This is a genomic window from Aeromonas encheleia (assembly GCF_900637545.1).
GTDB lineage: Bacteria > Pseudomonadota > Gammaproteobacteria > Enterobacterales > Aeromonadaceae > Aeromonas > Aeromonas encheleia.
The window spans coordinates 825,001-940,343 of the sequence record NZ_LR134376.1; the positions used below are offsets into that span (position 1 = coordinate 825,001).

The window sequence follows — 115,343 nt, forward strand, 5'->3', positions numbered from 1 at the left end:
CATGTGTAGGATAGGTGGGAGGCTTTGAAGGCGTGACGCCAGTTGCGCTGGAGCCGTCCTTGAAATACCACCCTTGTATGTTTGATGTTCTAACGCAGGGCCCTGAATCGGGCTCGCGGACAGTGCCTGGTGGGTAGTTTGACTGGGGCGGTCTCCTCCCAAAGAGTAACGGAGGAGCACGAAGGTTGGCTAATCCTGGTCGGACATCAGGAGGTTAGTGCAATGGCATAAGCCAGCTTAACTGCGAGACGGACAGGTCGAGCAGGTACGAAAGTAGGTCATAGTGATCCGGTGGTTCTGAATGGAAGGGCCATCGCTCAACGGATAAAAGGTACTCCGGGGATAACAGGCTGATACCGCCCAAGAGTTCATATCGACGGCGGTGTTTGGCACCTCGATGTCGGCTCATCACATCCTGGGGCTGAAGTCGGTCCCAAGGGTATGGCTGTTCGCCATTTAAAGTGGTACGCGAGCTGGGTTCAGAACGTCGTGAGACAGTTCGGTCCCTATCTGCCGTGGGCGTTGGATGATTGAAGGGAGTTGCTCCTAGTACGAGAGGACCGGAGTGAACGAACCTCTGGTGTTCGGGTTGTCACGCCAGTGGCACTGCCCGGTAGCTAAGTTCGGAATCGATAACCGCTGAAAGCATCTAAGCGGGAAGCGAGCCCTGAGATGAGTCATCCCTGACCCCTTGAGGGTCCTAAAGGGCCGTTGGAGACCACAACGTTGATAGGTGGGGTGTGTAAGCGCGGCGACGTGTTGAGCTAACCCATACTAATTACCCGTGAGGCTTAACCATACAACACCCAAGAAGTGTTCTAAGGCTTGTAGCAAATCGAAGAACTACTACCTAATTCAGTGATAGCGAAGCCAACAGGCAACTCGTTATTCACGTCAGCTTTCTAGATTAAGAATTTGCCTGGCGGCCATAGCGCCGTGGAACCACCTGATCCCATGCCGAACTCAGAAGTGAAACGCGGTAGCGCCGATGGTAGTGTGGCATTCGCCATGCGAGAGTAGGACACTGCCAGGCACCCAATTGAAGAAGCCCGCTCAATCGAGCGGGTTTTTTTATTGCCTGAAATTGGCCATTTCAGCGCTGATTTGTTTCTAAACCAGCGAATGCCCAGGTCATCTGTTTCGCACAATGACCCGTCGTTTACCCATCTGCTCACCTGATGAACCCTCTTTCTGGTATCTGCTGCCACCTCGTTACCTCGCTGCTGACCCTCATATCGTCTGGCTATGCCTTCCATTTATGCTCACTATTGCCGTTATTGGGGGGTGACAAGGCGGGCTGGATCCATAGACTGTGTGTTTCATCGGCAAGGGAGCTGTGTATGTTGGGGATCCACGATCTGGCGTTGTTTATCGTATCTGGCTTGCTGTTGAACATGATGCCTGGGCCAGACTCCCTGCTCATCATGTTGCGCAGTGGCTCGCAGGGTTGGCGAGCAGGCTCGGTGGCGGCGCTGGGGATAGGGACTGGCACCATGGTGCACGTGCTGGCGGCGGCCCTGGGGCTGTCGGCTCTGCTGAGTACCTCGGCCGAACTGTTCGTGGTCATCAAGTTGATGGGGGCACTCTATCTGGTCTATCTGGGGATTTCCCTGCTCAGGCAAGGCGCAACGTCCCCTGCGACGACCGAGCCAGCGGTGACGCTGCCTGCGCTCTCCTATGGGCGGATCTTCCGGCAAGGCCTGCTGACCAATGTGCTCAATCCCAAGGTAGCGCTCTTCTTCCTCGCCTTTGTCCCGCAGTTCATTGCCCCAGATGCACCACAGAAGGCGCTGGCCTTCATCCTGCTGGGCTGTATCTTCAACCTCAACGGCATGATCTGGTGCCACCTACTGGCCTTCTCGACCGCCTATGCGAGCCGCAGGGTACGCCTGCCTGCCCGGTTGGGGCGCTGGCTCAACCGCTTGATGGGGGGCTTGTTTATCGGGCTCGGCATCAAGTTGGCGACGGAGTAAATCGCGGCCATAGAAAAAGGCGTATCCCATCGCTGGAATACGCCTTCGTCTGCACTGCAGCAAGGCTGATCGGGAGATCAGTTCATGCCGTAACGCTTGAGTTTCTTGCGCAGGGTACCACGGTTGATGCCCATCATCACGGCGGCGCGAGTCTGGTTACCACGGGTGTACTGCATGATCACGTCCAGCATGGGCGCTTCGACTTCGGAGAGAACCATATCGTACAGATCAATCACTTCCTGACCGTTCAACTGGGCCAGGTAGTTACGCAGGGCCTGTTGCACAGAGTCACGCAGGGGGCGCTGGGTCGGCTCGGCAGCGTGATTGTGAGTAGTTGTTACCAATGCATCAGAAGTCAGGGTTTGTTCGAACATATTCGGTCGGCTCTTTAGTTATGCGAGTTATGCGTTAACCTAATCCATCGAAATACACTTCAAGTGCCGTCAGCTGTGCATCTGCACAATCCAGGGCATTGAAATGTTTACGGAATTCTCGGCCCGTCTCTTCTTCATCCAGATACCAGCCCACGTGTTTACGGGCAATGCGCGCTCCCAGATATGCACCGTAAAACTGGTGCAGGTTGGTAACATGCTCGTTCATCAGGGTGCGAACCTCTTCCCTGTCGGGAGGCGGCAGCTTGGTGCCCGTCTCAAGAAAATGACGGATTTCCCGGAAAATCCAGGGTCGTCCTTGCGCAGCACGGCCGATCATCACGGCGTCGACGCCGGTATAGTCGAGGACATACCGGGCCTTCTCCGGGCTGTCTATGTCGCCATTGGCGACAACAGGAATCGATACGGCCTGCTTAATCGCCCTGATAGTGTCGTACTCCGCTTCCCCCCGGTAGAGGCAGGAGCGGGTACGACCATGCACGGCAAGGGCCGCGATACCGCAATCTTCGGCGATTCGGGCGATCTCCTCGCCATTGCGGTTATCCGGATCCCATCCTGTGCGGATCTTCAAGGTGACAGGCACCTCCACTGCATCCACCACGGCCCGGCAGATGGTTCTGACCAGATCGGGTTGGCGCAGCAGGGCGGAGCCTGCCAACTTCTTATTCACTTTTTTTGCAGGACAACCCATGTTGATGTCGACGATCTGAGCGCCCTGCTCCACGTTGTAGCGGGCGGCAAACGCCATCATCTCGGGGTCGGCTCCGGCAATCTGGACCGATCGCAGTCCGCTTTCGGCAGAGTGATCCATTCTCATCCTGGTTTTCTGGGTATCCCAGACATCCGGGTTGGCCAGCAGCATCTCGGAAACGGCCATGCCAGCGCCCAATCGTAAACAAAGTTCACGAAATGGTCGGTCTGTTACACCGGCCATGGGAGCCACAATCAAGGGAGTTTCAAGCGTGTGGGGACCTATCTGCATTCCACGGTTACCATCGGCTTAGGGCGGCGTATATTACGCATTTTTTAGTCAGGAGAAAAGGTTAGTATTTGAGCGTCAGCCACTTTTTTCTGAAAAAAACGTCGCGCCAAGGCTTGCAAATTCAGGAGTGCTTGAAAATCAGGCAGATTGTCCGGGAGCATACTCGGGGTCAAATGAGTGAGGGACTCATTCATTTGTCTGTCTCCCTCCGCTGCGGGTTTGCGTTATGATAGCGAGCCTGAATCGAGCAAAGGCTCCACACAATTTTATTACAAACAGAAATTGGGGATGTATGACGTCAAGGTTCATCAAATCGCTCTGTCCGTGCCTGCTGGGAGCCATGCTGGGCTCGGCCCAGGCGCAGACCGTCAGCTTCACTGAGGCCTGGAGCCGGGTCATCCAGCAGGATGACGGACTGGCGGCAGAGCAGGCCGGGGTGGAGCGGGCAGAGCAGCTGCGCGAGGCGGCCAAGGCCATGTACCTGCCCAAGGTGGACGTGGGGGCCAGCTACACCCACCTCGATCAGCCGATGGAACTCGACATGCTGGATCTGAACCCCATCGCCAACCATCCCGAATTTGGCAAGGTGCTGGGCCCCGTCATGCAGGCGCTCAACCTCAGCCCCAGCGACTTCGTCACCCCCCTGACCAAACAGAACGTGGTCACCAGTTCGGTCAAGATGCTGTGGCCGCTGTTCGTCGGCGGGCGTATCGATGCGGCCCAGGACATTCGCCAGGCCCAGGTGAGCGAGGCGCAACAGCTGCTGGTGCTCAAGCAGCAGGCCAGCTTCGAGAGCCTCTCCCAGACCTACTTCGGGGTGGTGCTGGCGGCGCAGGTGGTGCAGACCAAGCAGGAGATCGAGCAGGGGCTGGCCCATCATCTGGATCATGCCCAAAAATTGGAGGCACAGGGCCAGATCGCCAGGGTCGAGCGGCTCTCCGCCCAGTCGGCCTATGACAGGGCCCGCATCGATACCCAGAAGGCAAGACGCAGCCTGGAGATCGCCCAGCTGGCGCTCGGTCACATGCTCAAGATCAAGCAGGCGGAACCCAACAGCCGGCTCTTCATCAACGAGAACATGCCCCAACTCGATCCCTTCGTGCAGGAGACTCTGACGGTGCACCCCGGCCTCAAGCTGCTGGCGGCCAAGAAAGAGCAGGCGCAGGGCATGATCAAGCTGGAGAAGGGGAAGTACGCTCCCGAGCTGTTCCTGTTCGGCAACTACAACCTCTATGAGGATGACTCCATCGTCTCCAAGACCACGCCGGACTGGCTGGTCGGGGTCGGGGTCAGCATGCCGCTGGTGAGCCGTGATGGCCGCTCCGAGACGGTGCAGGCGGCCAAGAGTGCCGAGCTGCAGGTCAACCTGCTGCAGGCCAAGACCCGCCAGGATCTGGAGCTGCTGGTCGAGAAGACCTGGCGCGAGGCGGCGCAGGGGCTGGAGGAGTACCACTCCCTCTCCTCGACCCAGGCATTGGCCGAGGAGAACGTGCTGCTGCGGGACAAGGCGTTCGGCCAGGGGCTCTCCACCTCGCTGGATGTGGTGGATGCCCGCAACCAGCTGGCCGGGGTCAAGACCCAGCGCGCCGCCGCCGCCTATCAATACGTGATCTCCCTGGCCCGCCTGTTGGCGCTCTCCGGTCAGATGAACAGTTTCAATCAATATCAGCATGCTCAGGCGACAGAGGTGAATTCATGAGTCATCCCCCCATCAAGAAGAAGATGAGCCAGGGCAAGCCGCTGTTGTTGCCGCTGGCCCTGGTGCTGCTGGTCATCTGGCTGGGCTGGCGTTTCTGGCTGGCCTATCAGCCGGAGCCGGTGCGCTTGCAGGGCCAGATCGAGGCGCAGCAGTATTCGGTCTCCTCCAAGGTGGCGGGGCGCATCGACGAGGTGCTGGTGAAGAAGGGAGATCAGCTGGCCAAGGGTCAGCTGGCATTCACCCTGGCCAGCCCCGAGATCGAGGCCAAGCTGAGCCAGGCCAAGGCCGGACAGGCGGCGGCCGGCGCCATGGCGCAGGAGGCGGAGAAGGGGGCGCGGGCCCAGCAGATCGCGGCGGCCAAGGATCAGTGGCAGCAGGCCAGGACGGCGGCCCAGCTTCATGGCAAGACCTATGAGCGGATCGCCAACCTGCACCGGGAAGGGGTGATGCCGCTGCAGAAACGGGACGAGGCCTGGACCGCCTGGCAGGCGGCCAAATACAGCGAAGGCATGGCCTGGCAGCAGTATCAGATGACCCTGGAAGGGGCGCGGGAGGAGACCAAGGTCGCGGCCCGCGAGCAGGCCAAGATGGCGGCCGGCTCGGTGGCCGAGGTGGAGGCCTATCTGGCCGACACCCGCATCGCCACCCCCCATGCCGGCGAGGTCGCGCAGGTGTTGCTGCGCAGTGGCGAGCTGGCACCGCAGGGCTTCCCCGTGGTGACCCTGCTCGACATGGAGGATGCCTGGGCCCAGTTCCACGTGCGCGAGGATCTGCTGCCCCGCTTCCAGGTCGGCACCGAGTTCGATGCCAGCCTACCCGGGTTGGGGGCGCAGACTGTGCGCTTCAAGGTCACCCACGTGGCGATGATGGGGGACTTCGCCACCTGGCGTGCCACCGACACCCGCCAGGGCTTCGACATGAGGAGCTTCCAGGTGGAGGCGCGCCCCTTGCAACCGGTTGAAGGGTTGCGGGTCGGCATGAGCGTGCTGGTCGAACTCTGATGCGGCGCGAATGGCGGCTGCTGTGGCAGGATCCCTTCAGCCGGGCCCTGATAAGCTGGATCCCGCTGCTGCTGATCGGGCTGCTGTGCTGGATTTTCTCGGCCGGGCTGGCGCGGGATCTCAAGGTGGGTCTGGTGGATCTGGATCGCAGCGCGCTCTCCCGTCAGCTGGCATTCTCGCTGGATGGCTCCGCCGGTCTGCGCCTGAGCGATCAGTTTGACTCCATCGACGAGGGGGCCAGGGCGCTGCGCGGCGGCGACGTCTATGCCCTGGTGGTGATCCCCGCCCATCTGGAGCGGGATGCGCGGGAGGGCACCCAGCCCAAGGTGACCGTGTTCAACAACGGCCAGTTCATCCTGATCGCCAAGCTGGTCAACGCGGCGCTGGCCCAGGTGGTCGGCACCCTCAACGGCCAGGTCGGCGTGCTGGCGGCTATGGCCGATGGCAAGGCGCTGCCCGGCGCCCTGGGGCAGTCCGTCCCCATCGCCAGCCAGGTCACGGCGCTCTACAACATCAACTCCAGCTACGCCCAGTTTCTGTTGAGTGCCCTGCTGCCGGCGGTGTGGCAGATCTTGGTGGTGCTCTATGGCATCAACGCCCTGGCCCGGGCCGATCGACTCGGCCTGGACTGGACCACGCAAGGGGTCTGGTTCGGCCTCTGGCGCACTCTGTTGCCTCATGTACTCATCGGGTGGGTCTGGGGGCTGGCGTGGAGCCTGCTGCTGTTCAGGGCGCTTGGCTATCCCATGCAGGGGAGCTGGCTGGTGTTAACGCTGGGTCTGGGGCTGGCCTCGGCCGCCTGCGTCAGCATGGGGGCCTTCTTCTATGGCGTCATCCGGGATCCGGCCCGCGCCCTGTCGCTGGCGGGCGCCTACACGGCCCCCGGCTTCGCCTTCATGGGGGTGACCTTCCCGGTCAGCGCCATGGGGGACTTCGCCCAGTTCTGGCGCAGCCTGCTGCCCATCTCCCACTATGTGGAGCTGCAGGTCGGGCAGGCGAACTACGGCCTGCCGCTCGATGCGGCCCTGCCCCAGTTCGGGGCCCTGCTGTTGTTCCTGCTGCCGCTGTTACTGGTGGTACGGCGCTATCAACCGCAGGCCCAGGCCGCCCGCCAGCTGGCCGCTAAGGAGCCGGAACTATGATGGGTTTCTGGGATCTGGTGCGTCTCGAGCTGCGTACCCTGCTGGCGGACCGCGCCATCATGCTGACCCTGTTTGGCGGCGTGTTCTTCTACTCCTTCCTCTATCCGCAGCCCTATCTGCACCAGTTGCCCCGGGAAGAGGCGGTGGTGGTGGTCAACGATGATGGCAGTCAGCTCTCCCGTCAGCTGGAGTTCATGGCCGATGCAACGCCCCAGGTGAAACTGGTGGCGCGGGTCGGCAGCCTGGAGGAGGCCCGTCAGTGGCTGTTGACCGGCAAGGCGAGCGGGATCCTGCACATTCCTCGCCATTTCTACCGGGATCTGATGCTGGGCAAGAGCGTGACCCTGAGCTATGCCGGCGATGCCTCCTATTTCCTGGTCTATGGCACCATCGCCGAAGGGCTGGCCCAGGCGGGGGGCACCCTGGCGGCCGGGATCAAGGTGGCGCGTCTGCTCAGCCAGGGCGAGGCGCTGCTACAGGCGGCCATGGGGTGGAATGCGGTGGGGCTCAACGTGCTGCCGGTCTTCAACCCCAGCATGGGTTATGTGAACTACGTGGTGCCGGCGGTGTTCGTGCTGATCCTGCACCAGGTGCTGCTGATGGGGGCCAGCATCCTGGGGGCGACCCAGAACCAGCGCAGCGCGCGCGGGGAGTCCGGTTACTGGCAGAAGGTGCCGGTGCTGCCTCTGCTGCTGGCCCGCACCCTGGTGCTGGGGGGGCTGTTCGTGCTGCCCGTTAGCTACTTCTTCGGCTTCTGTTTCGACTATTACGGCATAGCCCGCACCGCCGAGCCGGCCGAGCTGTGGCTGTTCATCCTGCCCTTCCTGCTGGCGACCACCTTGCTGGGCATAGTGCTGGGGGCGCTGTTTACCCGCCGTGACTTGCCGACCCAGGTGGTGCTGGTCTCATCACTGCCGCTGGTTTTCCTCGCCGGCTTCATCTGGCCGCTGGAGCTGATCCCGACGCCGCTCAACTGGCTGGCCCAGTGGGCGCCGAGCACGCCGGCCATCGAGGGACTGCTGCGCCTGAACCAGATGGGGGCCGATTTTACTCAAGTGGCCCCTTACTGGTGGCAACTGTGGGGCCTGACGCTGCTCAACGCTCTGCTCGCTTGTTGGTTGCTGGCGTGGCGCCAGCGACAGACCGCCGAGACCAAGATGAAAACGGTCAGCTGAGGCTGACCGTTTTTTTGGGCGGACGGGCTCAGCTGCGCTGCAGGTCGGGGTCGCCGATGGCGTAGATCTGGCCGAGAGTCTGCTCGTCAGTGAGCAGTCGCAAACCCTGAATGGCCACATCCTGGCGTCTGACCAGACCGTGTACCTCTTTCCCCTGACTCAGCACGGCCTGGCCGGTGGCCTCGCCATCCTGTAGTCCCGCCGGCCGCAAGATGGTCCAGGCCAGCGTGCTGCTCTGCAACCAGCTCTCGGCCAGGCTCTTCAAGCGCACCTCGTGACCGAAGGCCGTTCTGGCCCGCTCTGGCAGATATTGCCAGCTGTCGCCGCAACCGAGCGAGGTCACCAGCAGCAGGCGCTCGAGCCCGGCCTGCTCCATTCCGTCTATCACATGGCGGTTGCCCTGATAGTCCACCGGCTGCGGCTGGCGAAAGCTGCCGAGGGTGGAGACCACTTGCGCTTCGTTGCCTGCCAGGATGCAGGCGCGAGTGACGGCAGCCGGATCCAGGGCATCCCCCTCGAGGACCTCGACCCCGAGCGCGCGCAGCTCGGCCGCCGCCTCCGGGTTGCGGACCAGGGCCAGGACCCTGTGCCCCTGGCGCAGGGCCTGATCGGTGAAGGCGCGGCCCAGCCCGCGGCTGGCTCCGAAGATGAGTGTGGTTGGCATGAGAGATCTCCCTTGGACAAAAGGGCTAGCCTAGGGGCTCGACGGCGCTATGTAAATGAGAGTTGTTTCTATCTGTGAGGGGCGGGGGGAAACGACGGGCCGGGCGTCGCTGACGCCGGCCCTTGGGGATCAGCCGTTGTAGTGACCTATGCTGGGGCGGCGGCTGGGGCCACTCAGGTGGATATCCACCGGATTGAACGCCTTGATCGCCTCGAAGCTGAAGTCGCCGATGGCCTGGTGCAGGCTTTGGGGGCTGTGGTTGGTGATGATGATGACGCTCTTGGAGAGGTTGCGACGACGGCGCAACAGGTGGCCGAGGAAGCTGGACTGGCTCTCCGCCATCTTGGTGCGGTTGGCGGCCACCTCGTCGATGATCAGCAGATCCACCTCTTCCAGCGCGCGGCGGTACTGATTGCGCTCCTCCTGATCCTGGATCACGTTGAAGAACAGCCGGTCCACCACTGAGGCCCACTGCTGGAAGATCACCGATTTCTGATGCAGGGCGATCAGCTCATGGGCCACGGCGCCCGCCAGGGTGGACTTGCCGGTGCCATAGTCGCCGTAGATGAGCATGCAGCCGCCGCCGCTCTTCTCCCAGTGCTCGAAGCCGCTGATGAAGTAGCGGGCCGTCTCCATGGGGTATTGCAGCGCCGGATCGGTGGCGTCCATCTTGTCGAATATCCAGTCCGGGTTGAGGTCGGCCTGGGCGATCAGCTTCTGGATCCGCTCCTGGCGGGCCGTCTTCTGCAGCTCGCGCACCTCGGCGTTGGCCTTGGCGTCATACTCCTTGCGCAGGGTCTCGTAGTCGTACTGGCTGCCGCCGGTCTGGGCCTGCAGGCGGCGAATGCGCTCGAGCAGGCCGCCCACGTGCTGGCTCAGCTCGGGATCGTGGATACGGAGGTCCTGTTTGGCTTTCGCTTTGGCGATCCTCTGGCGCTTGGCCTCGATCTCCTCCAGCTCCTGGCGCAGGGGATCGTGCGGGTCAGTCATGGAAGGCTCCTTCTGCTGGGGCTGGGTTGGCAAGGGGCTAATAGTGCCTGTTGCGGGCGTTCGGGATCAATCATTATCCGGCTCCTGGGTCTGGGCCAGGCGCTTGGCCTCTTCGATCATCTCCTGTGCCCGCTTGCTCGGGCCAGACTCGGCGGGGGCAGGCGTGACCTGTTGATAGCCCGCCACCACCATCGGCTGACGACGGGCGTAGCGGCGGCTCTTGAGGGCTCGGATAAACCTGAGCATCCACTGATGCTGGGAGTCGAACACCTCGGGGCGCCCCAGCCAGTAGGCGATGAATTCCCCCAGATCCTCTTCGTTGTAGCTGGCGTCGATCACCCCGCACAGGCGGGCGAGGGCGGGCAGCTCCTCATCCGGTCGCCACTGCAGGTGCATCTGGAAGGGGCGCTCCGGCAGCGGGCTGCGCACCCGCTGGCTCAGTAACGGCAGCTGGAACGGGCTCTGATGGTAGTGCTCACTGTCGGGCTGGGCCTCGACCTGCAACAGTCCTGCCTCCATCAACTCGTCGAGCAGCTCGGTCAGCTGGCGGGCATTGACCTGAAAACAGAAGCCGCTGGGATCGGTGGGATCCACCACCGCCAGCGCCCGCCCCAGCTCGGGGTAGTTGAGCCTGGCCAGCTGATTTTCCAGCACCAATCTGCGCAGCTGCAGGGTGTAGAGGCTGCGGGCCGGGTGGGACAATCTGGGATGGGCGAGGGCGCTGTATTCGGCTGGAGTCATGGTGTTCTTCACGGGCTGGAGTGAGGGCATTATCCCTCATGGCGGAGTCGCATACAATTCATGGCTGGCCTGCATGATGAGGCGGTGAGTCAATGGGGGGGGGCCCCACCGGCTTGCGCTTGCCTGCGAGGGCCGCCGCTGATTGAGCCAGAAAATATTGGCGAAATAATTCGATAATTTCAAATGGTTGGAAAGCATCACCCCGGTTTCGGCTGACTGGCGGCGAGATCGGGCTGGCTAAATTGACCGCGCTTGGACTAGGCTTAATACTCAAATAACCGTTTGACTAATAAGAGCTTTGTCAAGATGTCAGAAGCCGGACTACGGATCTTGGTGGTAGAGGATGAGGCGGTTTTTCGCCATTCGCTGGTCACTTATCTCGAGCATGATGGGGCCTGTGTCTTTCAGGCCGAAGACGGGATCGAAGGCCTCTCCGCCGCCGCGTTATATCACCCCGATATCGTATTATGTGACCTGAACATGCCCAACATGGATGGGCATGAGGTGATCGCCTGCCTGACCGCCCGCTATCCGGACGTGCCCGTCATCGTCATCTCGGGCCAGGACAAGATGGAATCGGTCGAGCGTGCGCTGCGGGCGGGCGCCAGGGATTTCTTCATCAAGCCGGTGTCCGATTACAGCCAGATCCGGCGCAGCATCGATCAATGCCTGACGGGAAGCCTGCACCAGAGCCAGCAGCTGGAGCTGATGGATCACATCGATTTTTTCCGGGCTCACGACAGGGCCTCCAGCCGGTTGCTGGCCTGGCTGACACCGCCGGGTTTGCAGGAGTGGGGCCCCTGGCAGGTGACCTTCGCCGGCATGGGCAACCTCTTCATTCCCGACACCTTCAAGCTGGATGACAAGTTGCTGGTGCTGGTGATGGAGCTGCCGCTGCTCGGGATGGATGCCGCCTTCTGCGGCGCCCTGGTGCGCTCCTTGATGAATGGGCCCTATCGCCAGTTCCAGCAGCAGGAGAGCCTGCTGCTGACCCAGCCGCACCGTCTGCTCGACTACCTGAATCTGCAATTGCTCGAATCGGGCCTGCGTCACTCCTTCGCCATGGCGGCGCTGCTGTTCGATCAGGAAGATGGGCTGGTATTTGCCAATGCGGGCCTCACCTCGCCCCACTGGCTGATGCGCTCGGGAGGATTGCCGCTCGGACTGATGCGCAGCACCCGCTATGCGCTGCACAGGCGCAGCTGGCACGAGCCGTTCGAGCTGCAGTTTCGCAGCGATAGCGGCAGCGCCTTGAAGATGCAGGTTCGCCATCACTGACCCAGGAAGACGAAAACAAGGAGGGCGCCCACTGGGCGCCCTCCTTGTTTTATTCAGTCTGAACCTATTAGACGGTGGCAGACTGCAGTTTTTTGTCTTGCTCGTCGGACTCTTTGGCCGGACCCTCGGCACCGTGCATCCAGTAGACCAGGCGATTGGCCATGGTCAACAGGATCAGCGCGCTGATCACGGCGGCGATGGCGATGCCACCGAAGATGGCGATGGCACCGGACTCACCGACGAAGGAGCCGACGAAGCCGGCGATGTAGTTGGCCAGGGCGACGAAGCCGAACCAGGCACCCATCATCAGGGAGGCCAGACGCAGCGGCGCCAGCTTGGTCACCATGGAGAGGCCGATCGGAGAGAGGCAGAGCTCACCCAGGGTGTGGAACAGATAGGCACCGACCAGCCAGAACATGGAGGTCTTGACGGCCTGATCACCACCTTGCTCCAGCACGGCACCGATCATGAACAGGAAGCCCACGGCCAGGAACAGCAGACCCATGGCGAACTTCACCGGGGAGTTCGGCTCTTTGCTGCCGAGCTTGATCCAGATGGCCGCGACGATCGGTGCGAGCGTGATGATGAAGAAGGGGTTCAGGGACTGGAACCAGGCGGTCGGCACTTCGAAGCTGCCGATCATGCGGTCGGTATATTCCTGCGCGTACAGGTTCATCAGGCCACCGGCCTGCTCGAAGCCAGCCCAGAAGATGATGGTGAACAGACCCAGCACCAGGATGACCTTGATGCGATCCACTTCCTGCTTGGTCAGCGGCGCTTTCTGCTCCTTGGAGCGTTGCTCGGCGGCGCGTTGGGCGGCCGGCACACGGCCGATGTCACCCAGGAAACGCTGAGCCATGGTGGCCTGGACTACCAGGGAGAGCAGCATGCCGATACCGGCGCTGACGAAGGCAGCCTGCCAGCCATAGGCAGTGGCGGCGGCGCCGCAGATCACACCGGCCAGCAGGGAACCCAGGTTGATGCCCATGTAGAAGATGGTGAAGGCACCGTCACGGCGATGGTCACCTGCCTGATAGAGGTCACCCACCATGGTGGAGATGTTCGGCTTGAACAGGCCGTTACCCAGGATCAGCAAGCCAAGGCCCGCATAGAAGACGGTGTTGACCATGTCGGGGAACATGGCGTGCGGCAGGGCCAGGGTGAACTGACCGGCGGCCATCAGCACGGCACCAAACAGGATAGCGCGACGCTGACCCAGGAAGGTATCTGCCAACCAGCCACCGATGATCGGGGTGATGTAAACCAGACCGGTATAGATGCCATACAGCTTGAGGGCGTTGGCCTGGGTCCAGCCCATGCCGCCATTGGCCGTCATGTCAGTCAGATAGAGGACGAGCACGGCACGCATGCCGTAATAGGAGAATCTCTCCCACAGTTCGGTACTAAAGAGCAAAAAAAGCCCTTTAGGGTGACCTAAAAAGGTCCCTTTGGACGGATTATTCATTGGAACTTCCACCTGTGTCTTATATTTTTTTAGGAATTTTATGCAAGGGCTAGGAACAAGCCTTATTCCTTATAAAACAAGCGTGATTGAATTACAATGAGAGGTTTTAGGGATAATTTATCTATCAATGGTTGAATATTTGTTTTTAAAATGAAAAATGGGCATCAAATGATGCCCAGTTCTTTATTCTATCAATGTCGTAAATATTCAGGTATTACAACTGTTTGACGAACTGCTTCAGCCAGGCAGTAAATTCACCATTCAGTTCCGAGTGGCGCACTGCATATTCCACGTTGGCTTTCATATAACCCATCTTGCTGCCGCAGTCGTGGCTGCGACCCTTCATGAAGTAGGCGTTGACCTGCTCGTGTTCCATCAGCATGGCGATGGCGTCGGTCAGCTGGATCTCGTCGCCGGCACCGGCGGGGGTCTTCTCCAGCAAGGGCCAGATGTTGGCGGAGAGCACATAGCGGCCGACCACGGCGAGGTTGGAGGGCGCCTCATCGCGCGGCGGCTTCTCGACGATGGCCTGCATCGGCAGTGACATGCCGGCACTCAGTGCCTCGCCCTTGATGTCGGCGATGCCATACTTGTCCACTTCGCTCTCGGGCACGGCCTCTACCATGATCTGGCTGATTTGTCCTTCTCCGAACAACTGCACCATCTCCGCCAGGTTGTCCTGCTTGAGATCGCTGGCGACCTCGTCGATCAACACATCCGGCAGCAGCACGGCAAACGGCTGATCGCCGATCAGCGGACGGGCGCAGAGCACGGCATGGCCCAGCCCTTTGGCTTCACCCTGACGCACGTGCATGATGGTGACGTCCTTGGGACAGATGTGCTGTACCTCCTCCAGCAGTTGCCGCTTGACCCGTTTCTCCAGGGTCGCTTCCAGCTCGAAGCTCTTGTCGAAATGGTTCTCGATGGAGTTCTTGCTGGAGTGAGTCACCAGGATGATCTCCTTGATGCCGGCGGCGATGGCCTCGCGCACCACATACTGGATCAGCGGCTTGTCGACCACCGGCAGCATCTCTTTAGGGATGGCCTTGGTGGCCGGCAGCATGCGGGTGCCCAGACCGGCGACGGGGAGAACGGCCTTGCGTACAACGAGCGGTGTCTTTTTCATGGAATGAGTCCAAAGGTACAAAGTGAGCTCATGATACCCGAAGAAAAATAGGGCAGCCACCGGCTGCCCTCATAACGAAACGGCTCTTGATCGGTTACTTGACGATAATCATGTCCCGATTCGCATCCAGGGTGGCTGGCCCTATGCCGCTTACCTCCGCCAGCTGATCCACCGAGGTGAACTTGCCCTGCTTCTCGCGATAGTCGACGATGGCCTGGGCCTTCTTCTCGCCGATCCCTTTCAGCTCCGCGAGTTCAGCTGCGCTGGCGGTGTTGAGGTTGATCTTGCCAACCTCCTTGGCGCTGGTGACGGTCGTGGCGGGCTTGGCCGCCGGCTTGTCGGCGGCGAGCACAGGCTGGCTCAGCAGGGGCAGTCCGCTCAGCAACAGGGCGGCGATCAGGGTCTTTCTGTTCATGGTTTCACATCCTTGTATGGTGCCGTATGGCTATAGAAAACTAGTCGAGCTGCGCCATTTTTTGTCTGTCATTTTTTACACTTTATAAGTCAGTGCAAACGGCTATAAGCCAGATAGAGCTGAAATAGGTACACTGGCTAACCATTTGAGCGAGATATCTTTTCTATGTTCTTACCCGTCATTTCCGAGCTGGAGCCCATCGCCCGCGCTGCCGGTGAGGCCATCATGGCCATCTACCATCAGCCCTTTGCGGTGGAGTACAAGGCCGACGAGAGCCCGCTCACCGCCGCCGACAAGGGGGCCCATGAGGTGATAGTGCAGGCGCTGGCCAGATTGACGCCGACTATCCCGGTGTTGTCCGAGGAGTCGGACGCCGAGACGATGCAGGCCCGGCTCGGCTGGTCCCGCTACTGGCTGGTGGATCCGCTGGATGGCACCAAGGAGTTTGTCTCCCGCAACGGTGAGTTCACGGTGAACATCGCGCTGATCGAGGATGGCAGGCCGGTCTGGGGCCTAGTCTATGCCCCCGTGCCCGACCGGCTCTGGTACGGCGGAAGGGGCCTGGGCGCCTGGCGCATCGACGGGGGGAGGACTGTGGCGATCAAGACCTGCCCCCATGCGGATGGACAAGCCTGGCGGGTGGTGGGCAGCCGCAACCACCTGTCCCAGGCGACCCTGGATTATCTGGCCCGCTTTGGTGACATAGCGCGAGGCGAGATAGAGCTGGTCTCCATGGGCAGTTCGCTCAAGTTCTGCATCATCGCCGAGGGGGACGCCGAGCTCTATCCGCGCCTCGCCCCCACCTGTGAATGGGATACCGGGGCGGCGCAGGCGGTGCTGGAGGGGGCGGGGGGCTCGGTGACCCGCCTCGATGGCTCAGTGCTCGAGTACAACAAGCCGGATATCCTCAATCCCTGGTTTGTGGCGCGGGCCTGAGCATTTCACCAACGAGGGGCTGCAGAGGTAAAAAGGCCGGACATTGTCCGGCCTTTTGCATTTTCTATCGCGGGTGCGAGTGGGTCTGAACTCAGAACACCTTTTTGTAGGGCTTGATGGTGACCCTGGCGCAGACGCCTGCCGCCACATAGGGATCGGCATCGGCCCAGGCCTTGGCCTCGGTCAGGCTGGTGAATTCGGCGATCACAGTGCTGCCGGTGAAGCCCGCATCGGCCGGATCCTCGGCGTCGATGGCCGGGTTGGGGCCGGCGGTCAGCAGGCGCCCCTCATCCTGCAGCGCCTGCAGACGGGCCAGGTGAGCGGGACGGGCCAATTTACGCTGGGGCAGGCTGCCCGCGGCGTCTTCGGAGTAGATCAGATACCACATGAGAGAATCCTTTTCTGGTTGCGGTTATTTTTTCTGTTCTGCTTTCTGCTCGGCCGGCATGTGGCGATAGAGATAGACGCCGCTCAGCAGGGTGAACACCAGCGTCATGCCCAGCAGGCCAAACACCTTGAAGTTGACCCACATCTCTTGCGACAGGTTGAAGGCCACATAGAGGTTGAGCAAGCCGCAGGCGGCGAAGAAGCCGACCCAGCCGAGATTGACGTTGTCCCAGACGCGGTCGGGGGCCTGCAGCTCCTTGGCCAGCATCTGCTTGATGAGGTTCTTGCCAAAGCCGTAGCGGCTGATGAGCAGCGCGAGGGCAAACAGCACGTTGATGACGGTCACCTTCCACTTGATGAAGGTATCGTCATGGAAGAAGACGGTGAGGCCGCCGAAGAAGCCGACCAGCAGGAAGGTAAACAGCTGCATCTTCTCGACCTTGCGATAGCGCACCCAGCTGTAGAGCAGCTGCAGGCCGGTGACGGCGACCAGGGCGCCGGTGGCGGTATAGATGTCGTAGAACTTGTAGACGGCAAAGAACACGATCAGGGGAATAAATTCAATAAACTGCTTCATGCTGGGCTCATTAACCTCAAAATTTCACTCAGTGTACCTGCCTGTTAGGCAACGGCAAATGAATAAGACCATCCGGATTGCCGTCGGTTCCACTCTATCTTTATGCCAGCTCCAGACCCGCCACCGGCGGTTGTCAGGGCCGCGCCGGGCGTCTGCGATTTAGTCAGGCGGTCGTGTCAAACAGCTGGTTTGCAACGGCCTGACCCAGCCGCCGCTGATCCGCCAGCAGCTCGCGAATGTGCCGCTCCTCGATCAAGGGGTTGAGCAGCACGGCGCGCAGCAGGGTGAGCGGCTGGCTGCCATAGCGCCCCACCGCCCGCTGGGTGCGGGAGACGAAGCTGTGGCCCTCGGCCCGCTGCGCCTTCTGCAGCGCCACGTTGAAGGCGTTGATCTGCTCGTTGGCCGCCTCATCCAGCGGCTTGCCTTGCAGGTGGGGGGGAATGCAGCGATAGGAGAGCAGGTTCATCACCGGCGCCGACATCAGCTCGAAGGCCGGATCGGCCTCGATCAGAGCGGCCATCAGCCGTGCCCGGTCGTAGTTGGCCTCGATGAGCGCGGCATAACCCTGTTGGCCCAGCAGCTGGAAGGCGGCGTCCAGATAGAGTGCATTGGCGGGGCGGGTGCCCTCCAGGGTGAAGCGGCCCTGATCGAAGGAGCTGGCGCGGATGGCGTAGGGAGCCTCCCGCTTGACCGTCATCATCAGATCCGGCTGGCGGCAGAGCAACATGCCGGTACCGAGCGGCACCAGCAGCTGCTTGTGGCCGTCCAGGGTCACGGTGTCGGCCCGCTCTATCCCCGCCAGCAATTCCTGGTAGCGGGAGGAGTAGAGGGTCGGGCCGCCCCAGGCGGCATCCACATGCAGGTGAATCCGCTCGCGGGCCGCGATGGCCGCGAGCTCGGGCAGGGGGTCGATGGAGCCAAAATCCGTGCTGCCGGCCACGCCGACCAGGGCCAGCACCTTGAGCTTCTGTGCCTTGCACCGGGCCAGCGCGGTCTCGAGGGCCGCGATGCTGAGCCGGTTGTCGGCGTCGGTATCGAGCCGCCAGACGTTGCCGGCGCCCAGCCCCAGCAGATCCATGCCCTTGTCGAAGGAGTAGTGCATCAGCCGCGAGCCCAGGATCACGGCGCCGCGGTAGCCCTGCTCATAGAGGGCGAACAGGTTGTCGCCACAGGCCCGGTTGCGGGCCAGCCAGAGGGCGGTGACGTTGGCGATGGTGCCGCCGCTGGTCATGACGCCGAGGGCCGCATCCTTGGCGTGCATCTGCGCCTCGTAGAAGTCATCCCCCCCGCGATAGATGAGGCGGTGCAGCTTGGCCAGCACCTCCCGCTCCAGGAAGCTGAGCAGGCGGGAGGACTCCATCTTCATCGGATTCTGGTTGAGCATCACCAGCAAGCGGGAGAGCTCGGCGGTGAAGGCCGGTAACGGCGCCGTCATGTGCCCCATGTAGCGTGGGGAGGTGAGATGAGAAGCGCCGGGCACCAGGGTGGCCAGCCGCGCCAGATAGGCTTGGGTGCTCATGCCCACGGCGGGCATGCGGGACTGATCGAGCTGATGAACGAAGTGATCGCGCTGGTAGGGAGCCTGACTGTCATCCGAGTGATGGAAGGTCTCCAGCAGGGCCGTCATGGCCTGGCCGAAGGCAGGATCCGGTTGTGTAAAGAATTCAGTCAGCTTCATCAGGTTCTCCAGACCAGGGTGCCGGGCAGACGCGGCCAGGCTTGTGCGTCGGCCGCAGAGCATACACCAAAGGAACAGGGGGGGCAGCCCTCTCCTGGCGACGGCGAGTCCCTGGCAGGCAGCGCCTTTATTTTTGAGCTAACACTTGTAGCCTGAAATCAGGGCCGCTAGAGTGAGCCGAGTCTGGACAGGAGTATCTGATGAGTGATGTGACGGGTTATTCCCCACGGGAGGAGTGGGCCAACCGCCTCAGCCACGGGCTGGGGCTGCTGCTGGGGATCCTCGGTCTGATCCTGCTGCTGCACAAGGGCTGGGATCAGGGCCCCCAGGCGCTGCTGAGCTACGGCCTCTATGGCGCCAGCCTGGTCCTGCTCTACCTCGCCTCGACGCTATATCACAGCATGGGTTCGGGGGCGGCGAGACGCTGGTGCAAGGTGTTCGATCACTGCGCCATCTACCTGCTGATCGCCGGTACCTATACCCCCTTCCTGCTGGTGGCGCTCGATACCCCGCTGGCACAGGGGCTGATGGTGGTGATCTGGGCACTGGCCCTGGCCGGGGTGGTGTTCAAGCTGCTCTTCATCAACCGCTTCAAGCGCCTGTCCCTGTTCACCTACCTGATGCTGGGCTGGCTGTCGCTGGTGGTCATCTATCAGCTCTACCTCCACCTGGCGGGAGAGGGGCTGTTGCTGCTGGGGATAGGCGGGCTTATCTACAGCCTGGGTGTCATCTTCTACGTGGCGAAGCGGATCCCCTATAACCATGCCATCTGGCACCTGTTCGTGCTGGGGGGCAGCCTCTGTCACTTCGCGGCCATCTATGGCTACGTCTAACCCTTAGTTGGTATTTCTTGGCGTACGAAAGCCTCAATTCGTGCGGCATCACACAGTTGGCCCCCGCATTTGCTGACAAGCTAGGGACAGTTCGGCTTGCAAAGGATGCACACAATGAGTGAGATCGCGCTTTCCATCAGCATGTTGTCGCTGGTGGCGGTGCTGGGACTCTGGCTGGGGAACTGGCGGGTCTATGGCGTGGGGTTGGGGATCGGCGGGGTGCTGTTTGGCGGCATCATAGTGGGTCACTTCGCAGGCCTGTCCGGCTTGCAGTTAAATGAGCAAACACTTCATTTTATTCAAGAATTTGGCCTGATCCTGTTCGTCTACACGATCGGTATCCAGGTCGGTCCCGGTTTCTTTTCCTCCCTGCGTAGCTCGGGGCTCAAGCTCAATGGCTTCGCCGCCCTGCTGGTGCTGCTCGGCTGCGTGGTGGCGGCGGCCCTGCATCAGCTGTTCGATGTGCCGCTGCCGGTGATCCTCGGGGTCTTCTCCGGCGCCGTGACCAATACCCCTTCGCTGGGGGCCGGCCAGCAGATCCTGGCCGAGCTCGGGGCCGATCCGGACATGACCGGGCTGATGGGCATGGGCTATGCGGTGGCCTACCCGTTCGGGATCTGCGGCATCTTGCTCACCATGTGGCTGATTCGCATGTTCTTTCACATCAAGATCGACGAAGAAGCGGCCGCGTTCGAGCAACAGGCGGGCAAGACCAAGGAGAGCCTGCAGACCATCAACATCGCGGTGCGCAACCCCAATATGCATGGCCTGATGCTGCGCGAGATCCCGAGCCTGGATGAGGCCGACGTGATCTGCTCCCGCCTCAAGCGCGACGATGAGCTGATGGTGCCTAATCCGGATTCACGCATCCAGCTCGGCGATCTGCTGCACCTGGTCGGCGAGCGCCATGCCCTGCACAAGGTGCTGCTGGTGCTGGGGGAGGAGGTGGAGACCTCGCTCTCCACCCGGGGCACCGAGCTGCGGGTCGAGCGGGTGGTGGTCACCAACGAGCAGGTGCTCGGCAAGCGGATCCGGGATCTCGACATCAAGCAGAAATACGATGTGGTCATCTCACGGCTCAATCGGGCCGGCATCGAGCTGGTGCCGACCAGCCAGACCAGCCTGCAGTTTGGCGACATCCTCAACCTGGTGGGGCGGCTCGAGGCCATCGAGGCCGTCACCAGCGTGGTCGGCAACGTGCAGCAGAAGCTGCAGCAGGTGCAGATGCTGCCGGTGTTCATCGGTATCGGCCTTGGGGTGCTGCTCGGTTCCATTCCCTTCTACCTGCCGGGCTTCCCGGCGGCGTTGAAACTGGGGCTGGCGGGGGGGCCGCTGGTGGTGGCGCTGATCCTGTCGCGCATCGGCAGCATCGGCAAGCTCTACTGGTTCATGCCGCCGAGCGCCAACCTGGCGCTGCGCGAGATCGGCATAGTGCTGTTCCTGGCGGTGGTGGGATTCAAGTCCGGGGCCGGCTTCATCGACACCCTGATCAACGGCGATGGTCCGGCCTGGATGATGTACGGCATGGCGATCACCCTGATCCCGCTGCTGGTGGTCGGGGTGCTGGCGCGCCACTATGGCAAGCTCAACTACCTCACCCTGTGCGGCCTGCTGGCGGGCTCCATGACGGATCCTCCCGCCCTGGCCTTCGCCAACGGCATGCACCCCACCAGCGGGGCCAGTGCCCTGTCCTATGCCACCGTCTATCCGCTGGTGATGTTCCTGCGAATCATCTCGCCCCAACTGCTGGCCATCCTGCTCTGGGCCGGGGTCTGAGCACCCATCTGACGGGAACCCTCATTGGGGTTCCCGTCTCCATTGGCCCCAGTCAATATTATTGATTTAATTAATTTTATTCCTCGCAGTTCACCCTTCGGTTTCTAAGCCTAATTCAGTCTCAAAGTGGTCTATCCGTTCGAATTTTCTCACTGGTTTATGGTCGGATTCGCGGGCACATTAGACGCTGGAAATTTTTGCCCATTGGTATTCAGGAGAAAGCATGAGCAGCCACAACATCGTATTGGATCAGGACGTCGTCGTTACCCAGCTGAAAGGCAAAGTCTATCTGGTTGCCGCGGATGGGAGCCAAACACTGCTGACCGAAGGCGATGTGCTTCCCAAGGATGCGGTGGTGCTCAGCCCGGATGGGGCCAGCTTCCAGGGGGGCAGCGAAACCTTCACCCTGAGCCCGACCAAGGAGCTCGAACCGGCCGCGGATGATGCCTCCTTGCTGACGCAGAACGGGCCGGCGGGGACTCCTGATGATGTTGCGGCCTTGCAGCAGGCCATACTGGCAGGCACAGATCCGACCCAGGCCTTTGAGGCTTCAGCCGCCGGCGGGGCACCGGCTGCGGGCAACATTGGCGGTGTCGAGGGTTCCAGTGGCAACGGCGGCTTCGTCAGCATCGACCGGACCGGGGATGTGACCATCGCCGCCGCTGGCTTCGATACCGCCAACCCGGACGAGGTCGGTGTCATTGCCGAGGCGCGGGGTGGAGAGGACGAGAACGCCGACCTCACGGCGCCCGTCATCACGGTGTCGGCACCGGACAACACCAACGACAACACCCCGACGCTGACGGGGACCACGGATGCCGATCCTGGCAGCACCGTGACCCTGCTGGTCACCGATGCCGGTGGCAAGCAGCAGACCCTGATCACCACGGTCAAGCCGGATGGCACCTTCAGCGTGGATGTCGTCACCCCGCTGACCGACGGTAACTACACGGTGACGGCCTCAGTGACCGATCCCTACGGCAATACCGGCACCGCCACCGATGATGGCAGCGTGGACGGCACGGCGCCTTCTGCACCGCTGGTGGACATTCAGGATGGCGCGGACAACGTCATCTCCGCCAACGAGCGGGAGCATGGGGTGGATGTCATCATCCACCTGCCTGCCGACGCCAAGGCGGGCGATCGCCTCGATGTGGACTGGAATGGTGATGGCGTGCCTGACAGCAGCTCCATCCTGACCACAGATGACATCAACAAGGCGCAGGTCAATCTGACCATCCCCACGACCGATCTGCCGATCAACGGCCCTATCTCGGTTGATGCCACCCTGACCGATCCGGTGGGCAATACCTCGCCCAAAGGCACCGACAACAGCATAGTGAACGCCCCACCCTCGCCCGTGAATGATCAGTTCAGCGTGGCGGAGGATGGCACAGTCACCATCAATGTGACCGGCAACGATACCGATGTCGACGGCGATCGCCTGACCATCAACGCCATCAACGGCCAGACCATCGCCGAAGGCGGCTCCGTGGCCATCGACAATGGCACCGTGACCCTCAGCAATGGTCAGCTGGTCTTTACGCCAGCACCAGATTTCAATGGCAGCATCTCCTTCGAATACACCATTACCGACGGCTTGCACAACGCTACCGCAGGGGTGACAGGTACCGTCACCGGCGTGAACGATGCGGCCGTGATCAGCGGTGCCGACCACGGCGCGGTGTTGGAAGACGAGAGCAAACCGACCCTGACCGAGACCGGCACCCTGAGCGTGACCGACGTGGACGGGGCGGACGAGGCCGAGTTCAAACCGGGCCTGGGCGCGCCGAGTGCCAATGCCCTGGGCAGCCTGACCATTGCCGCGGATGGCAAGTGGAGCTATGAGGTCGCCAACAGCAAGGTGCAGTACCTGGGCGCGGGCGAGACCAAGGTCGAGACCTTCACCGTACAGAGCCTGGATGGCACCAGCCACACCGTGACCATCACCATCACCGGCGTCAATGACGGTGCGGTGATTGTGGGTGATGACAGCGGTGCGGTGACCGAAGACCTGAACGTGGTCAGCGGTAAGCTGACCGAAACCGGCAGCCTGAGCGTGACCGACGTGGACGGGGCGGACGAGGCCGAGTTCAAGCCGGGTGTAGGCGCGCCGAGTGCCAATGCCCTGGGCAGCCTGACCATTGCCGCGGATGGCAAGTGGAGCTATGAAGTCGCCAACGACAAGGTGCAGTACCTGGGCGCGGGCGAGACCAAGGTCGAGACCTTCGTGGTTGAGAGCCTGGATGGCACCAGCCACACCGTGACCATCACCATCACCGGCGTCAATGACGGTGCGGTGATTGTGGGTGATGGCAGCGGTGCGGTGACCGAAGATCTGAACGTGGTCAGCGGTAACCTGACCGAAACCGGCAGCCTGAGCGTGACCGACGTGGACGGGGCCGATGAGGCCGAGTTCAAGCCGGGTGTGGGTACCCCGAGTGCCGGCGCCCTGGGCAGCCTGACCATTGCCGCGGATGGCAAGTGGGACTATCAGGTCGCCAACGACAAGGTGCAGTACCTGGGCGAAGGCGAGACCAAGGTCGAGACCTTCACCGTACAGAGCCTGGACGGCACCAGCCACACCGTGACCATCACCATCACCGGCGTCAATGACGGTGCGGTGATTGTGGGTGATGGCAGCGGTGCGGTGACCGAAGACCTGAACGTGGTCAGCGGTAACCTGACCGAGACCGGCAGCCTGACCCTGACCGACGTGGACGGGGCCGACGAGGCCGTGTTCAAACCGGGCCTGGGCGCGCCGAGTGCCAATGCCCTGGGTAGCCTGACCATTGCCGCGGATGGCAAGTGGAGCTATGAAGTCGCCAACGACAAGGTGCAGTACCTGGGCGAAGGCGAGACCAAGGTCGAGACCTTCACCGTACAGAGCCTGGATGGCACCAGCCACACCGTGACCATCACCATCACCGGCGTCAATGACGGTGCCGAGATCAAGGGTGATGACCGCGGTGCGGTGACCGAAGACCTGAACGTGGTCAGCGGTAACCTGACCGAGACCGGCAGCCTGAGCGTGACCGACGTGGACGGGGCCGATGAGGCTGAGTTCAAGCCGGGTGTGGGCGCGCCGAGTGCCAATGCCCTGGGTAGCCTGACCATTGCCGCGGATGGCAAGTGGAGCTATGAAGTCGCCAACGACAAGGTGCAGTACCTGGGCGAAGGCGAGACCAAGGTCGAGACCTTCACCGTACAGAGCCTGGATGGCACCAGCCACACCGTGACCATCACCATCACCGGCGTCAATGACGGTGCCGAGATCAAGGGTGATGACCGCGGTGCGGTGACCGAAGACCTGAACGTGGTCAGCGGTAACCTGACCGAGACCGGCAGTCTGAGCGTGACCGACGTGGACGGGGCCGATGAGGCTGAGTTCAAGCCGGGTGTGGGCGCGCCGAGTGCCAATGCCCTGGGTAGCCTGACCATTGCCGCGGATGGCAAGTGGAGCTATGAAGTCGCCAACGACAAGGTGCAGTACCTGGGCGAAGGCGAGACCAAGGTCGAGACCTTCACCGTACAGAGCCTGGATGGCACCAGCCACACCGTGACCATCACCATCACCGGCGTCAATGACGGTGCCGAGATCAAGGGTGATGACAGCGGTGCGGTGACCGAAGACCTGAACGTGGTCAGCGGTAACCTGACCGAGACCGGCAGTCTGAGCGTGACCGACGTGGACGGGGCCGATGAGGCTGAGTTCAAGCCGGGTGTGGGCGCGCCGAGTGCCAATGCCCTGGGTAGCCTGACCATTGCCGCGGATGGCAAGTGGAGCTATGAAGTCGCCAACGACAAGGTGCAGTACCTGGGCCAGGGTGAGACCAAGGTCGAGACCTTCGTGGTTGAGAGTCTGGATGGCACCAGCCACACCGTGACCATCACCATCACCGGCGTCAATGACGGTGCCGAGATCAAGGGTGATGACCGCGGTGCGGTGACCGAAGACCTGAACGTGGTCAGCGGTAACCTGACCGAAACCGGCAGCCTGACCCTGACCGACGTGGACGGGGCCGATGAGGCCGAGTTCAAGCCGGGTGTGGGCGCGCCGAGTGCCAATGCCCTGGGCAGCCTGACCATTGCCGCGGATGGCAAGTGGAGCTATGAGGTCGCCAACGACAAGGTGCAGTATCTGGGCACGGGCGAGACCAAGGTCGAGACCTTCACCGTACAGAGCCTGGACGGCACCAGCCACACCGTGACCATCACCATCACCGGCGTCAACGACGGTGCGGTGATTGTGGGTGATGGCAGCGGTGCGGTGACCGAAGACCTGAACGTGGTCAGCGGTAACCTGACCGAGACCGGCAGCCTGAGCGTGACCGACGTGGACGGGGCCGACGAGGCTGAGTTCAAGCCAGGTGTAGGCGCGCCGAGTGCCGGCGCCCTGGGTCAGCTGGAGATCGATGCGGCTGGCAAGTGGAATTATGAAGTCGCCAACAGCAAGGTGCAGTACCTGGGCCAGGGTGAGACCAAGGTCGAGACCTTCACCGTACAGAGCCTGGATGGCACCAGCCACACCGTGACCATCACCATCACCGGCGTCAATGACGGTGCGGTGATTGTGGGTGATGACCGCGGTGCGGTGACCGAAGACCTGAACGTGGTCAGCGGTAACCTGACCGAAACCGGCAGCCTGACCCTGACCGACGTGGACGGGGCCGATGAGGCCGAGTTCAAGCCGGGTGTGGGCGCGCCGAGTGCCAATGCCCTGGGCAGCCTGACCATTGCCGCGGATGGCAAGTGGAGCTATGAGGTCGCCAACGACAAGGTGCAGTACCTGGGCACGGGCGAGACCAAGGTCGAGACCTTCACCGTACAGAGCCTGGATGGCACCAGCCACACCGTGACCATCACCATCACCGGCGTCAATGACGGTGCCGAGATCAAGGGTGATGACCGCGGTGCGGTGACCGAAGACCTGAACGTGGTCAGCGGTAACCTGACCGAGACCGGCAGTCTGAGCGTGACCGACGTGGACGGGGCCGATGAGGCTGAGTTCAAGCCGGGTGTGGGCGCGCCGAGTGCCAATGCCCTGGGTAGCCTGACCATTGCCGCGGATGGCAAGTGGAGCTATGAAGTCGCCAACGACAAGGTGCAGTACCTGGGCGAAGGCGAGACCAAGGTCGAGACCTTCACCGTACAGAGCCTGGATGGCACCAGCCACACCGTGACCATCACCATCACCGGCGTCAATGACGGTGCCGAGATCAAGGGTGATGACCGCGGTGCGGTGACCGAAGACCTGAACGTGGTCAGCGGTAACCTGACCGAGACCGGCAGCCTGAGCGTGACCGACGTGGACGGGGCCGATGAGGCTGAGTTCAAGCCGGGTGTGGGCGCGCCGAGTGCCAATGCCCTGGGTAGCCTGACCATCGATGCGGCTGGCAAGTGGGACTATCAGGTCGCCAACGACAAGGTGCAGTACCTGGGCGAAGGCGAGACCAAGGTCGAGACCTTCACCGTACAGAGCCTGGATGGCACCAGCCACACCGTGACCATCACCATCACCGGCGTCAATGACGGTGCCGAGATCAAGGGTGATGACCGCGGTGCGGTGACCGAAGACCTGAACGTGGTCAGCGGTAACCTGACCGAGACCGGCAGTCTGAGCGTGACCGACGTGGACGGGGCCGATGAGGCTGAGTTCAAGCCGGGTGTGGGCGCGCCGAGTGCCAATGCCCTGGGTAGCCTGACCATTGCCGCGGATGGCAAGTGGAGCTATGAAGTCGCCAACGACAAGGTGCAGTACCTGGGCGAAGGCGAGACCAAGGTCGAGACCTTCACCGTACAGAGTCTGGATGGCACCAGCCACACCGTGACCATCACCATCACCGGCGTCAATGACGGTGCCGAGATCAAGGGTGATGACCGCGGTGCGGTGACCGAAGACCTGAACGTGGTCAGCGGTAACCTGACCGAAACCGGCAGCCTGACCCTGACCGACGTGGACGGGGCCGATGAGGCCGAGTTCAAGCCGGGTGTGGGCGCGCCGAGTGCCAATGCCCTGGGCAGCCTGACCATTGCCGCGGATGGCAAGTGGAGCTATGAGGTCGCCAACGACAAGGTGCAGTATCTGGGCACGGGCGAGACCAAGGTCGAGACCTTCACCGTACAGAGCCTGGACGGCACCAGCCACACCGTGACCATCACCATCACCGGCGTCAACGACGGTGCGGTGATTGTGGGTGATGGCAGCGGTGCGGTGACCGAAGACCTGAACGTGGTCAGCGGTAACCTGACCGAGACCGGCAGCCTGAGCGTGACCGACGTGGACGGGGCCGCCGAGGCCGTGTTCAAGCCAGGTGTAGGCGCGCCGAGTGCCGGCGCCCTGGGTCAGCTGGAGATCGATGCGGCTGGCAAGTGGAATTATGAAGTCGCCAACGACAAGGTGCAGTACCTGGGCCAGGGTGAGACCAAGGTCGAGACCTTCACCGTACAGAGCCTGGATGGCACCAGCCACACCGTGACCATCACCATCACCGGCGTCAATGACGGTGCGGTGATTGTGGGTGATGACCGCGGTGCGGTGACCGAAGACCTGAACGTGGTCAGCGGTAACCTGACCGAAACCGGCAGCCTGACCCTGACCGACGTGGACGGGGCCGATGAGGCCGAGTTCAAGCCGGGTGTGGGCGCGCCGAGTGCCAATGCCCTGGGCAGCCTGACCATCGATGCGGCTGGCAAGTGGAGCTATGAAGTCGCCAACGACAAGGTGCAGTACCTGGGCGCGGGCGAGACCAAGGTCGAGACCTTCACCGTACAGAGCCTGGACGGCACCAGCCACACCGTGACCATCACCATCACCGGCGTCAATGACGGTGCGGTGATTGTGGGTGATGACCGCGGTGCGGTGACCGAAGACCTGAACGTGGTCAGCGGTAACCTGACCGAAACCGGCAGCCTGAGCGTGACCGACGTGGACGGGGCCGACGAGGCTGAGTTCAAGCCGGGTGTGGGTACCCCGAGTGCCGGCGCCCTGGGTCAGTTGGAGATCGATGCGGCTGGCAAGTGGAATTATGAAGTCGCCAACGACAAGGTGCAGTACCTGGGCCAGGGTGAGACCAAGGTCGAGACCTTCACCGTACAGAGCCTGGATGGCACCAGCCACACCGTGACCATCACCATCACCGGCGTCAATGACGGTGCCGAGATCAAGGGTGATGACCGCGGTGCGGTGACCGAAGACCTGAACGTGGTCAGCGGTAACCTGACCGAGACCGGCAGCCTGAGCGTGACCGACGTGGACGGGGCGGATGAAGCCGAGTTCAAACCGGGCCTGGGCACCCCGAGTGCCGGCGCCCTGGGTCAGCTGGAGATCGATGCGGCTGGCAAGTGGAATTATGAAGTCGCCAACGACAAGGTGCAGTACCTGGGCGAAGGCGAGACCAAGGTCGAGACCTTCACCGTACAGAGCCTGGATGGCACCAGCCACACCGTGACCATCACCATCACCGGCGTCAATGACGGTGCGGTGATTGTGGGTGATGGCAGCGGTGCGGTGACCGAAGACCTGAACGTGGTCAGCGGTAACCTGACCGAAACCGGCAGCCTGAGCGTGACCGACGTGGACGGGGCCGACGAGGCTGAGTTCAAGCCGGGTGTGGGTACCCCGAGTGCCGGCGCCCTGGGTCAGTTGGAGATCGATGCGGCTGGCAAGTGGAATTATGAAGTCGCCAACGACAAGGTGCAGTACCTGGGCCAGGGTGAGACCAAGGTCGAGACCTTCACCGTACAGAGCCTGGATGGCACCAGCCACACCGTGACCATCACCATCACCGGCGTCAATGACGGTGCGGTGATTGTGGGTGATGGCAGCGGTGCGGTGACCGAAGATCTGAACGTGGTCAGCGGTAACCTGACCGAAACCGGCAGCCTGAGCGTGACCGACGTGGACGGGGCCGATGAGGCTGAGTTCAAGCCGGGCCTGGGCGCGCCGAGTGCCAATGCCCTGGGCAGCCTGACCATTGCCGCGGATGGCAAGTGGAGCTATGAGGTCGCCAACGACAAGGTGCAGTACCTGGGCGAAGGCGAGACCAAGGTCGAGACCTTCACCGTACAGAGCCTGGATGGCACCAGCCACACCGTGACCATCACCATCACCGGCGTCAATGACGGTGCCGAGATCAAGGGTGATGACCGCGGTGCGGTGACCGAAGACCTGAACGTGGTCAGCGGTAACCTGACCGAGACCGGCAGCTTGAGCGTGACCGACGTGGACGGGGCCGACGAGGCCGAGTTCAAACCGGGCCTGGGCGCGCCGAGTGCCAATGCCCTGGGTAGCCTGACCATTGCCGCGGATGGCAAGTGGGACTATCAGGTCGCCAACAGCAAGGTGCAGTACCTGGGCCAGGGCGAGACCAAGGTCGAGACCTTCACCGTACAGAGCCTGGATGGCACCAGCCACACCGTGACCATCACCATCACCGGCGTCAATGACGGTGCCGAGATCAAGGGTGATGACCGCGGTGCGGTGACCGAAGACCTGAACGTGGTCAGCGGTAACCTGTCCGAGACCGGCAGCCTGAGCGTGACCGACGTGGACGGGGTGGACGAGGCCGAGTTCAAACCGGGCCTGGGCGCGCCGAGTGCCAATGCCCTGGGCAGCCTGACCATCGATACCGCTGGCAAGTGGACCTACAACGTGGCCAACGGCGACGTGCAGTACCTGAAAGAGGGTGAGACCAAGGTCGAGACCTTCACCGTGCACAGTGCCGACGGCACCAGCCACGAGGTGGTCATCACCATCAATGGCACCAACGATCTGCCTACCCTGGCCATTTCCAATGGGGCCGTGGTGTCCGAAGAGGGTCTGGCAAACGGGATTGCCGACACGACCGGCAACTTGGATACCACGAATGGCACCAGCATGTCCGGCACCCTGTCCGTCGGTGACGTGGACAGCGGTACGCTTGATATCTCCCTGGGTGGACCCGCCGGGTTGACCTCCGGCGGTGCCGAGGTTCACTGGAACTGGGATGCCGGCAGCAAGACGCTGGTCGGCTATACCGGCACCATGGGAACTGGCGATTACAACGAGGTGGTCGAGGTCACACTCACAGCGCCAAATGGCAGCGGCAAGGGTGACTGGTCTTATGATCTGACCCTCAAGGGGCCGCTCGATCATGGCGACAGCAGCCGGGAGGACCAGCTGCCGTTCCAGCTGGACGTCAAGGTCTCCGATGGCATTGGCACCACCACTGGCAAGCTGAATGTCACCGTCGAGGATGATGCCCCCATCGCCGGGGATGCCGCCGCCGTGGCGGTGACCAAGACCGATATTCCGAACCCCCTGACCGGGTTGTTTGACTTGACCAAGTACAGTGGCAACCAGAAGAGCCTGGATATGGCTGGCTTTACCATCACCGCCATGGGCTTTACCTCGGCGACCAACTCAGACCTGATCGATGCCAATGTCAATGGTACTTACTACGGGCTGGGGGTCTCCAGCGTGGCGGCGCCGAACCTCAATCTCGCCAACGAGATCGATTTCCGTCACTTCGCAGACGGTACTTCCGCTTCCGAAGAGTTGATCGTCAAGCTGGATCCGGGCACCGTCGCCTATGGCGTCAACATCAAGTTCAGCCAGATGTTTGGTGGTGAGCTGGAGAGCGGGGTGGTCGAGTTCTACCGTGACGGCCATTTGATCGGCACCCAGAGCTTCAGCTCCAACGCTGCTGGCGGCGACTATGCCGGGAACTTCCAGGTGCAGCAGGGTGGCTTCGATACCATGGTGATCAAGGCCACCAACAACGGTAATCATACCTACTCCGACAACAGTGACTTCACCGTGAAGAGCATCGAGTTCCTTGGCTCTACCACGGAACAGGCCATCGCCTACGGCTCCGGCACCGTGGCCCCGCAGTGGGGCGCGGATGGCCAGGGACACCTGCAGCTGCTTGGCTCGTCCGAAACCAGTTTGACCACCGCCACGGGTCAGTCGATCACCACCTCCATGGAGTCGCCCAATACCCTGGTCGGCAAAACCAGCGATGGCACCCTGGTATTCCGTCTGGAGTTCACTCCGGCCACCGGCAAGTGGGAGTTCTTCCAGTATCAGAACATGTCCAAGCCGTTCGGCGATGGGGATATCGACTTCCAGTTCAAGGCGGTGGATGCGGATGGCGACGCCAGCACCGGCTCCTTCGCCACCAAGCCGCTGTTCACGCCTATCGTGCAGTCGGTCTCGGCCGACAGCGTGACTGAGGGGGGCAGCCTGCATCACACAGTGACTCTGTCTGACCAGACTCAGGAAACGACCCAGTATGATTTCGCCATCAATGGCAGTGGCGGCCATCCGGCATCCGGCCTCGATTGGAGTCGCGCCCAGTTCAGCAATGGGGTGACCTACGACAGCGCCACCGGCAAGCTCACTGTGCCGGCCGGGGTCTCCGGCTTCACCGTGACCATCCCGACGGTGGATGATCGTCTGGTCGAGTCGAACGAAACGCTGACGGTGACTGTGGGTGGCCAGAACGGCATCGGCACCATCATCGACAACGATCGGGCACCGACCACAGTGGGGGGTCACAGCGTCGGGGCGGAAGATCAGCTGCAGGTACTGAAGTGGGCTCAATTTGGCGCCACTGACGATCAGGCCGCCGGCGATCTCGGCGTGAAGATCGGCACGCTGCCGCTCAATGGCAAGCTGGAGTACCTCAATGCGGCCGGCCAATGGATTGCCGTGAAGGCGGGGGATCTCATCTCCCATGCCGACATCGACAGCGGCCACCTGCGTTTCGTGCCTGGGGCCAACGAGTCGAGCTCCAGCGCCGCCAATGGCCATGGGGCCGATACCGGCAACCTGCATGGGGACTATGCCAGCTTCGACTTCCAGATCAGCGACGGTGCCAACCTCAGCAATGGTGGCAAGCTGGTGATCGATGTGACGGCCGTGGCCGACAAGCCGACGGTCGACATCAGCCTCACGGGCAATGGCATACCGCTTTACAGTCAGAGCTTCCCGAGCGCCGGGATCACCAGCAGCCAGTTCCAGTCAGGCAACTTCAACAAGGGGGCCTTCGGGATCACCAAGACCCTGTCGGACAGTACAACAGGTCAAGATACTGTTGTTGGCACCGCTGGTAACGACTACATGGTTAGCCAGAATGGGGGGGGCGATCACTTTACCGGTGGTCTGGGTAACGACGTACTGGTTGGCGGTAACTCCGCACAGGGAGATACCCTTACCGGCGGTGACGGCGATGACATTTTGGTCGCGGGCCTTGGCCATGATGGCCTCTATGGTGATGCCGGAAATGACATTGCCGTATTGGCGGGCAACCGGGCCGACTATGCGATCAAGAAGGGCACGGGTTATTCGACCAACGATCGCTGGTTCGATTTCAGCGTAAACGAGCATGGCGCCGGGGTGACCAAGGCGCTGCACAGCATCGAGTATGTGCAGTTCGACGATGGCATCTACCGGATTGATCAGAGCACGGGGGAGTTGACCCTGGTGCCGCCGACCGTGGTCGATTATCCGGTTGAGATCAATGCCTCCCTCACGGATCGCGATGGCAGCGAGGTGTTCGACAGCCTGGTGCTGAGCGGCATGCCGCAGGGCGCCCAGCTCTATCACAATAACCAACTGCTGGGCACCGCCGGGGCCGACGGCAAGATCACCCTTGCTGCCGGTAGCGGTCTGTGGAGTGCGGGTGCGCTCGATGTGAAACTGGGCGGGCTGACCCTGCGGGTGCCGGGTGCCGAGGCCGGCCAGGTCGATCTGAGGGTGGAAGCCATCGCCAAGGAGGCGGGCACCGACCAGATCAGCACGGCCACCGATGACGACAGCATCCGCCTGAACTACTTCGCTACTACCGAAGGGGAGCCGGGCGACCAGAACCGGACCTATGGCAGCGAGCACAACATAGTGGTCGGCGATCTGGATGGCAGCGTGGTGCTGCCGGGCCAGAACTACAACATCGCCTTCATGGTCGACAGCTCCGGCAGTATCGGCACTAGCGCCATGGAAACCATGAAGTTACAGCTGACTCAGGTGTTTGCTACCCTCAAGGCCAGCGCGGGTACCGAGGGGGCGGGCAAGGTCAATCTGTTCCTGGTGGACTTTGATTCCCAGGCCAACAAGTCGATCAGCGTGGATCTGAAAGACCCCAACGCCTTGACCAAGTTGCAGGCTGTCATCGATAGCATGGATGGCAGTTATTGGAACGGCGGCGCGACCAACTATGAGGATGTGCTCAAGACCACATCCAACTGGTTCAACAGCGACGTGGCCAAGAACAATACCAACGCCAAGAATCTGACCTATTTCATCACCGATGGGGCACCTAGCACCTATTTCGATTATGAAAAACTGAATCCGATCGTCAATACGAAGACGAACGAGGGGCTCGATGCGTTCGTCAACGTCAACAATTACGTTAAGGGAGAGGCCTTCTACGCCAACATCGGCGGTGAAAACAGGTTGCTGATTGATGCGAGCGGCAAAGTCTACCAATGGTCATACAGCAGCAACGGCAATCATGGCAATGGCAAATGGAGCTCCACTCCTATCGGTACTCTGCGTGCCCAGGGTGATGGCACCTTCGAGATCTCCACTTCTTACAACGATAATTATTGGGCATTGCAGAATGCGCTGGCCGTGTTGCCACTGCTGGCGGCCAATAACGTGATCTTGCAGGCCATCGGTATTGGCAGCAATGTCTCTATCGCTACCCTGAAACAGTTCGATAGCGACCAGATTGTGCAGTCCAACGTGTCGGCCAACGATCTGGCCAATGCCATCCTGGGCACCTCCATCAACAACCTGCCAGGGGCCGACAAGTTCGATGGCGGGGCTGGCGACGATATCCTGTTCGGTGATGCGGTGCACTTCGCCGGGATCCAGGGGGAAGGCTATGAGGCCATCAAGAGCTATGTGGCGGGTCAGCTTGGCCGCACGGATGTGCTGGATGCCGACGTACACAGTTACATCCAGGGTCATGCCGCCGAATTTGATCAATCCTCCAGCAATGACAAGGCGGATATGCTGATCGGGGGGGATGGCAACGACATCCTGTTCGGTCAGGGTGGCAACGACATTCTGGACGGTGGGGCCGGCAATGACATCCTGTTCGGTGGGGCCGGTGACGATACCTTGTTTGGCGGTCTGGGCAATGACCATCTCTCAGGTGGCAGCGGCAACGACACTCTGTACGGTGGCGTCGGCGACGACAGCCTCAGCGGCGGTCTGGGCAACGACATCCTGACCGGGGGACTTGGCAACGACATCCTGAAGGGGGATGCGGGTGCCGATACCTTCAGCTGGATGCAGGGCGACACCACGGCAGGCACGGTAGCCAAGGATTACGTCGTCGACTTCTCCAAGGCGGAGGGGGACAAGCTGGATCTGAGCGATCTGCTGGACCACGATGGCAGCAAGACGGAGAGCTCACTGAAGGGCCTGCTCTCGGTCTTCCAGGACAACGAAGGGGTGCATCTGCAGGTCAAAGAGAGCAGCACTGCCCCGGTCACCCAGGAGATAGTGCTGACGAACCATACCTTCGACAGCCTGACCGGTGGCTCTGCTTCCACCTCCGGGCAAGTCATCGACTACATGCTGAGCAACCATCTGCTGGAGATCGACAAGCACTAACGCCTGTTCGGTATCCCTAGTAGCGCTAAGAAGCGGCAGAGCAATCTGCCGCTTCTTTTATGGGTGCAATTCGGTCAGCCCATGAGGCATTCACTACACAGGGAGAGAGCGGGGAGGCGAGTGGCTCGTCTCTGTCGTCGTATCGCGGGATAAAAACAAGGCGCCGGCTCAGAGGAGCCGGCGCCTTGTGTGTCAGGGCCGGGAGTGTTTTATCCGGGGAGCCGCTCAGGCATTGACGTGGGCCAGGCGAGAGTCACGCTGGAAGCAGTTCACCAACAGCAGGAAGGTGGTGATCCCGACGGTGCCCAGCACCAGCCAGGGCAGCCAGGGTTGGCCCTGGGCATTGGCGTAGTCGTGCAGGGCGCCGCCGCCGACATAGCCAGTCATGCCGCCGAGGGCGAGCCCCAGCCGGCTGAATCCCATGTAACTGCCACGGGCACCCGGCTGGGCGAGCTTGGTCATGAGCGTCTCCCGGGCCGGCTCGGCGATGACGATGCCGAGGTAGAAGCAGGCAAGCAGCATGAAGACGGCGGGCAGGGTGGTGGCAAAGGCCACCAGCCCGATGCCGGCCGTCATCAGCAACACGCCCGCCATCAGCCGGCTCTCCAGCTTGAAGTGCTTCTCGCCATAACGGGCGAGAGGGTAGAGCAGGGCCAGGGAGATGGCCGTCTCCAGGGTATACATCCAGCCCACCGCCGTGGTGCTGCCCGCCATCTGCTTGACCAGGATGGGGAAGATCAGCATCACCTGCACCCAGAGTGCGTAGTAGCCGCTCAGGATCAGCACCAGCCGGCAGAACGCCTTGTCCGCCAGCACCTGACCCAAGCCTGTCCGGATCGGCGTCGGGCGCAGGGAGAGCTTGTAGGGGGGCAGGATCAGCAGGTTGCACAGGGCCGCGCAGACGAACAGGCCAGCCCCCAGCAGGCAGACATATTCAAAGTCGAAGTTGAGCAGCCAGCTGCCGAGCAGGGCCCCCACCACGGCGCCGGCGCTCTCCAGCATCATCAGCAAGGAGATGTAGCGGCCGCGCTCCCGCGGGCGGGTGAACTTGATCACCAGGGCGGCGCGGGGGGGATCGAACAGGCAGCCGCCTAGCCCCGAGATGATGCAGGAGACGATGAGTTCCAGCCCGCTCTGGGCATAGGCCAGGCTGGCAAAGCCCAGCGCCCGCAGCAACATGCCGCAGACGATGAGGGGGCGAGCGCCGAACTTGTCGGCGAGGGAGCCGCCAAAGACCCCCAGCCCCTGCTGGGTCAGCTGACGCAGGCCCAGCGCCAGCCCGACCACACCGGCGGCCCAGCCAAGCTGATCCACGAATCGCAGGCTTATCATGGGCATCACCACGAAGAACCCCAGGATCACCAAGAGGGAATCCAATGCCAAGAACCACCGCCCCAACCGCCTCGCCCGCTCCACCATGACCCTTATACCCCTGCTTGCTTCGATGACATTATTTGTTGTGTACTCATTATCCGAATGGCGCCGTCACCAAACAGAGCCAAGGGCGACGATAAGTCCCTGACTCGCTGGCGTTCTGCCATTTCACGACGATTGATGCTGCTATTCTGGTGGGGCTCCAGATATAGTGGTAGCCGACAACTGGCTATATTTCATATTGGATTTGGTTATGGCTGTGACACTCGACGATTTGCAATTGCTGCTGGATGTGGCCAACCGTGGCAGCTTCAGCAAGGTGGCGGCCATTCGCGGCTGGTCACAACCCATGGTCAGCCAGCGGATCGCCTTGCTGGAGCAGGAGCTGGGCCAGCCGCTGTTTCGCCGTCATCGCCGTGGCGCCACCCCCACACCGGCCTGCGAGCAGTTTCTGCCTGCCGCGAGCGCGGCCCTGAGCGCACTGGAAAGCGGCCGCCTCGCGATGCAGGGGGCACCGGCCCTGCCGCGGATCCGGCTCTCCTGCCTTCCCTCCCTGACCACTGTGGTGTTTGGTCCTCTGCTGCTGGCCCTGGTGGACGAGGCCTTCGAGATCCGCTGCAGCACGGATCACTCCGGCGTCATCATGCAGGAGCTGCTGACCGGCGAGACCGACGTCGGTTTCATCCTCAAGTGTCCCGCCATCGCGGGCATCCAGCTCGAGCTGCTCTATCGCTCCCCCATCATAGCCGTGGCCTGCGCCACCCACCCGCTGGCCGGACGGCAGGGGCTGACCCTGCAGGACATCGCCAACGAGCGGCTGGCCCCTCAGCAGTGGGGCACAGGCTGCGACGAGCTGATCCTGCAACTGCGGCTGCTGCGCCAGGTGGCTAGCCCACTGCACGCCATCCAGCCCGCCAGTGCGGCGCGGGAGCTGGCGCTGGAGCATGGCTTCATCACCCTGATGCCGGCGCTCGCCATCACCCGGGATCTGGAGTTTGGTCGTCTGGTGAAACTGGATGTGACGGATCTGCCGCCGGATCACTGGGACGTGATGATGGCCTGGCGCAGCGGCAAGCGGCCCAATCCCGCCAAGGAGCGGGTGCTGGAGGCGGCGCGCACCCTGGCCCGGCGCTGGTCGGGCAAACCCACATGAAAAAAGCGCCGGACAAGTCCGGCGCTCTCTCTTCACTGACATTCGGGATCAGTAGCTGGCCTTGAGGCTCACCCCCGAGAAGGCACTGAAACCGCTCAGCTGCACGTGCCAGGTGCCGGCCTTGGGCGCGTTCAGGGTGCAGGTCTCGGCGTTGCCGCTCTTGTAGGGGCGGCAGTCATAGCTGCTGCTGGTCGGGGCCGAGCCGAATTTCACGTAGAGATCCGCATCCCCGCTGCCGCCGCTGCTGGCGATCACCAGCTGGCTCTTGCCGGTCGGCACCTCGACGGTGTAGTTCAGCTTGCCCCCCTTGGCGGCGGTGAGATTGGTCACAGCTACCCCGTTTTGCAGCACACTGCCGGGTTGCGGCGTGGTGCCACCACAGGAGGCATTGATCCCCACAGTGGTAAAGGCCGCCGCCACGTCGGTCAGGCTGTAGCCCAGATCCGTGGCCGCCCTGGTCACGCCGCAGGCGCCCTGATCGAAACTGGTGTTGGCCCCCCAGTAGAGGCGGTTTGCCAGCACGAACACCTCGAACGCCTTGCGGGTGTTCCAGCCGTTGGTGTTGGCCAGCAGGTAGAAGGCGCGGTTGTAGACCCCCGAGCTGTGGTGTACGTCGATGCCGTCATAGTAATCGTTGGCATGGCCGATGGAGCTGCCATCCCGGGTCGGATCCTCGAAGTAGCGCAGGGAGCCGTTGCCCTTGAAGATCTGGGCCCCCACCAGCCAGTCGTTGCTGCCCTTCATGTAGTTTTCGGCCGCTTCCCCCGCCATGTCGGAGAAGGCCTCGTTGATGCCGCCCGACTGACCCGAGTAGACCAGCCCCGAGTTCTGCTCGGTGAAGCCGTGGCTCACCTCGTGGGCCGCCACATCCAGGCTCACCAGCGGATAGAAGGTGGTGGCACCGTCACCGAAGGTCATCTGGCTGCCGTCCCAGAAGGCGTTCTCGTAGTTGCGGCCGTAGTGCACCCGCATCTTGAGCTTGAAGCTCAGCGGCGCCGTGTTGTACCAGTTGCGGTACATGTCGAACACCACGTTGCCGAAGTAGTGGGCATCGTTGAGGGGGGAGTAGGCGCCGTTGATCTCCTTGACCGTGTTTTCTGGGCAGCTGAACTGGTGCACTGCGCCCCCACTGGTGGCGTGATTGAGGTTGATGGTGTCAACGTTGCTGCTGCTCATGCGGCAGCTGTCATCCACCTTGAGGGGACCAAAATCGGCGCCATAGAAGTACTTGCCGGTCTTGAGGTTGCCCCCCGGGCCTGTGGCGTCCTGGTGGTTGATCCCCTCCCAGCGCTTGAGCTCGCTGCCGCTCTGGGCATCGATCATCACGAAGGGACGGCTCGGCTCCTTGCTTGCAGCGAGCCAGGAGACCAGGTAGACCAGGCGGGCCTGACCGGTCTCATCCTGCATCACGAACAGCTTGACCCGCTCGTTGCTGCCCTTGGCTCCGGCGCGGGCCTTGAGGGCAGCATCGGCAGGGGAGAGGGTGGCGGTCGGGCCCGTCAGGTCGGCATCTATCTTGCGCAGCATGGTGCCGGACACCTGGTTGACCTGACCCCCCAGGGCCTGATCGGCCACCAGCACCTGGCCCCACACCGGGATGCCTTGCCAGGTCTGCTCATAACGAACTCGCTGCTGGCCGTTGGGCAGCTTGACGACCCGTACCTGGCGAAACTCGCCATCCCCTGTGGCGAGGGCGCCTATCCTGGCGGCGCCGCTCACAGCGCCGGTCAGGTCTGAGACCTGGTTCACTTCCACCTGTTCTGCCGCCATGGCGGCGCTTCCCCAGCAGGCCAGTACCACGGCCAAATAGACTTTGTTCATCTCGTCTTTCCTTAGTCGATGAAGATTGCACGCCGGGTCCGTTGCCCGGCGCTCTTACACTAGTGCGCCGGTCTGAAATAACTGCCTGTCATATGTGACAGAGCAGCATAAAGGCATAGCAGATCTGACTGTTGCCATTTGTGACTGCTGAAATTCGTCATGAATAGGGTGACTTGTGCCAAGGGAAGGGCTGATTGCTGCAAGGTACAAAACAGTGCCCAAATGGGCACATCCATATGGGGATTGCCTGCCGGTTGAAGGCGCCGAAAGTCCTTGGCAAACAAGGGATTGATTGACTACATTGGCTCCCATAACGGCGGATGCCGGACCAAAGGCGGGGGAGGAGCAATGTTTTCATGGCAACTGGATGACGAGCTGGCGCTCCTGTTTCTGCAGCCCGACATGGCCAGCGAACTCTTTCGCCTCTGTCAGCGCAATCGCGACTACCTGACCCAGTGGCTGCCCTGGCCGCCGCTTATCCAGCAGCCGGCAGACAGCGCCACCTTCATCCGCCACGCCATCGAGAAGTTCGCGCGCGGCGAGGGGTTGACCACCGCCATCGAGTATCAGGGGGAAGTGGTCGGCGTCATCGGCTACAACCAGATCGATCAGGCGCTGGCCAAAGTCACCATCGGCTACTGGCTGGCCGAGCGCTGGCAGGGCAACGGCATCATCACCCGGGCCTGTCAGGCCTTGATCCATCACGCCTTCGAGGAGATGGGGATGGAGAAGGTGGAGATCAGCGCCGCGCAGGAGAACGAACCGAGCCGGGCGGTCTGTGAGCGGCTCGGCATGCAGCAGGAGGGGATCACCCGGCGGGCGGAGCGACTGGCGGATCGGGTAGTGGACCACGTCCGCTACGGTCTGCTGCGCGACGACTGGCTCAGGCAGAGGGACCATTGATGGTACTGCCGCATATCGTCACCCCCCGCAGCCAGCTGACCATACTGCCCCCGGAGCGGGCCTCCCTGATGCTGGATTTTTACCAGCGCAATCGGGCGCACCTGATGGCCTGGGAGCCAAGGCGCGACGAGGATTTCTATACCCTGAGCCATTGGCACGGCCGCCTGCGTGACGGCTACGGCCAGTTTTTCGACGGCAGCGCCGTGCAACTGGTGGCGCTCGATCCCCGGGGAGAGCGGGTGCTCGCCACCTGCAACTTCACCCACATCCTGATGGGCATGTTCAAGGCCTGTCACCTCGGTTACGCCGTCGATGAGGAGCACCAGGGGCAAGGGTTGATGCAGGAGGTGCTGACCGCCGCCATCGACCATCTGTTCCGGGAGCATGGACTGCACCGCATCATGGCCAGCTACATGCCCGCCAACCGGCGCAGCGGTGCCCTGCTCGAGCGTCTCGGCTTCGAGCGGGAGGGGTACGCCCGGGATTACCTGATGATCAACGGCCGCTGGGAGGATCATGTCCTCACCGCGCTGATCAACCCGGCGGGCTAGCCAGCAGTGTGGCCAGCTACATATCGGTCAATCAACCAGCGCAGTGGTGCCAATTGGTCGTACCAGATGTGATTGCGACGGCTTTTTCACGATAAGCCGGCACTATCTGTGCGCATCTCATACCCCTGACCATAAAAGCGTGTAAAATTGCGCCCTGAATTTTCCCGGTCAGCAGCAGCTGGCCGCGACTCCATACTTGCAAGGCTGACATTGTGACAGAAGTAGATAGATTCGCGGATATTCGCCCCTATCGCGATGATGAAGTGCCGGCTGCCATCGAGCGGCTGATTCAGGATGATGAGTTTATCGGCGCCATCGCCAAGTACCGTTTCGGCTCCCTGATGAGCTGGCTGGGTTGGGCCATTCGCCCGCTGATCCGCCAGTTCCTGCGCCACAAGTGGGCCAAGGTCACCACGGTTCGTCAGGTACAGTTGGGGGTCACCCGCTACATGGCCCGCATGATCGCCACCTCCACCCAAGGCGTGACCTTCTCCGGTCTCGAGCACCTGAAGAAGGAGCAGGGCTATCTGTTTGTCTCCAACCACAGGGACATCGCCATGGATCCGGCGTTCGTCAACTGGGGGCTGCACACCCACGGGTTCGACACCGTGCGCATCGCCATCGGTGACAACCTGCTGCGCAAGCCCTGCGCCACCGAGCTGATGAAGCTCAACAAGAGCTTCATCGTCAAGCGCTCCGCCAAGGGGCCGCGGGAGATGATGAAGGCCCTCGGCGAGCTGTCGGCCTACATCGGCCAGTCGGTGCACGAAGGCCACTCCATCTGGATCGCCCAGAAGGAAGGGCGCGCCAAGAATGGCGACGACAAGACGGATCCGGCCATCCTCAAGATGTTCTACGTGGACGGCAAGAAGCAGAAGCTGGACTTCGTCGACTACATGCGCAGTCTCAACATAGTGCCGGTCAGCATCAGCTACGAGGTGGATCCCACCGACAAGGCCAAGGCGCGCGAGCTGTACGAGAAGTCGGTCAACGGCAGCTACGAGAAGGGCGAGTTCGAGGATATCGAGAGCATAGTCGCCGGCATCGTCGGCCAGAAGGGGCGGGTACATGTCTCCTTCGGCGCCCCCATCACCGAGGGCTTCAGCGATCCGGATGAACTGGCGGCGCTGATCGACAAGGCGATCTGGAGCAGCTACCGCCTCTTCCCGGGCAACTATCTGGCCGCTGATGTGCCCGGCAAGGCCAGCACCATAGAGCAGACAGCCTTCCTGACCCGCCAGTCGGAGGTGCCAGAAGAGCACAAGGCCCTCTGGCGTGCCATGTATGCGAAGCCGGTTGAGAACGCCAACAAGGTTTGAATGACACCGATGGTGCGAAAAAACGGGAGCTGATGCTCCCGTTTTTGCGTCTGGTCAAAGTTGGCGGCAATCGACTAGTGAATAATATTGTTTCAGCTGGTACGATCATCTGGTGAATGAGCGGGTATCTCTTGGCAATGAGCGGGCGACTGTGCAACAGTGACCCAACGCCAACGAGATGACTCATACTCTTCTCGGTCTGCATGGAAGGCAGACGGCGCTAGACAAGGACCTTTAACGGGTCCTTTTTCATTGGTAGACAAAGATAGACCACGGATACACCTAAGGATGCGCATCTCATGATCACCGGCAGTCTGGATACCTTGCAACGCACCCCCTTGCCCACCCCGCTGGCCCGCATCATGGCCGAGGTGGTGAAAGACGTGGCGCACTGGCGGGATGCCCCGCTCGGCAAGCGCGAGATCGATGGCCTGCGGCTGTTCTGTCTGGTGAGCGAGGAGCCGACCGAGCCGGTTGCGGCCCGTCGCGGCGAGTTTCATGAGCAGTATCTGGATATCCAGCTGCTGTTGCGTGGTGCGGAGTGGATCGGCGTGGGGCCCCATGCCTACCGGAACGACGGTGCCGATCACCCCCATCCCGATCTCTGGTTCGTCGCAGACGAACAGACCAGTTATCTGGCGTTGCAGCCCGGCGACTTTGCCATCTTCTGGCCGGGAGAACTGCATCGCCCTCTCTGTACCCTGACCACCCCGAGCCCGGTGAAGAAACTGGTGGTCAAGGTTCATAAAGGTCTGCTGACCGGATGTTAGTCAGCAGCGCGGGGATTTAGGCTCCCGCCCACGACGAGGCCGTTTCGGATGAACGGTGGCTGGTCCCACATTGAAGACTCGATGAGTGCGCCAGAGCCTGTAGCCGGCACTCACTGCATTGAAAAATTGGGCGCACCCTCCTGCGACCATAAAGCCCCCGGCAGGGGAATCCCATCCATGTTGGATGACACGACACTGTCGGCGTAAAGCCGAAGCACAGGAAGATGTAGAACATGAGCAAGTTGGTATTGATCCTTAACTGCGGTAGCTCTTCCCTGAAATTTGCCGTAATGGACGCTGAAACAGGTGAGGACATGCTGTCCGGCCTGGCCGAATGTTTCAATCTGGATGATGCACGTATCAAATGGAAACTCCATGGGGTCAAGGGTGAAGCCATGCTGGGAGCGGGCGCCGCTCACCAGGCCGCCCTCGACCATATCGTGACCCAGATCCTGCCCCTGGATCCTACCCTCGCCGAGCAGTTGGTGGCCATAGGTCACCGTATCGTACACGGTGGCGAGCAGTTCTCCCGCTCAGTGCGCATCGATGACGGCGTGATCGCCGGTATCGAGGCCGCCATTCCGTTCGCGCCGCTGCACAACCCGGCTCACCTCATCGGCATCCGTGCCGCGCTCAAGGTCTTCCCGGCCCTGGCCGAGAAGAACGTGGCCGTGTTCGACACCGCCTTCCACCAGACCCTGCCGCAAGAGGCCTATCTCTACGCGCTGCCGTACAAGCTCTATGAGGAGCATGCCATCCGTCGCTACGGCGCCCACGGCACCTCCCACCGCTTCATCGCCGAAGAGACCGCCAAGGCGCTGGGCAAACCGCTCGGCGAGTTGAACCTGATCAACTGCCACCTGGGCAACGGCGCCTCCGTCTGTGCCATCCGTAACGGTGAGTCCGTCGACACCTCCATGGGGCTGACCCCGCTGGAAGGGCTGGCGATGGGCACCCGCAGTGGCGACATCGATCCTGCCGTGGTCTTCTTCATGCACGATCAGCTCGGTTACAGCGTGGATCAGATCAACCACTGCCTCACCCGCGAGTCCGGCCTGCTGGGCCTGACCGAGGTGAGCAGCGACTGCCGCTATGTCACCACCAACTATGCCACCGACGCCGGTGCCAAGCGGGCGCTGGATGTCTTCACCTACCGGGTGGCCAAGTACGTCGGCGCCTATGCCGCCGCCATGGACGGTCGCCTCGACGCCCTGGTGTTCACCGGTGGCATAGGTGAGAACGCCGCCATGGTGCGCGAGATGGTGCTGGAGCGGCTGGCGCTGTTCGGCTTCAAGGTCGACAAGGACGCCAACAACGCCGCCGTGCTGGGCGGTGAAGGCCCCATCACCACCGCCGACAGCCGTCTGGCGCTGGTGATGCCCACCAACGAAGAGCTGGTCATCGCCCGCGATGCCCTGAGCCTGGTCGGCTAAGGCCCCCTCGCGCTGAATCAACGCCCGGCCCGTGCCGGGCGTTGTCGTTTCTGGCGCCGATTGAGTGGCTTGTCATTTGACATGAGGTGGCAGATACGTACCCTGACGGCAGTTTCACGTAGCGGAGGTAGGGATGAAGGAGACATTTTTTCACTGGTTAACCGGCATGGGGGTCGAGGTCAGCAACCTGATGGCACTGGTGATCGCCCTGGGCTTCATCGTCCTCACCTCGCTGCTGCTGCATCTGGTGCTGCACCGCATCCTGCTGGTGCGCCTGGTGGGACTGCTCGGCAAGACCAAGCAGATGTGGCTGCCACCCCAGCTGCAGCAGCGGCTGTTTTACCGGCTCGCCCTGGTGCTGCAGGGGGCCGTGCTGCTCGGTCAGGCCGAGATCTGGCTGCCCAAGGCCTCGGACAGCCTGCAACTGATCGAGATGCTGGCCCAGCTCTGGATCCTGCTGTTCCTGCTGCTCTCCCTGTTTGCCCTGCTCGACTGCATGTTGTCCCTGAGCCGCTACACCCGGCTGGGACGGGATCTGCCCCTGCGCGGCATCTTCCAGGGGGTCAAGCTGGTAGGCAGCATCCTGGTCGGCATCCTGATGATCGCCCTGCTGCTCGGCAAGTCACCGCTGTTCCTGTTCAGCGGCCTGGGGGCCATGACCGCGGTGCTGATGTTGGTGTTCAAGGACCCCATCCTCGGCCTGGTGGCGGGGATCCAGCTCTCGGCCAACCGCATGCTGAGCGTCGGTGACTGGCTGCAGATGGACAAGTACGGCGCCGACGGGGAGGTGATCGACATCGGTCTCACCACGGTCAAGGTGTCGAACTGGGACAAGACCATCACCACCATCCCCACCTATGCGCTGATCTCGGATTCGTTCAAGAACTGGCAGGGGATGACGGAGTCCGGCGGCCGCCGCATCAAGCGCAGCGTCAACATCGACATGACCAGCGTGCGCTTCCTGACGGCGGAGGAGCAGCTGCAACTCAAGCAGGCCCAGCTGCTGGCGCCCTACCTCAGCCGCAAGCAGCAGGAGCTGAGCGCCTACAACCAGCAGCTCAGCGATGCGATCAGCTGCCCCATCAATGGCCGCCACCTCACCAACCTCGGCACCCTGCGCGCCTATCTGGATGCCTATCTGCGGGCCCACCCCAGCATCCGCAAGGACATGACGCTGATGGTGCGCCAGTTGGCACCGACCAGCGAGGGGATACCCCTTGAGATCTACTGCTTCACCGCGACCACCGCCTGGGCGGACTACGAGGGGATCCAGGCCGATATTTTCGACCATATATTTGCCATTATCGGGCAATTCCACCTGAGATTGCATCAATCGCCCACAGGTTACGACATGCGTGCCTGGCAAGGCGCCGCCACCGGCAACGGCTAGGGTCTATGGGGAGCGCGCGGGGCTGACAATCCTGCGCGGATAAGCCCATTTGCCGGTTGAATTTTTGCCCGCAGAGGAGAAAAATGACGGCCTTCTCTTCGCCCCGGGATGGCACCGCCTATCCCGGCCGGGCCCAGAGTCTCGAATCACCCCATTCATCACAGGAAAGTTATGAAGCTCCTCCACAAAACTGCGGCCATGCTGTGCTGCAGCCTCGTCCTGACCGCCACGCCTGCGCTTGCTGTCGAATATGCCCTGCCTGCGGCCAACAGCCGCCTGGTGGGTGAAAATCTGGAATACGTGGTGCCGGTAGAAGAGGCGGGCCAGCCCCTGGAAGCGGTCGCGGCCAAGTTCCAGCTGGGATTGACCAACATGCTGGAAGCCAACCCCAAGGCGGATCCGCTGCTGCTGCAGGCGGGCGAGACGCTGGTCGTGCCGCACCAGCTAATCCTGCCGGATGCCCCGCGCGAGGGGATAGTGCTGAACGTGGCCGAGATGCGCCTCTACTACTACCCCAAGGGCAAGCAGGTGGTGCAAGTGCTGCCCATCGGCATAGGCCAGCTCGGCACCGATACCCCTGAGAACTGGGTGACCAGTGTGCAGCGCAAGAAGGCGGGCCCGACCTGGACCCCGACCGCCAAGATGCACGCCGAGTATGCCGCCCGTGGCGAGCCCCTGCCGGCGGTCTGGCCGGCCGGCCCGGACAACCCCATGGGGCTGTTCGCGCTCTACATCGGCAAGATGTACGCCATCCACGGCACCAATGCCCAGTTCGGCATCGGTCTGCGGGTGAGCCACGGCTGCGTGCGCCTGCGCAACGAAGACATCGAATACCTGTTCAAGCAGGTACCTGTCGGTACCCGCGTTCAGTTCGTGAACCAGCCGATCAAGGCCTCGGTCGAACCGGATGGCCGCCGCTATCTGGAAGTGCACCAGCCGCTGTCCCGCAGTCAGGAGGAGTTCAACTCCAGCCTGCCGGCCCCGCTGCCCATCACCCCGGCGGTGACCCGCTTCATCGCCCATGCCGACAGCGATTCCCAGCTGATCAAGCAGGCACTGGAACAGCGCAGCGGCATGCCCATCGCCATCAGTCGCTGAGCCTGCCGTCATCGATATCGAGCCCCGGCCTAGGCCGGGGCTTTTTTGTGGCGCCGAGCAAGCTGGCAGTCAGGATAAGTCGTTGCTGTAGTGGCAGAATATTCGGCTAATTCATCCTTGAGTAGTTGCTTAGTTAAGGGTGAAACGTTTTCATTGTGTTTTTTATTTGTTAAAAACAGTTGAGCTTAGTGTATCTGCTGATTACTCTAGGCCGGTTTTTAAGGAAGAGCCCGTCGTGAGAACGGGTACAAGAGTCACATAACGGAGTTTTGCATGACAGCTAGCACCCCAATGCTTATCACCTTCCTGGTGTATATCCTGGGTATGGTCCTGATCGGCTTCATCGCCTATCGCGCCACCCGCAACTTTGACGATTACATTCTCGGCGGCCGCCGTATGGGCAGCTGGGTCACAGCGCTCTCCGCCGGGGCCTCCGACATGAGTGGCTGGCTCTTGATGGGCTTGCCGGGCGCCGTCTTCATCGGCGGTATCTCCGAGAGCTGGATCGCCATCGGCCTCACCATAGGCGCCTACTTCAACTGGCGCTGGGTGGCCGGTCGGCTGCGGGTTCACACCGAGAAGAACCGCAACGCCCTGACCCTGCCGGACTACTTCACCTACCGCTTCGAGGACAAGAGCCGGGTGCTGCGTATCCTCTCCGCCCTGGTGATCCTGCTGTTCTTCACCATCTACTGCGCCTCCGGCGTGGTGGCGGGGGCCCGCCTGTTCGAGAGCACCTTCGGCATGAGCTATGACACCGCCCTCTGGGTCGGCGCCGCGGCCACCATCAGCTATACCTTCTTCGGCGGCTTCCTCGCGGTGAGCTGGACCGATACGGTGCAGGCCACCCTGATGATCTTCGCCCTGATCCTGACCCCGGTGTTCGTCATCATCGCCGTCGGCGGCATCGACACCGCCATGGTGCAGGTGGCGGCGCAGAACGCCAGCAACCTCGACATGTTCAGGAACCTGGACTTCGTCGCCATCATCTCCCTGATGGCCTGGGGACTGGGTTACTTCGGTCAGCCGCACATACTGGCGCGCTTCATGGCGGCGGATTCCCACCACTCCATGGCCAGCGCCCGTCGCATCAGCATGACCTGGATGGTGCTCTGCCTCGGCGGCGCCGTGGCCATCGGCTTCTTCGGTCTCTCCTACTTCTCCACCTTCACGGAGCAGGCTGCCGGCGTCACCGCCAACCCGGAGCGGGTCTTCATCGAGCTCTCCAAGATACTGTTCAACCCCTGGATTGCCGGCGTGCTGCTCTCCGCCATCCTGGCGGCGGTGATGAGCACGCTAAGCTGTCAGCTGCTGGTCTGCTCCAGCGCCATCACTGAGGATCTCTACAAGCCGTTCCTGCGCAAGAACGCCTCCCAGAAAGAGCTGGTGTGGGTCGGTCGCGCCATGGTGCTGGTGATTTCGCTCATCGCCATCGCCGTGGCCGTGAACCCGGAGAACCGGGTGCTGGGGCTGGTGAGCTACGCCTGGGCCGGCTTCGGTGCCGCCTTCGGTCCCGTGGTGCTGCTCTCGGTGCTCTGGTCGCGGATGACCCGCAACGGCGCCTTGGCCGGCATGCTGGTCGGTGCCCTGACCGTCATCGTCTGGAAGCAGTTCGGCTGGCTGGGGCTGTATGAAATCATCCCGGGCTTCGTCTTCTCCGGTCTGGCGATCCTGGTGTTCAGCCTGCTGGACAAGGCACCCTCCAAGGCCATGCTGGATCGCTTCGACGAGGCCGAGCGCGAGTTCCAGACCCCGCCGGATGCGGTGGGCGAGCCGGTCATTGCACGCTGAATCAAGCACGCTGAATGAAAAAAGCCCCGCATCGCGGGGCTTTTTTATGAATGTATTTTACTCGGCGCCGGCCTTGCCCTGCGCCTGGCATTGCAGGGGTGGCTCGCCGTAACGCTCCAGGGTGGCGTCCTTGCCCTTGGTCAGGAGGCTGAGGTTTTGCCCCTCGTAGCGGGTGCCGCTGGCAACGGGGACGCCGAACGCCAGCACCTGCTGATCCGGGTCCAGATTGATGACGGCGGCGGGGATCTTGGCATCCTGATAGAAGTAGGTGGTCAGCCTCAGCTTGTCGCCGCATTGATAGAGCACGGGGGAGGGCACCACCAACTGGCCGCCCTTGATCTGCAGCTCGGTGATGCGAGTCTGATAGCTGGCGTCGATGCACTTGCGTGGATCCGTGTCTTTCCAGCACTCGTTGCGGCCCTTGATCCAGCCGCGCTGCATCGCCTTCTCGGTCTTCTGCTGCTCGGCCGAGAGCTTGCTCATCGCCTTGGGATAGAGGGTCGAGAGCTGGTTATCCAGCGCAGCCAGCCCGGCATCCTGGCAGATAAGCTGCTCGGTGGTGCCGTGGGCCTTGGCGCAGTCGAAGGAGGGGGTGGCGGCACTGGCCAACAGTGGCATGAGGGAGAGGGTGCCAAGCAACATCTTGTTCATCGGAAAGGCTCCTGAGAGGGGGGGAATACCCGCCTACTAGAGCACAATGAGGCGGGGCCGCCGAGGACTTTTTCACCCCAGGCAAGCTTGCCCGTCTCTCTGGGCCCCGTTGCCGACAACATCCGGCATCAGGGCCCACGGCAGGCTGCCGTGGCCTTTGTTTATGTGAGTCGCCGCACCAGCCGCTGCGTATCATGGCGGGCCGCGGCCGCCGCCCGGCCCAACCAGCGCTGTCGCTCCCGCTCGCTGGCGGTATGGACAGGCCCCAGATGCTGGCGATGGGTCAGCCTGATGCCACAGAGCCCCAGCACGGGTTTGTCGAGGGTGCGCTCGACGGGGGAGCCCAGCCACCAGCGGTAGTACCAGAGCGGGCTGTCCATGGTGAGCAGCAGGCGCGCCGTCTTGCCGGCGAGCAGGCGCTCGGGAAGGGCCTTGCCCTTCTGATAGCGAAAGGCGAACCCCGAGAGCAGCACCCTGTCCAGCAAGCCCTTGAGCCGGGCCGGCAGATGGCCCCACCAGAGGGGGGCGACGATCACCAGATGCTGGGCCTGCTTCAGACTCTGCTGCAATGCCAGCAGATCGGGCTCGAGGGGCTGCGCCTCGTCATAGCCATGGTGCAGATCCGGCTCGAAGGCGAGCTCCCCCACGTGATGCAGGGTGACCTCTGCGCCGCCCTCCTCGGCGCTGCGGGCATACTCCCGGGCCAGGGCATGGCAGAGGCTGTCGGGTTTGGGGTTGCCGTTGATGATAAGCAGCTTGGGTGTCATGGCGTGGCTCCTGATGAAGTGAGCCCCCATTACACCCCTTGTCCCATAGGGCAGAGTCAAGCCACCTTGTGCGCCCGTCCTGCAAGCCCTTGCTCAGCCTGTGGGAGCGGCTCGGTCTGGCCGGGGGCGCCATAGCGGCAGGGGTGCTGCGCCAGCAGCGCGGCGCACTGGGTCAGGGAGTGGTGCTGGTGCTGCAGCCTTGCCACCTCTGCCGCGATCTGGGCCAGCTTGCCCGCGATAAGCTGCTCCACCTTCTGCCAGGGAAACTGGGCGAGACTGGTGAGGCCTGCCAGCAAGGGGACAAGCTCGCTCAGCTTGCAGCCGAGCTGCTGAGCCTGGCGAATAAAGCCGACCCACTCCAGATCCTCAGCCCGGTAGACGCGATACTTGCCGCGCCGCCTGGGCTCGGGCAGCAGCCCGAGCTGCTCGTAGAGACGGACTGCCTTGGGTGTGGTGCCCGCCAGCCGGGCAAATTCGCCGATATACATCTTGCTGCTCGCAAAGGTGGTGTGAAAGGAGCCCACTATAGGCCAGTGGCGGGGGGGATTGAATCCCCGCGGGGGAGGGGAGAGTTGGATTGGCCGGAACTGACGGGGGACGGCTGACAGAGGACACCCACCTTGTCAGGCAAGTCTGCTATCGAGATGATGGGTGTCCCAGATTTTCCTCATGATTACTCAAAGAACACTTTAAGTTCGTGCCCCTTGCCTGTTGGCCAATCTATTCGGATTACTTCGATTGCTGTGTTGCCAGCTTTGGCAGATGCCTTTTTTCCATTTTTGATTGCGCTAGATATTTCTTCGGGCAATTTCACGCCAGACAGTTTAAGGCTTAGCTCTTGCGAAGCCTGTAGCAGTTCCGTATAAGCAGATCCTGCCAAAGTTTTGTTGTTGATGTTTACGACCAACTTTACGAGCCTTGCTTCAGAAGAACTACCCTCGACGTAGTAGGAAAGATTATTCGCAAGTGGCATACCTGTGCCGATTTCTTTGTATGGAGACGAACAGCCAAATTCATTGTCGTATTGGTTTTTCCAGCCTCTTGTCGCGAGACCGTCACCTGTCAGATAATTGCACACAGCTGATGGCTCTGTATTTAAAAAAGCAGCATTTACAGGAAAGACCGCAAGAACAAAGACTGTAAAAATGAAGCGCATGTGGTTTCTCCTGAATGGCTGTAATTTGCTTGAGTGGCTGGCTTTCGATAGTCCTAGTGAGCGACTTAAATAAACTGTTAGAGATTTTATTAGATGTGAAATATATGTTGGGATATCCACCTTACTTGGCCATGGCTAATATATCCATAGATATGGTGCATTTCTTAAATGTTCCTTATTTCTTACTGCATTTCCAATGTGACACGCTCAAGAACACTAAAGATTGGTGTGCACCTCAACCTGTCTACATTTAATTCATAGGATTTGGTTTGAATGAATTGCGCATGGAAAACGCTCTCTTTAGAAATAATAACGGGTTTAAGGTCGTATCCGATTGAGTTAAACTGATCGGCTGTAATGTCAATGATATAATCATCACAGCTAAGCCATGCATGAGATAAATCTTTGTTTTTCCCCAATCCCGTCGCGGAGATATAAATACATCTCTTATCGTAAATTTTTGTGATAAATAAACCTAATAGGTTTGTTGTGTCTCCACAACACCCAGCAGGAAAGCCATTTAGACAAGTATAAAAATTAGTACCTGAGTGAAAGTCAGGTTTTTTAAATGATTTTAGGATAGTTCGTATTTTATGTATATCTTGTATCAACGACTCTTTCAATTTACCTCCGATATGATCTGAAATATAACGATGGTTTAATGGCTAGATAATTTAAAGTCATAGGTTATGTAAGTATGCTCAATTTAGCTGAGAGGAACACGCGTTGCAGTTCTCTCTTTCATTCCTTTTTATATGCGTTCTAAACGCTTAACAATATTATCATAAAAAAGTGTGTATCCGTACAGGCTTCCACACCTTTTCAGGAACCAATGATTTGGTTTGAATTCCTCTATGCGGTTGTATTTACCATGAAATGATGAATGTTCAGTTACTATACAATTGCTTTCACTGTCAGAAAACTGATGGGTAGTTAAATCAATAATTAACTTATTATCAACAACAACCCAATAGTGAATCGAGTCATCTCTACTATTTCGGGTTATAACTACCTTGCTAATCCCTTTCGATTCTAGGAATATGCCTAACATATGGCTTGTTATTTCGCAAGAACCATAGGGAAAAGAACTCAACTCGGCGTCAACAAAATCGGCCTCATTTAACTCATCAAGCAAAGCATGTTGAAAACTTTCGACTAGTTCATGTATCAAGTAATATTCTCCATGATATTTGCTATATGCAGTCGAATGTAGCGACCTCCTCCCAGCTTGCGAGCTGGGGTATCGTCTCAGCTACACCATAGCGGAATTAAAATTACTGAGATTCTGTTCTCTTACTAAAACCGAATCACCACAGATCCCGCGCTGCGCGTTGCCTCGCCGTGATACACAGCTTCGATATTGTTGCCGTCCGAGTCGAGTACAAAGGCGGCGTAGTAGCCGGGTTGATAGACCCGCTCGCCGGGGGCGCCGTTGTCCTGGCCGCCATAGGCCAGCGCCGCCTGATAGAAGCGCTCCACAGTGGCTCTGTCTTGCGCCTGAAAGGCCAGATGGTGGCGACCGGTCAGCACCCCGAGCGCCGCCGGGCTGTCGACCGAGGTGACAAACAGCTCGTCTGCCCAGAAGTAGCGGTCACCCGCGCCACCCAGCTGAATATCGAGGGCGGCCAACACGGCCGTGTAAAAGCGCTGGCTGGCGGCCAAGTCCTTTACCACCAGCTGAATGTGGTCGATCAGCCGACCCCGATGCAGTGTTTGCGTTTCCATGCACAGCCTCCACTCAGAAATTTTTGGACAAGAAACCGCTCTGCTTGCTGGCTATCGCTTTTAGGCAAGCTACCGCCCCTGAATGTCAGCTTCCAGTGTGCTGCTATTTGGCTGCGCTTGGGGGATGGCGTGACTCATGGGTGACTCCAATGAGGCATGTATTGCCATTCGGGTATGTTAGCGAGGGTGGCGCGGAGGGGAAGGGCAGGGTGATGGATTTCTGGGCGGGATCAAATAATGAGTCGCTATGGCAAGAGGAGTGTCGGCGTCGCGGGTCTGTAGGAGGGGGCTATGCCCCCTCATTGTGCTCCTGGGGCCGGTTTTGCCGGCCTCTTTTAGGCCAGCACCAGGGTTTGGCGGCTGCTATAGCCGCTCGTGAAGGGGAAGGGCTGGTCGTCCCCCCCCTTATGCCAGTGCCAGTTGCTGGCGGGCGCGCCAAAGTCGCTCGTGGAAGAAGAAGACGACGGTATTGATGGCAGGCTCGATCAGCGCCATCACGCCGCCGGTCAGCAGCTCGCCGCTCAGCAGGTAGGCGACGGCGAAGGCCACCGAGAAGTGCACCAGAGCGAAGCTGCTGGTTTTGGCCTGCAGGCTGTGATCGGGTTTGGCTCTGTGCCAGGCGCGATCGTGGAAGTAGAAGGCGACGGTATTGACGGCGGGCTCGATCAGGGCGATCAGGCTGGCGGTGAGCAGTTCGCCGGTCAGCAGGTAAGCCACTGTGAAGGCGACACTGAAGTGCAGAACGGCGAAGCTGATGGTCTTTTTCATGGTGGTGTCTCCTCTGGCGATGAGTGCAGTATCACCCAGAGCTACATCAAATGAAAACTATTCTCATCTATAAGCTGAATAGGAAAAGCCTATCGACCGAGGTCGAGGCCATCAGATTGGGGACTTGTCTGGGGGCTCGGTGGCGATAGAGTGTGCCTTTGCCATGAAAAAGGAGCTTTCATGACCCTCAATGCCAACCTGTTTGTGCTGTTCGCCCTGCTGCTGATGATCCTTGTCGGTGTCGTGGCGGCTGGCGCGCCGCAAGAGCCAGCATCCCGTGCTGATCACCTTCCTGTGCGTGCTGCTCTGCTTGGCCCCGCCCTTGGCCCTGCTGGCGCTGCTCATTTTGGCGCTCTGGCGAGATATGCCCGTCCGGGCCTGAGTCGTCATCCCGGCAACGGCAGAAATAGAAAAGCCCCTTTCGGGGCTTTGTCATTCTTGCAGTCGGTGAGGACTCAATCCTCGGCCTTGTTGAGCCACTCCACCCTGTACTGGGCACCGGCACCCTGGGCCAGCTTGGCGCACAGGGGTTTGAGGAAGGCCTCTATCTGCTCGGCCAGCATCCAGGGGGGGCTGATGATCAGCATGCCGGAGCCGTTCATGCCCCAGTCGCTGGTCTGGCCGGCCACTTCCAGCTCGGCCACCAGCACGTTGCCGAAGTTCTCCCGCTTGATCGCCTTGAGCATGTCGCGGGACTTGTCCGCCTCCTGGCCGAGGATGGGATACCAGAGCGCATAGATGCCGGTGGCCCAGCGCTTCTGCGCCTTTTTCAGGGTATCGACCACGGCGAAGTAGTCTTCCTTCAGCTCATAGGGCGGGTCGATCAGCACCAGGCCGCGGCGCGGGGTCGGCGGCAGCAGGGCGATCAACCCTTCGAAACCGTCGCGATGGTGCACGGCGACGCGGGGGTCGTAGCCCATGTTGGCGCGCAGGTCTTCCACCTCGTTGTTGTGCAGCTCCATCAGCGCCAGCTTGTCCTGCTCGCGGGCGAGACGGCGCGACAGCTCGGGGGAACCCGGGTAGTAGTGCAGCTGGCCATCGCTATTCATCTCTTCGATCACGCCAAGATAGGGCGCCATGGCAGACCACTGGGCGCGCTCGTCCCACAGGCGGCCTATGCCGTCGGCGTACTCCGCCTTCTTCTGGGACCAGTCGCCGCGCAGGTCGTAGAGACCGCCACCGGCATGGGTGTCCAGCACGATGAAGGGCTTCTCCTTCTTCTTGAGGGACTCGATGATCAGGGCCTGGACGGCATGTTTCAGCACGTCGGCGTGGTTGCCGGCGTGAAAGGCGTGGCGATAACTCAGCATATTAGGTCTCTGAGGGGGCCCTGCTGGGCCCCCAGTAACGATAGATAGTTCAACAGATTGTGGCTCTCGCCCCGAGTCAGGCTGAGGCTGCGCAGGGTCTGCAGCAGGACGCCCTGTTGCAGCCGCTCCAGCTCCAGCTCGTGGGCCAGCATGGACTGGTACTCGGCCTCATCCAGCCGCGCCTTGGCGTTCTGGCGCAGGGCCCGCCAGGGGGTCAGCACCACCTCGGTCTGCACCAGCGCCGGTTGCAGCGTGCCGAGCTCGACCGGGATGCCATCCTGATCCAGCCGGTGCAGCAGCAGGGCCAGGTTGATGTTGCCCCCCTGCGCCTGCAGGCTGAGCCAGTCCTGGCTGCGTGTGCCATAGACCTTGCCGCTCCAGTGCCAGAATGCGAGCGGGGTGGGCAGTTCATGGATGGCGACCCGCTCGGCCGCCACCCCTCGTTCGTCACGCAAAGAAGGCCTGCTCCTGGCTTTCCAGCTCCTCGGAGAGGCTCATCCACTCCAGCTCGACCCCTTCCAGCTCCTCCTTGAGGGGGCCCTGGGACTTGAGCAGCTCGGAGAGCCGGCTCTTGGCGCTCTCCTCGTAGATGGCGGGGTCGGCCAGCTGCTCCTCCACCGCGGCGAGCCGGGTCTGCAGCTTCTCCATGCTGGCCTCTAGCTTCTCCAGCTTCTGGCGCAGGGGCCGGGTCTGCTGGCGGAACTCCGCCTCGCGCCGCTTCTGATCCTTGCGCGCCAGCGCGGAGTTGGCGGAGACGAGGCCGTCGCTCGGCTTGGCGTTCGCTTCTTTGTCCTGCTCGCCGAGCCACTTGTGGTAGTCGTCCAGATCGCCGTCGAACGGCTCGACCCGGCCGCCGTGCACCAGATAGAAGTCATCCGTGGTGGTGCGCAGCAGGTGCCTGTCGTGGGAGACCACCACCATGGCGCCCTCGAAGCCTTGCAGCGCCATGGTCAGGGCGTGGCGCATCTCCAGGTCCAGATGGTTGGTCGGTTCATCCAGCAGCAGCAGGTTCGGCTTCTGCCAGGTGACCAGCGCCAGTACCAGCCGCGCCTTCTCGCCGCCGGAGAAGGGGGCCACCTTGTCCAGCGCCTTGTCGCCGTGGAAGCCGAAGCTGCCGAGATAATTGCGCAGCTCCTGTTCGGTCTTGTCCGGCGCGAGGCGTGCCAGGTGATCGAGCGGGGTGTCGTCCAGGCGCAGGGTCTCCAGCTGATGCTGGGCGAAGTAGCCGATGCTGACCCCGGCGCTCACCTCCAGCTTGCCCGACAGCGGTGGGTTGGTGCCCGACAGCATCTTGATGAAGGTGGACTTGCCGGCGCCGTTGCGCCCCAGCAGGCCGATGCGCGAGCCCGGCACCAGGTTGAGCTTGATCTTCTCCAGGATCACCTTGTCACCATAACCGGCGCTGAGGTTCTCCATGGCGATGAGCGGGGTCGGCAGGGCCGACGGCTCGCGAAACTCGAAGCTGAACTCGGAGTCGGCGTGGGCCGGCAGCAGCTTCTCCATCCGCTCCATGGCCTTGAGGCGACTCTGGGCCTGGCGGGCCTTGGAGGCCTTGTAACGGAAGCGGTCCACATAGGCATGCATGTGGGAGATCTCCCGCTGCTGCTTCTCGTACATGGACTGCTGCTGGGCGAGCTGCTCGGCGCGCTGCAGTTCGAAGTCGGAGTAGCCGCCGGTATATTCGTTCAGCTTGCCGTTTTCGATATGGATGATGCGGTTGATGACCGAATCGAGGAAGTCGCGATCGTGAGAAATAAGCACCAGCGTGCCCTGATAGCCCTTGAGCCACTTCTCCAGCCAGATGACGGCATCGAGATCCAGGTGGTTGGTCGGTTCATCGAGCAGCAGCAGGTCGGAGCGGCACAGCAGCGCCTGGGCCAGGTTCAGGCGCATGCGCCAGCCACCGGAGAAACTCCTTACTGGCGAGTCGAGCTGATCGCCGCCAAAGCCGAGACCGTGCAGCAGCTCGGCGGCGCGGGCGCGGATGCTGTAGGCGCCTATGGTGTCGAGCCGGCCGTGCAGCTCGGCGACCAGCAGGCCGTTGTCATCCTGCTCGGCCTGGGCGAGCTGGGCCTCCAGGGCACGGAACTCCTTGTCGCCATCTATTACGTAGTCCAGCGCGGAGCAGTCCAGCGCCGGGGTCTCCTGGGCGACGCCGGCGATCTGCCAGCCGGCGGGCAGGCTGAAGCTGCCGTTGTCAATGGCCAGCTCGCCACGCACCAGCGCAAAAAAGGTGGACTTGCCACAGCCGTTCTTGCCTACCAGACCCACCTTGTGGCCGGGGTGTATGGTGGCGGAGGCGTTGTCCAGCAGCGTGCGGCCGCCGCGGATCAGTTCGATTTGACTGGCAACTATCATGGATGGATCTGCTTGGCTCAAGATGAAGGAGAAAACTGGCGCGGATCTTACGTGAAATGGCGCAGATTTGCACTTTAGGCTGGGGTGCCTGGCTGGCTGCGGCAAGAAAAACGTGCCATAACAGAGACATCTGTCAGGGGACAGGAGGCTGCCATGCTGATTAAAGAGATCATGACGACCCGGGTTGCGACCGTTTCCATGGATGACAGGCTCAATGTCATCAAGGAGATCTTCGAGCAGGCCCACTTTCGCCACCTGCTGGTGCTGGAAGACGAGGTGCTGATGGGGGTCATCTCGGACAGGGATCTGCTGCGCGCCCTCAGCCCCTATCTCGACACCGATGCCGAGATGAACCGCGACACCGAGACCCTCAACCGGCGCGCCCACCAGATCATGAGCCGCCAGCCCATCACCATCGCCGCCGATCGCTCGCTGCAGGAGGCGGCCAGGGTGATGCTGGAGCAGCATGTCTCCTGCCTGCCGGTGCTGGAGAAGGGGGCCCTGGTCGGCATTCTCAGCTGGAAAGACCTGCTGAGGGTCATGCTCGACTGGCAGCCCGCCTGAGTGCCACCACCCGCTGAGGCCCTGACACAGTATCAGCCGCTATAACAGCTCGCCTGTGGTCTGGCAGCCCTCGCCAGTCAGGGTGACGCATTGTTTACCCTTTTTTCCTTTCTTCATCTTGCCCCTCCCGCCATGTACTCAGTAGAGACTGGCTGGCGGTGTCGCTCTGTCTCCAAATGAAACGTATAAAATGTAGCCAATTGGCGACGATTTATGTCGGTCAGAAGCCTTGTTTGGCCTCCATTCATCAATTAATCGTCAACTGCTTCAGTTCCTATCAAGGTTCGCAGATCTACCCTAGGTCATCGGAAATGAACCCGATTCTAATTTTTCTAAATGACAACGACCGAGCAACAGGTCTGATAGCGTTTACACCAGAGGAACGAACAATGAAAAAAACAGCATTGACGATGGCCATCTCCAGCCTGCTGCTGGCCGGTGGTGCTCAAGCTTCTACCGTTTACAACCAAGATGGTACCAAGCTGGACATCGGTGGTCGTGTTCAAGGCATGTACTACGGCAGCGATAACGACAGCGAGAATGGCGATCAGAGCTATCTGCGTCTGCGTATCGGTGGCGAGACTCGTATCAACAGCGAAACCGTAGCCAACGGCTTCGTTGAGTACAACGTACCGACCAACGGCTCCGACACCGAGCTGCGTTATGCCTACGTTGGCGTGAAGAACGATCGTTTCGGTGCCTTCAGCTACGGTCGTCAGGATGGCTTGATTGCCAAAGCCGTAAACGACTACACCGACGTTCTGCCTGAGTGGGGCGGCGATGGCCTGGGCAAGGGTACCGAAGTATTCGGTACCGGTCGTACCAACGGCCTGGCTCAGTACTTCTACACCTTCGACGGTCTGGTACTGGGTGCCCAGTTCACCGGCGAAAACGAAGCGCAGAATGGTGATGACGTCACCATCGACGGGATTAACGCCGGCTACGAATCTAGCTGGATGAGAGGTTCCGCCGAGGGTTACGCCCTGTCTGCCAACTACAACTTCGACATGGGCATCAGCCTGGGTCTGGCCTATAACCAGGCTGGCAAGACTGCCGACCAGAGCGCCAACTCCAGCTTCGGTGGTGACGGCGATGCTAAGCTGACTGCCGTTGGTATCAAATACAACGCCAACAACCTGTATGCTGCCGCGTCCTACGCCTATGGCGAAGACCACGTCTATGTGAACCAGGCTGGCATCGACGGCTACGCCGAAGAGAGCAACGGTTACGAAGCCGTGGTTCAATACACCTGGGGCCAGTGGAAGCCGTCCCTGGCGTATAACCGCCTGGACGTGAAGGGTGAAACCTTCGACGACACCCTGACCGAATACGTCTCCATCGGTGCCTGGTACAACATCAACGAGAACTTCGACGTCTACGTTGATTACAAAGCCAACCTGCTGAGCGGTGGCGATGCTGATGGTTACAACGAGTTCGGTCAGAACACCGACGACGTCGTTGGCGTGGCCATGCAGTACCACTTCTAAGTCATTCCCTGACTGCCTACTGTATTTTTTTGACCGGCCGCTTTGCGGCCGGTTTTTTTATGGGCGCAGCATAAGCTCGCGCTTTTGGAACCTCAGACCAATCCCCAGCTCAGCATTGTCCCCTCCTGGTCGATAACCCTCTTGTCGGGCTGATGGCGATCGGGTTTCCCGCTCTATGCGGCGGCTATGGGGCGAGGATCACGCCCCGCGGTCAAGATCCTATCTTTCCTCGACCCTTTTCATTATTTCTATAGGGACTTGCGTTGCGCCTATGGCGGGGGAATGCGGGTCTGATTGGCATGTCGACGCCGTGCTACGGTGGCGGCACTCGGGAAACGGACGTAAGGGCTTTATATGGCGAGCATATTGGATTCAGTGGATCAACGTACCCAGCTGGTGGGGGAGAATCGCCTGGAACTGCTGATGTTCCGCCTGGGCTCCCAGCAGCTGTTTGCGATCAACGTGTTCAAGGTGCGGGAGGTGGTGAAACTGCCTCGCCTCAACAAGATGCCCGGGGCCCACCACAACATCAGCGGGGTGGCGAACATCCGCGGGGTCTCCATCCCGGTGATCAACCTGCGCGGCGCCATCGGCATGCGCCCCATGGCGGTCGACAGCGACTCCAACCTCATCATCACCGAGTACAACCGCAGCATTCAGGGTTTTCTGGTCGGGCAGGTGGCCCATATCGTCAACATGACCTGGAAGGACATACTGCCGCCGCCCCGTTCTGCGGGCCGCTCGAACTATCTCACCGCCATTACGCGCGTCCCGGAGCGGGGGGCCGATCAGATCGTCGAGATCATCGATGTGGAGAAGGTGCTGGCCGAGATCATCACCTATGACATCCGCATCTCGGCCGAGGTGCTGGACAGGGAGATCCTGCCCCAGATGCACGGCCGCAAGGTGCTGATCGTCGATGACTCCAGCACGGCGCGCAACCAGGTGCGGGAGACGCTCGCCCAGCTCGGGCTCGAGGTCATCGAGTGTCAGGATGGGCTGCAGGCGCTCAAGCTGCTCAAGGGCTGGTGCGACGCGGGCAAGTCGGTCACCGACGAGATCATGCTGATGATCACCGATGCCGAGATGCCGGAGATGGATGGCTACCGCCTGACCCACGAGGTGCGCAGCGATCCGCGCATGGCCGATCTGTTCATCACCCTCAACACCTCCCTGAGCGGCAACTTCAACGAGGCCATGGTCAAGAAGGTCGGCTGCGATCGCTTCATCTCCAAGTTCCAGCCCGATCTGCTGGTGGGGGTGGCCCAGGAGCGGCTACGCCAGATACTGCAAGCCTGACCCCGATCCGACGACATTATGGTCAGGCAGATCGGCTGCGATCGAGGCATTGCCAGGTTTTAATCAGGATGACAAAGCACCCGCCTCGGCGGGTGCTTTGTTTTAGGGACTAGCGGCCTATCACGCGGGGCTATTGGGTCAGCAGGGGCTCGATAAAGCTCGCGACCCTGTCGCGGATCTGCGGCTGGGCTTCGGCCGTGGGATGGAGGCCATCGTTCATCAGGAGTTCAGGGCGAAGCGCAATATCATCCAAAAAGAAGGGCATCAGCGGCAGGCCATTGGCCTGCGCCAGTTCCGGGAAGATCTGCTCGAACTGGCGCAGATAGCGTGCACCATAATTGCGGGGCAGCTGGATCTGGGTCAGCACCGTCTTCACCTGCTGTGCCTTGGCAAGCGCCACCATCTTGACCAGGTTGTCACGGGTGATGGCGGGGGCGAAGCCGCGCAGGCCATCGTTGGCACCCAGCTCGATCAGCACCCAGTCGGGTTTATGCTGCTCGAGCAGGGCGGGCAGGCGGGCCAGCCCCCCTTGCGTCGTTTCACCGCTGATGCTGGCGTTGATGAGCCTGTGCTCGCCGCCCTGCTGCCGCCATTTCTGCTCGAGCAGGGCAGGCCAGCTCTGCTCGGCCTGCATCTGATAGCCGGCGCTCAGGCTGTCTCCCAGCACCAGCAGGGTCTGGGCCTGCACCGATGAAACCAGGCAGCAGAAGGCGAACAGGAAACGCGTCATTATTTCAACTCCGATCATTCGTTGTCATTAGGGGCCTGGGCAAACAGGATATGCATCGTGGGTTCAGTGCCCATTATTTATTGTCAGCAAGGGCCTGGGCAAACAGGATATGCATCGTGGGTTCAGTACCCATTGTTTATTGTCAGCAAGGGCCTGGGCAAACAGGACATGCATCATGGGTTCAGTGCCCATTGTTTATTGTCAGCAAGGGTCTGGGCAAACAGGACATGCATCATGGGTTCAGTACCCATTAGTTATTGTCGGCAAGGGTCAAGGTAAACAGGAAACGCATCATGAGTTCAACTCCCATTATCGTCGTCAGGGACCTTGGCAAGACGGTTCGTCTCGGCCAGGAAAGCCTCACCATCCTTGAAGGGATCGACCTGCAAGTCAATACCGGCGAGACGCTGGCCCTGGTCGGTGCCTCCGGCTCCGGCAAATCCACCCTGCTTGGCCTGCTGGCCGGGCTGGATCTGCCGAGCAGCGGCGACATCGAGATCCTCGGTCAGTCGCTGACCCGGCTGGACGAGGAGGGCCGGGCCCGCCTGCGCGCCGAGCAGGTCGGCTTCATCTTCCAGTCCTTCCTGTTGTTGCCGACCTTAAGCGCGCTGGAGAACGTCATGTTGCCCGCCGAGCTGCGCGGCGAGACCGATTGTGCCCCCAGGGCCAGGGAGCTGCTGGCGGAGGTGGGGCTCAGCGAGCGGCTGCATCACCTGCCGCCGCGCCTGTCCGGCGGCGAGCAGCAGCGCGTCGCCATCGCCCGGGCCTTCATGACCCGGCCCAGCCTGCTGCTGGCGGATGAACCGACCGGCAACCTCGACAGCAAGACCGGGGAGACGGTGATCGAGCTGCTGTTTCGTCTCAACCGTGAGCACAACACCACGCTGGTGGTGGTGACCCATGATCATGAACTGGCCCAGCGCTGCCAACGGCAGCTGGTGATGGCGGCGGGACGACTGGCGTCGGATGCGCCGGCACCCGAAGCCGTCCCAGCCTCCCGAGTCAGGGAGCTGTCATGAGTCAATGGCGACTGGGATTTAAGCTGCTGCGCCGCGAGGGTTTCAGCGGCGAGCTGCGCTGGTTTGTGCTGGCGCTGGCGCTGAGTGTGGCCTGCGTGCTGAGCGTGGCGCTGGTGGCGGACAGGCTGGATGCCGGGCTCAAGGCCTCGGGCCGTGACTTCATCGGCGCCGATCGGGTGTTGCGCTCCGCGACCCCGGCGCCCGAGGCCTGGCTCGAGCAGGCCCGGCAGTATGGCCTCTCCATCCAGACCACGGTCAGCTTCAACAGCATGCTGTTTCACGGGGATGGGCTGCAACTGGCCTCCATCCGGGCCGTGCCGAGCGACTTCCCCTTCTATGGCAAGCTGGAGCTGATGCCGCAGCGGGCGCCCGCGCCCGGCGAGATCTGGCTCTCCGCCCGGGTGATGCAACTGCTCGGCGCCAGGCTCGGGGATGAGCTGGAGGTCGGTAACACCCGCCTCAAGGTCGCGGGGGAGCTGGGTCAGGAGCCGGATCAGGGCTTCAGCCCCTTCCAGATGGCGCCACGGGCCCTGATCCACAGCGCCGACATCGAGGCGACTGGTGCCCTGCTGCCGGGCAGCCGCCAGCAGTGGCGCTATCTGCTCAAGGGCCCCCGTGAGGGGATCGCCAGCTACGAGCGCTGGCTCAAGCCCAAGCTGGCGGCGGGACAGAAGCTGATCAAGCCGGATGATCAGGGCTCCCAGGTGGGGAAATCCCTGGCCAACGCCGAGCGCTTCTTCCGCCTGGCCTCCCTGGCGGGGGTGCTGCTGGGGGCCCTGGCCATGGGCATAGCGGTGCGCCACTTCGCCGAGCGGCAGACTAACATGGTGGCGCTGCTCAAGACGCTGGGGGCCTCCCGTCGCACCCTCTGGCAGCTGATGGGCACGCTCCTGTTCTCGCTGACCCTGATCGGTGCCTTCATTGGCCTGGTGGCGGGCAGCGGGATGCAGTGGCTGACGCTGCAACTGCTGGGGGATCTGCTGCCCAGCGATCTGCCGCCGCCCTCCTGGCGCCCCTTCGCCCTCGGCCTGTCGGTGGCCTTCTTCATCACCCTGTTGCTGGCCTTCATCCCCTTCCTGCGGCTGCTCAAGGTGCCGCCGCTGCGGGTGCTGCGCCGTGAGCTGGAGGCGGGCGTACCCCCCTGGCTGACGGTGCCGGTCGGCCTGCTCGGCCTGTTTGGCCTGGTGTGGGGCTTCACCGCCGACGCCAGGCTGGCGCTGGGGCTCATCGGCGGCATGGGGGTGCTGATGGGGTTGCTGGCCGTGCTGGCCTCCGGGCTGCTGCGACTCGGCAGCCGGCTCAAGGGACCTCACGCCCTGCGCCTGGCCATCAGCCACCTCTCCCGCGAGCGGGGCAGCGGCCTGTTCCAGCTGGCGGGTTTCGCGCTGGCGCTGATGCTGTTCGGGCTGCTGTGGGCGGCGCGGGTCGACTTGCTGGACGACTTCTCCGCCCGGCTGCCGGCGGATGCCCCCAATCGCTTCCTGGTCAATGTGGCCGATCAGGAGCGGGACGGGATCCTGGCTGACCTGCGCCAGGCCGGCGCCATCACCTCGGACTTCTATCCCATGGTGCGCGGGCGCCTGACCCGGATCGCCGGCCAGGCGGTGGGTGAGGATGCGGCGCGGGAGGGGGTGAACCGCGAGCTGAACTTCACCACCACGGCGGCGCTCCCCCCCGACAACCAGCTGACCGCGGGGCAATGGCTCGCCGGCAAGGGGGAGGTCTCCGTCGACGAGGTGCTGGCGGGCCAGCTCGGCATCGCCCTCGACGACGTGCTCGGCTTCACCATAGAGGGGCGCAGCTTCGAGGCCAGGGTGACCAGCCTGAGATCCATCAAGTGGGACAACATGAGGCCCAATTTCTACATGATCTTCTCGCCGGATCTGCTGGCACCCTTCTCCCAGACCTGGCTTGGCAGCTATCGCCTGCCCCCCGAGGGACGCAGCGCCGAGGTGGAGCTGATCCGCCGGCATCCGACCGTCAGCCTCATCGACGTGGAGGACTTGATCGCCCGACTCACCGTGGTCTCGGATCAGGTGAGCCGGGCGCTGGGGCTGATGCTGGGGCTGGTGACGGTGGCCGCCCTGCTGGTGCTGCTGACCCAGACCCAGGCCAGCATGGCCCATCGGCGGCGCGAGCTGCTGCTGATGCGCACCCTGGGGGCCGGCAGCGCCCTGCTCGAGAAGATGCTGCGCTGGGAGCTGGTGGCGAGTGGCCTGTTGGCGGGGTTGTGCGCCGCCATGGTGGTCGAGCTCTGCTCGTTCGGCCTGCAGTGGTGGTGGTTCGATGGCCGCTGGCAGTTCCACTGGGCCATCTGGGCCGGGCTGCCGCTGCTGGGGGCGCTGCTGGTGACCCTGGCCGGTCAGGGCATGCGCCGCCAGCTGCTGGCGGGAACCCTGAGCGATCGGCTGCGAGGGCTGGGGCAGGGGCTGCTGTAGATTCGATTAGCCACGAAGTGGCGTAATCGGACTAACGGGGATGCTGATGCTTGGTTGCCTGCTACGCGAGCGTCCGATGACTAATCGACCCTGCACCCTTCTCTCAAACAGCGCCCGGCCTTAGCCGGGCGCTGTTTTTTGTGGGTCTCAGCGGGGGGCGTGCAGCAGGTTGTCGAGGGCCTGGGGCAGCTCGGGATAGGTAAAGTGGAACCCCGCCTGCTGCAACCGGGTGGGCAGTACGTGCTGACCGGTGAGCAGCAGGTCGGCCGCCTCGCCCAGCAGCAGGCGCAGTGCCCCGGCCGGTACGCACAGCAGGTGGGGGCGGTGCAGGCTGCGGGCCAGGCTCTGGCTGAAGGTCCGGTTGTCGACCGGCTGGGGGGCGGTGCCGTTGAAGATGCCGTCGCACTCGTCGTGTTCCAGCAGGAACAGCATGGCGCGCACCAGATCCTGAATATGGATCCAGCTCATCACCTGCCGGCCTGAGCCCATGGGGCCACCCAGCCCGAAGCGATAGGGGGGCAACAGCTTGGGCAGGGCGCCGCCATCTTGGCCGAGCACCAGGCCAATGCGCACTATGCAGACCCGGGTGCGGGGGCCGCGGGCCTGTTGGGCCAGGCTCTCCCACTGCTGGCAGAGTCGATGGGTAAACTCGTCATGGGGCTGGCGGCACTGCTCGTCCAGCGGCTCATCGCCCTGGCGGCCATACCAGCCGATGGCGGAGGCATTCAGCAGCAACCTGGGGGGCGTGCTGGAGAGCTTGATGAGATCCACCAGCTGCTCGGTCAGCAGCCAGCGGCTGTTGCACAGCAGCTGTTTGCGCTGCTCGCTCCAGCGGCCACTGGCGATGGGTTCCCCGGCCAGGTTGATGACGATGTCCACGTCGTTGAGATCGTCCAGCCGATCCAGGTTGTCGAGCAGCTTGATGTCGTGGCCGAGCAGATCGTAGGCCCGGCTACCCTGGCGGGTCAGTACCACCACCTCGTGCTGCACCTTGAGATGGGCCACCAGGCGGCGACCGATAAAGCCTGTCCCCCCCGTGATCAGTATCTTCATGTCCTGCCTCCCTGATGCTGTTGGCTCTACTCTAGAGGGCGGGGTCCGGATGAACAAGCAACTGTTTTTGCGAGTATTATAATTTTTTGTGCGCCGGCGCCTGGATTGGCCTGCGAAGATTGGGGGAGACTGTGGCGACCCGGCGTGCGGGAATAAGATGTGGGGATGAGGCTTGTTTCATGGCCAGCCGGGGCCACATGGGCCACTCATCTCGCGCCCTCGTGACTTGCCAAGTCGCTGACAAGGCGTAGACTTGTCTGCTTTTTCGCCTTTGCCATTGTGGGGAATCATGCCATTTCGTCGTCTGAGGGTGCGTCAATTCTATGTCCGGCTATCCTGTGCCCTGCTGGCCGCTCTGTTGCCCGTGGTGCTGGGACTGGCCATCGTTGCTTGGCAGACGGTGGACGGGGTGAAGCAGGATGCGGTGGAGCGTTTGGTGCATGCCCAGCGCATGTTTGACCGCACGCTGGACAACGCCCAGCTGGCCGCCTCGGCGGTCATGGGCAACGTGGGCAAGCCCTGCCTCGAGGTAGTGCAGGGCCTGCGGGATCAGGTGGCGACAGTGCCGGATGTGCGCAGCGTCAACCTGACCGAGGGGGAGACCATCTACTGCACCTCCCTCTATGGCCCGGTCAAGGGCCGGATCTATCTCGAGGACTATGTCCAGGGCAAGCTCGATCTCATGCGGGGCAATCCGGTCACGCCGGATCGGCCGCTCATCGTCTACCGACAGGAGGTGGGGGAGTACGGCATCCTGGTCGGGGTCGATGGCTATTACCTGCTCAACATCCTCGACATGCTGAGCCGCACCTCTCCCCTTGGGCTGGTGGTGGGCCCGCAGATGCTGCTGCGCGACAGCAAGCTCACCAATCAACTGTTCCCCTCAGATGCGCCTGGCTACCTGGAGCAGGCCTCGGAAAAGTACCCGTTCAAGGTGGCGACCACCCTCTCGGTGGACGAATACGGCGCCCATATCTGGGACTACTCCAAGATCAGTCTCATCGTCTATCCCCTGCTGAGCCTGCTGTTCGGGGTGGGGGTGTTCTGGCTGATGGGGCGCTCGACCTCACCGACGCAGGAGCTGAAACGGGCGCTGGATCAGGGGGAGTTCTTGCCGCACCTGCAACCCGTGGTGACGGGTGACGACGCGCACTGGAGCGGCTGCGAGGTGCTGATGCGCTGGCAGCATCCCCGCCAGGGCATGATCTCGCCGGATCGCTTCATCCCCATGGCGGAGGCCTCCGGCCTCATCATCCCCATGACCAGTGCGCTGATGCGCCAGGTGCGCGAGCACTTCGCACCCAGGGTGCATGAGCTGCCGGCCGGATTTCACTTCGCGTTCAACGTCTGTGCCCGTCACTGCCACGATCTCAGCCTGGTGGACGATTGCCGCGCCTTCATCAAGACGTTCGAGGCCAATCCCATCAAGCTGGTGCTGGAGCTGACCGAGCGGGAGCTGATAGTGGCGGATGAGGTGAGCGACCGGCTGTTTGCCGAGCTGCACGATCTTGGCGTCTTCATCGCCATCGACGACTTCGGCACCGGCCACTCCAGCCTGGCCTATCTGCAGACCTTCCAGGTTGATTTCCTCAAGATCGATCAGAGCTTCGTCGGCATGATAGGGTCCGATGCGCTGTCCAGCCACATCGTCGAGAACGTCATCGATCTGGCGACCCGGCTCGGCCTGCAACTGGTGGCGGAAGGGGTGGAGAACGAGGTGCAGGACGCCTACCTGAGGGCGCGGGACGTGACTTTCCTGCAGGGCTACTTCTACGGCAGGCCCATGCCGATGGCGGAATTCAGCAGGCGGCTGAGCCGCTGAGGCCGGCAGGCGGCCATAAAAAAAACCAGCGACCTCGGTCGCTGGTTTTTTTTCATCTGGCGGGGGCTCAGAGCATGCGGGCCAGGGCGCGGGCCAGCCGCTTGACCCCTTCCTCGGTAGTGGCCTCGTCCACGCAGGAGAAGCTCAGGCGCAGGGTGTTCTTGATCTCTGGGCGCACATAGAAGGGGGCGCCGGGCACGAAGGCAACCTTCTCCTTGATCGCCTCGTCGAACAGCTCCATGGCGGAGATGCTGGCGGGCAGGGTCAGCCAGAGGAACATGCCCCCTTCCGGCCGGGTGTAGCTGACGCCGGGCGGGCAGTGGCGAGCCAGGGCGGCTTCCATGGCGGCGCGCTGGCGACCATAGACTTCCTTGATCTTCTCCAGGTGGGCATCCAGCGAGTTGTCGGTCAGGAAGCGGTGCAGCACCTGCTGGCTGAAGGCGTTGCTGTGCAGGTCCGTGGCCTGCTTGGCGATGGTGACCTTCTTGCGCAGCCAGTCCGGCACCAGCATCCAGCCCAGACGAAACGCGGGCACCACCGTTTTCGAGAAGGAGCCGAGCAGCACGGTATTGTTCGGCGCCAGCTTGGCGATGGGGGGCAGGTGCTCCCCCTCGAAGCGCAGCTCGCCGTAGGGATCATCTTCCACCATCAGCAGCTCGTGGCGTACCAGCCGCTCGGCCAGCGCCTCGCGATTGGCGCGGCTGTAAGAGACACCGCTCGGGTTCTGGAAATTCGGCACGCCGTACAGCAGCTTGGCGTCGGAGCCTCGCTCCAGCAGCGCATCCAGCGCGGCCAGATCCAGCCCCTCTTCCCCCAGGGTGATGGGGCGGAAGTTCGGTTGATAGACGGAGAACGCCTGGATGGCACCCAGGTAGCCGGGTTCCTCGATGATGAGATCCTGTCCCTCGTTGACCAGCACCTTGCCCAGCAGATCCAGCGCCTGCTGGGAGCCGCTGGTGATCAGTATGTTGTCCGGGTCCACTGTCATGCCGTGGCGCGTCAGGTAACGATCGGCGATGTACTGGCGCAGCGGGGCGAAGCCTTCGGTGGCGGCATATTGCAGCGCGGCGGCGCCCTGTTCGCGCAGCACGTCCTGGCAGGCCTGGTCGATGGCCTTGACCGGGAACAGGTTCGGGTTGGGCAGGCCGCCGGCGAAGGAGATGATCTCCGGATTGGCGGCGACTTTCAGGATTTCGCGGATAAAGGAAGGTTCGACCTTCTCGAAGCGCTGGGCAAAAAACGGCTGCATAGGGTTCTCTCTGACTGGGTGGCGGTCGCTCCATTCAACCGCCAGGTTATCCGTTTGTATCAGATTTCAGAAATGAGGCAATGGCTGTCACAAAAATCCATAAAAAAGGGCAGGTTTGACACCTGCCCGAATTTTATCGTCTCCGAGCGGGGGCGGGGCGTAAAAACCCCTGACCCGTTCGTGCTCGGCCGTCAGCGCCGACTCAGAGTCCGGGTTCCTTCAGGAAGCGGATCATCAGATCCGTGTTGGCGCCAAGCTGCTGCTGGACCCGGCCCGGGAACAGCTCGGCCATCTTGTCGAGACGGTCGTACTGGGTGTGCCAGATCTTGCCCCACTGGGTCTCGCTGTCCCGATCGCAGGCGCTCTTGCTGGCGTCATCGTAACAGTCCCACAGCGCCGGGTTGGTGCTCTGGGAGTAGCCGTCATAGCCGTCCGCCCCGTTGATGGTGAAGTTGGTCGCCTCCACGTAGGCGATGGGCACCCCCAGGCAGGCGAAGGGGGCGTGATCCGACCAACTGCCGGTCTCCCCTTCCGGGTAGCCGGCGTAGCTGGGATGGATGGCGAACGGGGTGGCACCCTGCTGGGAGATGGCCAGCAGGCGATCCCGCACCTTGGGATCGAAGCTGTAGCGGCTCGGCTCGGCGCAGTTGTACTCGCTCACGTCGGAGTGGGCGGAGTGAACGTAGACGATGTCGCCGCCGGCGATGGTGTCGTAGTTCACCATGGCCAGCAGCTGGGTGACGGCGGCGCCGTCCAGGCCGGCGGCATAAGCCTTGGAGCCGTTGAGGCCGTTCTCTTCCGCGCCGAAGAAGGCGAAGCGCACCGTGTAGGGCAGGGTCTGGCCCTTGAGCGCCTCGGCGACCGCCAAGAGGGCGGCGACCCCGGCGCCGTTGTCGGTGGCCCCCTCAGAGCCCTTCTTGTCCCCGGTGCTGTCGTAGTGGGCGCCGATGAGGATCACCCTGTCGCTCTGCCCCTTGAGCTCGGCGATGAGGTTCTGGGAGTGCTTGCTGGCGCCGCCCTTGGTGTAGGTAAACGGCTGGTTCTGCACCTCGTAGCCCCAGCCGGTCAGATGATCCTGGATCCAGGCGGCGGCGCGGGTCTCGGCCTCGGTGCCTGTGGGTCTGGCCCCTATCCCTTCGGCGCCCGAGCTCAGCTGCACCAGATACTCGTAGGCCTGGTCGGCGGGGGCGGGGGCTTGTGAATCATTGTCCGAGGGGTTGCACCCGGCCAGCAGGGTTGCGATGGCGAGGCACAATACTGTTTTTTTCATACTGCAATCCTTTGTTGTGTATGGCTTTATTATCGCGTGTCAGGATGCACCTGACGCCCGGCAGATTCTGTGAAGGGGGTGGCATTTGTCAACCGAACTGGCTGAATTGGCAAGAGACGGGGGATTTGTTGCGCTAAACACTTGCGCCTTGGGCCTATCTTGGGATAATTCGCTCCCCTGTTTTCGTCGACTGATGAAATAACGAGCCACTCAAGGTCGACCCTCAGCCGGACTGACCGAGATGTGTTGCCCGGATTGATGAAATAACGAGACTATTCATTCGAGTCGTCCCCAGCCGGATTGACCTGAGATGTATGACCCGGATTGATGAAATAACGAGACAATTATGCCTGTGACCCAAGATGTATTTAACGAAGACGGCAAGTTCATGCGCAAGATCCGCAGCTTCGTCCGTCGCGAAGGCCGCCTGACCAAAGGGCAGGAGAAGGCCCTGGAAGAGCTCTGGCCGGTCATGGGTATCGATTTTGCACCGGCCCCGCTCGACATGGTGGCGCTGTTTGGGCGCGACGCGCCCGTGGTGCTGGAAATCGGTTTCGGCATGGGCGCCTCCCTGGTGGAGATGGCCAAGAATGCCCCCGAGAAGAACTTCATCGGCATCGAGGTGCACTCCCCGGGCGTGGGCGCCTGCCTCGGCACCGCCCAGGAGGCGGGGGTCAGCAACCTGCGTGTCATCTGCCACGACGCAGTCGAGGTGTTTGAGCACATGATCCCGGACGGCTCGCTCTCCTGCCTGCAGCTGTTCTTCCCGGATCCCTGGCACAAGAGCCGTCATCACAAGCGTCGCATCGTGCAGCCGGCGTTCGCCCAGGACATTCGCCAGAAGCTGGCCATCGGTGGCGTGTTCCACATGGCCACCGACTGGGAGAACTATGCCGAACACATGCTGGAGGTGATGAGTGCCGCCGAAGGCTATGAGAACACCGCCCCTAGCGGCAACTGGGTGCCGCGTCCCGACTGGCGCCCGCTGACCAAATTCGAACAACGTGGCCATCGTCTTGGGCACGGGGTTTGGGATCTGATTTTCAAACGAGTTAACTAAGTTAACGTGTCAACAAACCTAAGGAGCTAGCATGGCCAATCGTAGTCGCCGTCTGCGTAAGAAACTGCGCGTCGATGAATTCCAGGAAATGGGATTCGACATCAGTTTCAACTTCCCGGTCGGCACCGCCGAAGAGACCATCGATACCGTGGTCGATGCGTTTATTGATGAAGTGATTGAACCCCGCAAGCTGGCCTTCGCCGGTTCGGGTCACCTGTCCTGGGAAGGCATGATCTGCACCCAGCAGTTGGGCAAGTGCACCGAGGAAGACCGTGCCGTCATCAAATCCTGGCTGGAAGGCAAGGGGATGGAAGCCGTGGTGGTCACCGAGCTGTTCGACCTCTGGTACGGCGAGCCGGCCTGATATCGGACTGCCTGTCACGGGCACATAGAAAATCCCGCCGCTGGCGGGATTTTTGTCGGTGGGGGCGGCCCCTCACCCCGCTTCATGTCATGGAATAGCCAATGGTGTTGTCATCCGAATTACTGGCCAGCATTCTCGAGCAGGTTCGTCCCCTGCTGGGACAAGGCAAGGTGGCCGACTATATCCCCGCGCTGGCCCAGGTTCCCGCCGATCGGCTCGGCATCGCGGTCTGTACCGTGCAAGGGGAGCTGTTCACCGCCGGTGACGCCTTCGAAGCCTTCTCCATCCAGAGTATCTCCAAGGCCCTGAGCCTCACCCTGGCACTGACCCTCTATCAGGAGGACGAGATCTGGGCCCGGGTCGGCAAGGAGCCCTCGGGCCAGCCGTTCAACTCGCTGGTGCAGCTCGAATTTGAGCAGGGCATTCCCCGCAACCCCTTCATCAATGCCGGGGCCCTGGTGGTGAGCGACCTGCTGGAGACGCGGCTCACCGCCCCCCGCCAACGCACCCTGGAGCTGGTGCGCCGCCTGTGCGGCAACCCGGCCATCATGGCGGATCAGGTGGTGGCGCGCTCCGAGTATCAGCACGCCGCCCGCAATGCGGCCATCGCCTACCTGATGAAGGCCTATGGCAACTTCGAGAACGAAGTGGACAAGGTGCTGCAAAGCTACTTCAATGCCTGTGCCATTCGCATGAGCTGTGCCGATCTGGCGCGCACCTTCATCTACCTGGCCAATCGTGGCGTGCCCCTCGGCGAGAGCACGCCGCTGCTGCCGGCGCGCACCACCAAGCAGGTCAACGCCCTGCTCGCGACCTGCGGCCTCTATGACGAGGCGGGTGACTTCGCCTACCGGGTCGGCATGCCGGGCAAGTCCGGGGTCGGCGGCGGCATCATGGCGCTGATCCCGGGCGAACTCTGTGTCTGCGTCTGGTCACCCGAGCTCAACAAGGCCGGCAACTCGCTGGCCGGCACGGCCGCGCTGGAGCTGCTGGCGGAGCGCCTTGGCCGCTCTATTTTCTAATTTTGTTCACTATGGATCGAGACAACATCATGAAACGAATCACAGCCCTGTTGCGGGCCGGTCTGGCCGCCTTGCTGCTCTGGTGCGCCTTGCCCGCCCTGGCGGCGGAATTGCCCCCCCTCTCCTTGGCGGATGCCAAGGCCAAGGAGGCCGTCATCCTGGATACCCGCCCCAGCTACTTCTACCAGGGCTGGCCCATGGCGGATGAGCAGCAGGGCGGCCACGTGGCTGGCGCCGAGAGCCTCTCCGCCGAGTGGAAATACGGTGACGAGGAGTGGGCCAAGGCGCTCAAGGAGAAGGGACTGAGTGCGGACCGTCCGGTGGCACTCTATGGCGAACCGCGCGGGGTGGCCGAGGTGGCCCGCCTGCTGCGCCAGCAGGGCATCAAGCAGCTGTTCGAGCTGCAGGACTGGAAGGCCGCGCCGCGCGAGGCCCTGACCCGCTGGCAGCAGCTGGTCTACCCGCGCTGGCTGGCGGATCTGCAGGAAGGCAAGCCGGTGGTGGCCAAGCCCAAGGGTGACTGGAAGCTGTTCGAGGTGGATTGGGGTTCACCCAAGGCTTACCTGCTGAGCCACATCCCGGGGGCCGGTTACATCGACACCAACCGCCTGGAAGAGGAGCCGTTGTGGAACAAGGTGTCCGATGAGGCGCTCAAGCAACTGCTGCTGGAGAACGGCATCCGTCACGACACCACCGTCATCCTCTATGGCCGCAACACCATGGCGGCGGCCCGTGCCGCTCACCTGATGATGTACGCCGGGGTGGAAGACGTGCGACTGCTGGATGGCGGCCTGGATGCCTGGTTCGTGCAGCACCTGCGCACCGAGACCGGCCTGGCCAACAAGTACGAGCCGGTGAAGGAGTTCGGCGTGGCCATTCCGGCGCACCCCGAGTACCTCACCTCCCTGACCCAGGCCAAGGAGCTGCTCAAGCAGCCCGATGGCGCCCTGGTCAGCGTGCGTACCTGGGACGAGTTCGTCGGCAAGACCTCCGGCTACAGCTACATCAAGCCGAAGGGTGACATCCCCGGCGCCAAGTGGGGTCGTGGTGGGGTGGATGCCAACAGCATGAGCGACTTCCACAATCCGGATGGCACCATGAAGCCGGCCCGCGAGATCCTCGCCATGTGGGATGAGTGGGACATAGAGCCAACCCAGCAGGCCGCCTTCTACTGCGGTACCGGCTGGCGCGCCTCCGAGGCCTTCTTCTACGCCTGGCTGATGGACTGGAAGCGGATCAGCGTCTACGACGGCGGCTGGTACGAGTGGAGCTCAGATCCCAAGAACCCCACCGTCACCGGTGAGCGTCAGCCCAAGGGCTGATGGCGCTCCTGCGTTACCCTGTCAAAGGCCGGACCCATGTCCGGCCTTTTTTCATCTGGATCTCCTGGCGCATCCCGCTGTTAACTCGCTGATTCAGCTCGCTGTTCTCATATTCTGGCCACACTCATTCGGGTGGGGGCGCTTGAGCTAGGCTTCAAGAAACATCCTCGTCCTGAGGATGCCGGAGGGAGAAGAGGCGGGCGATGAAACGACTGATGATGATCCTGGTGTGTGTGCTGGGACTGGTGGCGTGCAGCTCTCAATACATCATGAGCACCCGGGACGGGAAGATGATTACCACCGACAGCAAGCCCAAGCTGGATGAGGACACGGGCATGTACCGCTACTACGACGAAGAGGGGCGGGAGATGTTGATCAACAAGGATGACATCACCCAGATCATGGAGCGCTGAGGGGCGCAGGACGAGAAGGGCTGCCCGTGGGCAGCCCTTTTGTTTCAGCCGGTGATCTCGGCCACCTGGCGGTTGACCTGACCGACGAACAGCCGGTGGAAGCGGGAGTCCGGGTTGGCCAGCAGGCTGACCGGCGAGCCCTGCTCCACCACGCTACCCGCCTCCATCACCACCACCTTGTCCACCGACAAGAGCGGCTCCAGATGGTGGGCTATCACCAGATAGCTGGCCTCCGGCCGGTAGCGATAGAGCAGCTCCGCCATCTTGCGCATGCCGCCGTGATCGAGATCCGAGGTGGCCTCGTCCAGCACGATCAGCGGGCGGCGCGACAGCAGGATGCGGGCGATCACCAGCAGCTGGGTCTCGCCGGCCGACAGCTGCAGCTTGTCGAGATCCTCGTCCAGCCGACCGGCGCAGCGCTCGGCCAGGCCCACCCGGGCCAGCGCCAGCTCCAGCGCCTCGTCGTCGTGGCGGGTCAGGGGGGCCAGGTTGGCGCGCAGGGTGCCGAAGAAGGTGAGCGGCGTCTGGGAGACGGTGTCGTACAGATCGCGCACCGCCTCCGGCGCCAGCGCCGACAGCGGCTGCTCGTCGTAGTAGATCTCGCCCTGGGAGACCGGATACATGGCCTGCAGCACCCCGAGCAGGGAGCTCTTGCCCGCACCGGTGCGGCCGCAGACGCCGACCTTCTCGCCGGGGGCCAACTCGAAGTTCACCTTGTGCAGCGCCCACTGGCTCGCCTCGGGGTAGCGCAGCCCCAGGTTGTCGAAGCGCACCCTGGGATGAGGGGTGGAGAGGGGCTCACCTTCCTGGCGCTCGCTCTCGATCTCGCTGTACTCGCGCACCCGCTCCACCGCATTCATCACCTGCTCCACCTCGGCGAAGGTGCGGATCAGGGAGTTGAGCATGGCCGAGGCGGTGAAGGCGTAGGTGATGGCCACGGCCCCCAGCAGCGAGCTGTTGCTGAAGGCCACCATCAGCGCCACGGCCCCGACCAGGGCGGCGGAGAGCAGGGTCTGGTGCATGCCGAGCCAGCGGTTGATGGAGGTGGTGGTGTACCAGCTGCGCAGGTTGTTGTCATAGTGCAGCAGCACCTGATCCAGGGCGTAGCGCTCGGCGCCGGCCAGACGCAGGGCGGGGGCGCCGCGGATGGTCTCGCTGATGCTGATGTAGAGCGGGGAGCGCAGCACCGAGGACTGGCGCCGCAGCTTGAGCTGCACCGCCCGGTAGCGGCGCTGCAGCACATAGAGCGCCCAGCCCACCAGGGGGGCGATGAGCAGCAGCAGCGGCATGTTGACGCCGATCACCGCCACCTGCAGCAACACCGAGATGAGCATGGCGAACAGCCCCATCAGCATGGACAGCAGTATCTCCTGCGCCTCCCCGAGATCCCGATCGAAGCGGTTGAGGATGCGCCCCTGGGGCACCTTGTCGAAGAACGCCATGGGGGCACGGCTGATGCGGCCCAGCATGCCGTCGAACAGGGTCCAGGCCAGCTTGAGGCCGAGCTTGTAGTTGATGATCCGCACCACCATGATGCAGACGAGGGAGCCCGCCCCCAGCAGCACATAGATGCCGAGCAGGGTGCGGACATCCGCCACCTCGGCCTTGCCGCCGAGCCAGAGATCCGAGGCGATGCGCAGTCCCTCCTGGCCCAGGGTGAGCAGCAGTGCGATCAGGATGGCGCCGGGGGCGGCCAGGCGCTGCCACATGAAGCCGAACAGGCCCCAGTCGACCTTGCCCTCGACCACCTTCTCCTCGCTGAATTGTTCCGCCTCCTGCGGCGCCACCATGGGGGCGGGGAGCGGATGCTGGATGAGATCCGCCAGCTGGTGTGCGTCGAGCTCCACCAGTTGGCCCTGCTCGACCCGGATAACCCGATCGCAGTGGGCCAGCACGTCCGGATCGTGGCTCACCAGCAGCCGGGTGGGGCCCGGCTTGAAGGCGAGCCCCTGCTCCAGCACCTGGGCCGAGACGATGGGATCCAGCGCCGAGAGGGGGTTGTCCAGCAGCAGGATGTCGGCCTTCGCATAGAGCGCGCGTGCCAGGGCGACCCGCTGCTGCTGGCCGCCGGAGAGGCGGGTACCGAGCTCGCCCACCAGGGTCTGGTCGCCGTGGCTGAGCAGGCTGAGGTCGGCACTGAGGGCGCAGGCGCCGAGCACCCAGCGATAGCGTTCGCCGTGCCAGGGCTGGCCGAACAGTATGTTGTTGCGAATGGTGTCGTTCATCAGCCAGGGCTTGTGGCCGAGGTGGGCCACCCGGCCGTGGCGGCGGATCTCCCCCTCGAACTCGTTGTCGAAGCCGGCGATCAGGTGCAGCAGGCAGCTCTTGCCCGCCCCGGTCGCCCCCGTGATCCCCACCAGCTCCCCCGGCTGGATAGCGAGGCTGGCCCCTTGCAGCACCGCCTTGTGCTGGTGCCGGGCGGTGACGGCCTGGAGCCGCAGGCTGCCGACGGGCAGGCTGGGGTCGTTGAGATCCCGGTGCTGTTCCGCGCTGTTGAGGAAGTCGCACAGCCGGTTGAAGCCGGTGTTGAAGTTGATCAGGGTGCGGATGAGGTAGGGCAGCCGCATCATGGGGATGCGCAGCACCGCGAACAGGGCGATGGTGGTGAACACCTGAGGCAGGGTCAGGCTCTGGCCCGATGCGAGATAGGTGGTGAAGGTGGCGAGGGTGACCAGCAGCGGGGTGCTCAGCATCAGGAAGCTGTTGACGGCATCGAGCTTGAGCACCCGGCCGAGCACGCCGAGCTCCTGCTGGCGCTTGGCGTTAGCCGCCTGGGTGAAGAAGGCGCCGAGCCCGTTCTGGCGCACCAGCCGCAGCTTCTTGATATATTCCGCCAGTATGCCGTTGCGCTCGTCCTGCTGGCGCTTGAGCTGCTGCTCCTGCTGGTTCATGCGGCGCACCACCCGGGTGGAGACCAGCAGCAGCAGGGTGAGCACGGCGAAACCGACCAGGCCGGCACTGCCCACCTGCCACACCAGCAGGGCTATGGTGCCGGCCAGTTGCAGCGCCATGGTGAGCGGCATGGCCGGATCGGCCAGGATCCAGGTGATGTCCCACACATCCCGGTTGATGAGGTTCTGCACCCGGCCACCGGCGCGGTCGTCAAAGCTCTTGCCCCCCAGCTTCATCACCTTGGCGAGCAGGGACTCGGCCAGCAGGCGGCGAATGGGGACGTGCATCTTGAGCGCCAGCTGCAGGGAGTGCTCCGCCAGCATGCCGGCGGCCAGCACCGAGGCGAACAGGGCGAAGGCCAGCAGCAGCTTGTGGCCTGTGCTGGCTCCGTCACCGAGCTGGGTCATGCTGTGGTTCAGCAGCCAGGGGCTGGCCAGGGTCGCCAGCATGCCGAGCAGCTGCAGCAGGGTGAGCAGGCCGATGCGCCCGCGGTAGTGATGCCAGATGAAGGCCATGATGGGCCAGGGCCGCACCGGCCGGGTGGCGGTCAGCGCGAGGAAGGCGTCGGCGCGCTCGTCACGCCTGTCTTCCGGCAGCAGAGGATAGAGATCGTCGAGGCTGACCTGGGGTTCGCTCAGACCCTTGCGCAGCAAGGGCCCCGTCCAGTGATAGAAGAGACGGCTCAGCCAGCCGGCCGAGGTTTCCGGGTGTTCCAATGGTGATCCTTATTATTGTGTGTTGCTTCCGACAGGGTGGGGCGGCTCATGGGCCGCCCTCAATTTTAGGATGTCATTGCCCCGGGCCTGCTGCCCGGGCCGGGATCAGCGATCCCGATTCAGGCGGATGAGCCGGTCCAGGATCTGCTCGCCGTCGGCCCGCAGGCCGTTGTGTTCGTATTCGTTGGTGATCCAGGCGCGGCTGTTGCCGAGGCCCTTGAGCGTCTCGCGGCAGTAGTCGAACTCGACGTACATGTCCTCGGCGTAGACGGCGCAGGCCACCGGCACTGTGTTGCGGGCCAGCCGGGCCGGATCGTAGAGCGGGCCCCAGTCCGCCTTGTGGGCCAGCAGGTGGGCGGCCTCCTTGAGCGGTATCAGCTCGCGGAACTGCTCGAACATCCAGGGGTAGATCATCTCGCCGGTGAAGGCGAAGTCCTTGCCCGGCGCCCAGGCCAGGGCCGGGTACTCGCCCCTGACCCGCTCGGCCGCCCAGTTGCTGGCTTCCCCCTCGCAGTAGATGGCCTCGTGCAGGATGGCGAACACCGGGTTGGTGTTGAACGGCTGCATGGCCTGCACCTGATAGAGGAAGGCGGGGTTGAGCCGCTCGCCGATGAAGGCGTCCTCCAGCAGGTAGTAGAGCTCCTCGAAGGCGCCGCTGGCGCCGAGATCCAGCCCCTGCTGCTGCAGCTGCTGCACCGTCAGGCGCTGGCCGTTGGGCAGCCGCACCTCGTGGTGATGCAGGTGGTTCGCCAGCCGGTTGGCGATGGCCTGGGCGTGGGGGAAGCGGGCGAAGAAGGCGCGATTCTTGTCCGCGACCCGCTGGTAGGTGGCGCGGTAGACCTCGTCCGCGCTGCGGCCTATGGGGGCCACGCCGCCGGTGAGGTAGACCTCGTGCAGGCTGTCCGGGAACAGGGAGAGATAGGTGAGGCTGCAGAAGCCGCCGAAGCTCTGGCCGAGCAGGCTCCACGGCCGGCCCGGGCTCAGGATCTCGCGCAGGTATTCGGCGTCCCGCACTATGCTGTCGGCGCGAAAATGGCTGAGGTAGTCGGCCTGCTGGCGGGGCGTGAACTGGGTCAGCGCCTCGGCATGGATGGGGGTGGAGTGGCCGGTGCCGCGCTGATCGAGCAGCAGTACCCTAAACTCCTGCAGCGCCCGCTTGAGCCAGCCGCTGGCGGCGGTCGGGCGCGGGGCTCCGAAGCCCGGGCCTCCCTGCAGGAAGAGCAGCCAGGGCAGGTCATCGTCCAGCCGATCCTGGTGACAGAGGGTGCGGCCAAACAGGGTGATGGTCTCCTCATCGTCAGGCTGCTGGTGGTCGAGGGGCACGGTGAAGAAGTGTGGCTCGCAATGGATGCCGTCCAGCACATAACGCAAGGGGCTGCTCATCTTGGGTCTCCCTGAGGGTAGGAAATCGTCGGCTCATCATAGCCCTGGCATGGGGGACGGGTCACGCCGCTTTTCGCTATTGTTGAGCGGCCGCCGAGCCATCTTGCCGGCCCGGCGAGGGCCTGGCCGGAATTATTATCGGCGGGTGATTGACGGCGAGTGGCGCTTGTCCAAAGATGAGCCGCCTGCCGAGCAAGGCAGGAGAACCGGCGCAGGAGTCGCGCACAAGAAAGGATGAGGTGGGCTCGATGAAGCCTAAATGGATAAGGTTCAGGAAGAGAAGAAAACAGACGGATCCGGAAGGGGTGTTGCAGGCTGGGTTGCTGATGTTCAGCGCCACCTGCGGGGCCACTCTGCTGCTGGCGGCCTGTAACGGCGGCTAGCAGATGACCAGACTGACAAGGCCCGCTCCCTCGAGCGGGCCTTTTCATTTGGCGACGCCTGCCGGGTGATGAGACTCCAACCAGTACCGATCTGACGGGGATCGGGACCGGCCCGGGGCCACCCCTGGCGCCGGGTTTGCGGTAGCCGGAGAGCTGCTGCTATGGTCAGATCACGACTCGATCCACTGAGGGAGACGATCATGAATAGTCGTGAGAGAGTTCTGGCCCATCTGGCCACCGATCAACGGGTCGCCGGCCTGACCGCCGGTGAGGCGCTGGCCAGCATCAACCATTCGATGAGCTCGCTGCTGCTGCAACGGGATCAGCATTTCTTCCGCCGCCACGCCGATGACCCTTGCCACGAGGTCGCGCGGGCCTGCTATGCCGGCCACGTCTGGCACGGTGACGAGAACCTGTCATAGCTCTGTGGGGAGGGCTGCGCCGCCGCGCGCGAACGCCAGATGCAAAAAGGCCCGCTCGAGTGAGCGGGCCTTTCAAATTTGGCTCCTCCTACTGGACTTGAACCAGTGACATACGGATTAACAGTCCGCCGTTCTACCGACTGAACTAAGGAGGAATTGTTGGTGCCCAGAGACGGAATCGAACCGCCGACACGGGGATTTTCAATCCCCTGCTCTACCGACTGAGCTATCTGGGCAACGGCGCGCATTAAACCCTTTCTGGACTTGGGTGTCAACCATGGGGTGCAGATTGCGGTGCCGTTCGCTCGATAACCGAGCAATCCGCCCCGCCGCCGGGGAGCTTGTCGGGAGCTCTAGGGGCTGCAGGCGCCGACTTCCCGCCTGGCGGCCACAAGAAGGGGGCCAGCGGCCCCCGGTTGCACTCCGTCATGACTCAGTGACGGCTGATGATAATGCGGCCCGTGCTCATGTCACGGGCCTGGCCGGTGACGCTGATCTTGAGGCCATACTCGGGCAGCAGGCGACCCGCATCCGGGATGGCGTCGCTCTGGTAGCTGCGGGAATCCTTGAACACCCGGTTCGGGGCTATCCAGAAGTCGCGCAGCAGGGCGCCGCTCGGATGCTTGAGGTCGAGCGGACGCTGGAAGCCCAGGCTGAAGGTGGCGTCATGGATCTGGTAGCGGGTGCCGGCCACGGCGCCATCGCTCCAGCTCAGGGTGCGCTGATCCCCATCCACCACGCCGAGGAAGCCTTCACCCGGATGGATTCCCACCCAGTTGTTGGCCTGGCTGTTGTCCACGTACCAGAGCAGCATGCCCGGCTCGTAGCGCATCAGCTGATCCGCCACGTTGATGTGGGCCAGCCCCTTGTCGACCCCCGCATGGTTGCGCCACTCAGCCAGGTAGTAGTGATCCTTGGCCTCGCTGCCGTTGCTCTGCACGAAGCCGGCCAGGGTGAAGGCGGCGCTGCCCTCGGCCCCGTCGCTCAGCACCACATCTCCGTCGGCGAGCAGCTGGATCTCGTCCACGAACAGGCCGTTTTCGGCCACGCCGGCGTCGCTCTGGTATTGCAGGCTGAGCTCGATGCGCTGACCGGCCCAGGGGCTCAGGTCAAACTCGGCATCGACCCAGCCGTTGGAGTTGCCGGTGAGGCCGACGCCGAAGCCGACCCCGTTCGGATCGTCGGCGGTGGTGAGGTTGCCCGGGATGGGCTCGCCGTTGACCAGCACCCGCGCATAGTCAAAGCCCTCCTCGATCTGATACCAGGCCTTGAACGCCAGGCTGGCGCTCTGCCTGCCGGTCAGATCCAGCGCCAGGCTCATGCGGTTGTCGAGACCGTTGCCCTTGCCGCCGTGGTACTGGTACTGGCCGGCGTAGGGCGGGTTGAGCGGGATCTGCTTGGCGGGCAGGTTGATGCGCACCACGTCGTCGTTGCGGCCCTTGTCGTTGGCCTGATCCAGCATGTAGACGTTGCCGCGGGGGCCGAGATCGTCGAGCCGCAGGTTGCTGCCGTGCAGCCAGTTGCCGCCGAGGGAGGCCTGCAGGAACTCCTTGGCCCAGGCGGAGAAGCCGGTCGGCTCGGTGCCGCCGATCACCCCGGCCCAGGAGCCGGACGACATGATGGACCAGGTCGCCACCGGTTCCCCCTTGCCGCTGTACTTGGTGTCGTACTCGTCCGGCAGCCCGAGATCGTGGCCATATTCGTGGGCACAGACCCCGGCGGCGGCGTCGATGGGCTGGATGGTGTAGTCGTAGGCGGCGAACTGGCCGCCGAAGTTCCCGCTCGGGCTGTCGGTGCCCGGGATGGGGTAGGGGGCGCCGAGGTTCCAGCGATGGGCCCAGATGGCATCTTCGCCGAGATCGCCGCCGCCCGCCTCTTCCCCCACGCTGGAGTGGAAGATCATCAGGTGGTCGATGAGGCCGTCCGGCTCGTCTCTGTTGCCGTTGCCGTTCAGATCGTAGCGATCCTCTTGATCAAACTGGGCGAGATCGATGGCCGGATCCCCCGCCACCTGTAACAGCGCCTCCTTCACCAGCTCCCGCACCGCCGTCTCGTTGAGGTTGCTGCCGTAGTAGGCGGCACTCTTGGCGGCGGTATACCAGCCGGCCACCTGGCCACCCACGCTGTAGCTCTGGCCGGATTGCTGCTCGTAGAACTGGCGCATGGAGATGAAGCGCTCGCCGCCCGGTCCCGCATAGCCCTTGGCCGAGAACAGCAGATCGTTGTAGTGCGCCGGGGTGTAGTCCGGGTAGTACATCTTGGTGAGCTCGGGGCTGAGGCTGTTCTTCGGGTAGTCCGGGAAGTCCACCAGGATGGCGAGGATCTTGTCCTTGCGCATCTTGCCGCTGTAGTGCTCCTGCTCGATCGCCTTGAGCAGCAGGGTCGGCACCCTGTCACCCGGCCGCGCTGTGCCGTTCAGGCGGATCTTCTTGAGGATGCGCTCCCGCACCTTGCCCTCTTTCTGCGCCAGGCTGCCACTGCCGCCCGGGTAGGCCCGCGCCTTGTCGCGGTAATAGCGGGCCAGCGCGGCCTGCTCCTGCTCGGGAGAGGCCAGGGTCGGGATGTGGCCGCTCTTTTTAAGCATCTCCAGCACCTTCACCTCGTCGGCGAGGGGGGCATCGAAGGGACCATGGACCGGGGCGGCCATGGCGTGGTTTCCAATCATAAGGGTCGAGCCGACAAGCAGGCTCATTATTGTTTTTTTAGGCATTACTATGTGCTCCTTCACATGATCAAAAAGGGAGCCCGTCGGACTCCGCTTTCCTGGCGGGCAGTGATTCACCCGCGTCCCTTGATACCTTCAGACAGGGCATTTGTCATCAAGGGCTGCAAGGTGAAATGCACTGGTTTTGAGTGGCCTAGTGACGCTGAACGCAAGGTGTGGCTGAGAGGATGTGAAGTTATGTATGTGCATCTAATTCTTGGGCAGCTGATTACCCTTTTTTAACCTTTTTGCGGACACCACCATTTGGGAGGGGGCGGGCGAGGCAGTTATCTTGGTCCCTCGCATTGAGCCGGATGCACTCTGCGGGTATGCTTTGCCGCAACCATACCCCTGGCGGCAAGAGTGCCTATTGCCGGCCAGCCGGGTGTCGACATCCATCAAATACCGTCTGGGGTTTATATGAGTATCAACATGCAAGAGTGGCGCGAAGAGACCACCGCCATCGTCAACGAGCTGCTGGCCGACGGCAGCAATCCGGATGTGGACTACGAGATTGAGCACCACTTTGCCTGCCAGGACTTCGATCTGCTGGAGAAGGCGGCGGTCGATCTGTTCAAGGCCGGTTTTGAAGTGACCGATGCCGAAGAGATGGAGCTGGACGACGGCGCACCCATCTTCTGCTTCGACGCCACAGTAGTGCGCAAGCTGGAGATCGAAGCCATAGTCGCCGACATCGAGAAGATGCTGCCGGTCCTCGAGAAATACGGCGTGGATTACGACGGCTGGGGCACCTACTTTCAGGAGTAATCCCCTCGACAGACAATGACAGACAATAAAAAAGGCCACTTGAAGTGGCCTTTTTTATTGTCTGTCGATCAGTCCGCGGGCAACTGGTAGTTGCGGGCAAATTCCGCCGGGGGGAGGGGGCGGCTGAACAGGTAGCCCTGCAGGCGATCGCAGCCCGCCTGGGCCAGCCAGGTTTGCTGCTCCTGGGTCTCCACCCCTTCGGCGGTGATCTTGATCCCGAGCTCATGGCCGAGGCCGATGACGGAGCGCACTATGGCGGTGGTGGCCTGGTTGGTCGCCAACCCCTGGGTGAAGCTTCTGTCCAGCTTGAGGGTCGCCACCTGCAGCCGAGGCAGGTAGGCCAGGGAGCAGTAGCCGGTGCCGAAGTCGTCGATGGCGAGCTGAAAGCCGGCCTCGATCAGGTTCGCGAGGTTGCTCTCTATCTCGTCGGCATTTTCCATCAGCACCCCTTCGGTGATCTCCAGCTCCAGCTGCCAGGGGGCTATCCCGTGGCGTTCGATGCAGGCGAAGATCTGCGGGCAGAGCTCGGGGTCACGGAACTGCAGAGGCGACAGGTTGACTGAGAGCACCAGATCCGGCGCCGCCACTTGCCAGCGCGCCAGCTGGGCACAGCCCAGCTCCAGCATTAGCTGGCCGAGCTGGCCGATGAGCCCCAGCTCTTCCGCCAGGGGAATGAATTCGTCGGGGGAGATCATGCCGAATTCCGCATGAGGCCAGCGGCAGAGCAGTTCGGCGCCGTGCAACTGGTTGCTGTGGGTGCAGATGATCGGCTGATAGACGGCGACCAGCTGGGCCGACTTGATGGCCAGCGGCAGCTGGGCGGCGATGAGCTGACGGCGTTTGAGCTTGGCATCGAGTTCGGGGTCGAACAGGGTGCAGTGTTGCTGCTGGCGCTTGCCCTGAGCCAGGGCGGCCTCGGCATGGCTCAGCAGGCGCTCGGCATCGTTGGCCTTGCCCTGGGCGATGCCGAGGAAGACCGGGATCTGGATCCTGTGCTCCTCGACCTGATAGGGCACCATCAACTCGTACTGCAGGTTGCGGCTCCACTCGGTCAGGGGAAGGGGCAAGTCCGGCAGCAGCAGGGCGAAGTCATCGGCCGCCACCCGGCACAGCAGGGACTGGGGCGGCGCCAGCCGTTGCAGGCGACGGGCCACCTGGCTGAGCAGGCGATCGGCGATGCGGATGCCGAAGCGATCGTTGATCTCGCGAAAATGTTGCAGATCGACCAGCAGCAGGCTGGCCGGGCGGGCACCGAGGTGGCGGCTGGTCTGCAGGAAGTGGGAGAGTTTGAGCAGGCCGGTCAGGCTGTCGTAATGCTGCTCCTGCTGGAGCTGGGCCTGGGTGGTGCGCAGCCCGGTGATGTCACGGCTCAGGGTCAGGATGCCGAGGGAGTTGCCCTCGTCATCCGGCACGTCGACCCGGGTCACCTCCAGATGGCGGCCCTGGCCATTGGCATCCATCAGGCAATACTCCCCCCGTCCCAGCGGCTGTACGGCGGGCAGTCGAGGGGCGATCCGCTGGCCCAGCGCCTCGCTCGCCGCCAGCCCCATGAAGTCGAGAAAGGCCTGGTTGCAGTCGATGAGCAGGCCCTGGTGGTCTTCCAGCCGGATAGGGTCCGGGATGGCGTCCAGCAGGCGACGCTGCAGCAGCTGCTGCTGGCGGAAGGTCTGCTCCAGCTCCTTGCGCTGATCTATCTCGCTGATCATGGCGAACAGGGCAAGCGGGTGGCCCTGCTCGTCATAGAGCGGGATCTTGTGGATCTCCATCCAGCTGGTGGTGCCGCCGCTGTGGCAGTGCAGCTGCTGATGGAGCAGGGGACGCCGCTCTGCCAGCAGACGCTGATCCTCCTCCCGGAACACATCGCCCCAGGGCATCTCGGCATCCGTCTTGCCGACGAGTTCATGGGGGTGCTGCAGGCCAGCCTCTCGCGCGAAGACCTTGTTGGCGAACAGGTAGCGTCCGTCCGTATCCCGGCAAAAGATATTCATGGGTAACTGGTCGATGATCTGCTGCAGCAGAGCCAGGGTGAGCAAGGAATTCACGGGGATACTCACGGGGGAGACTTCGAGCAAATCTATGATAACAGGCCACTTTTGTAAAGCGTGGCCGAAGGCTTGACCATTTCTGTTGATCCCTGCTGACAGTCTGTGTCGCGGGCGCCATAATAGCCGCCGGTTGGCCTGTGGCCGTATGGATGAGAGAAGCGACATGAAGAAGATAATGGGGGGCGCCCTGGCCCTGTTGATGGTCGGTTGTGCCAGTGACAACAATGGCGGCGAGCAGTATCGCTATACCCCGCCGGTTGCCAAGGCGACCAACAACACCCAGGAGCTGGCGATCCCGGTGGATCTGGTGTGGGCCCGCGCCGAGAAGTGGTTTGGCGATCACGGCCTGAACATCGAGAACAGCCAGCGTGGCTCCGGCCTGATGACCGCCAACGTCGAGAATTCGGCCGAGGGTCTCGAGTGGCTGGATTGCGGCACCATGGGCGCCAAAGTGGCGCTGGGCAACCCCAATCTGCAGATCAACCTGATCATCACCCAGAGCGGCAACAACAGCGTGGCGACCGTCAACGTCAAGGGCAACACCCAGCTCTACTTCGTCGAGTCCTCCGGCGAGCGCGTGCTGGCGCCGTCCATCAGCCCGGTCTGCGTCTCTCGTGGCAGCTTGGAGCAGAGCCTGTTCGCCACCCTGGGCAACTGATCCGGCCCTGCCCGCCGCCCGTCATGGCGGCGGTCCGCACCAAACACCCCGTTGCCTGCAACGGGGTGTTTGTTTTTGGGGGGTAGCGAGCATCAAGGAGAGGGAACCGCCATTGGCGCATCCTGGCGGTTCAGGCCTGCGTGCAGCAGCAGCCAGCATCAACAAAAACCCCGGCAGAGGCCGGGGTTTGTCATGGAAGGCTCAGCCTTGCAGCGCGCTGTCACCGTGGAACAGTACCTGCTCGCCGGACTTGAGCAGATAACCCTTCCAGGGGAAGAGCTGATAGGCGCCGCCCTGCCAGGACCAGTTGCCCTCGTCCCCCTGGCGGACCAGCCGGATCTGCTCGCCGCTTGGCAGAGTCAGCTCGGCCTCGCGCTGATCGGGGCCGAACAGCACGAAGGCACTGCCGGTTTCATCGGCCTTGAGGGATTGCAGCCGCACCGCCTGCTCGAACAGCCGCACGCACTGGCTGGTCAGGCTGGACCACTGGTAGCCGGCGCTGGCACGGCAGCCGTGGACATCCTGATCGTTGCCGACCAGGTGCTGTTCCGGGGTGCTGCAGGCCGCCAGCAGCAGGGAGGCGGCCATCAGGGTCAGGGTGCGCATATTACTCCTGCAGATCCCGCTCGATGACGATGCTGGAGAAGCCCAGTTCCTTGAAGTAGTTCTCCTGGTAATCCTTCACGCTCTTCTTGTCGCGGCGGCAGACCTGGGCCAGCTGGGCCTCCATGGCGTGGAAGCTGGCCAGGTTGATCCCCTCGGCCGCGGCGATGGCATCGTAGATGCTGTTGAACTTGTCGTTGGCGTAGCCGATCTCTTTGGTTTTTTTGCCGTAGGTGTAAGTAATTTTAAACGCCATCGGGGTCTTCCTTCTTTTTCGCCTGCTTGCGCTGGACGTACAGGTAGAGGCTCTCGACCTTCTCCCTGGCCCAGGGGGTCTTGCGCAAGAATTTCAGGCTGGATTTGATGCTGGGATCCTGGGTGAAGCAACGGATGTCGATCTCCTTCCCCAGCTGCTCCCAGCCGTAATGCTCGACCAGGGCGGTGACGATCGCCTCCAGGGTCAGCCCGTGCAGTGGGTTCTTTCGCTGTGCTGGCGGAGTGGGTTGGTCGCTCATGGCTTGGCCGCCAGCTTGGCAAAGGGTTGCCCCATGCGGGTGGTCACGCCGTTGGCCAGGTGCGGCTCGAAACCGGCCAGCATGCCCGGGCCAAACAGGCAGACCACTGTGCTGCCGAGCTTGAACAGGCCCATCTCGGCTCCTTTCTGCAGGGTGATGGCCTCGTCACCGCTGTAGTCCCAGCGCACCACTTCTTTCTGCCTGGTCGGTGCTATGTTGCCGGCCCAGATGGTCTCGATGCTGGCGACTATGGTGGCGCCAACCAGCACCAGCGCCATGGGACCATGGGGGGTGCGGAAGGTGGCGACCACCCGTTCGTTGCGGGCGAACAGGTTAGGCACGTTTTCGGCGGTGAGCGGGTTGACGGAGAAGAGATCCCCCGGCACGAACACCATGCTCTCCAGTACGCCGTCCAGCGGCATGTGGATGCGGTGGTAATCCTTGGGCGCCAGATAGATGGTGGCAAAATCCCCATCCTTGAATGGCGCCACCAGATCCTCAAAGCCCCCCAGCAGCTCGCGGGCGCTGTAGTCGTGGCCCTTGGCCTGGATGATGCGGCCTTGCTGGATGGGGCCGAGCTGGCTGACGGTGCCATCCACCGGCAGGGCCAGGGTCATGGCATCTTCCACCAGCGGGCGGATCCCCGGCTTGAGCTCACGGGTGAAGAAGGCGTTGAAGCTCGGGTAGTGGGCGGGACTCTCGTGCAACGCCTCGCTCATGTCGACCTGGTACTGCTTGATGAACGCCTCTATCACCCTGGTGGTGAGCTTTCCGGCCTCGGCGGCCGCCAGCTTGCCAACCAGGCGGGAGACGGCATGTTTGGGCAGGCAATATTGACCGGCAATTTTCAGGTTGTCAGTGATGCTCATGATCTTCATCGAAATAAGTTGAATGGGTCACAGTCGGGCTTGCTGCCGACCGTGGCGGGCTTCCTGCATGGTTTCCAGGATGCGGTGATAGTTGTGGAAGCGATCGGCGCTGATGGCGCCACTGTCGACCGCCGCGCGCAGGGCGCAGCCGGGATCGTCCTTGTGGGTGCAGTCGCGGAATCGGCAACCACCCAGGTAGTCACGAAACTCGACGAAACACCAGGTGATGCGATCGGCTTCCAGGTGCCAGAGTGCGAACTCGCGGATCCCGGGGGAGTCGATCAGATCGCCGCCGCTCGGGAAGTGGTAGAGCCGCGCCGTGGTGGTGGTGTGGGTACCTAGCCCCGAGTTCTCGGAGATCTCGCCGGTGAGCACACCCAGCCCGGGCATCAGGGCATTGGTCAGGGAGGACTTGCCCACCCCGGACTGGCCGACGAAGATGCTGATCTTGCCTTCGAACTGGGCCTTGAGTTCGTCCAGCCCTTCGCCGCTCTCGCAACTCACCAGGATCACCTGGTAGCCGAGCTTGCGATAGGGGGCGAGCTGCAGCTCGATGCGCGCGCGGGCGGCGGCGTCGAGCATGTCGACCTTGTTCAGCACGATGAGCGGCTGGATCTCCACGTCTTCGGCGGCCACCAGATAGCGATCGACGATGTTGGTGGAGAACTCGGGTACCACCGCCGAGACGATGATGATCTGGTCGATGTTGGCGGCGATGGGTTTGACCCCGTCGTAGAAGTCCGGCCGGGTCAGCACCGAGTGACGGGGGTGTACCGCCTCGATGACGCCCGCGGTCGCGGCATTGAGGCCGGGACGCCAGACCACCTTGTCACCGCACACCAGGCTGCTGATGCTGCTGCGACGCAGGTTGCTGCGGTGGATGGTGCCGTCATTCGCTTCCACGTCCGCATGCTGACCGAAACGGCTGATCACCATGCCCTCGATGGCCGGGCCAAACAGGGTGTCATCCACGACCGTGCTGTGATCTTTTTGCAGCCGCCGCTCGCGGTTGGCCTGGACGCGTCTTTGTTGACCCAGATTGAGTTTTGCTTTCTTTGCCACTCGATTCGCCAGTTTATGAACAGATCCAAAGCCAGTATGATACATGCAAATCGGCAAAATTCCGCCATTCCTCCTAACTGAGAGAGTAATCATGACAGTCAGCGCGCAGAACCTGGTATGGATCGACATGGAGATGACGGGTCTGGACCCCGAGCAAAACGTGGTACTGGAGATCGCCACCATAGTCACCGACAAGGATCTGAACGTGCTGGCGGAAGGGCCTGTCATCGCCATTCACCAGAGCGAGGCAGAGCTCGCCAAGATGGACGAGTGGAACGTCAACACCCACACCAAGAGCGGCCTGGTGGCCAGGGTCAAGGCGAGTGAGCATGACGAGGCGCGCGCCGTGGCCGAGACGCTCGCGTTTATCCGTCAGTGGGTGCCGGAGCGCACCAGCCCGCTGTGCGGCAACAGCATAGGCCAGGATCGCCGCTTCATGGTCAAGCACATGGGCGAGCTGGAAGCCTTCTTCCATTACCGCAATGTCGACGTCAGCACCATCAAGGAGCTGGTGCGCCGCTGGCAGCCGGAGCTGCTGGATCAGTTCACCAAGCGCGGCACCCACATGGCGCTGGATGACATCCGTGAGTCCATCGCCGAGCTGCAGTTCTACCGCGGTCACGTCTTCAAAATCTGAGTTGCCGGCAAGGGGTTGGCGCCGTCCGGTCGCTAAAATCGACAGTTCGACCAGCTTTTGAGCGAACGGCTGCACAGTGACAAAAAAGCCCTTGCAATTGGAATGACTGCTCTTATAATTCGGCTCCCGTACAGTAGCGCAAGCAACCAAATGCTGTACGGCCGTTTTAAGGCAGTTGCGGGAATAGCTCAGTTGGTAGAGCACGACCTTGCCAAGGTCGGGGTCGCGAGTTCGAGTCTCGTTTCCCGCTCCAAAAGTTTGCAGATGATATTCCGATGCGGGAATAGCTCAGTTGGTAGAGCACGACCTTGCCAAGGTCGGGGTCGCGAGTTCGAGTCTCGTTTCCCGCTCCAATCATCAGCACAGCCTGAAAGGCAACCAATGTTGCGGGAATAGCTCAGTTGGTAGAGCACGACCTTGCCAAGGTCGGGGTCGCGAGTTCGAGTCTCGTTTCCCGCTCCAAGCTTATTTTATGAAGTGCTGCAGATGATATTCCGATGCGGGAATAGCTCAGTTGGTAGAGCACGACCTTGCCAAGGTCGGGGTCGCGAGTTCGAGTCTCGTTTCCCGCTCCAATCATGTGCAGATGACATCCTGTTGCGGGAATAGCTCAGTTGGTAGAGCACGACCTTGCCAAGGTCGGGGTCGCGAGTTCGAGTCTCGTTTCCCGCTCCAAAAATTTGCAGATGATATTCCGATGCGGGAATAGCTCAGTTGGTAGAGCACGACCTTGCCAAGGTCGGGGTCGCGAGTTCGAGTCTCGTTTCCCGCTCCAATCATGTGCAGATGACATCCTGTTGCGGGAATAGCTCAGTTGGTAGAGCACGACCTTGCCAAGGTCGGGGTCGCGAGTTCGAGTCTCGTTTCCCGCTCCAATCTCTCTTCGTAGTGCCCCATCCCTTCGATATCGCAGTTCAACTGCATGCCTCTATATCACCTTTTTATTTTCCCATTTTCCCAAACATATTCCGCCGTATCGGTCTCTTTCGCCTGTATTTGATCAGCTGGGACATCATGTACGTGCTGGCCTCGCCAGAGTCACCGTCTATGCACTGTGCCGGTATGGCAGGGCGCTTGTCGATTGGAGGGCGTGCCTTGGTTGGCGCGGGGAGAGGGAGGTAAATTGCGGGCAAAAAAATAGGAGGAGTCGATCTCCTCCTGCGAGCTCACGGGTGCGGCTTAGAGCAGAGTCACGTTCTCAGCCTGAGGGCCTTTCTTGCCATCGGTCACGGTGAACTGGACTTTTTGACCTTCAGCCAGGGTCTTGAAACCAGTGCTCTGGATGGAGGAGAAGTGAACGAAAACGTCCGGTCCCTGGGATTGCTCGATGAAGCCAAAGCCCTTGGTCTCATTGAACCATTTTACTTGGCCGGTGCGAATGTCAGACATGTGGTAAGTCCTATCTATAACAAAATGAAACTAACGCCTTGTTGGGCAGCATTTGCCTAGGATGCAGGGGCCTACCCATGACTGACTACGTCAATTTGTCCCAGTAGCATGCAGTACAATCCCTGTCGAAAGCACAAACGATTGTACTGAAGCCCGATCCCTTGTCAATTTGGCACTTTTCATTTTTTGAGCAAGCTAAAACTATTGCGAAGTCAGCGGCTTGTTTCATGGGTCCGCTCAAAAAAACGGGAGGCTCATCAGCCTCCCGTTGCATCACTCTTTGAGGGCAAACCCTTCACCCTGCCGGTCGTAGCGGTAACTCACCTGACCGAAGGAGCGGATCTCGACCCGCTGGATGCGGCGGCTGTCATCCACCAGGATGAACACCGACTTGCCCGATTGCAGTCGGGTCAGCGGGCGATCCGGCCCCTCGATGGCGATCAACCGGCTCAGCTCGGCGCCCGGCAGCTCGAACTTGCGGAAGATGGAGTAGAGGGTCTCTCCAGCCTGTACATCGTGTTGCAGCCAGCTGCCGTTCACCTTCTCCTCGACCGGCTTGGCGGCTTGCACCGCTCCCCCGCTGGTGGCGCTGCCCACGGTCAGCGCCTGGGTCGGCACGGCCAGTGGCACGGCGAGCGAGCCGGAAGGGGCCACGCGGGGCGCCGAGGGCGCAGGCTCCCAGGCCAGCAGCAGCAGCCAGATGGGCACCAGCACCAGCAGGCCTATGGTGTTTTTGCGCGGCAGCGGGCTGGTCAGCTTGAATGAACCCTTCTGGGTGTCCTTGTTGCGTTGACCAAAACCACTCATGCCCTGGCCGAGGCGTTGACGCAGGGGCAGGGTGGCGGCATTGATACGATGGAGCAGGGATCCTTGTGATTCGTCTTGGCGACGCTGCTGGGCACGTCTGTTATGGCCACGTGGGCGACGGTCCGGGGTGGGCACGGCATTTACCTCTCACTACATTGCCTGCCATCAGGCAAATATGCCGTCTATGGTAAACGGACTCGCCCCCGAGGGGGAGAGTCCAGAGCATGAAAATTATCAGCTGAGACGAAATTGTCCCAGCAATTGCTGTAAACGCTCCGCCGCCTGGCGCAAGGCCTGGCTGGCTTTGGCCGTCTGAGTCGCATCCTGGGCGATGTCGTTGGCCAGTGCGTTGGTTTTTGACAGATTGCCGGAGACAGTCTCGGCAACCGAGCTCTGCTCCTCTGCGGCGGAGGCGATCTGGTAGGTCATGTCGTTGATGGTGGAGATGGCCTGGTAGATGCTGCCGAGCGCCGCCTCCGCCAGATCCGCTTCCCCCACCGCCTGATGGGTCAGCTGCTGACTCTGCTGGATGGCGTTGACCGCGTTGGTCGAGCTGTGGCGGATCTTCTCGATCAACTCCTGGGTATTCTGCACCGCCTGCTGGGTGTTGCCGGCCAGCTTGCGAACCTCGTCGGCGACCACCGCGAAGCCGCGGCCCTGCTCGCCGGCCCGGGCCGCCTCGATGGCGGCGTTGAGGGCCAGCAGGTTGGTCTGATCGGCGATGCCCTGGATCACGGTGAGTATGCTGGTGATCTGCTCGCTGTCGTGGGCCAGCCCCTCGACCACCTCGGCTCCCTTGCCTGCCTCGGCGGCGACCCTGTGCATGGACTGGATCACCTGCTGGAAGCGCACCTTGCCCTGATCCGCCGCGCTCTGGGCCTGTTTGGCCGAATCGGCGGTGTTGTTGGCGTGGGTGGCGACCTCCTGGCTGACATAGGACATCTCCTGCACCGCGGTCAGCATCTGCTCCATTTCCGCCTGGTGATGCTGCAAATTGGTATCGGTCTGGACGGCGATCCTGTCGGTGTCACCGGCGTGGCGGTTCACCTCGCTGGCGGTCTTCTGCACATCCCCAAGCAGTACCTGCAGCTTGTCGATGAAGCGGTTGATGCCGCGGGCCAGTGCCCCCAGCTCGTCTTTGGACTGGGTGTTGAGGCGCTTGGTGAGATCCCCCTCGCCATCGGCGATGTCATCCACCAGGCTGACCATCTGCCGAATGGGGCCCGTGATGCTGCGGGCGATCACCAGCATGGTGGCCAGCGCCAGCACCAGCACCAGCAGGGCGCCGATCAGCTGCTGGGTCATGGCGGCCCGGCTCATGTCGCTCAGCTGGCTCTCCAGCTGGTCGGCACCGGCCAGCACCACCTGGTAGGGCAGGGTGACTATGATGGCCCAGTTGCGGCTCATGCCCGGCACCATGATGGGCACCGAGATGCGGAACGATTCGTCCAGCTCCTGACGCTGCACCTCCGGCTTCAGATATTGCTGCCACTGGTTGCCAAGCAGCTTGTCGGCGCGGCTGCCGAGCAGGCTGGCATCGCCGCTGGTGCCGGTGATGACTCCGGCGGCGCTGACGATCAGGGTCTCGCCCTTACCGTCATAGATGTTGCTGTTGAGGGACTGGGCCTGCCGGCTGATGGAGTCCACCGCCAGATCCAGCGCGGCTATCCCCCTGAACTGGCCCGCCACCATGATGGGGGTGGTGATGGTGCTCACCAGCACCTGCTGGCCGTTGATATCCACCTTGAAGGGATCGATGAGGCAGGAGCGCCCCTCCCGTTTCGGGCAGGCGTAGTAGTCGTTGGCCGGGTTGCCGAATTCGTCGGCATCGCTCTTCTCGATGGAGAGCAGCAGGTCGGTGCCTATCTGCTCCTTGTCACGGTAGAAGTAGGGCACGAAGCGCCCCTTGCTGTCGCTGCCGAGCGCCGTCTGACCGGCGAAGGCGGCGTCCTGGCCGTCGAAGCCGTTCGGCTCGAAGCCGGCGAAGGCGCCGTACAGTTGTGGCTCCAGCGCGAGCTGCGCCTTGAGCAGATCGGTGGCCTGCTGGCGATCCAGCGGCAGCTTGCCCTGCTGTTGCAGGGCGAGGGTACCGGCCATCTGCTGGGTGTAGGAGAGCCCCTTTTGCAGCAGCTGGGTGATGGTGGCGGCTTCGGCACGGGCGTTGGCACTCACCTTCTGCCAGGCCTCCTGCTGCAGCGCGGCACGACTGGAGCTGATGGTCAGCTGCTGGGTCTGTTTGCCCGAGTATTGATTGAGCAGGATCAGGATGACCAGCGCCGTGGTCATGGCGATCCCCGCCATCACCAGGATGCGATTCTGGATAGAACGAAACTGCATCTTGCGTTCCTTGTAACGTAGATAGTTGACGGATTTATCGGCAGGGCGGGAGACTTCTCCAGCGATGTTGCCCAGCAAAGCGGAAAAAGAGGGGAGGTTTTGCGATCCCATTCAAAGAATGGGGGCATGGCCGGATCCTTGCCTATTTAGGCCCCTGCTGTTGCATGGTTTTCCCATCCGTGATTCTGAGTGCTAAAATGCGACGGTTTTTTTAATGAATTGGCCCAAGGCCCTCTACACAAGGCTTAAAGATGAAAGTCAAAACCCGTTTTGCTCCCAGCCCGACCGGCTTTCTGCATGTCGGCGGTGCCCGTACCGCGCTCTACTCCTGGCTCTATGCGAAAAGCCAGGGTGGCGAGTTTGTGCTGCGTATCGAGGATACCGATCTGGAACGTTCCACTCAGGAGGCCATCGACGCCATCATTGAGGGCATGGAATGGCTGGAGCTGAACTGGGATGAGGGTCCCTACTACCAGACCAAGCGTTTCGATCGCTACAACGCGCTGATCGACGAGATGCTGGCCGACGGCCGCGCCTACAAGTGCTTCTGCTCCAAGGAGCGCCTGGAAGCGCTGCGTGAAGGCCAGATGGCGAGCGGCGAGAAGCCCCGCTATGACGGCAAGTGCCGCGACAAGGCGCACGATCACCCGGCCGATGCACCCCACGTGATCCGCTTCCGCAACCCCACCGAAGGCTCTGTGGTGTTCGACGACCACGTCCGTGGCCGCATCGAGTTTGCCAACACCGAGCTCGATGACCTCATCATCCGTCGTACCGACGGCGCGCCGACCTACAACTTCTGCGTGGTGGTGGACGACTGGGACATGGAGATCACCCACGTGGTCCGTGGTGAAGATCACATCAACAACACCCCGCGCCAGATCAACATCTACAAAGCCCTGAACGCCCCGGTGCCGGAGTTTGCTCACGTCTCCATGATCCTGGGTGACGACGGCGCCAAGCTCTCCAAGCGCCATGGCGCCGTGTCCGTGATGCAGTACCGCGACGACGGTTACCTGCCGGAAGCGCTGCTGAACTACCTGGTGCGTCTGGGCTGGTCCCACGGCGATCAGGAGATCTTCAGCCTGGACGAGATGATCAAGCTGTTCAGCCTGGATGCCATCTCCAAGTCCGCCTCCGCCTTCAACACCGACAAGCTGTTGTGGCTGAACAACCACTACATGCGCAGCCAGGACCCGGTCCACGTCGCCAAGTATCTGGAGTGGCACATGGCCGCGCAGCACATCGACACCAGCACAGGCCCGACTCTGGCCGAGGTGGTGACCCTGCTGGCCGAGCGCTGCAACACCCTGGTGGAGATGGCCGCCCAGAGCCGCTATCTGTTCGAAGAGTACGAGGCGCTCGACGAAGCCGCCGCCAAGAAGCACCTGCGCGGTGTGGCCGCCGAGCCGCTGATCCTGGCCAAGGCCAAGCTGGTCGCGCTGGAGACCTGGACCACAGAGGCGCTGCACGAGCTGATCGAAGCCACCGCCGCCGAGCTGGGTCAGGGCATGGGCAAAGTCGGCATGCCGCTGCGCGTCGCCGTGACCGGGCTGGGTCAGTCCCCCGCCATCGACGCCGTGATGGCGCTGGTGGGCAAGGAACGGGTATTGGCGCGCATCGATCGCGCCCTGGCCTATATCGAAGCACGCATGGCCGCCGAATAAGCGCCAGTCGTTGACAACAAAGGGCTCCCGAACGGGGGCCCTTTGTTTTTGGCAGACAAGTAGATTTGTGACATAAAACAGTGAGATAGCCATCTGGTTGGCGCTAAAAACAGCTAACTGTCTGAATTTTGACTAAACGCTCCAGTCGGTGTTATTTTTGGGTTGACAGCAAAGCGGGTGATGCCTATCATGCGCCTCCGTTGCCAGAGATAACTTTGGTAGCGCCGAGGTGAGTTGGGGTTATAGCTCAGCTGGGAGAGCGCTTGCATGGCATGCAAGAGGTCCGCGGTTCGATCCCGCGTAGCTCCACCAAATTCTTCTCGGACAATCTGGAATCCAAGGGGTTATAGCTCAGCTGGGAGAGCGCTTGCATGGCATGCAAGAGGTCCGCGGTTCGATCCCGCGTAGCTCCACCAGGTTCCTGATTGTAGAAATGAAGTACCCAGGGCAGTGCGGTGTGTATCACCCAGGCCGACCTTTGTGGGGTTATAGCTCAGCTGGGAGAGCGCTTGCATGGCATGCAAGAGGTCCGCGGTTCGATCCCGCGTAGCTCCACCACTATTTGATATTTGAATACCAGAGTTAGGGCAACCGGCCGCCAGAACCGGTTGTTTAAAGAGTAAAGAATTTGGGGTTATAGCTCAGCTGGGAGAGCGCTTGCATGGCATGCAAGAGGTCCGCGGTTCGATCCCGCGTAGCTCCACCAAATTCAGAGTTGAGGCTAGTCCTTGATTCAATACAACTTGGGGTTATAGCTCAGCTGGGAGAGCGCTTGCATGGCATGCAAGAGGTCCGCGGTTCGATCCCGCGTAGCTCCACCAAATATCAAAAGGCCACCGCATTGCGGTGGCCTTTTTGTTTTGGCTCCACTTTCCTTTTTACCCCCCAATTCTCGTCGACAAAAAAGCCCGCATCGGCTGCGGGCTTGGTGGCTATGGCAAGTCATCAGCCGTGGCGACGGCGCCAGGCCAGCGGCAACAGCGCCAGCAGCAGGGCACCCATGGCGCCAGCCCCGCTGCCATTGCTTGGCTCCTGCAGCTTGAGGTCGACGATGATGGGGTCGTGGTCGGAGGCGCTGAACGGGTTGTCGGACTTGATCATGTCGCCGGTGAAGCCGCGTCCATATTCGAACAGGTTGCTCTCGTAGGAGTTGATGTGCCAGTCGGCGACGGCCACCACCTTCTTGGCCAGCGCCGGGTTGGCGAGGGCGTAGTCCAGAGTGCCGAGCTCGGCCTCGTAGCTGTAGGAGATGGCCTTCTCCTGGTTGAACTTGACGTTCACATCGATCAGGCCATAGCTCTTGCTCACCTCCTGGCCGAGCTGCTCGTAGGGTTGCTCGCCGACGAAGGTGTGGGAGGCGGAGCGGATCTTGCGATCCGCCTTGGCCGCATCGTAGTCGGTCAGCACCCGGATCGGGTCTTCCTTGGCGTAGGAGTTGAAGTCGCCCACCAGCAGCACCTGGCCCGGCAGCTTGTTCATCGCCTCGCCCAGCACCTTGGCCGCACTCACCCGAAACTCGGTGCACTTGCCCTGCAGATCGGCGGGTTCGGTCTTGCCGTCCCCGTTCTCAAAGCAGCCAGAACCCTTGGATTTCAGGTGATTGACCACCAGCGTCAGGGGATCCTTGCTGCCCGCCACCGTGAAGCTCTGCACCAGGGAGTCGCGCTGACCGGCGCTCTTGGCGACGCCGCCCAGGATGTAACGCTGCTGCGGCAGTTGAATCACACCGGCTTCCCCGCTCGGGGTCAGCTTGGCCGGGCGATAGAGCATGGCCACCATGATGGCGTCGCCACCGAAGTAGCGCTCCTCGCCGAGCAGCGCCTTGGGCAGGCTGACGAAGGCGTAGTGCTGGCTGGCATCCTTCTGCTGGGCGTTCAGATGCGTGACCAGATCGCTGATGGCGGAGTGCTCGTCAAAGCCGTTGTTCTCCATCTCCATCAGGCCGAGCAGATCGGCGTCCATCTCGGTGATGGCGTTGACTATCTTGGTGCGCTGCTGCTGGAAATCTTCCAGGTTCTTGGCGCCCCTGTTGCAGCCCTTGGCGCTGTCCGCATCAGTCTGGTCCTTGCACAGCACGTTGAGAGCACCGCCCACGCTGGAGTGGCTGGTGAAGTAGTTGAGCACGTTGAAGCTGCCGATGCGCAGGTCAGTGCCGGCGGTGCGAGCCGGGGCGCTCTGGCGATCGTTCTCGTCGGTACGCAGCAGATCGCCGGCCGTGATGGTCTGCCCCTTCGGCACTATCAGCCGGTACTCGTCATAGCTGTAACCCACCAGGGCCTCCAGGTTGACCGGGGCATCGCCGATGCGCAGGTAACCCTGCTCCGGCTCCCAGGCGGGCAGCCAGGGTAGCTTGCCGTCGGCGGCCTTGAAGTCGGATTCGAGGAATACCCGGTTGCCCGCATTGGCCTGTGCCAGTGCCTTGGCCTCGCTGCTGCCCGCCACGTGCAGCTGGGTCGGTTTCATCAGCGGGGCCTGATGGGCGAGCACCAGGTTGTTGCGCCGGGCGGCGTAGTCGTAGCTGAAGTTGCGGCTTACCTTGAGCGCGCTGTCGGCATCGAGCCGCACCCGCATCCCCTCGTGACGCTCCAGCGCCCGGGCCAGGGTCTCCCCCTCCAGCACCCGCAGTGGCACGGCGGCGGGGACGCTGCCCTGCGCCAGCACCTGCAGGCGCGGGACCTTGCTATCCAGGACCGGCTTGAGCTGGGTATGGCCGTAGTATTCCGCCACCTTGGCTTCCAGACAGACCTCGGCCCCCGGCTGGATGGCGGGGTACTTGTTGATGTCACTCAGGAAGACGAAGATACCGTCCGAGCTCTGGGGGTTGCCATCGCCCTGGAGATCCTGCAGGTAGAAGCCCTTGTTCAGGCTCTCGCCGAGGGCGCTGACCACCGCCTTGACGGCCACCGTCTGGGTACTTTCAAACAGATCGTCCGGGATCAGCGGGCTCTTGTCGCCACTGCCCTGGATGGCGGGGATGGGGGTGAGGGCGTTGTCGGCCGGGCAGCTGAAGCCGGCGGCATGGATTGAGGGGGACGCGAGCGCGAGCCCCACGGCCAGCGACAGCAGGGTAGGTGTTCCTTTCATGGGTATTCCTTTTTTATTTTTGCCAGTGTTTCCATAGCCTTGGCACCTTGGCCAAGGGCGCGCATTGTCACATTTCTGGCACATCATACCAGTGAGCCAACGCACATTATGGGGAGGCAAAAGAGGCCTGTTTCGTTTTTATGACGTGGCTAACATTATGAAATTAATGATAAAAGTGTCACCGGCTGTGCGGGAGGATGTGGGGGGCTTGCTGGCGTTTACATATTTTTCTTCGAGAATGAAGATTGAGACTCGACCACTTGCTTCCTATACTCGCCCTGTTCCTCACGGAACCCAGGTAAAGGGCAAACCGGCAGTGATGCCGGGACGCAAAGCCTCCGATCTGCCGGATACTGGCCAGACAGCGGGGTTACCCAGGGTGACATGAGGGGATGTGGCCCCGTCCATGGCCTGTTGTCGACCCTTTCTCACCTGTTGCTATTGCGCTTTGCCCGGTCTTAAAAGCCAAGATAAAACAAGGATGATAACAATATGCAACAGACCCTAAGGCCCAGCAGGCTCGCCATGCTGGTCGCCCTTGCGGCTATGCCCGCCTGGGCGCAAGCCGCCTATCCCGCCTATCAGTCCGGCACCGCCTACAAGGCTGGCGATGTCGTCAGCAACGTCGGCAACCTCTATGAGTGCAAGGAATTTCCTTACTCCGGCTGGTGTGGCGCCTCGCCCTATCACTATGCGCCCGGGGTGGGTACCGTCTGGGCCGATGCCTGGAAACCCTTCAGCGATGGCGGCACGGCGCCGGGCCTCGGGCTCGCGATAAGCTCGCCCGCCGTTGGTAACGCTTTCAACGAGGGGGCGCCTGTGGCCCTGGCGGTAACCCTGAGCGGTGACAGCAGCGCCATGGTCAAGGTGGAGTACCTGATCGATGGCACCCAGGTCGCACTGAGCGGCGCGGCCCCCTGGTCGGCAAGCTGGGTGGCGAGCGGCGTCGGCCCCCATCAGCTCAAGTCCCGCGCCCTGGACAAGGATGGCAAGCTGCTGAGCGAAGCCGATGCTGCTTTCAGCGTCAGCGCCGTGGTGGCCCCGGAAGCGCCCAAGGCCAGCATCAGCAGCCCGGCCGCCGGCGCCAGGCTGACCCTGGGCCGGGTCGCCACGGTCACGGCCGATGTGACCGATGCCAACAACGATGTGGCCAGGGTCGAGCTCTATGTGAATGGCCAGAAGGTGGGCGAAGACAGTAGCGCCCCCTGGCAGCTGAACTGGACGCCCCAGAGCAAGGGGGTCGCCGGCCTCAAACTGGTGGCGACAGACAAGGGGAACCTGGTCGGTGAGTCGGCCCAGATCGATGTCACCGTGGAAGAGGCCGCGCTGCCCCCCACAGGTGGCAACCTCTCCTGCGACATTCGCCAGATCTACCGCGCCGATGGCAGCGAGTGTATGGGGGATGACCATGCCCGCCGCGTCATCGGTTACTTCACCTCCTGGCGCACCGGCAAGAACGGCCTGCCCGCCTACCTGGTGAACGACATTCCCTGGGACAAGATCACCCACATCAACTACGCCTTCGCGGCGGTGGATGAGCAGAGCCACCTGATCAAGGTGGACGACGCCGCCACCAAGCTGACCTGGGAGGGGGTACCGGGCGCCGAGATGGACCCGGAGTTTGCCTACAAGGGTCACCTCAACCTGCTCTCCAAGTACAAGAAACAGTACCCGGACGTGAAGACGCTGATCTCGGTGGGCGGTTGGGCCGACACCCGTGGCTTCTATACCGCCACCACCAAGGGCGATTGCTCGGTCAACACCGCCGGCATCAACGCCTTCGCCGACTCGGCGGTGGGCTTCATCCGCCAGTACGGCTTCGATGGGGTGGACGTGGACTACGAGTACCCCACCTCCATGAAGGATGCGGGCAACCCCAACGACTTCCCGCTCTCCAACCAGTGCCGGGCCAAGTTGTTTGCCAACTACGAAGTCCTGATGAAGACCCTGCGCAGCCGGCTCGACAGCGCCGGCACCGAGGATGGCCGCAAGTACATGCTGACCATAGCCTCACCGGCGTCGGCCTATCTGCTGCGCGGCATGGAGAACTTCCAGGTCACCCAGTACCTGGATTACGTCAACCTGATGACCTATGACTTCCACGGCGCCTGGAACAACTTCGTGGCCCACAACGCCGCGCTGTTCGACAACAAGGCGGATCCGGAGCTGGCCCAGTGGGGCGTCTATAGCCAGGCCCAGTACGGCGCCATCGGCTATCTGAACGCGGCCTGGTCGGCCCACTACTTCCGTGGCGCCCTGGCGGCCGGCAAGATCAACATAGGGGTGCCTTACTACACCCGTGGCTGGCAAGGGGTCACCGGCGGCACCCATGGTCTCAACGGCAAGGCGGCCTTGCCGAGCCAGAGCAATTGCCAGCCGGGCACAGGTGGCAGCACCATCCCCTGCGGCAACGGCGCTGTCGGCATCGACAACATCTGGCACGATCTGGACAAGAACGGCAACGAGGTCGGCGCCGGCGCCGTGCCCATGTGGCATGCCAAGAACCTGGAGCACGCGGCCAGCCTCGGCATCACCACCCTGCCGAGCTACGGTCAGGCCTGGGGTCTGGATCCCAACAACCCGGCCGACGTGATCCAGGGCAAGTACGTGCGTTACTACGATGACAAGGCGCAGGCGCCCTGGCTGTGGAACGAGGAGAAGAAGGTGTTCCTCTCCACCGAAGATGAAGAGTCCATGGGCAAGAAGCTGGACTACATCGTCAAGCGCGGCCTGGGGGGCGTCATGTTCTGGGAGATGGCGGGGGATTACGCGTTCGATCCGGCCAAGAACGAATATGTCATTGGCAGCACCCTCACCAGCCTGGCCTACGACAAGTTCAGGACGGCGAGCCAGCCCAATCTGAAGCAGAACGATCTGCCCGCTCCGGCGGCGCAGCTCGACATCGGCGTCAGCCTGAGCGGCTTCAAGGAGGGGGATTCCAACTACCCGATCAACCCGACGCTTAAACTGACCAACAAGTCGACCCAGACCATACCGGGCGGGACCCGCATCGAGTTCCTGGTGCCGACCTCCACCTCTGACACCATCACGGATCAGAGTGGCATGGGCCTGAAGGTGGTCGAGAGCGGTGGCAACCAGAACTCGGACGGTATCGCGGGCGAGAAGGACTTCCACAAGGTGGCCATGACGCTGCCAAGCTGGAAGGCCTGGTCACCGGGCACCGAGGTGGAAGTGGCCATGACCTACTATCTGCCGGCGGCGGGCGTGCCGAGCGGCGTGCGCCTGATCGCCGGTAGCCAGACCATAGGCCTGAAGGCCGACTTCCCGGCCCTGGCCGAGGCGGTGCTGGGCAGCAGCAGTGGCGATGGTGGCACCAGCTGCAGCGCCCAGAGCGTCAACCCGGCGAGCTATCCGGCTTACCCGAGCTGGCCGCAAGGGGACCACGCCAACGCCAACGATCGCCTGACCAATGGCAAGGCGGTCTGGCAGGCGAACTGGTGGAGCAGCAGCGAACCCAAGGCCGGCGACGGCAGCTGGAAGCTGGTGTGTAACTACTGAGTCTGGTATGGCGGGCGACGTCACGGCGCCGCCCGCATCGATACGACCCAATCCGGAGCCCAGGCTCCGGATTTTTTTATGGCAGATATAAAGGAAGGAGAGGGCGCATAAAAAAGACCGCTCCGAAGAGCGGCCAATTGCCACCAAGGCAACCTGCGGGGCGAACCCCTTGTTATGTGCAGCGGACGGGGAGGGGGCCCGTCCTGCCGCGAGTGGCCGGGGTCAATTTGCGACCTGGTTTATTGCGTGATGGCGCCGCCCTGTTGTTCTTTCAGGAAGTTGATCCAGGGTGAGGCGCGGCCGCTGACGTTGCTGTTCTGAGCCGCCTGGGTGAAGGCGCTGAGTGCCTCCTTCGGCTTCTGCTGCTCGAAGTAGGCGACCCCGGTCAGGAACTTCAGATCGGCGCGCTGTTCACCGTTGGCATTCGCCGCCGGCTTGGCGGCAAGGGCCACCAGATCCTGGTAGCGTTTGCTCTGGATCATCATGCGTGCCATCTTCAGCTGCAGCTCGGCATTGGGCGCCAGCTGGTAGGACTTGGCCAGGGTATCGATGGCCGGATCCAGCTCCTTGGCCTGATGCCAGTAGTTGGCCAGCGCCTTGTAGTTGGCCGCGTTGCCCTCGATGACGCCGTCCTTCATGGCCTTCTCCATCACGCGGGCGGCGCGATGGGGGATGCCGGAGAAGGCCAGGTAGTTGGCGAGGCGCTGCAACTCGGCCGGCTCGGTCAGCATGCCGAGGTGGTAGGCCGACTCCAGCGCCGCCAGCGCCTTGCCATCGTTGCCCGCCTGCATCTGCATGGCCGAGAGCTGGGTCCAGTACTTCTTCTTCTCCGGGTACCTGTCGACCAGGGCGGTCAGCACCTCGGTCGCCGGCTTGTACTGTTTCAGCTCGTAGTGGGCCGCCATCTTCAGCAGATACCAGGACTCGGGCGCCTTGCCCGCCGACAGCTTGATCGCAGTGTCCACCGCCGGAATGGCCTCTCGATACTGCTTGAGCTGCACATGGGCGTTGGCCAGGGTGATGTAGGCGTGCGGGGTCGGTTTCTCATCCTTGCCGAGGCTCGCGAACCACTGGTTCATGGTGCTGATGGAGGCCTTGAAGTCGCCCTCCGCCATGTAGAGCTGGGCCAGGTTGTAGCGCACCTGCTGCGCCACCGGCTGCGGCAGGCCGCCGGTGGCGATGGCATCGGCGAAGTACTTGGTCGCCTGACCGTACTTCTCCTGCTGCGCCGCCACGAAGCCGAGGGTCTGCAGGATCACGCCCTTGTCGTAGACCCGCTCGCCTACCCCGGACAGCGCCTCCTGCAGCTTGGCATTCGCCTCGCCGTATTTCTTCTCGGTGATCAACGCCTGCGCCTTGTTGACCGCGCGGTAGGCGCGATCGGACAAGGCGGGCTGCTCGGCGGCCCAGCTGGCGGTACTGAGCAGTACCGCCATGGCAACCGGGGCGAGGATCAGGGTGTGTAACTTCTTCATCGCCACCTTCCTTAGTTGGTCGCAAACTCGATTTCTTGCTGCATGCGACTGGCTTGCGGCTTGCCATCGATCATGGCCGGCTTGAACGTCCACTTGGTTATGGTCTGACGGGCGGCCTTGCCAAGGTCATAGCTGCGCGGCTCTTCCTTGACGATGCGGATGTTGCTGACGGTGCCACGCTCGGTCACGGTGAACTCCACCAGCACCTTGCCCGTTGCGAGGCCGGCCAGGGCCGCCTTGCGCGGCATCATCGGCTCGAAGGTCGCCAGCGGGATGGCGCCGTTGTTGCCGCCGGTCCCGCCACCACCGCCGCCGGTGCTGTAGGCACCGAGGGCGTTGCCGCCGCCGATGTTGACCGGGATGTCGAGCTTGGGCATGTCCATCGACGAGCTTTCCATCTGCGGCCGATCCGTGCTGGCCACCTCCATCTCGGGCGGGGGAGGCGGGCGATCCGGGGGCGGCGGCTTGGGCAGCTCGCGCTGTTTCTCTTGCAGGGTCTCCTGAGGCTTGAGGCGAATGAAGTCGGTCATGGTGACGTCATCCCTCTCCACCAGCTCCCGGTGATCCGGTGTGATCAGCTTGTTCATTCCCAGGAACAGGAAGAACACCACCACACAGGAGACCGCTAACGATATCAGGTATCTCATAGGTCTCTCTCCAGCATCAGCTGCTCTTGTTGGCAGCGATGGAGATGCTCTGGACACCGGCCATGCGGATCTGATCCATGACCTGGACCACCAGACCCGAACGGGATTCGGTATCGGCCTGGATCACCACTGCGCTCTCCGGGTTCTCGGCCCGCAGCCGCTCGATGTTGGCGCGCACGGCACCCACCTCGACGGAACGCTTGTCGACCCAGACCTGACCGTTCTCGCGAACCGCGACCATGATATTCCCCTTCTTCACCGTCTCGGCCGTGCTGGCGCTCGGGCGGTTGATCTCAACCCCGGACTCCTTGACGAACGAGGTGGTGACGATGAAGAAGATCAGCATGATGAACACTATGTCCAGCATGGGGGTCAGATCGATGGCCGCCTCTTCAGCACCGCTGTCGCTGTGACGTTTTCTCATGGCAAAAACTCCTTGCTTAACTGTGCCCCCGGTCGGCGATGCCGTGCCGGGGGAATGCATCCTGCATTAACCGTGTTTCAGGTTGTCTTCCAGCTTCTCGACCGCCAGCTTGGCTTTGTGGTCGAGCTGATTGACAAAAAACAGGCCGGAAAGGGCGGCAATCATGCCCGCCATGGTCGGTACCGTCGCCTTGGAGATGCCCGAGGCCATCGCCCTGGGGGAGCCGGTGCCGGTGATGGCGAGGGTGTCAAACACCTGCACCATGCCGACCACGGTGCCCAGCAGTCCCATCAGCGGACAGAGCGCGATCAACACCTTGATGACCGGCATCCCCTTGTCCACCGCCATGGCGACCCGCGAGACCAGCTCGCGCCGGATCTGCCTGGCAGACCAGGAGAGGTGATCACCGCGGGCCATCCAGCTGGCCTTGGTCTGCTTCACCTGCTGGGGATAGACCGCCATGAAGTAGAACCAGCGCTCCAGCAGCAGGGCCCACATCAGCAGCGTCAGGAAGAACAGGGCGACCAGTACATCGCCCCCCAATCCCAGAAACCGGCGGACCGACTCGACTTCTTCAATCAACCAGAACCACATGGGTGACTCCTTAGGCTGCGGCTTTGGCGGCGTGCAGACGTTCCTGATAACGGGCGACAAAACCGGCGCTCTGCTCTTCCAGTATCTGGATGAGACGACGGCTCTGGGTCTGCACTATGGTGTAGAGGAACAGCATGGGCACCGCGACCACCAGACCCTGCATGGTGGTGACCAGGGCCTCGGAGATGCCGCCCGCCATCAGCTTGGGATCGCCGGTACCGAACAGGGTGATGGCCTGGAAGGTGGCGATCATCCCGACCACGGTCCCCAGCAGACCCAGCAGCGGGGCCACCGAGGCGATCAGCTTGATGATGCTGATACCCTTCTCGAACTTGGGCACGTTGCGCAGGATGATCTCGTCCAGCTTGGATTCCAGATCCTCGATGTTGTCACCGCGATGAGCCTGATAGGCCCCCAGCATCTCGCCGATGGGGTTGCCCTTGACGATCTGATCGGATTTGAGCTGCTTGCGCATGGAGGAGCCGATCATCGACAGACGGGCGCCACAGAACAGGGCCAGCAGGGTACCGAGCACGCCGAGTACCATGATGACGTAGCCCACCTCACCGCCCTGATCGACGCGTTCCTTGAAGGTCGGCGACTGCACCAGCAGGGAGAGGATCACGCCGCGGGACGGATCGATGAAGACCGGCTCGACGGCGCCATTGCCCTGCTCAAACTTGGCGATGGGCTCCAGCACTGCCTTGTCCGGCTGGCGGGGCAGCTGTTCGAACTTGCCGGTCTCCGGCACGAAGGTGAGGTACTTGCCCTCGGAGACGGTGTTGAACTCCCCGATCTGGGTGACCGTCTTCTCGGCCTGATTGCCTTCCCCGTACACCACTGTCCCCTGCATCTGGCTCACCTTGCCCCCATCGACCATGCGGCTGAGGGTGGTGGTCCAGAAGGCGCTCAGATCGTCGCTGGAGGGCAACTCCTTGCTCTCGGCCAGGCGGGTCAGCAGCGCTGCCTGCTCGGGGTGTTCGACCCGGCGGGCGGAGGCGTTGAAGATCCCCTTGAACTCGCCGGCGAACTGGCGCAGCACGCCGAACATCTCGCCCATGTTGCCGGAACGCTGGCGCAGGGTCTCTGTCAGCTCGGTCAGCTGCTTGTCGTTGAGGTCGAAGGTGGCCTTGAGCTGCTCGCCCTTGGCGGTCTCGGCGGCGAGTTCGGCCTTGGCCTTGGCCAGCAGCGCCCCTTGTTCATTCTTGTCGGCCAGGAAGCGGGCCTCCCGCTCCTTGTTGAGTTGGGATTCGCTGGTGCTGGCGGCCTTGACCTGGCTCAGCAGGGCGTTCAGGTCCACCGGTTTCTCGGCGGCGGTCACCGGCAGGGTGATCAGAGTGGCTCCCGCGATCAGGGAGGCAATGGCGAGTTTGATTCCTTTCATGATGCTTTCTCCGCAGTTTGAACCGGCAGCTTGATGAGCGCGGGTGGCGCCTGCTTCTTGGCGATACGCAAGCCCTGTTCTACTGCACTGCGATACTCCTGGGGCAACTCCTCCCACTGACGGGTCTTCTTGTTCCAGATGCCGGTCTCGTTGCCATCCGGGGACTGGTAGAGCAGGGCGATGCGGCCGACGCGCAGGAACTCGTAGGTCTTCTCGGCGCCATCCTTGTCCAGGCTGGCCTTGTAGGCCTCGATGGTGCGGCTGAAGCCCTCCTCGATCTGGTAGGCCTCCAGGATCTTGCGGTACTTCTCGGAGATGGTGACATCGGCCCGGTTCATCAGATCGGTCAGGGCCGCCACGCGGTCCTCCCGCTCAACCTTCTGGAACGGCAGATCCAGGGAGACGAACTGATCGAGGGAGTCGATCATCTTCAGCATCAGGGGGACGACCTCGGTGCTGGTCTGATCGATCTGGGCTATCTGGCGCTGCATCGAGGTCAGCTCGGTGGCCTGGGAGTCGACCATCTTGCCCACCTGCTCGTTGTAGGTGCGCAGGCTGTCGACCTGACGCAGGGCGGCCTTGTACTGCGCCAGGGCAGACTCGGCAGACTCGGCGTAGTTGTCGATCTTCTGCTGGGATACTTTGGAGGCATTGTCGGTGGCGGCTTGAGCGTCCACTGCCTGACCGGCAGAGGCGGCACTCAGGTTGAAGCTGGTCAGCAAGGCAGCCGAAACCAGGCTGCCGAGGAGCGCTTTCTTCATTGTAATAGTCCTTTTTTTCATAGGATTACCCTATCTCCGTAACTTCCTTGGAACGTTGGGCAAAGCCGACCCGAAACGGGCCGGCCTGTCGCTTGCTTGGTGGATTAGAACTTCTGGGCGTAGTCGAGGTAGTAGATGCGACCGTCGATGCTGTAGAGCTCATCGTCATAGGTGAAGCCATCGCTCTCGAGGGACGGGCCCACGTTGAACATGTTCTTCACCCCGACCTGGATCTTGCCGTTCCAGGGCGCATCCACGCCGACGTTCAGGTTCCAGGTGGTCTGGGACGCGATGTGGCCGACTTCCTCACCGGTATCGGCGATGTAGTCCTGGCTCTGGGAATCGATGTAGTTCGCGCTCAGGTAGCTATCCATGTTCCACCACTGGGGCACGTTGACACCGACACCGGAGCTGAAGCGGAACTGTGGCAGACCGTTCTGGCCAATCTTGTCGATGACGGGGCCACCGGCGTACAGACCTTCCTTGTAATCCAGGATGTAGGTGCCGCCCAGGTCATAACGGATGGTGGCGGAGGTCAGGTCGTAGCGGTAATCCAGCTTGAGATCCAGACCGCTGGTGTTCAGATCCCCCAGGTTGACCATGGGGGCGATGGCACTACCTATCTTGCCCTGGCTGTTGCGGGTGATGCTGCTGGAGCTGCCGGTGTTCAGCTCGTCATAGATGAGGGACTGCAGGGAGTTCAGCTGGATCACGTCGGTGATCTTGATGGTGTAGTAGTCCAGGGAGAGGTTCAGGTCATCCACCGGGCTGTAGGCCACGCCGAAGTTCCAGGTGTCCGCGGTCTCTTCCTTCAGCTCCTCGTTGGCGGTGCGGGTGGTGGTGTACTGGCGGTTTGGGCAGTCCGCCGCGGAGATGCCATTGGCCTCGCAGTAGACATAGTCCTTGGCCCAGTCGGCCGACTCCGAGTCTGCCGAATAGAGATCGCTCAGGCTGGGGGCACGGAAGGATCGGGACCAGGAGCCGCGCAGCATCAGGTTGTCCAGCGGCTGGTAACGCAGGCTCGCCTTGGGCGAGAAGGCGCTGCCGAAGTCGCTGTAGTCATCGAAGCGACCGGCCAGGTTCAGCTCGACCTGCTCGGTGATGGGCACCAGCGACTCGATGTAGGCGGCGGTGACATCGCGCACCCCACCGGAGGAGTTGCCAGCTGAACCGATGATGTTGCCCGCTTCTGACTGGGCATCGTACTTGTCGGCATAGACCCAGTCGTTGTACTCGGCGCCCGCATACCAGCTGACCGGCCCGGACGGCAGCTCGCCCATGTCCCACTGTACGCCGGCGTACCACTGGTAGAAGTCCATGGTGGAGCGGCGGCTGACATCGGCAGACATCGCCTTGGTACTGGAGGCATCAAACTCGCCCTTCACGAACTTGCCATCGGCGATGGCCTGCTGGGCGGCGGATTGCAGCACGTAACCTGTGCCGTTCTCCTTGTTGTCGGTCTTGGAGTACATGTAACCGGCGTTCCACTGCATGTCACCCACGGACTCGGTAGTGACAGTGCCTTCGAAGCCGAGGTTCAGGCTGCCGGTCATGTCGGTGACATAGTTGTCACGGGGACCGACGTTGGTGAAGCGGTAGTAGGCGTAGGCGGCCTCACCCAGACCCTGGGTCGCGGCGGCATCCAGGCCGTTGTCGGTGAAGAACTGGGCATTCTTCGGGTTGGAGGGATCGATGGCGAAGGCTCCGGCGGCGGGGGCGAAGCGGCCGAAGCTCTCGACCCGGGAGCCGATGATCTGCGGCACGAAGTCGACGTTGTCGTTGATGTGGTAGCGACCGTTCACATACAGGGTGTCACGGCTGCGGGAGGCGGTGGTGGCCGCGACCTGACCGTAGTTGAAGTTACAGCCGTCCTCGAAGCCGACGAAGGGCTCCTTGCAACTGCCGTCGGCGTTGGTGGCACCCGCCAGCGGACCGTATTTCCAGATGGGATCGCCATTGGCGTCGAGGCCGGTGATCCCCTCCACGTTGCGGCCGTAGGGGCTGGGAGAATCGTTGCCCTGCTTGGCCAGATAATCGCGATCGCGGGCATAGATGACGTCTTTCTTGTCGTGCTCGTAGACCGCCATCAGCGAGCCTTTCTCGCCATTGACGCCGGCCACGACGGAGCCGCTGGCCTCATCGCCGCCCGGCTCGGTCGGTGAGCCGAGACGGCCCTGGAAGGTCAGCCCCTCATAGCCCTCTTTCAGCACCACGTTGATGACACCGCCGATGGCGTCGGAGCCGTAAATGGCCGAGCCGCCATCCAGGTTGACTTCCACCCGCTCAACGGCCGCCATTGGGATGGTGTTCAGGTTGATGGAGGTACCGCCCATGGTGGGGGAGCCCGCCACCCGCTTGCCGTTCAGCAAGACCAGGGTGCGCTCTGAACCCAGGCCGCGCAGGCCGACGGTGGATTGGGACTGGAAGGAGCTGCCGGAAGCCGGGGAGACGCCACCAAAGGAGTTGTAGGAGGCCTGTTTGAGGTAATCGGCGACGGTCTGTTGACCGGATTGCTCGATTTTTGCCTTGGTCACGGAGACGACCGGGGTGGAGCCTTCCACATCGACTCGGGAGATCCGCGAGCCGGTGACCTTGATTTTCTGCAGTTTTTCGACGTTCTGGCCCTCTTCGGCCAGGACAGGGGTGGCCACAACTGCCGCGCTCGCCAAGGCAAACGCTACGGCAGCAGAGAGTCTGCTTTTCCTAAGCATCGCTAGTATCCTTCCTGATTGTTTATTGTTTGCTTCCTTTACCGCCCTCGTTGGAGCGGTGCGTAAGGCTTATCAAGGTTTGATGATTGACGTCAAATGGAGCGGCCAGGATGGGGAAGAGACGGGGGATTAGAAGACTATGTAGGATTTCGGCATATTTTTTGGCGTTTTATTCCGCAATAAATGCGAACAATAATGTAAAGATGTTGTTAATTTTGTCTTTTGCCATTTTATTGATTATTTTTGAACTTATCGATAAGTCGCCTGTCGTAATGTTCTTCATATCGCGTAATGACATTTTCTCAGTATTTAAATCTATATTTTGGCGTGAGGCAGTTTCTGTTCAGGTTTCGTTCTTGGGATATTTCCCTCTTCTTTTGTGGATAAAATGAAAACAGGGTGCGATTGATTTTATCTTTTTGTTTTTATTGGTTTTTTGTTTGATTTATACGACTGTTCAATTAATTTTTTAATATTTAAAAACAAGTTAAATGAGAATGCGTAGCAGTTTTTTATATGGAAGTTGGATTTTTTGGAAAAAAACATCAGTGAGTTATGCTGTTGACGTCACTGACCGTTGACCGGGTTAGTTCTACTTGATTTTTGTTGCAGAGCTTTTACAGTGACCGAGCGGGATTGACTGCCAATACCAGTCAATTCAGTGAGTAATGCCAGGAAGGACAGGTCGGTCACCGGATGTGACTGACCATAAAAGAACAACAAGGACGAGGTTCCACCATGCTGTCGTATTTCCTACGTCGGATGCTTTTGATCATCCCGACGTTTCTCGGTATCACCCTGCTCGTCTTCACCATCACCCGCTTCGTGCCGGGCGGCCCGGTCGAGCGCATGTTGCTGCAGGCGCAGGTATCACAGAACGAGACCGGCCGCTCCAGTGGCAGCAAGGGGGCGCAGGCGCTCTCCGATGAGCAGATCGAGGAGCTCAAGGCCTTTTACGGCCTCGACAAGCCCATGCTGATCGCTTACTGGGAGTGGCTGCAGAAGCTGGCGGTGCTGGATCTCGGGGAGTCGACCCGTTACTACGAGCCGGTGTGGGATCTCATCAAGGACAGGCTACCGGTGACCGCCTTCTTCGGGCTGGCGACCTTCCTGCTGAGTTATGCCGTCTCCATCCCGCTCGGGGTGGCCAAGGCCCTCAGGCACAACAGCCGCTTCGATTCCTTGAGCTCCATGCTCATCTACATGGCCTATGCGCTGCCCGCCTACGTGGTGGGGATCTTCCTCATCACCGTCTTCGCGTTTCATCTGGAGTGGCTGCCCATGGGGGGCTTCCCGGGGGACGACTTCGACTCGATGGAGAGCAGTTGGGATCAGATCCGTACCGTCTTCGCTCACGCCCTGCTGCCACTCATCGCCTATGCCATCGGGGATTTCGCCATCCTCACCATGACCATGAAGAACAGCCTGATGGAGAACCTGTCGGCGGATTACGTGCGTACCGCCGTGGCCAAGGGGCTGCCGTTTCGCAAGGCGGTCACCGACCACGCCATGCGCAACAGCCTGATCCCCATCGCGAGCCACCTGGGATCGGTGCTCACCGTCTTCTTCGGGGGCTCCTTCCTCATCGAGACCATCTTCAACATCGACGGCATCGGCCTGCTCGGCTATGAGGCCATCGTCGAGCGGGATTACCCCACCGTCATGGGCATCCTGGCCATCACCTCCATGCTGATGCTGGTGGGCAATATCGTCTCCGACATCTGCGTTGCCCTGGTCGATCCCCGCGTGCGCTTTGGAGACTGAGCATGAACCTGAATCCGGTAACCCTGAAAAAACTCAAGCGCTTCAAGTCGATCAAGCGCGGCTACTACTCCTTTGTCATCTTTTCGGTCCTGGTGGTCATCTCCCTGCTGGCGGAGCTCCTGGTCAACAGCCGGGCCCTGGCGGTGAGCTATCAGGGAGAGATCTACTTTCCCACCTATGGCGACGTGATCCCGGGCCAGCACTTCGGGCTCGATTACGAGTACGAGACCAACTACCGCCAGTTGCAAGCCAAGCTTGCGCAAGAGGCCAAGGGGGACTGGGTGCTGCTGCCCCTGGTGCCCTGGAATCCCTATGAGCAGGACTTCAAGGAGGAGGCCTACCCGCCCTACGCCCCCAACCTGGCGGAGCGCCACTTCCTCGGCACCGACACCAGCGGTCGCGACGTGCTGGCACGCCTGGTCTACGGCTTTCGCATCGCCATCGGCTTTGCCTTCATCACCCTGGTGGCGAGCTATGTCATCGGGGTCAGCATCGGTTGCATGATGGGCTTTCTCGGCGGCCGGTTTGACCTTGTGTTGCAGCGTTTTATCGAGATCTGGTCTCAGGTGCCGTTTCTCTACGTCATCATGATCCTGGTGTCGCTGGCCAAGCCGAACTTCGGCCTGTTCGTGGGCATCAACGTGCTGTTCGGCTGGATGGGGATCACCTGGTACATGCGCACCCTCACCTACAAGGAGCGGGCGCGGGACTATGTGATGGCGGCGCGGGCGCAAGGGGCGACCACCCGGCGCATCATCTTCAACCATATCCTGCCCAATACCCTGATGATGATCGTCACCCTGGCGCCGTTCGCCGTGGTGGGCAATATCTCCACCCTGACGGCGCTGGACTATCTTGGCTTCGGCCTGGCGCCGCCAACCCCGAGCTGGGGGGAATTGCTCTCCCAGGGGATCAACAACCTGGATGCCATCTGGATCGTGAGCTCCGTGGTGGTGGCAGTGAGCCTGGTGCTGATCATGGTCTCCTTCATCGGCGAGGCGATCCGCGAGGCGTTCGATCCGCGCAAATTTACCCGTTATCAGTGACCCGGGGCACGCCTCATGGCCCTGGGTATCCAACCCTTAATTGAGACGCCCCCGGTGCAGGGGCCAGACTTGGAAGTCAAACATGAAAAATAAAATCAAATGGATAGGTGCGCTTTTTCTGCTGGTGAACGGATCCTGGGTGTGGGCCGCCAGCCTGCCTGCGGATCTCAAGTGGGAGACCAACGACACCGACCCCACCTTCGTCTCCCCCAAGGCGCTGCCCGGTGGCACTCTCAATCTCTTCATCGACAGCTTTCCGCTGACGTTTCGCACCGTGGGGCCCGATTCCAACGGTTCGTTCCGCTCCTTCATCCAGGACAACCAGCTGAGGCTCATCAGCTTCCATCCCAACACTGGCAACCCCATCCCCTCGCTGGCGAGCGCCTGGGCCATCGCGCCGGACAGCCAGACCGTCTACTTCAAGCTGGACCCCCGCGCCAAATGGTCTGACGGCAAGCCGGTCACCGCCGACGACTACACCTTCGGCTACGAGATGATGCGCTCCAAGGACATCAAGGGCCCCTGGTTCAACAACTACTACACCACAGAGGTGGTGGCGGTGGAGAAGGTTGACGATCACACCATCCTGGTGAAGGCAGGCAGCCGCAAGGCCAGGCTGGACCTGCTCAACACCACGGAGCTGTGGCCCCAGCCGAAGCACTACTACAAGATGGGACCGAACTGGGTGAAGCAGTACAACTGGGCCCTGGTGCCGACCACGGGCCCCTATGTGATGAGCGAGGTGAAGAAGGGCAAGTCCATCACCTTCAGCAAGCAGCAGAACTGGTGGGCCCAGAACGATCGTTACAACCAGCACAGATTCAATATCGACCGCATCAAGGTGCAGGTGATCCGCGACCACAACATCGCGTTTCGCCACTTCCTGAAAGGGGAGCTGGACACTTTCGAGATGATCTTGCCCAACTGGTGGCATGAAAAAGCGGTCACCCCGGAATACAAGAAGGGGTACGTGCAGAAGGTGATGGCGATGACCGACACCAAGCAGGGGGGGCAGGGGGTGCACCTCAATGTGGCCAATCCCAAGCTGGCGGACGTGAATGTGCGCCTCGGCATCCAGCACGCCATGAACCTGGACAAGATGATAGCGACCGTGCTGCACGGCGATTATGACAGGGCCACCACCTTTGGTTCGGGCTTTGGCGAATTCACTGACATCAAGCTGCCGGAGCGGGCCTATGACATCACCAAGGCGCGGGAGTACTTCGCCAGGGGCGGCTACAACAAGCCGGGGCCGGACGGCATCTTGCAAAACGACAAGGGGGAGCGGTTGACCCTTGCTCTCACCTACACCAGCCAAGAGCACTCCAAGCGGCTGACCGTACTCAAGGAAGAGGCCAAGAAGGCAGGCCTGGATCTGGAGCTCAACCTGGTGGATGGCGCCACCGGCTTCAAGGTGATGCTGGAGAAGAAGCACGAGGCAGCCTGGCTCGGCTGGGGTGGCGGTGGTCTCTACCCGCAATATTGGGAGTCGTTCCACTCGGCCAACGCCAACAAGCCGCAGACCAACAACCTGTTCAACGTGGCCGACAAGGAGCTGGACGCCCTGATCGATGCCTACAACGTCGAGTTCGACATGACCAAGCGGGCCGAGATCTCCCGTCAGGTCCAGCAGCGCATCTATGATCTCGCCATCTTCGTGCCCGGGGTGCAGCTCAACTACGTGCGGGCCAGCAGCTGGCGTCATGTGATGCTGCCGGAGGTGCCCGCCACCCGTAACACACCGGATCTGCTCTATTGGCCCATGGATGGCTACCCCCACAGCAGTGGCGG

At 62.0% G+C, this 115,343-nt stretch carries 86 protein-coding genes, 14 tRNA genes, 2 rRNA genes, 1 pseudogene and 1 riboswitch (2 of these 104 only partly in view); of the genes and pseudogenes, 55 read left to right on the forward strand and 48 right to left on the reverse strand.

Going from position 1 to position 115,343, the window contains the following annotated elements:
• The 3 genes from EL255_RS03970 to EL255_RS03980 all read left to right on the forward strand — a co-directional run.
• Positions 1 to 799, forward strand: a 23S ribosomal RNA gene (locus EL255_RS03970) (it extends 2,091 nt beyond the left edge of the window).
• 119 nt (positions 800 to 918) lie between these two features.
• A 5S ribosomal RNA gene (rrf, locus tag EL255_RS03975) occupies positions 919 to 1,033 on the forward strand.
• A 307-nt stretch (positions 1,034 to 1,340) separates the two neighbouring features.
• Complete coding sequence (locus EL255_RS03980) at positions 1,341 to 1,973, forward strand: LysE family translocator (RefSeq protein ID WP_042655053.1); 633 nt, start codon at positions 1,341 to 1,343, stop codon at positions 1,971 to 1,973.
• A gap of 77 nt (positions 1,974 to 2,050) precedes the next feature.
• Here EL255_RS03980 and fis read toward each other — a convergent pair whose 3' ends face one another.
• Both fis and dusB read right to left on the reverse strand, forming a co-directional pair.
• Complete coding sequence (gene fis / locus EL255_RS03985; RefSeq protein ID WP_005309538.1) at positions 2,051 to 2,347, reverse strand: DNA-binding transcriptional regulator Fis; 297 nt, start codon at positions 2,345 to 2,347, stop codon at positions 2,051 to 2,053.
• 34 nt (positions 2,348 to 2,381) lie between these two features.
• Positions 2,382 to 3,347: a tRNA dihydrouridine synthase DusB gene (dusB, locus tag EL255_RS03990; RefSeq protein ID WP_042655054.1), complete on the reverse strand. Its 966-nt coding sequence runs from the start codon at positions 3,345 to 3,347 to the stop codon at positions 2,382 to 2,384.
• 292 nt (positions 3,348 to 3,639) lie between these two features.
• On the opposite strand from dusB, the gene EL255_RS03995 reads away from it, so the two are divergent.
• The 4 genes from EL255_RS03995 to EL255_RS04010 are packed head-to-tail and all read left to right on the forward strand — an operon-like array spanning position 3,640 to position 8,364.
• Positions 3,640 to 5,046 (forward strand): TolC family protein, encoded by a 1,407-nt coding sequence (locus tag EL255_RS03995; protein ID WP_042655055.1) that lies wholly within the window; start codon positions 3,640 to 3,642, stop codon positions 5,044 to 5,046.
• On the forward strand, positions 5,043 to 6,047 hold the full coding sequence (locus EL255_RS04000) for an HlyD family secretion protein (protein ID WP_084228435.1): 1,005 nt from the start codon (positions 5,043 to 5,045) through the stop codon (positions 6,045 to 6,047). Before EL255_RS03995 ends, EL255_RS04000 begins: the two co-directional genes overlap by 4 nt.
• Entirely contained in the window at positions 6,047 to 7,189 is a 1,143-nt protein-coding gene (locus tag EL255_RS04005) for an ABC transporter permease (RefSeq protein ID WP_042655056.1), read from the forward strand. The genes EL255_RS04000 and EL255_RS04005 overlap by 1 nt, the downstream gene beginning before the upstream one ends.
• The gene (locus EL255_RS04010; protein ID WP_042655057.1) at positions 7,186 to 8,364 is read left to right on the forward strand and encodes an ABC transporter permease; all 1,179 of its coding nucleotides are present in this window, start codon (positions 7,186 to 7,188) and stop codon (positions 8,362 to 8,364) included. The genes EL255_RS04005 and EL255_RS04010 overlap by 4 nt, the downstream gene beginning before the upstream one ends.
• Before the next feature lie 28 nt (positions 8,365 to 8,392).
• Here EL255_RS04010 and EL255_RS04015 read toward each other — a convergent pair whose 3' ends face one another.
• The 3 genes from EL255_RS04015 to EL255_RS04025 form a co-directional block, all read right to left on the reverse strand.
• Positions 8,393 to 9,028 carry an NAD(P)-dependent oxidoreductase gene (locus EL255_RS04015; protein WP_042655058.1) on the reverse strand — a complete coding sequence of 212 codons (636 nt, stop codon included), beginning with the start codon at positions 9,026 to 9,028 and terminating at the stop codon, positions 8,393 to 8,395.
• A gap of 129 nt (positions 9,029 to 9,157) precedes the next feature.
• Complete coding sequence (locus EL255_RS04020; protein WP_033132261.1) at positions 9,158 to 10,018, reverse strand: DnaA ATPase domain-containing protein; 861 nt, start codon at positions 10,016 to 10,018, stop codon at positions 9,158 to 9,160.
• 66 nt (positions 10,019 to 10,084) lie between these two features.
• On the reverse strand, positions 10,085 to 10,759 hold the full coding sequence (locus tag EL255_RS04025; RefSeq protein WP_042655071.1) for a DnaT-like ssDNA-binding domain-containing protein: 675 nt from the start codon (positions 10,757 to 10,759) through the stop codon (positions 10,085 to 10,087).
• Positions 10,760 to 11,065: 306 nt separating this feature from the next.
• Between EL255_RS04025 and EL255_RS04030 the strand changes: the two genes are divergently transcribed.
• Positions 11,066 to 12,037 (forward strand): response regulator, encoded by a 972-nt coding sequence (locus EL255_RS04030; RefSeq protein WP_042655059.1) that lies wholly within the window; start codon positions 11,066 to 11,068, stop codon positions 12,035 to 12,037.
• Positions 12,038 to 12,104: 67 nt separating this feature from the next.
• Here EL255_RS04030 and EL255_RS04035 read toward each other — a convergent pair whose 3' ends face one another.
• The 3 genes from EL255_RS04035 to EL255_RS04045 all read right to left on the reverse strand — a co-directional run bounded on the left by EL255_RS04035 (position 12,105) and on the right by EL255_RS04045 (position 15,043).
• A complete protein-coding gene (locus EL255_RS04035) occupies positions 12,105 to 13,502 on the reverse strand; it encodes a peptide MFS transporter (RefSeq protein ID WP_042655060.1) in 1,398 nt (465 codons plus the stop codon).
• 214 nt (positions 13,503 to 13,716) lie between these two features.
• Positions 13,717 to 14,628: a UTP--glucose-1-phosphate uridylyltransferase GalU gene (gene galU / locus EL255_RS04040; protein WP_042655061.1), complete on the reverse strand. Its 912-nt coding sequence runs from the start codon at positions 14,626 to 14,628 to the stop codon at positions 13,717 to 13,719.
• A gap of 94 nt (positions 14,629 to 14,722) precedes the next feature.
• Positions 14,723 to 15,043, reverse strand: a complete 321-nt coding sequence (locus EL255_RS04045; RefSeq protein ID WP_042655062.1) for a ComEA family DNA-binding protein — start codon at positions 15,041 to 15,043, stop codon at positions 14,723 to 14,725.
• Between the two features lie 165 nt (positions 15,044 to 15,208).
• Here EL255_RS04045 and cysQ point away from each other — a divergent pair, with 165 nt between their 5' ends.
• A complete protein-coding gene (gene cysQ / locus EL255_RS04050) occupies positions 15,209 to 15,979 on the forward strand; it encodes a 3'(2'),5'-bisphosphate nucleotidase CysQ (RefSeq protein ID WP_042655063.1) in 771 nt (256 codons plus the stop codon).
• A 91-nt stretch (positions 15,980 to 16,070) separates the two neighbouring features.
• Here cysQ and EL255_RS04055 read toward each other — a convergent pair whose 3' ends face one another.
• From EL255_RS04055 to EL255_RS04065, 3 genes are all read right to left on the reverse strand, one after another.
• Entirely contained in the window at positions 16,071 to 16,367 is a 297-nt protein-coding gene (locus EL255_RS04055) for a YciI family protein (protein ID WP_042655064.1), read from the reverse strand.
• Between the two features lie 24 nt (positions 16,368 to 16,391).
• A complete protein-coding gene (locus tag EL255_RS04060) occupies positions 16,392 to 16,943 on the reverse strand; it encodes a septation protein A (RefSeq protein WP_042655065.1) in 552 nt (183 codons plus the stop codon).
• A gap of 163 nt (positions 16,944 to 17,106) precedes the next feature.
• Complete coding sequence (locus EL255_RS04065; protein ID WP_042655066.1) at positions 17,107 to 18,621, reverse strand: pyridoxal-dependent decarboxylase; 1,515 nt, start codon at positions 18,619 to 18,621, stop codon at positions 17,107 to 17,109.
• Between the two features lie 200 nt (positions 18,622 to 18,821).
• On the opposite strand from EL255_RS04065, the gene trhA reads away from it, so the two are divergent.
• The 3 genes from trhA (at position 18,822) to EL255_RS04080 (ending at position 34,836) form a co-directional block, all read left to right on the forward strand.
• On the forward strand, positions 18,822 to 19,454 hold the full coding sequence (gene trhA, locus EL255_RS04070; protein ID WP_042655067.1) for a PAQR family membrane homeostasis protein TrhA: 633 nt from the start codon (positions 18,822 to 18,824) through the stop codon (positions 19,452 to 19,454).
• A gap of 114 nt (positions 19,455 to 19,568) precedes the next feature.
• Positions 19,569 to 21,230, forward strand: coding sequence for a putative transporter (locus tag EL255_RS04075; RefSeq protein WP_042655068.1), 1,662 nt, complete (start codon positions 19,569 to 19,571; stop codon positions 21,228 to 21,230).
• 223 nt (positions 21,231 to 21,453) lie between these two features.
• Complete coding sequence (locus EL255_RS04080; RefSeq protein ID WP_126623267.1) at positions 21,454 to 34,836, forward strand: retention module-containing protein; 13,383 nt, start codon at positions 21,454 to 21,456, stop codon at positions 34,834 to 34,836.
• A gap of 225 nt (positions 34,837 to 35,061) precedes the next feature.
• On the opposite strand, the gene mdtH is transcribed toward EL255_RS04080, so the two are convergent.
• On the reverse strand, positions 35,062 to 36,255 hold the full coding sequence (mdtH, locus tag EL255_RS04085) for a multidrug efflux MFS transporter MdtH (protein ID WP_042651638.1): 1,194 nt from the start codon (positions 36,253 to 36,255) through the stop codon (positions 35,062 to 35,064).
• 208 nt (positions 36,256 to 36,463) lie between these two features.
• Between mdtH and EL255_RS04090 the strand changes: the two genes are divergently transcribed.
• Positions 36,464 to 37,363 carry a LysR family transcriptional regulator gene (locus EL255_RS04090; RefSeq protein WP_042651639.1) on the forward strand — a complete coding sequence of 300 codons (900 nt, stop codon included), beginning with the start codon at positions 36,464 to 36,466 and terminating at the stop codon, positions 37,361 to 37,363.
• A 48-nt stretch (positions 37,364 to 37,411) separates the two neighbouring features.
• Here the strand turns inward: EL255_RS04090 and EL255_RS04095 are convergent, their stop codons facing one another.
• Complete coding sequence (locus tag EL255_RS04095; protein ID WP_042651640.1) at positions 37,412 to 39,184, reverse strand: M4 family metallopeptidase; 1,773 nt, start codon at positions 39,182 to 39,184, stop codon at positions 37,412 to 37,414.
• A 348-nt stretch (positions 39,185 to 39,532) separates the two neighbouring features.
• On the opposite strand from EL255_RS04095, the gene EL255_RS04100 reads away from it, so the two are divergent.
• From EL255_RS04100 to putP, 8 genes are all read left to right on the forward strand, one after another.
• Positions 39,533 to 40,087 carry a GNAT family N-acetyltransferase gene (locus EL255_RS04100; RefSeq protein WP_042651641.1) on the forward strand — a complete coding sequence of 185 codons (555 nt, stop codon included), beginning with the start codon at positions 39,533 to 39,535 and terminating at the stop codon, positions 40,085 to 40,087.
• Positions 40,087 to 40,638 carry a GNAT family N-acetyltransferase gene (locus tag EL255_RS04105; protein WP_042651642.1) on the forward strand — a complete coding sequence of 184 codons (552 nt, stop codon included), beginning with the start codon at positions 40,087 to 40,089 and terminating at the stop codon, positions 40,636 to 40,638. Before EL255_RS04100 ends, EL255_RS04105 begins: the two co-directional genes overlap by 1 nt.
• Before the next feature lie 212 nt (positions 40,639 to 40,850).
• A complete protein-coding gene (locus EL255_RS04110) occupies positions 40,851 to 41,957 on the forward strand; it encodes a 1-acyl-sn-glycerol-3-phosphate acyltransferase (RefSeq protein ID WP_042651643.1) in 1,107 nt (368 codons plus the stop codon).
• 299 nt (positions 41,958 to 42,256) lie between these two features.
• The gene (locus tag EL255_RS04115; protein WP_042651644.1) at positions 42,257 to 42,727 is read left to right on the forward strand and encodes a NanQ anomerase/TabA/YiaL family protein; all 471 of its coding nucleotides are present in this window, start codon (positions 42,257 to 42,259) and stop codon (positions 42,725 to 42,727) included.
• A 233-nt stretch (positions 42,728 to 42,960) separates the two neighbouring features.
• Positions 42,961 to 44,160: an acetate kinase gene (locus EL255_RS04120; RefSeq protein WP_042651645.1), complete on the forward strand. Its 1,200-nt coding sequence runs from the start codon at positions 42,961 to 42,963 to the stop codon at positions 44,158 to 44,160.
• A 133-nt stretch (positions 44,161 to 44,293) separates the two neighbouring features.
• Positions 44,294 to 45,550 (forward strand): mechanosensitive ion channel family protein, encoded by a 1,257-nt coding sequence (locus EL255_RS04125; RefSeq protein WP_042651646.1) that lies wholly within the window; start codon positions 44,294 to 44,296, stop codon positions 45,548 to 45,550.
• A 171-nt stretch (positions 45,551 to 45,721) separates the two neighbouring features.
• Positions 45,722 to 46,648, forward strand: a complete 927-nt coding sequence (locus EL255_RS04130; protein ID WP_042651647.1) for a L,D-transpeptidase family protein — start codon at positions 45,722 to 45,724, stop codon at positions 46,646 to 46,648.
• 273 nt (positions 46,649 to 46,921) lie between these two features.
• A complete protein-coding gene (putP, locus tag EL255_RS04135) occupies positions 46,922 to 48,439 on the forward strand; it encodes a sodium/proline symporter PutP (protein WP_042651648.1) in 1,518 nt (505 codons plus the stop codon).
• A 57-nt stretch (positions 48,440 to 48,496) separates the two neighbouring features.
• Here putP and EL255_RS04140 read toward each other — a convergent pair whose 3' ends face one another.
• The 6 genes from EL255_RS04140 to EL255_RS04170 form a co-directional block, all read right to left on the reverse strand.
• Positions 48,497 to 49,090, reverse strand: coding sequence for an MliC family protein (locus EL255_RS04140; RefSeq protein ID WP_042651649.1), 594 nt, complete (start codon positions 49,088 to 49,090; stop codon positions 48,497 to 48,499).
• 161 nt (positions 49,091 to 49,251) lie between these two features.
• Positions 49,252 to 49,857: an NAD(P)H-dependent oxidoreductase gene (locus EL255_RS04145; protein WP_042651650.1), complete on the reverse strand. Its 606-nt coding sequence runs from the start codon at positions 49,855 to 49,857 to the stop codon at positions 49,252 to 49,254.
• A gap of 56 nt (positions 49,858 to 49,913) precedes the next feature.
• Positions 49,914 to 50,345: a MerR family transcriptional regulator gene (locus EL255_RS04150; protein ID WP_042651750.1), complete on the reverse strand. Its 432-nt coding sequence runs from the start codon at positions 50,343 to 50,345 to the stop codon at positions 49,914 to 49,916.
• Positions 50,346 to 50,530: 185 nt separating this feature from the next.
• On the reverse strand, positions 50,531 to 51,013 hold the full coding sequence (locus EL255_RS04155; protein ID WP_126623268.1) for a DUF6030 family protein: 483 nt from the start codon (positions 51,011 to 51,013) through the stop codon (positions 50,531 to 50,533).
• A gap of 1,296 nt (positions 51,014 to 52,309) precedes the next feature.
• Positions 52,310 to 52,738 carry a VOC family protein gene (locus EL255_RS04165; protein WP_042651651.1) on the reverse strand — a complete coding sequence of 143 codons (429 nt, stop codon included), beginning with the start codon at positions 52,736 to 52,738 and terminating at the stop codon, positions 52,310 to 52,312.
• Between the two features lie 405 nt (positions 52,739 to 53,143).
• The gene (locus EL255_RS04170; protein ID WP_042651652.1) at positions 53,144 to 53,506 is read right to left on the reverse strand and encodes a DUF2061 domain-containing protein; all 363 of its coding nucleotides are present in this window, start codon (positions 53,504 to 53,506) and stop codon (positions 53,144 to 53,146) included.
• A gap of 180 nt (positions 53,507 to 53,686) precedes the next feature.
• Between EL255_RS04170 and EL255_RS04175 the strand changes: the two are divergent.
• Positions 53,687 to 53,888: pseudogene (locus EL255_RS04175) on the forward strand (hypothetical protein).
• Positions 53,889 to 53,961: 73 nt separating this feature from the next.
• Here the strand turns inward: EL255_RS04175 and EL255_RS04180 are convergent.
• The 3 genes from EL255_RS04180 to EL255_RS04190 are packed head-to-tail and all read right to left on the reverse strand — an operon-like array spanning position 53,962 to position 57,174.
• Complete coding sequence (locus EL255_RS04180; protein ID WP_042651653.1) at positions 53,962 to 54,816, reverse strand: 23S rRNA (adenine(2030)-N(6))-methyltransferase RlmJ; 855 nt, start codon at positions 54,814 to 54,816, stop codon at positions 53,962 to 53,964.
• Positions 54,810 to 55,271, reverse strand: coding sequence for a DUF2390 domain-containing protein (locus EL255_RS04185; protein WP_042651654.1), 462 nt, complete (start codon positions 55,269 to 55,271; stop codon positions 54,810 to 54,812). Before EL255_RS04185 ends, EL255_RS04180 begins: the two co-directional genes overlap by 7 nt.
• Positions 55,264 to 57,174, reverse strand: a complete 1,911-nt coding sequence (locus EL255_RS04190) for an ABC transporter ATP-binding protein (protein ID WP_042651655.1) — start codon at positions 57,172 to 57,174, stop codon at positions 55,264 to 55,266. The genes EL255_RS04185 and EL255_RS04190 overlap by 8 nt, the downstream gene beginning before the upstream one ends.
• Positions 57,175 to 57,327: 153 nt before the next feature.
• Here EL255_RS04190 and EL255_RS04195 point away from each other — a divergent pair, with 153 nt between their 5' ends.
• The 3 genes from EL255_RS04195 (at position 57,328) to EL255_RS04205 (ending at position 60,524) form a co-directional block, all read left to right on the forward strand.
• A complete protein-coding gene (locus EL255_RS04195) occupies positions 57,328 to 57,738 on the forward strand; it encodes a CBS domain-containing protein (protein ID WP_042651656.1) in 411 nt (136 codons plus the stop codon).
• Between the two features lie 389 nt (positions 57,739 to 58,127).
• Positions 58,128 to 59,225 (forward strand): porin, encoded by a 1,098-nt coding sequence (locus EL255_RS04200; RefSeq protein WP_042651657.1) that lies wholly within the window; start codon positions 58,128 to 58,130, stop codon positions 59,223 to 59,225.
• A gap of 354 nt (positions 59,226 to 59,579) precedes the next feature.
• The gene (locus EL255_RS04205; RefSeq protein WP_042651658.1) at positions 59,580 to 60,524 is read left to right on the forward strand and encodes a chemotaxis protein CheV; all 945 of its coding nucleotides are present in this window, start codon (positions 59,580 to 59,582) and stop codon (positions 60,522 to 60,524) included.
• A 130-nt stretch (positions 60,525 to 60,654) separates the two neighbouring features.
• On the opposite strand, the gene EL255_RS04210 is transcribed toward EL255_RS04205, so the two are convergent.
• Positions 60,655 to 61,254 carry an arylesterase gene (locus EL255_RS04210; protein ID WP_042651659.1) on the reverse strand — a complete coding sequence of 200 codons (600 nt, stop codon included), beginning with the start codon at positions 61,252 to 61,254 and terminating at the stop codon, positions 60,655 to 60,657.
• A 293-nt stretch (positions 61,255 to 61,547) separates the two neighbouring features.
• Here EL255_RS04210 and EL255_RS04215 point away from each other — a divergent pair, with 293 nt between their 5' ends.
• Complete coding sequence (locus tag EL255_RS04215) at positions 61,548 to 62,273, forward strand: ABC transporter ATP-binding protein (protein ID WP_042651660.1); 726 nt, start codon at positions 61,548 to 61,550, stop codon at positions 62,271 to 62,273.
• Positions 62,270 to 64,711: an ABC transporter permease gene (locus EL255_RS04220; protein WP_042651661.1), complete on the forward strand. Its 2,442-nt coding sequence runs from the start codon at positions 62,270 to 62,272 to the stop codon at positions 64,709 to 64,711. Before EL255_RS04215 ends, EL255_RS04220 begins: the two co-directional genes overlap by 4 nt.
• Before the next feature lie 147 nt (positions 64,712 to 64,858).
• Here EL255_RS04220 and EL255_RS04225 read toward each other — a convergent pair whose 3' ends face one another.
• The gene (locus EL255_RS04225; protein WP_042651662.1) at positions 64,859 to 65,764 is read right to left on the reverse strand and encodes a TIGR01777 family oxidoreductase; all 906 of its coding nucleotides are present in this window, start codon (positions 65,762 to 65,764) and stop codon (positions 64,859 to 64,861) included.
• Positions 65,765 to 66,053: 289 nt separating this feature from the next.
• On the opposite strand from EL255_RS04225, the gene EL255_RS04230 reads away from it, so the two are divergent.
• Positions 66,054 to 67,586: an EAL domain-containing protein gene (locus tag EL255_RS04230; protein WP_042651663.1), complete on the forward strand. Its 1,533-nt coding sequence runs from the start codon at positions 66,054 to 66,056 to the stop codon at positions 67,584 to 67,586.
• Between the two features lie 67 nt (positions 67,587 to 67,653).
• Here EL255_RS04230 and EL255_RS04235 read toward each other — a convergent pair whose 3' ends face one another.
• Together EL255_RS04235 and EL255_RS04240 are read right to left on the reverse strand one after the other, a co-directional pair.
• A complete protein-coding gene (locus tag EL255_RS04235) occupies positions 67,654 to 68,835 on the reverse strand; it encodes an aminotransferase-like domain-containing protein (RefSeq protein ID WP_042651664.1) in 1,182 nt (393 codons plus the stop codon).
• A gap of 202 nt (positions 68,836 to 69,037) precedes the next feature.
• Positions 69,038 to 70,105 carry a M28 family metallopeptidase gene (locus EL255_RS04240; RefSeq protein ID WP_042651665.1) on the reverse strand — a complete coding sequence of 356 codons (1,068 nt, stop codon included), beginning with the start codon at positions 70,103 to 70,105 and terminating at the stop codon, positions 69,038 to 69,040.
• A gap of 346 nt (positions 70,106 to 70,451) precedes the next feature.
• On the opposite strand from EL255_RS04240, the gene trmB reads away from it, so the two are divergent.
• The 5 genes from trmB to EL255_RS04265 all read left to right on the forward strand — a co-directional run bounded on the left by trmB (position 70,452) and on the right by EL255_RS04265 (position 74,286).
• Entirely contained in the window at positions 70,452 to 71,165 is a 714-nt protein-coding gene (trmB, locus tag EL255_RS04245; RefSeq protein WP_042651666.1) for a tRNA (guanosine(46)-N7)-methyltransferase TrmB, read from the forward strand.
• A 31-nt stretch (positions 71,166 to 71,196) separates the two neighbouring features.
• Positions 71,197 to 71,529 (forward strand): YggL family protein, encoded by a 333-nt coding sequence (locus EL255_RS04250; RefSeq protein WP_042651667.1) that lies wholly within the window; start codon positions 71,197 to 71,199, stop codon positions 71,527 to 71,529.
• Between the two features lie 101 nt (positions 71,530 to 71,630).
• A complete protein-coding gene (glsB, locus tag EL255_RS04255; protein WP_042651668.1) occupies positions 71,631 to 72,551 on the forward strand; it encodes a glutaminase B in 921 nt (306 codons plus the stop codon).
• 29 nt (positions 72,552 to 72,580) lie between these two features.
• Positions 72,581 to 73,873: a sulfurtransferase gene (locus tag EL255_RS04260; RefSeq protein WP_042651669.1), complete on the forward strand. Its 1,293-nt coding sequence runs from the start codon at positions 72,581 to 72,583 to the stop codon at positions 73,871 to 73,873.
• A 203-nt stretch (positions 73,874 to 74,076) separates the two neighbouring features.
• Positions 74,077 to 74,286: a YgdI/YgdR family lipoprotein gene (locus EL255_RS04265; protein ID WP_042651670.1), complete on the forward strand. Its 210-nt coding sequence runs from the start codon at positions 74,077 to 74,079 to the stop codon at positions 74,284 to 74,286.
• 44 nt (positions 74,287 to 74,330) lie between these two features.
• On the opposite strand, the gene EL255_RS04270 is transcribed toward EL255_RS04265, so the two are convergent.
• Together EL255_RS04270 and EL255_RS04275 are read right to left on the reverse strand one after the other, a co-directional pair.
• A complete protein-coding gene (locus EL255_RS04270; protein ID WP_042651671.1) occupies positions 74,331 to 77,894 on the reverse strand; it encodes an ATP-binding cassette domain-containing protein in 3,564 nt (1,187 codons plus the stop codon).
• A gap of 105 nt (positions 77,895 to 77,999) precedes the next feature.
• Positions 78,000 to 79,277, reverse strand: a complete 1,278-nt coding sequence (locus tag EL255_RS04275; protein WP_042651672.1) for an alpha/beta fold hydrolase — start codon at positions 79,275 to 79,277, stop codon at positions 78,000 to 78,002.
• Between the two features lie 248 nt (positions 79,278 to 79,525).
• On the opposite strand from EL255_RS04275, the gene EL255_RS21675 reads away from it, so the two are divergent.
• Together EL255_RS21675 and EL255_RS04285 are read left to right on the forward strand one after the other, a co-directional pair.
• On the forward strand, positions 79,526 to 79,660 hold the full coding sequence (locus tag EL255_RS21675) for a hypothetical protein (RefSeq protein ID WP_126623269.1): 135 nt from the start codon (positions 79,526 to 79,528) through the stop codon (positions 79,658 to 79,660).
• A gap of 200 nt (positions 79,661 to 79,860) precedes the next feature.
• Positions 79,861 to 80,082 carry a hypothetical protein gene (locus tag EL255_RS04285; protein WP_042651673.1) on the forward strand — a complete coding sequence of 74 codons (222 nt, stop codon included), beginning with the start codon at positions 79,861 to 79,863 and terminating at the stop codon, positions 80,080 to 80,082.
• A 79-nt stretch (positions 80,083 to 80,161) separates the two neighbouring features.
• Here EL255_RS04285 and EL255_RS04290 read toward each other — a convergent pair.
• From EL255_RS04290 to EL255_RS04300, 3 genes are all read right to left on the reverse strand, one after another.
• A tRNA-Asn gene (locus tag EL255_RS04290) sits at positions 80,162 to 80,237 on the reverse strand.
• Between the two features lie 5 nt (positions 80,238 to 80,242).
• Positions 80,243 to 80,318 (reverse strand) — tRNA-Phe (locus EL255_RS04295).
• 197 nt (positions 80,319 to 80,515) lie between these two features.
• On the reverse strand, positions 80,516 to 82,729 hold the full coding sequence (locus EL255_RS04300; RefSeq protein ID WP_232018903.1) for an immune inhibitor A domain-containing protein: 2,214 nt from the start codon (positions 82,727 to 82,729) through the stop codon (positions 80,516 to 80,518).
• Positions 82,730 to 83,218: 489 nt separating this feature from the next.
• On the opposite strand from EL255_RS04300, the gene rraB reads away from it, so the two are divergent.
• The gene (rraB, locus tag EL255_RS04305) at positions 83,219 to 83,554 is read left to right on the forward strand and encodes a ribonuclease E inhibitor RraB (RefSeq protein WP_042651675.1); all 336 of its coding nucleotides are present in this window, start codon (positions 83,219 to 83,221) and stop codon (positions 83,552 to 83,554) included.
• A 68-nt stretch (positions 83,555 to 83,622) separates the two neighbouring features.
• Here the strand turns inward: rraB and EL255_RS04310 are convergent, their stop codons facing one another.
• Complete coding sequence (locus EL255_RS04310) at positions 83,623 to 85,596, reverse strand: putative bifunctional diguanylate cyclase/phosphodiesterase (protein ID WP_042651676.1); 1,974 nt, start codon at positions 85,594 to 85,596, stop codon at positions 83,623 to 83,625.
• Positions 85,597 to 85,762: 166 nt separating this feature from the next.
• Between EL255_RS04310 and EL255_RS04315 the strand changes: the two genes are divergently transcribed.
• On the forward strand, positions 85,763 to 86,257 hold the full coding sequence (locus EL255_RS04315) for a hypothetical protein (RefSeq protein ID WP_042651677.1): 495 nt from the start codon (positions 85,763 to 85,765) through the stop codon (positions 86,255 to 86,257).
• Positions 86,258 to 86,458: 201 nt separating this feature from the next.
• Here the strand turns inward: EL255_RS04315 and EL255_RS04320 are convergent, their stop codons facing one another.
• From EL255_RS04320 to rsgA, 5 genes are read right to left on the reverse strand one after another with little or no spacing between them, the layout of a single operon-like run.
• Positions 86,459 to 86,863 carry a hypothetical protein gene (locus EL255_RS04320; RefSeq protein WP_042651678.1) on the reverse strand — a complete coding sequence of 135 codons (405 nt, stop codon included), beginning with the start codon at positions 86,861 to 86,863 and terminating at the stop codon, positions 86,459 to 86,461.
• A 1-nt stretch (position 86,864) separates the two neighbouring features.
• Positions 86,865 to 87,116 (reverse strand): DUF2960 domain-containing protein, encoded by a 252-nt coding sequence (locus EL255_RS04325; RefSeq protein WP_042651679.1) that lies wholly within the window; start codon positions 87,114 to 87,116, stop codon positions 86,865 to 86,867.
• Entirely contained in the window at positions 87,106 to 87,375 is a 270-nt protein-coding gene (locus EL255_RS04330) for a VF530 family protein (RefSeq protein ID WP_042651680.1), read from the reverse strand. The genes EL255_RS04325 and EL255_RS04330 overlap by 11 nt, the downstream gene beginning before the upstream one ends.
• Complete coding sequence (asd, locus tag EL255_RS04335) at positions 87,372 to 88,244, reverse strand: archaetidylserine decarboxylase (RefSeq protein ID WP_042651751.1); 873 nt, start codon at positions 88,242 to 88,244, stop codon at positions 87,372 to 87,374. Before asd ends, EL255_RS04330 begins: the two co-directional genes overlap by 4 nt.
• A gap of 27 nt (positions 88,245 to 88,271) precedes the next feature.
• Positions 88,272 to 89,306, reverse strand: a complete 1,035-nt coding sequence (rsgA, locus tag EL255_RS04340) for a small ribosomal subunit biogenesis GTPase RsgA (protein ID WP_042651681.1) — start codon at positions 89,304 to 89,306, stop codon at positions 88,272 to 88,274.
• A 91-nt stretch (positions 89,307 to 89,397) separates the two neighbouring features.
• Here rsgA and orn point away from each other — a divergent pair, with 91 nt between their 5' ends.
• From orn to EL255_RS04380, 8 genes are all read left to right on the forward strand, one after another.
• Positions 89,398 to 89,943, forward strand: a complete 546-nt coding sequence (gene orn, locus EL255_RS04345) for an oligoribonuclease (protein WP_042651682.1) — start codon at positions 89,398 to 89,400, stop codon at positions 89,941 to 89,943.
• 177 nt (positions 89,944 to 90,120) lie between these two features.
• Positions 90,121 to 90,196: transfer RNA gene (locus EL255_RS04350), tRNA-Gly, on the forward strand.
• 24 nt (positions 90,197 to 90,220) lie between these two features.
• Positions 90,221 to 90,296 (forward strand) — tRNA-Gly (locus tag EL255_RS04355).
• A gap of 33 nt (positions 90,297 to 90,329) precedes the next feature.
• Positions 90,330 to 90,405, forward strand: a tRNA-Gly gene (locus EL255_RS04360).
• A 37-nt stretch (positions 90,406 to 90,442) separates the two neighbouring features.
• Positions 90,443 to 90,518 (forward strand) — tRNA-Gly (locus EL255_RS04365).
• Positions 90,519 to 90,542: 24 nt separating this feature from the next.
• Positions 90,543 to 90,618: transfer RNA gene (locus EL255_RS04370), tRNA-Gly, on the forward strand.
• Positions 90,619 to 90,642: 24 nt separating this feature from the next.
• Positions 90,643 to 90,718: transfer RNA gene (locus EL255_RS04375), tRNA-Gly, on the forward strand.
• A gap of 24 nt (positions 90,719 to 90,742) precedes the next feature.
• A tRNA-Gly gene (locus EL255_RS04380) sits at positions 90,743 to 90,818 on the forward strand.
• A gap of 304 nt (positions 90,819 to 91,122) precedes the next feature.
• Here EL255_RS04380 and EL255_RS04385 read toward each other — a convergent pair.
• The 3 genes from EL255_RS04385 to EL255_RS04395 form a co-directional block, all read right to left on the reverse strand.
• The gene (locus tag EL255_RS04385) at positions 91,123 to 91,332 is read right to left on the reverse strand and encodes a cold-shock protein (RefSeq protein ID WP_042651683.1); all 210 of its coding nucleotides are present in this window, start codon (positions 91,330 to 91,332) and stop codon (positions 91,123 to 91,125) included.
• A 273-nt stretch (positions 91,333 to 91,605) separates the two neighbouring features.
• Positions 91,606 to 92,274: a LysM-like peptidoglycan-binding domain-containing protein gene (locus EL255_RS04390; protein ID WP_042651684.1), complete on the reverse strand. Its 669-nt coding sequence runs from the start codon at positions 92,272 to 92,274 to the stop codon at positions 91,606 to 91,608.
• Between the two features lie 99 nt (positions 92,275 to 92,373).
• A complete protein-coding gene (locus EL255_RS04395; RefSeq protein ID WP_042651685.1) occupies positions 92,374 to 94,476 on the reverse strand; it encodes a methyl-accepting chemotaxis protein in 2,103 nt (700 codons plus the stop codon).
• Positions 94,477 to 94,727: 251 nt separating this feature from the next.
• Here EL255_RS04395 and gltX point away from each other — a divergent pair, with 251 nt between their 5' ends.
• From gltX to EL255_RS04425, 6 genes are all read left to right on the forward strand, one after another.
• Positions 94,728 to 96,143, forward strand: a complete 1,416-nt coding sequence (gene gltX, locus EL255_RS04400; RefSeq protein WP_042651686.1) for a glutamate--tRNA ligase — start codon at positions 94,728 to 94,730, stop codon at positions 96,141 to 96,143.
• Between the two features lie 236 nt (positions 96,144 to 96,379).
• Positions 96,380 to 96,455: transfer RNA gene (locus EL255_RS04405), tRNA-Ala, on the forward strand.
• Positions 96,456 to 96,483: 28 nt separating this feature from the next.
• Positions 96,484 to 96,559 (forward strand) — tRNA-Ala (locus EL255_RS04410).
• A 66-nt stretch (positions 96,560 to 96,625) separates the two neighbouring features.
• A tRNA-Ala gene (locus tag EL255_RS04415) sits at positions 96,626 to 96,701 on the forward strand.
• A gap of 72 nt (positions 96,702 to 96,773) precedes the next feature.
• Positions 96,774 to 96,849: transfer RNA gene (locus EL255_RS04420), tRNA-Ala, on the forward strand.
• A gap of 39 nt (positions 96,850 to 96,888) precedes the next feature.
• Positions 96,889 to 96,964 (forward strand) — tRNA-Ala (locus EL255_RS04425).
• Between the two features lie 124 nt (positions 96,965 to 97,088).
• On the opposite strand, the gene EL255_RS04430 is transcribed toward EL255_RS04425, so the two are convergent.
• A complete protein-coding gene (locus EL255_RS04430; protein ID WP_042651687.1) occupies positions 97,089 to 99,227 on the reverse strand; it encodes an ExeM/NucH family extracellular endonuclease in 2,139 nt (712 codons plus the stop codon).
• A gap of 294 nt (positions 99,228 to 99,521) precedes the next feature.
• Positions 99,522 to 99,605: riboswitch (cyclic di-GMP riboswitch) on the forward strand.
• A 147-nt stretch (positions 99,606 to 99,752) separates the two neighbouring features.
• Here EL255_RS04430 and EL255_RS04435 point away from each other — a divergent pair.
• A complete protein-coding gene (locus EL255_RS04435) occupies positions 99,753 to 102,746 on the forward strand; it encodes a glycosyl hydrolase family 18 protein (RefSeq protein WP_042651752.1) in 2,994 nt (997 codons plus the stop codon).
• 239 nt (positions 102,747 to 102,985) lie between these two features.
• On the opposite strand, the gene EL255_RS04440 is transcribed toward EL255_RS04435, so the two are convergent.
• The 7 genes from EL255_RS04440 to EL255_RS04470 form a co-directional block, all read right to left on the reverse strand.
• A complete protein-coding gene (locus EL255_RS04440; protein WP_042651688.1) occupies positions 102,986 to 104,221 on the reverse strand; it encodes a tetratricopeptide repeat protein in 1,236 nt (411 codons plus the stop codon).
• 11 nt (positions 104,222 to 104,232) lie between these two features.
• Complete coding sequence (locus tag EL255_RS04445) at positions 104,233 to 104,868, reverse strand: energy transducer TonB (protein ID WP_042651689.1); 636 nt, start codon at positions 104,866 to 104,868, stop codon at positions 104,233 to 104,235.
• A gap of 16 nt (positions 104,869 to 104,884) precedes the next feature.
• The gene (locus tag EL255_RS04450) at positions 104,885 to 105,292 is read right to left on the reverse strand and encodes an ExbD/TolR family protein (protein WP_042651690.1); all 408 of its coding nucleotides are present in this window, start codon (positions 105,290 to 105,292) and stop codon (positions 104,885 to 104,887) included.
• Between the two features lie 66 nt (positions 105,293 to 105,358).
• The gene (locus tag EL255_RS04455; protein ID WP_042651691.1) at positions 105,359 to 105,886 is read right to left on the reverse strand and encodes a MotA/TolQ/ExbB proton channel family protein; all 528 of its coding nucleotides are present in this window, start codon (positions 105,884 to 105,886) and stop codon (positions 105,359 to 105,361) included.
• Between the two features lie 10 nt (positions 105,887 to 105,896).
• On the reverse strand, positions 105,897 to 107,270 hold the full coding sequence (locus EL255_RS04460; RefSeq protein ID WP_042651692.1) for a MotA/TolQ/ExbB proton channel family protein: 1,374 nt from the start codon (positions 107,268 to 107,270) through the stop codon (positions 105,897 to 105,899).
• Positions 107,267 to 108,031 carry a DUF3450 domain-containing protein gene (locus EL255_RS04465; RefSeq protein WP_042651693.1) on the reverse strand — a complete coding sequence of 255 codons (765 nt, stop codon included), beginning with the start codon at positions 108,029 to 108,031 and terminating at the stop codon, positions 107,267 to 107,269. Before EL255_RS04465 ends, EL255_RS04460 begins: the two co-directional genes overlap by 4 nt.
• Positions 108,032 to 108,135: 104 nt before the next feature.
• Positions 108,136 to 110,742, reverse strand: a complete 2,607-nt coding sequence (locus EL255_RS04470; protein WP_042651694.1) for a TonB-dependent receptor plug domain-containing protein — start codon at positions 110,740 to 110,742, stop codon at positions 108,136 to 108,138.
• 738 nt (positions 110,743 to 111,480) lie between these two features.
• Here EL255_RS04470 and EL255_RS04475 point away from each other — a divergent pair.
• The 3 genes from EL255_RS04475 to EL255_RS04485 form a co-directional block, all read left to right on the forward strand.
• Positions 111,481 to 112,506, forward strand: coding sequence for an ABC transporter permease subunit (locus EL255_RS04475; RefSeq protein ID WP_041205130.1), 1,026 nt, complete (start codon positions 111,481 to 111,483; stop codon positions 112,504 to 112,506).
• A 2-nt stretch (positions 112,507 to 112,508) separates the two neighbouring features.
• Positions 112,509 to 113,552: an ABC transporter permease gene (locus EL255_RS04480; protein ID WP_042649866.1), complete on the forward strand. Its 1,044-nt coding sequence runs from the start codon at positions 112,509 to 112,511 to the stop codon at positions 113,550 to 113,552.
• A gap of 82 nt (positions 113,553 to 113,634) precedes the next feature.
• Positions 113,635 to 115,343, forward strand: the 5' portion of a protein-coding gene (locus EL255_RS04485) for an extracellular solute-binding protein (protein WP_042651695.1). 109 nt of this gene lie beyond the right edge of the window; only the first 1,709 of its 1,818 coding nucleotides appear in the window; it begins with the start codon at positions 113,635 to 113,637; the stop codon falls past the right edge of the window.

What these genes read in the sequence shown, in the direction of transcription:
- cysQ (WP_042655063.1), top strand. Translation starts at nt 15,209, where the DNA reads ATGTTCTTACCCGTCATTTCCGAGCTGGAGCCCATCGCCCGCGCTGCC.
- EL255_RS04125 (WP_042651646.1), top strand. Translation starts at nt 44,294, where the DNA reads ATGAAGGAGACATTTTTTCACTGGTTAACCGGCATGGGGGTCGAGGTC.
- EL255_RS04215 (WP_042651660.1), top strand. Translation starts at nt 61,548, where the DNA reads ATGAGTTCAACTCCCATTATCGTCGTCAGGGACCTTGGCAAGACGGTT.
- gltX (WP_042651686.1), top strand. Translation starts at nt 94,728, where the DNA reads ATGAAAGTCAAAACCCGTTTTGCTCCCAGCCCGACCGGCTTTCTGCAT.
- EL255_RS04170 (WP_042651652.1), bottom strand. Translation starts at nt 53,506, where the DNA reads ATGAAAAAGACCATCAGCTTCGCCGTTCTGCACTTCAGTGTCGCCTTC.
- fis (WP_005309538.1), bottom strand. Translation starts at nt 2,347, where the DNA reads ATGTTCGAACAAACCCTGACTTCTGATGCATTGGTAACAACTACTCAC.
- glsB (WP_042651668.1), top strand. Translation starts at nt 71,631, where the DNA reads ATGGTGTTGTCATCCGAATTACTGGCCAGCATTCTCGAGCAGGTTCGT.
- EL255_RS04145 (WP_042651650.1), bottom strand. Translation starts at nt 49,857, where the DNA reads ATGACACCCAAGCTGCTTATCATCAACGGCAACCCCAAACCCGACAGC.
- EL255_RS04055 (WP_042655064.1), bottom strand. Translation starts at nt 16,367, where the DNA reads ATGTGGTATCTGATCTACTCCGAAGACGCCGCGGGCAGCCTGCCCCAG.
- EL255_RS04095 (WP_042651640.1), bottom strand. Translation starts at nt 39,184, where the DNA reads ATGAACAAAGTCTATTTGGCCGTGGTACTGGCCTGCTGGGGAAGCGCC.
- EL255_RS04005 (WP_042655056.1), top strand. Translation starts at nt 6,047, where the DNA reads ATGCGGCGCGAATGGCGGCTGCTGTGGCAGGATCCCTTCAGCCGGGCC.
- EL255_RS21675 (WP_126623269.1), top strand. Translation starts at nt 79,526, where the DNA reads ATGAAGCCTAAATGGATAAGGTTCAGGAAGAGAAGAAAACAGACGGAT.
- EL255_RS04470 (WP_042651694.1), bottom strand. Translation starts at nt 110,742, where the DNA reads ATGCTTAGGAAAAGCAGACTCTCTGCTGCCGTAGCGTTTGCCTTGGCG.
- EL255_RS04455 (WP_042651691.1), bottom strand. Translation starts at nt 105,886, where the DNA reads ATGTGGTTCTGGTTGATTGAAGAAGTCGAGTCGGTCCGCCGGTTTCTG.
- trmB (WP_042651666.1), top strand. Translation starts at nt 70,452, where the DNA reads ATGCCTGTGACCCAAGATGTATTTAACGAAGACGGCAAGTTCATGCGC.
- EL255_RS04385 (WP_042651683.1), bottom strand. Translation starts at nt 91,332, where the DNA reads ATGTCTGACATTCGCACCGGCCAAGTAAAATGGTTCAATGAGACCAAG.
- EL255_RS04120 (WP_042651645.1), top strand. Translation starts at nt 42,961, where the DNA reads ATGAGCAAGTTGGTATTGATCCTTAACTGCGGTAGCTCTTCCCTGAAA.
- EL255_RS04115 (WP_042651644.1), top strand. Translation starts at nt 42,257, where the DNA reads ATGATCACCGGCAGTCTGGATACCTTGCAACGCACCCCCTTGCCCACC.
- mdtH (WP_042651638.1), bottom strand. Translation starts at nt 36,255, where the DNA reads ATGGTGGAGCGGGCGAGGCGGTTGGGGCGGTGGTTCTTGGCATTGGAT.
- EL255_RS04195 (WP_042651656.1), top strand. Translation starts at nt 57,328, where the DNA reads ATGCTGATTAAAGAGATCATGACGACCCGGGTTGCGACCGTTTCCATG.
- EL255_RS04020 (WP_033132261.1), bottom strand. Translation starts at nt 10,018, where the DNA reads ATGACTGACCCGCACGATCCCCTGCGCCAGGAGCTGGAGGAGATCGAG.
- EL255_RS04430 (WP_042651687.1), bottom strand. Translation starts at nt 99,227, where the DNA reads ATGAAAGGAACACCTACCCTGCTGTCGCTGGCCGTGGGGCTCGCGCTC.
- EL255_RS03980 (WP_042655053.1), top strand. Translation starts at nt 1,341, where the DNA reads ATGTTGGGGATCCACGATCTGGCGTTGTTTATCGTATCTGGCTTGCTG.
- EL255_RS04210 (WP_042651659.1), bottom strand. Translation starts at nt 61,254, where the DNA reads ATGACGCGTTTCCTGTTCGCCTTCTGCTGCCTGGTTTCATCGGTGCAG.
- EL255_RS04330 (WP_042651680.1), bottom strand. Translation starts at nt 87,375, where the DNA reads ATGAGCGACCAACCCACTCCGCCAGCACAGCGAAAGAACCCACTGCAC.
- EL255_RS04235 (WP_042651664.1), bottom strand. Translation starts at nt 68,835, where the DNA reads ATGCAGCCGTTTTTTGCCCAGCGCTTCGAGAAGGTCGAACCTTCCTTT.
- trhA (WP_042655067.1), top strand. Translation starts at nt 18,822, where the DNA reads ATGAGTGATGTGACGGGTTATTCCCCACGGGAGGAGTGGGCCAACCGC.
- EL255_RS04450 (WP_042651690.1), bottom strand. Translation starts at nt 105,292, where the DNA reads ATGAGAAAACGTCACAGCGACAGCGGTGCTGAAGAGGCGGCCATCGAT.
- EL255_RS04225 (WP_042651662.1), bottom strand. Translation starts at nt 65,764, where the DNA reads ATGAAGATACTGATCACGGGGGGGACAGGCTTTATCGGTCGCCGCCTG.
- EL255_RS04440 (WP_042651688.1), bottom strand. Translation starts at nt 104,221, where the DNA reads ATGAAGAAGTTACACACCCTGATCCTCGCCCCGGTTGCCATGGCGGTA.
- EL255_RS04480 (WP_042649866.1), top strand. Translation starts at nt 112,509, where the DNA reads ATGAACCTGAATCCGGTAACCCTGAAAAAACTCAAGCGCTTCAAGTCG.
- EL255_RS04240 (WP_042651665.1), bottom strand. Translation starts at nt 70,105, where the DNA reads ATGAAAAAAACAGTATTGTGCCTCGCCATCGCAACCCTGCTGGCCGGG.
- EL255_RS04180 (WP_042651653.1), bottom strand. Translation starts at nt 54,816, where the DNA reads ATGCTGAGTTATCGCCACGCCTTTCACGCCGGCAACCACGCCGACGTG.
- EL255_RS04080 (WP_126623267.1), top strand. Translation starts at nt 21,454, where the DNA reads ATGAGCAGCCACAACATCGTATTGGATCAGGACGTCGTCGTTACCCAG.
- EL255_RS04300 (WP_232018903.1), bottom strand. Translation starts at nt 82,729, where the DNA reads ATGGCCGCCCCGGTCCATGGTCCCTTCGATGCCCCCCTCGCCGACGAG.
- EL255_RS04275 (WP_042651672.1), bottom strand. Translation starts at nt 79,277, where the DNA reads ATGAGCAGCCCCTTGCGTTATGTGCTGGACGGCATCCATTGCGAGCCA.
- EL255_RS04140 (WP_042651649.1), bottom strand. Translation starts at nt 49,090, where the DNA reads ATGAACAAGATGTTGCTTGGCACCCTCTCCCTCATGCCACTGTTGGCC.
- EL255_RS04315 (WP_042651677.1), top strand. Translation starts at nt 85,763, where the DNA reads ATGAAGAAGATAATGGGGGGCGCCCTGGCCCTGTTGATGGTCGGTTGT.
- EL255_RS04220 (WP_042651661.1), top strand. Translation starts at nt 62,270, where the DNA reads ATGAGTCAATGGCGACTGGGATTTAAGCTGCTGCGCCGCGAGGGTTTC.
- EL255_RS03995 (WP_042655055.1), top strand. Translation starts at nt 3,640, where the DNA reads ATGACGTCAAGGTTCATCAAATCGCTCTGTCCGTGCCTGCTGGGAGCC.
- EL255_RS04130 (WP_042651647.1), top strand. Translation starts at nt 45,722, where the DNA reads ATGAAGCTCCTCCACAAAACTGCGGCCATGCTGTGCTGCAGCCTCGTC.
- EL255_RS04030 (WP_042655059.1), top strand. Translation starts at nt 11,066, where the DNA reads ATGTCAGAAGCCGGACTACGGATCTTGGTGGTAGAGGATGAGGCGGTT.
- EL255_RS04025 (WP_042655071.1), bottom strand. Translation starts at nt 10,759, where the DNA reads ATGACTCCAGCCGAATACAGCGCCCTCGCCCATCCCAGATTGTCCCAC.
- dusB (WP_042655054.1), bottom strand. Translation starts at nt 3,347, where the DNA reads ATGCAGATAGGTCCCCACACGCTTGAAACTCCCTTGATTGTGGCTCCC.
- EL255_RS04475 (WP_041205130.1), top strand. Translation starts at nt 111,481, where the DNA reads ATGCTGTCGTATTTCCTACGTCGGATGCTTTTGATCATCCCGACGTTT.
- EL255_RS04060 (WP_042655065.1), bottom strand. Translation starts at nt 16,943, where the DNA reads ATGAAGCAGTTTATTGAATTTATTCCCCTGATCGTGTTCTTTGCCGTC.
- EL255_RS04460 (WP_042651692.1), bottom strand. Translation starts at nt 107,270, where the DNA reads ATGAAAGGAATCAAACTCGCCATTGCCTCCCTGATCGCGGGAGCCACT.
- EL255_RS04395 (WP_042651685.1), bottom strand. Translation starts at nt 94,476, where the DNA reads ATGCAGTTTCGTTCTATCCAGAATCGCATCCTGGTGATGGCGGGGATC.
- EL255_RS04065 (WP_042655066.1), bottom strand. Translation starts at nt 18,621, where the DNA reads ATGAAGCTGACTGAATTCTTTACACAACCGGATCCTGCCTTCGGCCAG.
- EL255_RS04285 (WP_042651673.1), top strand. Translation starts at nt 79,861, where the DNA reads ATGAATAGTCGTGAGAGAGTTCTGGCCCATCTGGCCACCGATCAACGG.
- EL255_RS04435 (WP_042651752.1), top strand. Translation starts at nt 99,753, where the DNA reads ATGCTGGTCGCCCTTGCGGCTATGCCCGCCTGGGCGCAAGCCGCCTAT.
- EL255_RS04015 (WP_042655058.1), bottom strand. Translation starts at nt 9,028, where the DNA reads ATGCCAACCACACTCATCTTCGGAGCCAGCCGCGGGCTGGGCCGCGCC.
- EL255_RS04265 (WP_042651670.1), top strand. Translation starts at nt 74,077, where the DNA reads ATGAAACGACTGATGATGATCCTGGTGTGTGTGCTGGGACTGGTGGCG.
- EL255_RS04445 (WP_042651689.1), bottom strand. Translation starts at nt 104,868, where the DNA reads ATGAGATACCTGATATCGTTAGCGGTCTCCTGTGTGGTGGTGTTCTTC.
- EL255_RS04320 (WP_042651678.1), bottom strand. Translation starts at nt 86,863, where the DNA reads ATGCGCACCCTGACCCTGATGGCCGCCTCCCTGCTGCTGGCGGCCTGC.
- EL255_RS04075 (WP_042655068.1), top strand. Translation starts at nt 19,569, where the DNA reads ATGAGTGAGATCGCGCTTTCCATCAGCATGTTGTCGCTGGTGGCGGTG.
- EL255_RS04325 (WP_042651679.1), bottom strand. Translation starts at nt 87,116, where the DNA reads ATGGCGTTTAAAATTACTTACACCTACGGCAAAAAAACCAAAGAGATC.
- EL255_RS04100 (WP_042651641.1), top strand. Translation starts at nt 39,533, where the DNA reads ATGTTTTCATGGCAACTGGATGACGAGCTGGCGCTCCTGTTTCTGCAG.
- EL255_RS04260 (WP_042651669.1), top strand. Translation starts at nt 72,581, where the DNA reads ATGAAACGAATCACAGCCCTGTTGCGGGCCGGTCTGGCCGCCTTGCTG.
- EL255_RS04035 (WP_042655060.1), bottom strand. Translation starts at nt 13,502, where the DNA reads ATGAATAATCCGTCCAAAGGGACCTTTTTAGGTCACCCTAAAGGGCTT.
- EL255_RS04155 (WP_126623268.1), bottom strand. Translation starts at nt 51,013, where the DNA reads ATGCGCTTCATTTTTACAGTCTTTGTTCTTGCGGTCTTTCCTGTAAAT.
- EL255_RS04165 (WP_042651651.1), bottom strand. Translation starts at nt 52,738, where the DNA reads ATGGAAACGCAAACACTGCATCGGGGTCGGCTGATCGACCACATTCAG.
- EL255_RS04150 (WP_042651750.1), bottom strand. Translation starts at nt 50,345, where the DNA reads ATGTATATCGGCGAATTTGCCCGGCTGGCGGGCACCACACCCAAGGCA.
- EL255_RS04200 (WP_042651657.1), top strand. Translation starts at nt 58,128, where the DNA reads ATGAAAAAAACAGCATTGACGATGGCCATCTCCAGCCTGCTGCTGGCC.
- galU (WP_042655061.1), bottom strand. Translation starts at nt 14,628, where the DNA reads ATGAAAAAGACACCGCTCGTTGTACGCAAGGCCGTTCTCCCCGTCGCC.
- rraB (WP_042651675.1), top strand. Translation starts at nt 83,219, where the DNA reads ATGCAAGAGTGGCGCGAAGAGACCACCGCCATCGTCAACGAGCTGCTG.
- EL255_RS04230 (WP_042651663.1), top strand. Translation starts at nt 66,054, where the DNA reads ATGCCATTTCGTCGTCTGAGGGTGCGTCAATTCTATGTCCGGCTATCC.
- putP (WP_042651648.1), top strand. Translation starts at nt 46,922, where the DNA reads ATGACAGCTAGCACCCCAATGCTTATCACCTTCCTGGTGTATATCCTG.
- EL255_RS04190 (WP_042651655.1), bottom strand. Translation starts at nt 57,174, where the DNA reads ATGATAGTTGCCAGTCAAATCGAACTGATCCGCGGCGGCCGCACGCTG.
- EL255_RS04465 (WP_042651693.1), bottom strand. Translation starts at nt 108,031, where the DNA reads ATGAAGAAAGCGCTCCTCGGCAGCCTGGTTTCGGCTGCCTTGCTGACC.
- orn (WP_042651682.1), top strand. Translation starts at nt 89,398, where the DNA reads ATGACAGTCAGCGCGCAGAACCTGGTATGGATCGACATGGAGATGACG.
- EL255_RS04000 (WP_084228435.1), top strand. Translation starts at nt 5,043, where the DNA reads ATGAGTCATCCCCCCATCAAGAAGAAGATGAGCCAGGGCAAGCCGCTG.
- EL255_RS04250 (WP_042651667.1), top strand. Translation starts at nt 71,197, where the DNA reads ATGGCCAATCGTAGTCGCCGTCTGCGTAAGAAACTGCGCGTCGATGAA.
- EL255_RS04105 (WP_042651642.1), top strand. Translation starts at nt 40,087, where the DNA reads ATGGTACTGCCGCATATCGTCACCCCCCGCAGCCAGCTGACCATACTG.
- EL255_RS04010 (WP_042655057.1), top strand. Translation starts at nt 7,186, where the DNA reads ATGATGGGTTTCTGGGATCTGGTGCGTCTCGAGCTGCGTACCCTGCTG.
- EL255_RS04090 (WP_042651639.1), top strand. Translation starts at nt 36,464, where the DNA reads ATGGCTGTGACACTCGACGATTTGCAATTGCTGCTGGATGTGGCCAAC.
- asd (WP_042651751.1), bottom strand. Translation starts at nt 88,244, where the DNA reads ATGAGCATCACTGACAACCTGAAAATTGCCGGTCAATATTGCCTGCCC.
- EL255_RS04045 (WP_042655062.1), bottom strand. Translation starts at nt 15,043, where the DNA reads ATGAACAGAAAGACCCTGATCGCCGCCCTGTTGCTGAGCGGACTGCCC.
- EL255_RS04205 (WP_042651658.1), top strand. Translation starts at nt 59,580, where the DNA reads ATGGCGAGCATATTGGATTCAGTGGATCAACGTACCCAGCTGGTGGGG.